This window comes from Paenibacillus sp. JQZ6Y-1, from assembly GCF_040719145.1.
Lineage (GTDB): Bacteria > Bacillota > Bacilli > Paenibacillales > Paenibacillaceae > Saccharibacillus > Saccharibacillus kandeliae.
In genome coordinates, this window is record NZ_JBFDUZ010000002.1 from 288,356 (window position 1) to 403,698 (window position 115,343).

The following is a 115,343-nucleotide window of genomic DNA, read 5'->3' on the forward strand; positions in this document are numbered from 1 at the left end:
CGCGGCATCCACATAGTCGTAGGAATCTTCGCCGGGTTGTGTTTTGGGAATAACCTGAATACTGAGCAATGTTTTGGACATGGAATCTTCCTCCTTATTATTTGGATGTAGTGCTTTGCTCGGTCGTTGCCGAAGCAGACGGTAAGAAGTCATTGGTAAATGCTTTGCTGGCATCCAGCGGCTGGTCGAGCAGCTTCTGTTTGTACATCCAGTCGGCATAGCCGGTCCAGACGGATTCTTTTTGCAGACCCCATTGGGAAGCGTCATCCTGATAGCGTGGCGACAGCCATTTCTGGCTTGCTTTGACTAGCTCTGGATCAAGATCGGGAACCGCCTTGATCAGAATATCGGCAGCCTTGTCAGGATTAGCAATGGCGTACTCATAGCCTTTGGCTGTAGCGGATAGGAACGCTTTGACCAATTCAGGATCGTTTTTGATTTCATTTTCGTTCGTTACGATCACTGGGGTGTAGTAGTCGAGATTGGGCGAGTAGTCCTTCACATACAGCATATCCAGTGGCTCGCCGCGCAGCTCGGCTTCGATCCCTGTCCAGCCGTAGAAGATCCATGCAAAATCAATTCCTTTTTTTACAGCTGTAAAATAATCGGCATCACCGATATTGACACTTTTCACCTTGCTGACATCACCACCGTCAGTGTCCATGATCGATTTCATCACTGCTTCCTCAACCGGAGAACCCCATGCGCCATAGGATTTGCCTTCCATATCCTTAGGCGACTTGATGCCGCGATCCACCGGAGCAGCAAAGCCAGACGTATTATGCTGAATGACAGCTGCGATGGATACGAGCGGCACATCCTGCACACGCGCCTGTGTCACGCTCTCCTGATAGCTAATGCCAAACGGCACCTGACCAGAGGCAACCATTGTATCCGCACCGCCTTGACCAGGCTGGATAATCTTCACATTCAAACCAGCATCCTTGTAATAGCCCATCTCCTGAGCGACATACAGACCGGTATGGTTCGTATTTGGCGTCCAATCCAGTACAACCTGTACATCTTTTAGCGCTGTTCCGTTGTCTGTGCTGCCACTGCTATTCTGACTATCGCTGCTGCGTTGTCCGCAGGCAGTCATGATCAGCAGTAGAGTCAGTAGGATCAACAGACCTGCTTTTTTGCGTAATGTCATCATGTTTCGGTAAGACTCCCCTCTATAAATCCTGCTTAAAATATAAAAAAAGCGCCCCGGACTGGGACGACATAGGTGCATATATGGAGTAGACATACATGGCATGCTTCACTTCCTACGCTGGCATTATCCAGATCAGGTATAAGGGTCTGTATGATGGACATACACTCTCAGCCGGCTCCCCAGCTCCCCTAGATATTTATGCGCTTTTTCTAGCTGTAATTATAGACGAGCCGCGGATAACTGTCCAGCAGGTCAGCCGCGAGCACAGTAACGAATATACTAAGCACGCGCATGGGTAACTGGCGGCATGTATCCTTCCGCTGCTGAACAAGTATTCCTGTGAGATAGAGATGGAGATGACCTTTCCAGAGACGGTGGCATTCGACAAGTCCATTTTCAAAAACAAGGTGTAACAGGTTCACTGCCAGCTACACCGGGTATGTATGAAAGGAAGTATTTTTTTAACCATAAACGGATAACATTTGTATATATCCGTTGTCATAGGACGAATGAACCTGAGCGATCAGGATAAATGTCCGTGATAGGAGCAGTATCTGCAAGAGCCAAATAACTATGTCCCGATACGCGAAAGGAGCTTGATTATGAGTACATCCACCGAAGAACAAGCAATCGTCAAAGCCCTGTCCAACAATCCGTTTTGTGCATTTGGTACGGTAGAGGACAACAAGCCTAAAGTTCGTTATATGGCGCTTTACAATGAAGGACTGAATATCCATCTGGCAACGGACCGCAAAACCCATAAAGTCGAAGAACTAGAGCAAAACCCGAATTGCTACCTGTTGCTCGGTTACGAAAAAGGCGGCAACAATGAAGTAGTTGAAGTGCAAGCTACAGCTACCGTATCCGACAATGCAGAGCTGAAGCAACGGGTCTGGAAGGACAACTTTACGCAATGGTTCTCAGGACCAGATGATCCAGATTATGTAGTGCTGGATATTAAACCACAAACCATCGAATATACCGATCAGGACGGCAACAAACAAACCTGGCAGGGCTAATCCTGCCGGTTGCGCCTGAGTCTACGACATGAGATAGGTACGTCTGTCGTATTTTGTTACACAGGTGAATCCCCGTCGTAATGGGCATTCGTAAAATCCGGTGACGAATTTTGTAAATTTCTATCGTGAAATACAAAATTCCAAACCGGATTTTTTGTCATTTTTTGTTTCCAAAATAAGGATAAAATAGGTACTGTAGGAACTTGAAACATAACACGAAATTAAGGTATAACCAATATAATACTAACAATTTAATATAAACGACTAAGATATATAGAACACCTATAGAGGAAGCAGCATTCGTTCGCAAATCAAACCATACTATAGCGGGAGATAACGAAGGAAACTATGCCCGTAACTAGATAGACTGTGCAGGTTGGAAGGGATATTTTACGGGAGGTGTTTTCCTTGGACCTGGAAAAGATTGAGCAGCAAATTGAGCAGGAGCGCCGCATTCTAAACCAGATGGCAGCCGAGCACGGTATCCGAGATCACCGGGTCATCGACCAGTCCGAGCAGCTGGATCGCATTCTGGATTCTTATTTGCAATGCAAGCAGCGTAAAGGGAAGGAGACGGCTCATGAATGGAATAAAAATTGCTGATTCTACCGCCGCTATCTCTGGTGGCAGGATCTTGAAATCAAACGCCGATTGGCAGCTTTTTGCCGATAGGGCGTTTTTTGTTGTGCGCATCAAGATAGGCACAACCGCAAGGGCTGCAAGGAGGCAACCGTCATGGCATTACGCTGCGGTTTATGACTGAAAACAAGTTTATTGCACACGCATGAAGGGAGCATCATACTGTGAACAATACATACTGGCAAGCTGCGAAAGGATGATCCGTGAGATGACAAAAGGGAGCAACAACATACATGCCTTATCGCCGGATAAGCAGTTTTTGATCCGGCAAGCGATGCAAGAGCTGGACAGACGATATGATCAGCAGGTAGGCATGGTCTGGGGTGAAGGAGAGCATCACGATACACGCGAAAGTGGTCACTATGCGCTTGGTTTACTGCTGCGTGGTGAGGAAGAAGACATTCAGAGGGCGAGCCGTATCATCGACTGTGTGCTGGATACGCAGCTGACCGAGCGAGGTGAGATTTATGAAGGTACGTTCCGGGCAGCACCAGAGCTACAAGCACCGCCATCTGGGCATACCGCTTGGGGAACCTTTTCACCGGGGTATGGATATGCTCAGCAAGATGCGCTTGCTGAAGTGTACCGCCGGTTTGTGCAGTATGCCCAGCTAGAGGGACGTTCGGATATAGAGGCGGGATTTCGACGGGCTATCGATGAGGTATTTCCACGCGTATGGGAGAGCTTTGATCCGAATTGGCGCGAGTTTATTGCATGTACTTTTGCGGTCATTTTGGAGCATTTTGAAGATTGGTTGCCTGTGGAGCAGGTGGCACGAATGGATGAGGCGATGCAGCGTGCAGTAACAACCTCGCTAGAGCGATATATTTCGCAATCCATCCCGACCAATACGAATATCGAGTTAATGCACCTGTTTATCGCCCATTATTACGGTCATCGCTATGAGCGGCTAGACTGGATCAATCATGTAGAGCAGGGTGCTGCGGCACTGCTGAACGATTATATGGAGCTGCATTCCTTTGCGGAGTTTAATTCTAGTACGTATTATGGCGTTGATCTGACCGTGCTGGGTATGTGGAGGAAGTACGGACGGAGTGATTCGTTTCGCATGATCGGATTACAGCTAGAGCACGGGCTGTGGGAGGATATTGGCGAATTTTACAGCCCTACTATGGAAAATATATGCGGACCGTTTGCACGCAGCTATGAGAATGAGATTACTGGTCACAGCTCCATCGGTGTGCTGCTCTATCTGGCGCTTGGGGAATCGCATCATCATCTGACGGGCATCAATTGCGAGACGAGTCATGATCTACTTATCGCGCTAGTGGGGGTGGATGTACCGAAAGCTGTGCTGCATCAGCTGCGACAGACGCAAGAGGAGCGTTTCGCATATCGTCAATTTAAGGAGCTGTGCGAGCGTGATCTGCCGGGGCATAACCGACATGTGTGTACAGCGAAGGCATGGCTATCACCGCGGCTGATGATCGGGGGAATGACGGGTAGCTACAATACGAATGGGCAGATGCACCATGCGACCGCACATTGGTTGGATGAGCAGGGACAGCGATATTCGCTGCGCATGGTACGGCGCGAGGTAGGACAGAGTTGGAATACGCATCTGCGCGGGATGGCATTTCAGGTGGAGACAGAGGCGCGGAATCTGGATATTGTGGCTCACTTGGATGCCAATGTACCGATAGAGCTGGTCTTTGAGATTGAAGGAGCGAACCTGCAGCAAATGCAGATCACAGCAGATCGCTGGCAGTTACCGGGTCTGATCATTCAGGTGGATGCGCAGGCGCCACAGCCGCAGCTGGTGCAGTATGGTCAGCGGGCGGAGATTGTGTATCCCGTCCAGCAGGGGGAACAGAGCTGGAAGCAGATGCAATTTCGCTTGTATTTTATGTAAAATAAAGCGTCTCTTTTCGCTTGATATAGGAAAGGAGACGCATATAAGGCAGGAATATCATGGTGGAAAAGGGGATTTGTGCTACATATACGAATGCTCGATCAGTAAATCAACGTAGATGTGATTATTGATTTGGATAAAATATAGAGCAATATAGCAGGTTTTATGACAACATATGATACATTAACAACGATTTGCGTTTAATTTTTACAAAAACATTAAAAAAAGCTTAAATTATACTTCAATTATGTCAATCAATAGTATACAATGCTATCATGTAACAGGGCATACGGTCTTGCGTCGACTTTCATTTTACCATCGGTCAATACTTAATGGGAAGAGACTTCCTATTCATTCTGGTTCATACATAACTCGGCTCCGGCTGAACCGCGCATTACCGACCGTTGTTGAAAGCGATATATCAAGCCTATACCCGTGCTCAATTTATGTGGGAGGGGTTTTGTATTTTGAAACTGGGGAAAAAGACGATTCGCAATGCGGTTAGCGCATTTGTGGCATTACAGCTGTTTGCCGTTACGGCGATTCCGGTATTCGCAGCGGACGCAACAGGCAACGCGGTAGTGAAGATTCGACTGATGGAAACGACGGACATTCATACGAACGTAGTCAACTATGACTATTATTCCGACAAACCGACGGACGAGTACGGTTATGCGAAGACAGCAACGCTGATCAAGGCTGCACGTGATGAAGCGAAGAACAGCGTTCTGATCGACAACGGCGATCTGCTGCAAGGCACACCGCTGGGCGATTATATGGCGAAGATCAACCCGCTCAAAGACGGTGAAGTGCATCCGGTCTACAAAGCGATGAACCAATTCGGCTACGATGCAGGTAACTACGGTAACCATGAGTTCAACTATGGTCTCGATTTCCTTGCCAAAGCGGTCAAAGGCGCGAACTTCCCTTATGTGAACGCCAATATCTATGTCGATGACGGCACAGGCAAAGGCGAGAAAAACTACTTTACCCCATACCTGATTCTCGACAAAAAAGTAACCGACGAGAGCGGTGCTACCCATGATCTGAAAGTGGGCGTGATCGGCTTCGTACCACCGCAAATTATGCAGTGGGACAGCGCGAACCTGAACGGCAAAGTAGTCGTGAAGGATATCGTAGAAACCGCCAACAAATTTATCCCGCAAATGAAAGCGGAAGGCGCGGACATCATTATTGCTGTCCCTCACTCCGGCTTTGAAGATATTCCACAAACCGAGCTAATGGAAAACTCGGTATTGTACCTGAGCAAAGTACCTGACATCGACGCGATCATGTTTGGTCATGCACACAAAGTATTCCCGAGCAGCGATTTTGCCGGTAAAACAGGCGTTGATCTGGAAAAAGGTACAATCAACGGTGTTCCATCCGTAGAGCCAGGCTTCTGGGGTGACCACCTCGGTATCATTGATCTGGAGCTGACTCAAAACGGCGATGATTGGAATGTAACTAGCTCCAAAGTAGAAGCACGTCCAATCTACGACAAAACAACCAAAACCGCGCTTGTACAGGCAGATCAAAGTGTAGTTGATGCTGTGTACACTGAGCATGAAGAAACACTGGATTATATCCGTGGTCCGGTTGGAACGACAACATCCCGCATTACCAGCTATTTTGCACTGGTGAAGGATGACCCGTCGATCCAGATCGTAACCAATGCACAGAAATGGTACCTGGAGCAAAAGCTACAGGGAACCGACTATGAAGGTCTGCCAATTCTATCTGCAGGAGCACCATTCAAAGCTGGTGGACGTTCCGGTGCAACGTACTACACCGACATTCCTGCCGGTACCATCGCGATCAAAAACGTATCCGATCTGTATGTGTACCCGAATACGGTATATGCGGTGAAAGTGAACGGCGCAGAAGTGAAGAACTGGCTGGAATGGTCCGCAGGGCAATTCAATCAGATTGATCCATCCAAGTCCGGTGAGCAAGCGCTGATCAATATGGACTTCCCAACGTACAACTTTGACGTGATTGACGGCGTAACATATCAAATCGATGTAACTCAGCCTGCTAAGTATGATGGCAAAGGCAATGTCGTGAATGAATCCGCTAACCGGATCGTCAATCTGCAATACAACGGCAAGCCGATTGATCCAAACCAAGAATTCATCGTAGCAACCAATAACTATCGCGCATCCTCGTCCAAGCTGGCGAACCCGGATGGCAAACGCATCGTACTGGCTGCTCCAGATGAGAACCGTCAGGTTATCATCGACTATATCCGTGAAAACAAAACGATCAACCCAACCGCTGACGGTAACTGGTCGTTTGCACCAATCAAAGGCAATGCGGATGTAACGTTTAACACATCTCCAAATGCACAAACTGCTCTGACTACAACCAAATCGGCAGTAGCTGCTACTGGCGAAGCAATCACGTATGAAGGCGACGCAGCAGATGGATTTGCAAAATACAAAATCGACCTGTCGAGTGCAGCAGCAGCGCCGACAACGGGTGGCACAGGTACAAAACCAACACCATCCAAACCGTCCAAGCCTGCTACAACACCAGCGAAGCCATCGACTCCGGCAACAACACCGGCGAAACCGGCTCCACCTGTAACGACACCAGCCAAAGGTGAGCAATCGTATACGATCAAACGCGGCGACAACCTGTACCGCATCAGCTTGAAATACGGTGTGACTTGGCAGGAACTGGCGAAATACAACAAAATCACGGACCCAACAACATTGCAAGTTGGCGACGTGGTGAAGATTCCTGCAAAATAAGTACCAGTAACGCGGCAGTTCCAAACGTTACTGCTGAACCTCCAAGCTGTGGTGTATATTCTATGCACCACAGCTTTTTTATAACCCTAGAATGAATATTTATGCAGGAAAATGAAAGTTTGAATAAAAGAAAACAATCATTTTCAGCCATATGCTCGATTGAATATGAAAAAAAGGTATACTTATTAAATAAGGTGATTGAATCCACTGCAATCCGGGTAAATACAATTATTTATAGGTCTAATTGATTATGAATAAGGACCTAATAACTAATTTAACGACTGAAATAAATAGAAAGATAACGTTTTGATCTGTGAACTGTACGTATACACCGATGCAACGACACGAGGGTGCGGAATCTATCTGTACTGAATTCCGACCGGCTTCCATAGCTTTATTCGATTGTCATTTGCTTGCTTTCTTGCTGAAACGTTTTGCACATTCACGATACAGATCGATTTTGTATCCTTTACTATATTTCTATCCGGAGGGATCACCATGAATTGTAGCGGATGTAGCTATATTCAACCAATTGAAGATCAGGGAGTGATTTCTCTGCGACCGCTGACTCAGGAGCTTGAGCAGCAGGTTCAGCAGCAGTCTTTTGAATGTAGTCCAATTGTGCGTGACGCATGCTCAATTGAGTACGATTCAAGAGAACAAATGCTGGACATTTTGCAGTGGATTTTTCACCTCCCGAATATTGAGGGGAGCGAATTGCAGGTGGGTATTGGGGGAAAAAACAATAATAAGGGCGAGCCGGATTGGTTGCCGGTAGCGGTGATGATTTCCCGCCTGCAGAATTACGACATTGTCGATATTATCCGTCAGCGCAAATTCATGAGTCATATGCAGCCAATCGTTGACCGCAACGAGCAGGTGGTGGCGTATGAATTTCTGCTACGACCGACACCGGATGGACCGACATTTCAGCCTTACCGCTTGTTTGAAATTGCCCATCGGACGGGATTGCACTCCTTTTTGGATCGTGCGGCACGAATTTCGGCGATAGAGACGAGTGCCATTCATCTGCCAAAGGGGATCAAGCGCTTCATTAACTTTTTACCGTCGTCGATCTACAATCCACAGTATTGCTTGAGTCATACGTTTGCAGCGATTGAACGTCTTAGTCTAGACCCGAAGGATTTTGTCTTTGAATTGGTAGAGACGGAGAATGTGCTGCATACGCCGAAGCTACAGGAGATTTGCGAAGTGTATCGCAACAATGGTATCCATGTGGCGCTGGATGATGTGGGCTCCGGTTACGCTCGTCCTGAGCTGATCGACCGCCTGAAACCGGATTACGTCAAAATTGACCGCGGGTTGATTGACGGCTGCGACCAGAGTACGGACAAGCAGCAGGCGATTATCCAGATCATGGAGCGCTCGCGCGATGTAGGCAGCCAAGTGCTGGCTGAAGGCATTGAGCGCCGCGAGGAATTCGACTTTTGCAGCAGTATCGGTATCGATCTGGCGCAAGGGTATCTGTTTGGTAAACCAGCGGAGCAGCCTGGATTGCAGCTGTAGGCCGATTAACTTGTAGATAGGGCACAAATGGAAATAAACTCAAAAAAGATCCTGTACCGTAATCAACGGCACAGGATCTTTTTTTGATGGCGTTTTGTAAAGTAAATTATTTTTTCAGAGCAGCCAGTTCTTCATAAGCGCTCATGATCTTGTTGTAATCTTCGCTGTCTTTGGCAAATCCAGTAACATCGCTAACTACAGCGCCCAAGCCTTCGGCTTGAATACGACCTTGCAGTTCGGCGGATTGTGGGTCATTGGCGTTGTTGTAGTGGAACGCAGCAGCTGCGCCTTGCAGCAGGTGATCGCGTCCCAAACCTAACTCAGCAGCCATATTGGCAGGGCCAATCAGACGGTCCGCAGGACCAAGCTTACGCAGTGGCTCGCGGCCTACACGGATCACTTCATCGCGAATGTATGGGTTTTTGAAACGGGTTTCGATTTTGTCGATATATTTGGCATGCTCGGCAGCATCGAAGCCGTGCTTTTGAACCAATGCAGCTCCGCTTTCTTCCATTGCTGGACGCACGATGGAGCGTACCGATTCGTCCTGAATGCTTTGGTCAATCGTCTCAATTCCTTTCAGGAATCCGAGGTAGGCAGTGATTGCATGACCGGTATTCAGTGTGAACAGCTTACGCTGTACGTAGGCAACCAGATTGTCGGTCAGCTTCATGCCGTCGATTTGCGGAGTGCCACCTTTGAGCTTCGGTTCTTCGACGATCCACTCGTGGAAGGCTTCTACGCCTACATCCAGCAGGTTATCGCCTTGGAACGGAGGCACGATACGGTCGACAGAACAGTTCGCAAAGCCGACATGTTCGCGAGCATATGCTTTGCCTTCTTCGGACAGGTGGCTTTCTACCTGCTCTTGCAGATGGCTGGTCGCCCCAACCATATTCTCACAGGCAATCACATTGAGTGGACCAGCACCAGCTTCACGGCGGGCTTCAATGCCTTGTGCGATCGTTGGAGCGATAAATTTCAATACGTTCGGACCTACCGCGGTTGTTACGATCTCAGCAGAAGCAATTTCGTTCACGATGTCTGGACCATTGGATAAACAACCGGATACGTTCGTAATCGTCTCCACGCTTTTTTCCAAATCCAGAATATGAATCTGGTAGCTCTTTTGTTCGTTCAGGGCGTCGATCATTTTCTCGTTTACATCAGCGAATACGACATGGTATCCAGCGTTCGCCAACAATGCTCCGATAAATCCACGTCCAATATTACCTGCACCAAACTGAATTGCTTTTTTCATCACTTGCACCTCCGATAAGTATAGGGGAATCGACGTTTGCAGTAACATTCAGATAACCATAATCCGGTTTTCATAAATGAACCGCAAAAAACGGCGATTGCCGTTAATATGCGTCTGTGTTCAGACCAAGTTATGGATAAACAGGTTCAATCAGCAGCTTGTGCGCTACTGATTGAACCGTGAAAGCTTGTTTCAAATACAATTCTTGTCGTCAATCACAGGGAACAGTGGGTATTGCGGTAGAGATTAGATCGAGAATGTGCGGTAGATTTCATCGGCATCGGTTACTTGTGCCAGATGGTGTACGACAGATTCGTCTTCGATCGTTTCAGCAATTTTGGTTAGGATTTGCAGATGTTCTCCGCCAGCGCCAGCAATACCAATAACGAGATATGCTTTGCCGCCTTCAAAATCAACGCCATTCGGATATTGCAGAACTACGATACCTGAAGTTTGAATTTGTTTTTTCGCTTCACCGACACCATGCGGAATCGCTACGCCGTTACCAATGTAGGTAGTGGCTACTTTTTCGCGTTCTTGCATAGCAGCTACATAATCCGGTTTCACATAACCAGCACCTGCTAGCAGTTCACCCGCTCTGCGGATAGCGTCTTCTTTTGGCTCACTGGACAGACCGAGTACGATGTTTTCTTTGCGAAGAACACGGGAGCCGCCAGCCGGAGCAGGAACGCCTTCCTTCGTATCTTCTACCACATGCGGTGCATTGTGACTCAGAACCTCACTCACTTCTTCGCGTACACCCGCTGCTTCTTTTGGAATGGAAGAGGAAGCATTGCCAGATGTTGCGTCTTTCAGTTTGGTGATCATTTCGTCGTAGATCGGGTTGTTGATAAAGTTGTCGATCGATACGTGCTGTGCATTTGGCGCTTTACCGCGTGCACGGCTGGTCAGGTTTTGCTGAGTAACCACGATGTCAGCATCGCCAGGGATCGCATCAACTGCGGAGTTGGTCACCTGAATAGGCAGACCCGCTTGTTGTACTTTTTTACGGAACGACGATGCGCCCATGGCACTGGAACCCATACCTGCGTCACAAGCAAAGACGATTTTGCGTACGTTGCCGGATTGCAGATCAGCGGCAGTTGTCAGTGCTGGAGCTGCTGCGCCACCACCAGATTTCATGTTTTTGGAGGTTGCTTGTGCTTTTTCCAAGTCACCTTCGACTACTGGAGAGGTACGCAAGAAGATAGCAGAGAATACGAAGGATACGATAGCAGCGGCAGCAACACCAGCGATAACCGGCAATGCGCCACCTTTTGGAGCAAGTGCCAGAATAGCAATGATACTACCCGGTGAAGCCGCACTTGTCAGACCGCTATGCAGCAGAACGTTTGTGAATACGCCAGCCATACCGCCCAGAATAACGGATACGAACAGGATTGGTTTCATCAGTACATAAGGGAAGTAGATTTCGTGAATACCGCCCAAGAATTGAATGACAATGGCACCCGGTGCGGAAGCTTTAATACTGCCTTTACCGAAGATCCAGTAAGCAACGAGTACACCCAGACCAGGACCTGGATTGGCTTCCAGCAGGTAAAAGATCGATTTACCTGTTTCCAGAGATTGCTGTGCACCCAGTGGTGTAAAGATACCGTGGTTGATCGCGTTGTTCAGGAATAGGATTTTACCCGGCTCTACAAACAGAGATACGAGTGGCAGCAGTTCATGTGCAACTAAGAAGTTAACACCTGCTTCAATCAGATGCGTAAAGCCTTGTACCAGTGGACCGATCCCTACATAACCGAGGATCGCCAAAATCATACCGATAATACCAGCAGAGAAGTTATTCACGAGCATTTCGAAACCGGCTTTGATTTTGCCTTCGATTGCTCTGTCAAATTGCTTGATGACCCAACCGCCGAGAGGACCCATAATCATAGCACCGATAAACATCGGGATGTCGGCGCCGACGATAACACCCATTGCGGCAATAGCACCGAGTACACCACCACGATGGTCATGCACGACTTTACCGCCGGTGTAGGCGATCAGCAGTGGCAGCAAGTATTTGATCATTGGATCGACCATAGTTGCCAATGTAGCATTAGGAACCCAACCTGTTGGAATAAAGAGGGCAGTCAATAAACCCCATGCGATAAATGCACCGATATTCGGCATAACCATGGAGCTTAGGAACCGTCCAAATGACTGAACGCGATCGCGTGCGCTTTTCTTTTCAGAAGCAGCGGAATGTACTGTGCTCATATTTGTTCAACCTCCATCATATATTGTTCAATTTTGCGGGTATATAAATCGCGCATCATGCCGGATATTTCCGACTTCAGGCCGGAGGGCCGGTCGGAGACGAGCCTTGTGACAAAGCCGGGGCGGTCGATCAGCGATTTGCTGACTTCGTTGACCGCTTCCAGATACGACTTGCTGCTGTCCTTCGGAGCAAGCAGTACAATGGCAGCGTATAGATCAACCGATTGGGTCGCTGCCTGAATCGGTTCGGAGAACCGGATAATGCCGAGAAATAACTTATTGACGACGCTGGAGCGGCAGTGCAGCAAGATCAATCCATCCTGCGATAACACGGTCTCACCCATGCGTTCGCGTTCATGCAGCTCTTGCTCCAACGTATCGGCGCGTTCCGCCGAAGCGGTAAACATGCTGGCAATCTGGTGAATCAGATCCGGCACCGATTGGGCGTGAAACTGATCACGAATCACAAGCCCAGCCGTTAGATCGAGAATACCGGTCAGCGTTTCCTTGTGAATGCTTAGCGTGTCGGTTAGACGCTCTGCCGGATCGGCGGGACGTGCCTTTTCATTGGAGCGCGGTTCCGCCGTAATTTCTAGCCGAGACAGCAGTTGGCGAATATCATTGATATCCTCTGGCGAGAGCAGCGGCGATACCCGAATAGTCGGGATACTGCTGTTGACCTCAACGGTGGAAATGATCACGTCCGCACGTGTATCCATACTGGCTGCCTCCGAGGAGGAGACGACATCGATAATTTGCAGCGATGGAAACTCACGCTTGACTCGGATGGAGAGCAGGCTGGATGTACCCATACCGCTTGCACAGGCGATGATCGCTTTGAGCGGCTTGCGCTGGACGGCGGCGTATTCAGACATGGCGCCGATGTGCATCGCCAAATATCCGATTTCCGCTTCCGGTACTTCGCGCTGAGTGAAATCTGCCAACAGTCGCGAACATTTACGAGCGATCTCAAAGGTCGGGCCGTATTGCTCTTTGATCTGCGCCAGCAGCGGATTACGGATATCCAGTCCCAAGCGCAGCCGCTCAATTGCCGGACCAAGGTGATTAATGAATCCGGCAAACAAACGACTGTTGCCTTTTAGCTCAAATCCGGTTTCCGTTTCCGCCATCTTGAGGATGTCGCGTGCCAGCTTGACCAGTTCAAAGCTAACATGCTCGTAATACGAATCGGATTCGACGCTAAGTCTCGTTTCGGCGCCCTTGAGATGCATGGTGATATAACCCATCTCATCTTCAGGAACCGTAATGTCAAACGAATGCTCTAGCCGTTCTGCCAGCGTGCGTGCGATATGAAATTCGCGCAATTGCTTCAGCTCATCCAGAATGCGGGGTGCAATCGTAATGCGTTGCCCGCGCCGGATGCGCTCGATAGCGAGTGCTAGATGCACCGTTAGCCCAATATAGGCGCTATCGGTTAATTTCATGTGCATCTCGCGTTCCAGATCGCTCAAGTACGTTTGCAGCTGGTCCATCATGCCATCATCGACCAGATTGAGCAGGCGATTGCGAATGTGGAATTGCACGCGTCCCGTTTCCTCATCCGGTGAGAGCTGATCCCGAACCAAATGAGTCAACTGGTATTCGTCCACACTTTCGTAGAGCAGATGAACCAGTGCGGAGCGGATGCTATTCTCTGTACCTTCGATGTAAACGCCCAGTCCGGGCTTGCGGACAAGGGTAATGCCGAAGGAGGAGAGCCATTGTGCGATCCGATCCAGATCGTTGCTTAGTGTGCCTTCCGTTACTTTGAACTGAGAGGCGAATGCGTAAAGTTTAATCGGTTCCTTGGAAAGAAGAAGTTCGCTAATAATGAAGTAATGCCGTTCCTCACGCGTGTAATCCTTACGGAGGTTCTGCTCGTCCAATTCCTGACGAGCGGCATCCAGAGCAGATGTGCTGCCTTCTAGAGCTAAACCAGTTCCAGGCTTACGAATGAGCTTCAGGTGATGCTGGCGCAGCCACTCTTCAGCGGCAGGCAGCTCACGTTTGACCGTTTTTTCACTGACGTCCAGATGATCCGACAGATCGCGAATCGTTATATAGTCGCCATGCGCCCCGGTCAGAAACTGAAGCATCATCGTCAGCCTGGCGGTCAGCTTCTCCAAAATTAAAAACCTCCTCTCCCAAAAATCCGATTGTAAACGATATCATGAACATGGTGCTGAGAAATTAGAACTAGTTCCGGTACTTCAAATTTTAAGCCTTATGTATGCTAGCATCAATGGAAAGATGCCTTGATTTGACCTCTGTGCATAAGGGACAAAGGCAAAGAAATCCTTGCTAATAAAGGGAAGTGAGTGGCTTTTGGAAGGAATGCCATGAAGTGGAAAGGAATCTAAAATAAAAAATATCAATATCGTAGTAAGCAAAATAGACTATTATTTGCGACAAATAATGACAGAGGGAAGTTAGTGTATCATGATAGATAGAACAATCAACATACGATTATTTCTAATCATCTTTCTTGTAAATATATATAAAATGATTAAAAAAATACCAAGATGCATACGAGATATATTAAACTCGCAGGAATCTTGTTTAAACATGATTTAGTATAATCATGAAGAAATCTATCTGATATAAGAAAAAGAGGGATTCGTATGATGTTCAAGGTAGCGTCCAATATCCAATCCAATTCCAACAAAAAACAGCCCTTTGATCTGCAATGTATCCAACATTCTAGATGTTGCGGAATCAAAGGGCTGCTGCAATATAGATACCAAACACAACACATAGCTAACGATGTCAGCTCTACTTCCTGTTATACAGGGATATAGCGGCTTTCTGACACTAGAGAAAACGACAGCTTCGTCGCCTTACTGCTCATTCGCATACCAAGGGTTCAAATGCACCAGCACCTCGGTCACCTGTGTATCCGAACTCATAATATTCTTTTTCATCAACCGCGAAATGTCATGGCCCTGCTGAATCGTCAATGCAGCATCTACACCGATGCGTACATCGACCACAATATAATGCCCATGCTCACGCGCGCGAATGCGGTCAATGCGTTTGACCTCCGGCATCGCCGTTAACACAGCGGTATACGCTTCGATTTTCTCAGGATGCACTGCTTTTTCCATCAAAATATCAATCGACTCACGACCCGTAGAGTAAGCAAGCTTGAGAATGAGCAAAGCGACCACAATTCCCGCCAGCGGATCACCATAGGCAAGCAGCCCATAGCCATAATATTCACCGATCAAGCCTAATCCAATCCCTAGAAAAGCGGCACCGGACGCATACACATCTGCCAGATGATCCTGCGCGGTAGCGATCAAGCCCTTGCTGTTGGCTGCGCGTCCAATGCGCATCGTGTACACGTATAGCACCAGTTTCCAGATCAACGAAACAGCAGCGGCTAGCAGTGCAATCACATGTGGCTCGGAAGGCGGTTCAAACAGCAGCATGACCGAATGATAGCCGATGTACAGTGCCGCCAGCAGCAGAATGACCGCGACCATACTGGCACCAAGCACCTCAGCCTTACCGTGACCATAGGGATGATCTTCATCTGGCGGCATTGCTGAGATGCGCATCGAGCCAAGCGCTGTGGCAGAAGCGATCACGTCACCTGCATTGTGAATACCATCGGCAATGAGAACCTGACTGTTAAATAGGATACCGACGATGAGCTTGAGCAGGGTAAGTGCCACATTGCTGATCAGGCTGAGCCAGGCGGCGAGCATAGACTGATTCACGGAAGAATTGGACATGATGGTGGAACCTCCTGCAAGATGGAATAATATATGTAGACAAGAAATAGCCCCAACGCTTGCGACTGCCAACGTGAGAATATAGGGAGAAGTACGAATGATACTGGTGGAGTAATGTACCTTCTGTTTACCTGTAGGTTCGATATACATTCTATACAGGTGGAATGTACGCTCTATGAAGGTTCTCTATACGTTCGTAAAACAAAGTCTCACTATATCACATTTAACCGCAAGCACCAATACTTTAAGCGTAAAAGCATACATATTCTATGTACATGAATTCGATCTGCATGTATGTACTAGACAGGAAGAATAACATTCCCATTCCTTGATCCGTAAAAAAGCAGGATTCCTTCGTAAAAAGGAATCCTGCTTGCACATTAAAGTTGTCATATAGGGTCGTCATCAAACAGTAATCGCTCTGCTATGCGTTGCATGTACACTCTGATTTCCTCATGCTAGAGAGAATAGAGTGAAGAACATAGTCTTTATTCTCTAACCTTTATATACTGTTCGATGACATCCGATCTGTTTTGCATAAAGTGGATCTGTCGCTTACTTGTCTCCTTCAGGATGCGTGTCTTTTTCCAGACAGCGCAGCACTTTGTAGCCATATGCTGGCAGCTTGTATTGTAGCTTTCCGCCATCCAATTGCAATTCTTCGCCTTCCAGCACATCTTCCCAATGATTGGAATCCACATTAATATCGATCTCAATCGGCTCGCTAGAGCTGTTCATCGCGATCACAAATGTATCTTGCTCGTCTGCACGCTCATACACTAGCTCGTTGCTGCCCTTGCGTGAATGGAGGAAGCGGAAATGTCCTTGACGCAGCGCCGCATATTGCTTGCGCAATCCGATGATGCGCTGGTAGTAAGCGAACAGCTCACGATCTTGTTTCTCTTCTTCCCATACCATACAGCGGCGGCAATCTGGATCGCCTTCGCCCTCCATTCCAATCTCATCGCCATAATAAATGCACGGAGTACCGGTAAAGGTCATTTGGAACAGGGAAGCCAGTTTGAGTCGGTCCTTGTTGCCGTCAGCAACGGTCAACGCACGCGGCGTATCGTGGCTATCCAGCAGGTTAAAGGCAACTTCGGTTACCTGACGCTGATAACGCGCCATCTGTGTGCCAATTGCATGGGAGAAGGTGAGCGCATCCGTTGTGTCTTTAATGAAGAAATCCGTCACCGCATTTTTAAATGGATAGTTCATCACAGAGTCGAATTGATCGCCTTGCAGCCACGGACTGGACTCGTGCCAAATTTCGCCGAGAATATAAATGTCCGGGTTGATCGCCTTGACGGTGTGGCGGAATTCGCGCCAGAATTGGTGATCTACCTCGTCGGCTACATCCAGACGCCAACCGTCGATGCCGTATTCCTCCGCCCAGTAACGCGCCACCCCTAGCAGATATTCCTTCACTTCCGGGTTCTCGGTATTCAGCTTCGGCATGAGCGGCTCGAAGTCGAATGTATCGTAGGTTGGAATACCATCCTCCACCGCCAGCGGGAATTTGCGTACATGGAACCAGTCCTTGTATTTGGAATGCTCGCCCTTTTCCTGTACGTCCACGAAGGGAGCGAACGTTTTACCAGAATGATTGAATACCGCGTCAAACATAACGCGAATGCCTTTGCTATGGCAGGTATGGATCAGCTTTTTCAGTGTTTCCTCATCGCCAAAGCTTGGATCAATCTGCATATAATCTTCGGTATCGTATTTATGATTGGTCGTCGCTTTGAAAATCGGACATAGATAAATTGCGTTAATGCCCAGATCGGTCAGATGATCCAGATGATCGATAATCCCTTGCAGATCGCCACCGAAGAAATTGTACCACTCCGGCTTACCACCCCACGGCAGTGTGCCTTCTGGATCATTGGATGGATTGCCATTCGCAAACCGCTCCGGGAAAATCTGATAAAAGACCGCATCTTTTACCCAATCTGGAGTCGTAAACACATCGACTGGATTGATAAACGGAATATCAAACAAGCGATCCATCTGCGGCTCATCGCTGCCGAATTTATCCTCATCCATCCAAACGGTTTCCTCATCATTGGACAGCTTGAAGCCATATTTCAACCGCCGAAACGGAGGCTTCAATTCGCATTCCCAATAGTCAAACAGCGTATCCGTCGCAAAGACCTTCATCTCTACCAGCTCTTTGGACTTCTCCCACATATACTTGTCGCCCGCTAGCGCCCATGCCTGCTTCACATCTTGCTTTTTCGTACGAAGACGCAGATGAATCGTCTCATGATCGTACGGATAACCCCAGTTCATTTTCGGACGATGATAAATAGCTTCAATCAGCATGTAAGTTCCTCCTGTATCATTATGTAGATGCTAACGCTTTTTACCCTTAAAAATTACAGTGGAACCAGTTCGATCCCATAATAAAAAAGCACAGCTGGGAATACCCGCCAGCTGCACTTTTGCCATGTTATATTACGATCTTGAAGCAAATTAAAAAAGCTTTGTAAGCGAAAGCAACGATATAGATTATAAGCGAAATTCTTCTTGAAGAAATGAAATTGTATACTGTCTAATATGCAATTGCATAGATCGGGGAAACACAAAATTTTGGAGCAACGAGCATTTTTCTTTTATCCAAATACAAATGATTCTCGTAGCTTCACCTGAGTCGATTTCCCCATTCCTTCCCGCAACGTATGCTGCATCTCTACGCATCCGTTTATTTGCTTATTTGCTCATCCAGCGTGCTTCACCTGACGCGCGTGGAACCAGTACAGTTTTGTATTCGCCCGGTGTCTCCGACATATGCACCTGATCGGTCACCCCTTGATAATGCCCACATACGGTGTCCGCTGTAAATAAATCTGGGTCCAAATACAGATGTTCCTCTGCTGATCCCGCAGTCTGATGCGCAAATTCCTTGTCAAACAGACCTAGCGACATCAACCATAACGATACGCGACTAAGTGAAATGTGCACGCGGTAGCTACCGCCTTCTTCTGCACGACGCGCCAGTGCAGCCATCGCACCCGCAGCGGCAAGCCACGAGATGATATAGTCATTGACCACCAGAATCGGTGGCAATTGCGGCTGCTCTGGTGTACCTTCAAGCGACATTACACCAGTCAATGTACCTGCCGTCTGGTCAAAGCCGATCCGATCCGCCCACGGACCTTCCTCACCGTTCAACGATACCGAGACGTGAATAATACCCGGACGCACTGCCGCACTTTGTTGTGGGCTCAATCCAAAACGTTCCAGATACGATGGACGACGATTGGCGAAGAAAATATCCGCATCTCGCAGCAAGTCCATCATCTGCGCATGAGCAGGTTCATCGTCCAGCTCCAGCATAGCGGAGCGCATGCCCACATTGGCAGTGTAATACGTTGTATCCACTTCCCAATCGGACGGACGCCAGATATTCAGTACATCCGCACCATGCAAGGCAAGCGCACGACCGACACCTGCACCAGCGATGACATGACCCATGCCAAGTGCACGAATGCCATCCAGTGGTGCTGAACCGCCTTGCGGCAATGGCTCTGGTGCACTATCGCCGATTTTTTCAATTTCCACCAGAGGGAGAGAAGCGACCGATGCAAAAGCAGGCTCATTCAGGAATTCCTCTACTGTGCGCGCCATTGGCATCACTACGCCAGCTTTGGCTCCGGCTTCTTCCAGATCGCGGGCGTTCCATTGGGAAATCGCTTGCGCTACTGCTTCCGGTGTATCCGCACAATCCAGCAGCTTCAAGGTGTTGATTTTCAGCTTTGGATACGGCTCTAGCGGCATCACCCAGCGTTTATCCTTGGTTTGGTAAAAGCGGAATTTAAACGATGAGCTTGGATCAGAAGGGCTGGTTGGCGAATAGCCGTTCAGTTTTTCCCATTTGCGATCGTAAAAAGGAGAGAGACGATGCAGAATTTTACGCAAATCCAGCGAAATGTCCTGACCTTTCCCACCGCGCAGTCGCCAGAGATTAGCAGCAGCAACCGATTTTGCTACCATCCCGATCCCTGCTGAGCTGGCTAGCCGCAGTACGCTCGGAACGATAGGGTCTTTACCTGTAAATTGAATCTGTCCGCCACTGTCTGTGGATGATAATCCCATACCGTTCAGTACATCCTCCAGCGCGGCGTGCATGTCGAACTCCGTATGATCCGCCCGGTTTTGCACGGCATGTTCAATCCGTTGTTTGAGTAGCGTAGTATCTTCTGTTGATTGGGTATGTGTAGACATAATGATATGCACCTCTTTGGATAGAATGATGAATCAATGATGGGGTAAACGTAATATACCCATATGTGGAATGAAGAAGTTATTATATAAATTTATACATATAATTTTAAAGGTTTAGAGAGGTGGAATCAATGAACAATATAGGGTCAGTTGCGGTTTATGCCTCATATTCATAGTATTTGTAGGTTTAGTCGCAATATTTTATAGGGTCATACGCCGCAATAGACAATGGCATAACAGTGGAAATGGACAAGTGGAAGAAAGTAGATACAGAAAGGAATAAGTAGCAGCCGATAAATATACAAACGAAAAAGCAGCAGACCATAGGAGGTCTGCTGCTTTTGGAACGACGCTTACGCGTTGCGTTTCATCACACTTTTATGATGGGAGAATACGTCAAAGCTTTGTTGCCCGTGATACGAGCCCATGCCGCTTTCACCGACACCGCCGAATGGCAGATAGTGCGAAGTCATATGGGACAGTGTCTCATTAATACAGCCACCGCCAAAGGATACGGTATTCAATACTTGCTCTTCCAGCTGCTCATCCTGTGTAAACAAGTACAGTGCCAGCGGTTTGGGACGATTCACGATCTCATCCAGCAGTGGATTCAGATCATCATAAGCGATTACTGGCAAAATTGGTCCGAAAATCTCTTCCTGCATCACTGGCGCATCCCAGCTTACATTATCCAGCAAGGTTGGCTCGATCAGCAGTTGATCGCGTACGGAGCGTCCGCCCACCATCACTTGCTGATCTTGCATCAATCCAGTCAGACGGTCAAAGTTACGTGTATTCACGATATGCGGGAAGTTTGGATTTTGCAGTACATCGTCTGTGAATTTGTCAGCGATTTCCGCAGTAATCAGATCAACCAGTTGTTGTTTTACACTGCTGTGTACAAGCAGGTAGTCCGGTGCGACGCATGTTTGACCAGCGTTCAGGAATTTACCGCGTACAAGGCGCTGTGCAGCCAGCTTCAGATCGGCATCATGATGCACGATGCTTGGACTTTTGCCGCCCAATTCCAGTGTGACTGGAGTCAGGTGTTCAGCAGCAGCGCGCATAACGACGCGACCTACACCTGTGCTGCCAGTGAAGAAGATATAGTCGAATTTTTCTTTTAGCAGAGCGGTGCTTGCTTCGACTTCGCCTTCGACAACAGCGATATATTCAGCTGGGAACAGCTCAGTCAGCAGATCGTAGATCAGACGAGAAACAGCTGGTGTTAGCTCGGAAGGCTTCACAACCGCTGTGTTGCCTGCTGCCATCGCACCGATCAGTGGACCAAAGGCAAGCTGGAACGGATAGTTCCACGGCGCGATGACCAGTGTAACGCCGTACGGCTCTGGATAAATAGTGCTAACTGCATCTGGCAGTGCGGAAGATGTAGGGACTTGACGTGGAGCTGCCCAGCTTTCCAGATTCTCCAGAGCAAAGTCCAATTCGCCCATAACGATGCGGATTTCTGAGCCATACGCTTCTGCTTCCGATTTGTTCAGGTCAGTATGCAGGGCATCCAGAATGCGTTGATGATATTGCTCAATCCCAGATTTTAGCTTCCGCAGAGCGTCCAGACGGTAAGCTGTTGATTTGGTGGTGCCTGTATTGAAAAATGTGCGCTGTTGCGCGACGAGTTGTGGAATAGCTTGCATCGTATTGGTTCTCTCCTTGAGGTCATATAGTGGGAAATGCTAAATAGATGGATACAAGTAAAGCATACGAATCATGAGAAGATTCCTGTGTAAAAAGACAATGTGTCTTATAAACACTGGATTATATCGGTGATCTTAAAGATGATCGTAAATATATAAGATGATCGTAAGAAGAATAGTACCCATTTTTTAATGATTGCACACAATTTTATTAATTCAAAAATAATATGGTGCAACATATCGAATTATAAGTCAGCCTTTGCATAGTGACAATAACCAGTATGTAGAGCGATGGTGCTTATGCCACATTTGTCGTTTAATTGTAGAGATAGTTGTTTTATAGTGAGTAAACGACGAATCATCCGTTTGTATTTGTGTTGGAAGTGACGTTTAGAAGTGATTGGAACATGTGCAAGTACTCATGATCCATCTGTACCATACACCATCTACCTACAAAGGAGGGTCTTTACTATGCCTGATAAAATGCCATCTCCCAACCCACAGCTGACCAATATGGTTCCTGCTACGATTCAGCAGAAGGCAACGAACGAACGCATTGATCCGCGCGTGTTGCGCACACGAGCCTTATTGCGCGATGCCTTGATTCACCTTATGGAACAACAGCCGTATGAGAAAATTACGATTCAGGATATTACCTCCCGCGCCACTGTGAATCGCAAAACGTTTTACCTGCATTATGAATCCAAAGATCATCTGCTGTTTGCGGTTACAGATGAACTGCTAGGTGAACTGTTCGGTGAAGCGAGGGATGCAAGCTCCTTTCACCAGTCGATTGATGAATTGCAGCGTTATATTGCCGGACGCATTTTTAACTATATTATTCAGTACAAGCGCTTTTTCGAGGTGATGTTTGAGCGGCGGGCAATGTTTAACTTTGTCCAGTACATGAAGCAGTATATCGCACGTTTTTACGAGGAGCGATTTGCAGCGTTGGATGATGAACAGCTTCCGGTGCATAAGGATGTGATTGCTAGTTATATCAGCTCCGCCTATGTAGGCGTGATTCACTGGTGGCTGCGAGAGGGCATGCCGTATACACATGAGGAGATGACTGAGCAAATGATCGCGCTCAACTCCAATGGTCCTATTCGTCTGATTCAGCAGCAGGGAGTGGAGGAATAGCTATTACTACTGAAAATAAAAAAAAGATCAGCGCCGCCATTGCAGGCTGATGCTGATCGGTTCAAATGGTATAATCTGCTGTCTCTTTGGCGACTTCCGCCAATTCACCTTCATACGCATTTTGCTTAATCTTGCCAAGTAGGCGGCGTAGTGTGGCTCGTTCCTCTTCGGAGATGCCTTCCATCAGGTCACGCCCGGTTTCTTTCATGATGCTGCATACGTCCTGTTCCAGCCGCGTTCCTTCTGCCGTTAAATAAATTTTGAAGCGGCGTCGATCATCCGTGCAGGTGATTTTGCGGATAAAGCCTTTGTTTTCCAGATTGGAGATCATTCGTGTAATATTCGTTTTGTCCTTACCAAGACGTTCGCCAATCTCGTTCTGGGTCAATCCGTCCTTTTGCCAGAGCAGCATCATGACAAATGTCTGTTCCGGGGCAAGATTGAAAGGAGCAAGCTGCTGCTTGATATAACCGGTAATCGCCAGATGGACATCACGAATGAATACGGTGTAACTCTTTTCTACATCAAAATGCATGTTATTCACCCTTAATGTATGGATCACATGTGCCAAACGGATCGCAAATTTATAAAAAAATAATTTAAAATTGAATAATCAGTCGGTGAGGGGGTATAGTTGGTATAGCAACTTTTACAGCGAATATGATTTTCAAATGCGTGTTAAGGTACCGTGAGCAGCTATTTTCGCCGTCGTGACGGACCACACTGCTGAATCGACGTTAGACTATCATGTTTAGGCAACAGTGTCAACGCTGCTATATTCCAGTCATTTAGCTATTCATCAAGGCAACCGGTTGACCGATAAAAAGGAAATACCGCATTCAGAAATGGAAATGGTAATATTCATTGTGAAACTTTCATTTTTATCTTGACATTGTTCGACACAAGGTCTATTGTAATTTTTGTGAGTTTGACTGTCACAAAAGAGACACAATGAAAGATTGACTTTATAACGATACCTGCATATGAAATATGTTTCTGTATACATATCTCGTGGAGAGGTTCGTTTATTTTTTGACGATATAGTTGCTATATCAACAGTATCAAGCTGGCAGGACGTTAAGGTCTGTACACAACTAGCCCATAGACACAGAAGCATGCAAAATGCTAATAGAACACACGGGATGGGTACATTTTGGAGGAGAAACGATATGGAAGCTATGACATTTGTATTGTTCGGTTCAACCGGGGATCTGGCGAAACGCAAAATTTTCCCTGCTTTGTACAACTTGTATGTAGATCGCAAAATGCCGGAAGCCTTCTCCATCATCGGACTGGGCCGCAAATCATTCAATGACGCGACATTCCAGACGTATGTGGAGCAATCGCTGCAAGAATTTTCCCGCAATACACCGAATCACCGCGAGACGCTGGACGCGTTTTTGCGTTCGATTCGCTATCATATTCTGAATGTGGATGATACCGCCGGGTACAAAGAGCTGCTGAAGATTGTAGAGCAGCGCGAATCCGAGCTGAATATTCCACAAAACCGCATGTTCTACATGTCGGTTGCACCTGAATTCTTCGAGGTGATCGCTGACAACATTAACGCTAGCGGACTGGGTACGACATCCGGTTGGAAACGCCTGATCATTGAGAAACCATTTGGTCATGATCTGGAATCGGCGCGTCAGCTGAATACGCACCTGAGCAAAACATTTGCTGAGGAAGAAATCTTCCGCATTGACCACTATCTGGGTAAACCAATGGTGCAAAATATGGAATCCTTCACCTCTGCAAATCCAGTAATCCAATCGCTGTGGAACAACCGTCACATCGCTAACGTGCAAATTACCGCATCCGAGATTGTTGGTGTGGAAGAGCGCGCAGGGTATTATGATCATACTGGTGCGGTACGCGATATGGTGCAAAACCATATGCTGCAAGTACTGATGATGACAGCTATGACACTGCCTGGTGGACATACTGCTGACGATGTACGTTCCCACAAAAAATACATCGCTAAAGCACTGCGTCCAATCTCCAAAGAAGATGCGCACAAACATATCGTGCGTGCACAATATAATGCAGGGGTTGTATCTGGTCGCGAAGTACAGGGCTATCAAGATGAGCCGGGCATTACGCTTGGTTCCAATACCGATACCTTTGTCGCTGCACGCGTCTGGGTAGATGATTTCTCTTGGCAGGGCGTACCGTTCTACATCCGTACCGGTAAACGCATGAAAGAAAAATCGACCCGTATCGTGATTGAGTTTAAAAACACGATGCAAAATAACGAAATCTGCATTGATTGCGACGGACAGCCGAATATGCTGACCATCAGCATCAATCCAGAAGAGAAAATCACTCTGCAACTGAACCGTCGTAATGTGAAAACGGGTCAACTGGAACCAATGACATCTGAATTCGTGATGGGTACCGATAATGATCCAGAAGCTTACGAACTGCTGATCGGCGATGCACTGCGCGGCGACGGTACCTTCTTCGCCCACTGGGATGAAGTAGAGCTGTCTTGGCAGTGGATTCAACCGATTCTGGAAGCTTTCGCGGACAACAGCCTGCCGCTGCATGACTACGCATCCGGCACGTATGGTCCCGAAGCATCTGATGCACTGCTCGCTGAGCAAGGCTTCCGCTGGTTGGGCGACCGCAATGCAGCACCGGTACGTACCGGCGTAGCAGCGCGCTAAGCGTTCCACTCGTTCTTTTGCAAATGAATGTTTGGTCTACGCTCTGGTTAATGATAAACAGAGCGTATTCCCTATGCCTTCAGAGCCGATCATTTGGCTTTGCAGAATGCCATGGAATGGAATGACTGGATTGACAGGCATGAAATGGCAATAGATGACAGCTTGATGTTGTACAATGACTAGACAAAAAAAAGGGATACGTATCATCCCAATACATGGAGGGCTATACTATGAAAATCGGATTGATCGGACTTGGCAAAATGGGTATGAACCTGGGACAAAACCTGATGGATCACAACCACGAGGTTGTTGCATTTGACCTGAACAAAGAAGCAGTAAAAGAAATCTCCGAGCTGGGCGCACAAGGCGCTAACACAATCGCTGAACTGGTAGAAAAAATGGAAGCACCACGCGTATTGTGGGTTATGGTTCCTCACGGCGTTGTAGATTCCGTACTGGCTGAGATCGCTCCACTGCTGTCCGAGAACGACATCGTTATCGAAGCAGGTAACTCTCACTACAAAGAATCGATTCGTCGTTACAACGAAATGAAAGTAAAAGGCATTCACTACATGGACGCAGGTACATCCGGCGGCATGAGCGGCGCTCGTAATGGCGCATGTTATATGGTTGGTGGCGACAAAGAAGCATGGGATATCGTTGAGCCTGTATTCCGCGATACTTCCGTAGAGAACGGCTACCTGTATGCTGGTGAAGCAGGCAGCGGTCACTACCTGAAAATGGTACACAACGGTATCGAGTACGGTATGATGGCAGCAATCGGTGAAGGCTTCGAAGTACTGGAGAAAAGCCCGTACGACTTCAACTACGAAAAAGTGGCACGCGTATGGAACAACGGTTCCGTTATCCGCTCTTGGCTGATGGAGCTGACCGAAAACGCATTTGCTAAAGACGGTCGTCTGGAAGAAATCCAAGGCATCATGCACTCCTCCGGTGAAGGTAAATGGACTGTGGAAGAAGCAATGGACCTGCAAATGGCAACACCAGTTATCGCATTGTCCCTGCTGATGCGTTACCGTTCCCTGGATAACGATACGTTTACAGGTAAAGTCGTTGCTGCACTGCGTAACGAATTTGGCGGTCACGCGGTAGAGAAATCCACAAAATAAGATAGCTGACTCAACGCGAACCCTTGCGCCTATGGTGCAGGGGTTCTTTTTGTTGTACGGAATTTGGATGGCAATATAGAGCAGGGGAAGAAGTTCTTTTGCTGGATTGCTGAAAATAAATGAAAAAAGTTAAATTTAATTTTCAAATAACGTTGACGTTAACGTTAAATAGTACTATTATATTCATATAAGATATGTAATTATTTAAATATAAATTTGGAGGGGACGGCATGACGCTGTATAAGATTGATGAAGTAGCTACCGAATGCAATCTGACGAAGCGTACGATTCGCTACTACGAGGAAATCGGTCTGCTGACTCCGCAGCGAAGTGAAGGCAATACCCGACTCTATACGCGCGAAGATATTGAACGATTAAAAAAGATCATCAGTGCGCGCGATGTACTTGGCTTCTCGCTACAGGAATTGCAGCGGTATATCGAAGTGGTGGAGATGCTGCGAGGGCAGCGCGAACGGTATCGCAGTATTACTGACCTGCAAGAACGCAGACAGCAGCTCCAGCAGATCGATATGACGTTGGGTCAGCAACTGGAGATGATGGAGAGCAAGATGAATACGATTCAGTCATTCAAGCAGGAAGCCGAGGGATTGCGCCAGCAGGTGCGTGAAGGTCTGGAGAGGCTAAGCAGCGAAACGGCGGATTTGTAAAGCAGCATACGCTGGATGTTTGATTCATACCAAGCTAGTGTAAGTTACGAAAGGCTTGTTCCAACAACGAGTCGTTGGAGCATGATCGTATATAGAAATAGGTTCATTGAAACGGAGATCGGAAGAGAAAAGGGAGGAATACATCATCATGAGTACAAAAACAGCTCAAGTCAAAGAGCTGCCCAAACAAGGCGGACTGTTGTCGCAGCCTAAAGCCGTATGGGCGGTTGCCTTTGCCTGTGTCATTTCATTTATGGGTTTGGGTCTCGTTGACCCTATTTTGCCAGCGATTGCCACTCAGTTGAATGCAACACCGAGTCAGGTATCGCTGCTATTCACCAGCTACAATCTAGTAACTGGTCTGGCGATGCTGATCACTGGTTTCGTTTCTAGTCGGATCGGGGTAAAATGGACGCTGCTTAGCGGTGTCATCCTGATCGTTATTTTCTCCGCATTGGGCGGAATGTCGGATACCATCAGCCAAATCGTCGGCTTCCGCGGTGGCTGGGGATTAGGTAATGCGTTGTTCATCGCGACTGCCTTGTCCGCGATTGTTGGATTGTCCACTTCCGGTACAGCCAAAGCGATTATTTTGTATGAAGCGGCGCTCGGTCTTGGTATTTCCGTTGGCCCTCTGCTTGGCGGCGAATTGGGTTCCATTTCATGGCGTGGACCGTTCTTCGGTGTTAGTGTTCTGATGCTGCTCGGTTTCGTATTCATTTTGGTGATGCTGCCTAAAATTCCAAAACCAAAAACACGCAGTTCCTTGTCTGATCCATTTAAAGCATTGAAATTCCCTGCTTTGAAAACATTGGCGATTGTCGCCTTCTTATATAACTTCGGTTTCTTCACGCTGATGGCATATTCGCCGTATGTGATGGGACTGGATGAGCACGGTCTGGGTTATGTATTCTTCGGTTGGGGGATTCTGCTGGCGTTTACGTCCGTATTCGTAGCACCGAAGCTGCAAGCACGCTTTAATCTCGCTGGTTCGATGGGTGTAATGCTGACCTTGTTCGCACTGGATCTAGTATTTATGGGTCTGGGTGCAGCGACTGGCTCGCCAACACTAGTTATTATCGGTGTTATCATCGCTGGTATTTTCCTTGGTATTAACAATACGCTGATCACGACAGCGGTGATGGAATCTGCTCCGGTAGAGCGCTCGGTCGCTTCAGCGGCATACAGCTTTGTTCGTTTCCTCGGTGGTGCGGTATCGCCGTATCTGGCAGGGAAACTGGCAGAATGGTACAACTCGGCAACTCCGTTCTACTTCGGTGGTCTGATGGTACTGGTCGCCGTTGTGGTGCTGATCGTTCGCCGTCGTCATCTTGCCGATATCGACGTTTCGCACGGACATTAATCATGGCTATTCATTTAGGAGAAGAGGGGTCAGATGACGGCATTAATCGTTAGATGTGCCGCAATCTGATACGGAATGGGTAATAGAAGATATAACTGGTTTGTCATAGGAGAAGGACAGAATGGAGGACAAGCTTATGTCTGAAAATAATCAAAATACCGTGTACCAACGCATCGCTGTTGCGGTGGACGGCTCCGAGCATGCTAGCCGCGCACTGGAACATGCGGTATCTCTGGTACAATCATTGAAGACTCCAGCGACATTGACGCTGCTGCATGTTAACCCGACCATGATGGTGTCTGAACCGCCATTTGGTGTAGATATTGATCAACGACTGGACGAGGAAGGTCATGAATTGACAGAATCGTATCGCAGCTATTTGGACCCAACGGGCGTACAGTACAATATTCGTTACCATAACGGCGATCCAGCAACTGTCATTTGCGATTTGGCTGCTGAGGAAAAAGCTGACCTGATTATTATGGGTACACGCGGCATGAATACGATGTCTGAACTATTTCTCGGTAGTGTAAGTCATAAAGTGATCCAACACGCCAAATGCCCAGTGCTGACAGTGAAGTAAGAAGTTTGGGCAGGATGGATTGGTTAGTTGGAGCATGTGATTGGCTGATGAGTATAGGCTGAGTTATATACAGCTGAGACATATATATAGTAGAAAGCCTATATTGAAGCCAATCATCATACATTTGGAATAACAAAAGCCACCAGCAGGATGATGTCCTGACTGGTGGCTTTTTAGTATGCAGGTATTGGATCGTTGTGCGTGTTGACATATAGCTAAGTTGGAACTGGCGACGATGTCAGTGCTAAAGAAGCGGTTCGTTTGACAACATTTGCTGGCAGACGTATGATCTACCTGAATCTTGCATACAAAAATATCCAAATCGTAGAGGAGGCAACAGGATGAACATGACATGGAGATGGTATGGCGAAGGCAATGACAATATTACACTGGATCATATCCGTCAGATTCCGGGGGTGATGGGAATTGTTTGGTCGCTGCATGATAAGGTAGCGGGCGAGGAGTGGGAGTTAGAGCGCATTCAGGAGGTGGCAAACCAGATTACAGAGAAGGGATTCAGTACCGCTGTCGTCGAGAGTGTGAACGTACACGATGATATTAAGATTGGACGACCGACGCGCGATCGATATATCGACATCTACATAGACACCATTCGTAAATTGGCGACGGTTGGGGTCAAGGTGATCTGTTACAACTTCATGCCGATATTCGATTGGACGCGTACCGAGCTGTACAAGGAATTGCCGGACGGATCGAATGCACTCTTTTATGAAAAGGCGGCGATTACCGACAATCCACGTCAGATGGTGGATCGCATTCTGCAAGGTGCAGGTAAATTTACGATGCCGGGCTGGGAACCAGAACGGCTGGCAAAGCTGGATGAACTATTTGCCGCGTATGCCGATGTAGATGAGGAAAAGCTGTTCGATAATCTGAAATATTTTTTGGAGCGTATTATACCAGTGTGCGAAGAAGTAGATATTAAAATGGCGATTCATCCCGACGATCCGGCGTGGCCGATCTTTGGCTTACCGCGCATCATCCGCAGTCGGGATACGATTCGTCGTTTGCTAGATATGGTGGACAGTCCGTATAATGGGCTGACGTTCTGTACGGGTTCGCTGGGGACCAACCCGGATAATGATCTGCCCGCGATGATTCGCGAGTTTCATGACCGTATTTATTTTGCGCATATCCGTAATGTGAAGGTATTCGATAATGGTGATTTTATTGAAGTATCCCATCGTGGAAAAGACGGCAGTGTCGATATAGCAGAGGTTGTCAAAGCGTATCATGAGAACGGTTACAACGGATATGTACGACCGGATCATGGTCGTCATCTGTGGGGCGAGGAGCAGAACTGTCGTCCGGGGTATGGATTGTATGACCGAGCACTAGGCATTATGTATTTGCTTGGCGTATGGGACAGTCTGGATCATGTAGCTTTGGCTGCGAAGACATAATCGTGACTATTGCAATGAATAACTTCAAATAATAAAGATACAGCCAGCAGGGAAGGTCACTTCTACATGATCTCTGCTGGCTGTCTCTTGTGATTGTGCCTATAAGTTGATAGACAAAACCTATAAATTAATCCTCATCAAACATCCCATTATACTGTAATCTGCACTTGCTCAATTGCGCCACGGATTACATCGCAGGAATGGACAAATTGGCGCTGCTCGTCTTCGTCTAGTCGCAATTCGATCAGCTCCTGAATACCGTCACCGCTAATAATAGCTGGTACGCCTGCACATACATCGTTTTGTCCATATTCTCCATCTAGAATAGCGGACACAGCGATAATCCGATGCTCGTCGTACAGAATGGAGCGAGCGATATGAGCGAGTGCATTGCCGATACCGAATTGAGTATGACCTTTGCGTAGGAAGATTTCCCAGCCTGCATCACGCGTTTTGAGTGCTACATCATCTAGACTGAGTTCGGGAAAGCGCTGGGCATGCTGTTCCATAATATGCAGGAGCGGCTTGCCACCGATGGTTACGTGCGACCATGCGACGAATTGGGATTCACCATGCTCGCCAAGAACGTATCCATGTACGCTACGTGGATCAATGGAGAACACATCCGATAGAATCGTTTTCAGTCGGGACGAGTCAATCGATGTACCCGTGCCAATGACACGTTCGCGTGGTAGACCAGAAAATTGCCATGTCAGATATGTGACCACATCAACTGGATTGGCTGCGATGATGAATACACCGTCAAACCCACTTGCCATGATCGGATCAACAATCTCCTTGGTAATTATAGCGGCTTCGTGCAATACGGTCATACGATCCTGACCGGGCTTCGGATTGGCTCCTGCGGTAATGATCACGATGTCCATATCGCTGCATTGCTCTAGTGTGCCTGCATATACTTTGGTACGGTGTGAGGTAAAGTCCATGCAATGTGACAGGTCAAGCGCCTGAGCCACTGCTTTATCGTGAGTGCGTCCGACCATCATAATCTCGTCGGCAATCGACTGGTTGATCATGGAATAAGCACAGCCTGCTCCCACCATTCCAACGCCGATAATCGCTACTTTTCTATTTTTTCTACCCATCTTGTATAGCCCCCGATCGATGTGAATGAAACGTGCGCAGTCCAACGCCATCGTACTCATCTGGCTACGCCTCTCTCTAATAGGACAATTCCATTATGTCAAAATACTTTCCATCTCTGCCATTATACAATCTTTATCGTCCGCTGTAACCGTAAATATGTTATATAAGTTGACTCTTTTTTGAATGAAAATCGGATTATGGATACCTTTTGTGCATGCGGACGCTTTCATGAGTGCTATCATTACAGATTGGGATTGTAGTAATGTTTACGTTTCTAAGATCATAGACGTTTAGCAAAAGCATAGCCCATTGCTGGCGATTTATTCGGCTTGGTGTTTGAATCCAACGTTAGATGTAGCGATTAGGGTCAAAATTGATGCAAAAACGGGTAATTGTATTGTTGGAAGCACTACGATTTTATCCAAAACAATTCGATTCATGATTCAGGGAGGAATAGAACATGGCAGAACAACAAAATGAATACATCGCACTTGCCAGTCGGCCGGAAGGCACGCCGCAGCTGGACAATTTTACATTTGAAAAGGAAGAGCTGAACCCGCCGCAAGACGGACAGTTGCTCATTAAAACGCTATATGTATCGGTCGATCCGTATATGCGTGGACGGATGAAGGATGCCAAGTCGTATTCCGCTCCTTATGCGGTTGGCGAGGTCATCACAGGCGGCTCGATTGGGAAAGTGCTGCAAAGCAAAGATGATCATTTCCATGAGGGCGATATTGTGGTCGGTGCATGGGGTTGGCAGCGCTATGGCATTATGGATGCGAAGGCTTGCCGTAAGGTAGACCCTGAGCTAGCACCGATCTCAACGGCACTCGGCGTACTCGGTATGACTGGATTGACGGCATACTTCGGCACGCTGCGTATCGGTAATCCACAGCCGGGTGAGACGCTCGTCGTTTCTGGTGCAGGCGGCGCGGTCGGCATGATTGTTGGACAGATTGGGAAAATCAAAGGCGCTCGCGTGATTGGTATCTCGGGTTCGGACGAGAAAAACCGCTATTTAAAAGAAGAATTAGGCTTTGATGAAGTGATCAATTATAAAACCGATCAGCCGCTTGACCAAGCACTGGAAAAGGCTTGTCCTGACGGGATTGATGTGTATTTTGATAATGTAGGTGGAGAGATTACAGACGCGGTCATTCCGCTGTTGAACCGTAATGCGCGTATTCCGCTATGCGGTCAGATTTCGCTGTACAATCAGGAGAAGCCGGAACTCGGTCCACGCATCCTGCCAATGCTGCTGACTCGTACGGTACTGCTGAAGGGCTTCCTTGTCGGCGATTATGCGCATGAACAAGCAGAAGCATTGCAGGAGCTGGGGCAATGGGTACGTGACGGCAAGCTGAAATACAGTGAGAATATTGTAGAGGGATTTGAGAAAATACCAGAAGCCTTTATTGGGCTGTTCAGCGGACAGAATCTGGGTAAACAGCTCGTCAAAGTAGCAGAAGAATAAGAACTAGGTTAAGCATACAATCGATACAAAGCGTCCACGCTCTGTGGGCGCTTCTTTATTCATATCATGTTCATGTGGATCATCTACACTAACACAGACGAAGGATTCAACACCCCATATAACCGTAAAAAAGCTAAAGCCACCCCAGCTTCGGAAACCATTCGCTGCGGCAACGCAGCCTGTCCCCTTGGTACCGGAGTACGGCTTTAGCTTTTTGGTTTGTCATCAGAAGGAAATGCTCACAGCGAAGTGCTAGATTTATGCGCTTCATGCAGCTTGCGATATTTGCGGTACATATCCAGCCGCCAGTGCAGCAGTGTACCGAAGGCGAGAATAAAGAATACACCCGCCGTTTGCGGAATGCTGATATATTGCTCGATAAAACGGTGCAGCAGCAGCCGGATCATCAGCAGACCAAGCAGAATAAAGAGAAAGCTTTTGGAGCGCTGCACGACAATATCGGTGCCGTTATGCTCAAACCGAGTGCCGCGAATCAGCGGATAGGAGAACAGCAGCCATCCAGCGAGAAACGCGCCGAGCGCCCATAGCCATGATACGCGAAAATCAGGCACGACAAACATAAAAAATCCGGTGCTCATGCCGAGCGGCGGAATGAGGATTTTTTTGGCGTTTACGGGTCTGTGATTCGTGCGTGAACGAACGAGAATAGCAGTTAGCGCAATGACAATTAAACCGACAGTGGAGCCTATTTGTAAAAAGGAGGGACTGAGTTGAAGCATAATGAAGGAAAAACCCCTCTCCAAAGTAAATGAAATGAAGTAAACTACCTGTTCAGTATAGCATATCCAGCGTGAAACATGCCTGTTCCCCCATTGTTCAAATTTGTATATTTTTTTAATTCTTTCTTCTTTTTTGTATCCGCTTTAATAATCTGGTGACATTATTCGAATTTAGCAGCAATCTCCGTTTATATCTCTCTCCCTATGAAATCTGTTCTCGCCATTTGAACGAATATATACTGCGTCGTTATATGTACAGCAAGATGAACAAAACGTTCGTTTTTTAACTGTAAAAAGCATTATTTTGCGTGTAGGATTAAGAACGAAGACCTATATTTAAAAAGCACCTTTCTGCCGATAAATGGAGCATTAGCGACATCAGGGGTGACCAGTGACCTGCATTCTGGACGGGATTTGTTGGACCGGTACCAGTTTGTGGTAATGATACTGTGTTACGACTTGAAATAAATACTATTTATTGTTAAAAAATGTTTATAAAAAGGTAAGAGAGACATGCGATGAAGCAAACCAACCCACTCACCGCTCGTGATGATAGCGGCGGTACAAACAGGAGGATGACTATATGGCAGCATTTCAGATTTTGATCGCAGAGGATGAGCCGGCTCTGCGCTTTTTGTTGACAGAAACCTTGGAGGATGAAGGTTATGAGGTAGCGGAGGCGGAAGATGGCGGCATTGCGCGCGATCGTTTGCAGGAGCAGGCGTATGATCTGGTTATTCTCGATTATATGATGCCAGAAGCGACTGGTATTGAGGTATGTGAGTGGCTGCGTTCCAGCGGTGGGATCAATGCGGACAAGCCCGTTATTTTGCTGACTGCCAAAGCGCAGGAAAAAGACCGCATACGTGCTGAGCAGGCGGGCGTGACGCTGTATATGTCCAAGCCGTTTAGCCCATTACAGCTGATGGATGCAGTTGAAGGTTTATTGGAGGGGAATTAATGGAGCGGCGCGGCGGATTGGCCCGGCGTGTTACTCGATGGACGATTGTTATTTTTCTCGTATTTGGACTGGTTATTTTTGCGGTGGAGTGGATGTTCAAGCAGCAGGTGGCACATATTACCGATGAAGTAAATGTACATCTAGATCGTCAAAACCGGCTGCAAACGATCGGGGAAGATTATCGGTCGGCGGTATCGAATTTCCGCGCTTATCTAGCGTATGACGGAGCGAACTTCTTAGCCTTGGCGCAAAGTGATCGTGACCGTTTTCAAGAAGAACTGGCTCAATATCGCAATGATGCACAGGACGATGCGGAGGCGAAAAGCGATCTGGAACAGCTATCTCGTCAGAGTCAGGAGTATTTCAGTTATTTTGCCATCGTGGAAGAATATAAACGCAACAATCAGCAGGCAGAAATTGAACGTGTTGCCCAGACGATTACGACGAATCTGGTACGCGGTGTGAATATGCAGCTGAACCAGATTATACAGGGCGAGCGTACGGAAGTGAACTCGCTGCTCAAGCAAAGTCAGCAGTTGAATTCAGCGGTGCTGTTTATTCCGTTGGTCTTTATTTTGCTAGGATTGATCGCGGCGCTGCTGCTCGTTCGGTATCTGCGTCAGGCGATGATCAAGCCTGTAGTGGAACTAGAATCGGCAGTGAAGCGCATCAGCAAGGGAGAATACATTCATGTACCTGAGCGAGAGCTTGATGATGAGATTGGCAGTCTGATCCAAGGCATTAACTATATGACGAAGCAACTGGAAGATCGTCATCAACAATTGGAAAGCAACCTCAAGCATCTGGCAGAGCAAAACGACAAGATGGAATCACAAAATGAAGAAATTCTGCTACAGCAGCATGAGCAGTCGGTCATTTTGGAGAAGCTGACCGAGCGTGAACGTCAATTGCAGCTGATTAATACGTATCAGGAGAAGTTGACTGGATATACGCGTATGGGTGATTTTCTGGAAAATAGTCTGCGTGCATTAATGCACGCGACTCACCATGATGCGATCATGCTGGTCGTAAAAAATGATGCAGCGGAAGGGCAGAAGTTCCGTATGGTGCACGCCATCGGCTGGCCGCAAGAGCAGGATAACATGACCAGTGAGCAGCTGTATGGACCAGCACGCGAAGTCATTGAGGAGCGCAAGCCTACCGTTCGCAGCCGTGCGGTCAATGGTGCGGAGAGAGGAATGCACAACGGCAATGAGCGAGCAGATGATCATTATTACCCGCTGTTTGATGAGGAAAGTAAAGTCATCGGCTATTTGCTGTTCACGACCTATGGCAGTCTGTCCGTGCATATTATGGATCGTTTGCTGACGGAAGGGATGATCAATCAGTTCGGTCTTGCCTATCAAGCACAGCTGGCGGGTGAAGATCGTCGTAAGCAAAGTGCGCGTCTGGTCGAGCTGAATATCGAGCTGGAAGCCGAGAAGCAGATGATCAAGCAGCAGCGCGATACAATTCAAGAAATTATCGACTCGCTGCATGAGGGCCTAGTTGTATGCGATCACAACGGTATCGTCTCCTTCTGTAACGATCAGGTAAGCCGTGTACTGCCAGATCTGCGCACAGGGGCTTCGATTACTGCGTTGAGCGAGTTTTTGGATCGCCAGCATATGGGCAGCTATAAGCTGAGTGAGCAGATTCGTCATGTGATGAACGAACATATGAAAGAGTGGAAGACCCAATTTACAATGAGAGCCCGCGATGGTTCGGTTCACTATATGGAGATGTACGCTAACGTCATTACCGGCGCTGATCTGAGTGAGTATCATCTGTTTGTCTTCCGCGATCGTACAGAGGAAGAACAAGCGAATCAGATGAAAAATGAATTTGTCAGCATCGTATCGCATGAATTGCGTACCCCGCTGGCAAGTATTCTCGGCTTTGTAGAGATTTTGCTTAATCGCGAAGTCAAACCAGAGAAGTCGAAAAAGTATCTGGATACGATTTATCGCGAAGCCAATCGTCTGTCCAATCTGATCAGCGATTTTCTGGATTTGCAGCGGATGGAATCGGGCAAGCAGAGCTATACGATTATTCCGTTCGATCTGCGTACCGTAGTTGCGGATGTAGCTGGACAATGGGATGGCAAGCAGGATCATGTCGTTCATATTACATTGCCTGAGTATACTACCCTAGTACGCGCCGATATGGATCGTATTACGCAGGTCATGCACAATCTGATCAGCAATGCAGTGAAGTATTCGCCGGGCAAGGAATTGGTCGATGTACGTATTCGTGAGCAGGGCGACAACTGGTTAGCAGAGGTACAGGATTACGGTCTTGGTATTCCAGACGAAGCGAAGGATCAGATGTTTGGCAAGTTTTATCGGGTCGACAATTCCGATCGTCGTCAGATTGGCGGTACAGGATTAGGCTTGGCCATTGTGCGCGAGATTGTACGCGATCTGGGCGGAGAGGTATCGTTTGATTCTACGCTCGGTCAAGGCAGTACATTTACCGTAAAATTGCCAAAAATGCACATTCCGCAACTGGATGAACGCATTGTGGTCATTGAGGATGAGGAAAATCTGGCACGACTGATCGGTGCGACCTTTGAAGAACAGCAGTATGAGATTCTGACCTTGAACAGTGCGGAAGAAGCACTGCTGGGCTTGGAGACATTACAGAAGCCGCCGCTGCTGTGTATCGTGGATATTCAACTGCAAGGGCCGAAGACAGGCTGGGATTTTATTACCGTGCTAAAAGCGAAAGAATTGACCCGCCGTGTACCAGTCATCGTCTCGTCTGCATTTGATCAGCCGGGCGATTTTGCCGAAAAGCCGGATGAGAAATATTTGCAAAAACCATTTACGGTAGAGCGTTTGTTGGAGCTAGGAGTTTCCTTGTTACAGCAAGAGCAGCAGACGTCTGACATGGTTATTACGAGTCGCAGCGAACAAGCGGTACAGGCAGAATTGCAGAAAAATGGTCTTGGTGCCGCTCAGCTGAAAGTCGTAGGCGATGTTATTCGCGTTGAGCTGGTGAAGGAAGGGAACGACACCGCTGCACTGCCACAACGTGAAGATCCAACACAAGGATAATTTTAGGCAGACATCAACCATCTGACGATGGAATGGTTAATAAGTAAGACAAGGATTTTTCCATTTTATTCAAATTAGTGGCTGCGATGCCATCTGGACGATACAACTGCAGCCAGGGAGGGCCGTATGGACAAATATCAGCGCTTATTTATTAAACAAATGAAGGAAAAAATCAGGGAAATGACCCGGCCCGGCCAGTTTAGCACAGAAGCGGAGCTGTATCGCCTGCTGCATTCGGTAAAAGGTACGGCAGGAACGATTGGACTGGACGACTGGTTCCAGGCTGCTTCGGAGCGGATTGACCAGCTGGATTCGGAAGGAGAACGCCAGTGGGAGGCAAAGGAAGCGCGCGAACTGCTGGCGCCACTTGCCTATTTGCTGCTGGCTGCTGGTGATGATCTGGAGGAAGAGGGAACAGATGATGTAGCGGATGAGCAGGAATCAGCGGAAACCGAGCTGCCTGCTTATCTTGGTACATTGCTAGTGGTAGATGACGATCTCAGTCTGCTGCAAATGCTCAAGGATTATCTGGAACGTCTCGGCTATATGGTATTAGCAACACCGGATGCAGGACGTGCGCTGGAGTTATTTTATAGTATGAAGCCGGATTGTGTAGTACTGGATATCGTGTTACAAGGCAGCAACGGTCTGGATCTGTTGCAGGAAATGCAGGCACGTAGCGAGCAGTATTTGATTCCGATTGTCATGATTAGTGCGAGCAATAACCGGGAGACGCGGATTCGTGCTTATGAATCCGGTGCAGATGATTTTATCGGTAAGCCGCTGGATGTCGAGGAATTTGCAGTGCGTGTGAAGCGTCAAATCTCACGTCGTCTCAAGCTGAATACGCTGCTGATGACAGACGAGTTGACGGGTGCGTATAACAATACGTATTTTGCACAGGAACTAGTGCGTCATTTGCAGCGTTTGCCAGAGCGTCCAGAACCGTCGGTGCTGACACTGTTTGATTTGGACAGCTTCCGCTATATCAACGAGCGGTTTGGCTATACAGAAGGCGATCGACTACTCAAGCATTTCTCTGATCTGGTGAAGCCGTCGCTTGGGCCGCTTGATATTTGGGCGCGTGACCGTCATGATCGGTTTTACTTGCTGCAACCGGGCATGAGTGAGAAGGAAGCGGCTTCGTTTGCCAATCAATTGCTGGCGAAGTTAGAACAGGAAGAACATCATGCAGGATCGGAAAGCTATCATATCTCGTTCTCGGCTGGTGTTCTGGAATTAAAGCCGGGCATGACAGCACCATTTTGTTATGATCGAATTCTGCGTATTGTGGCAGAGGCGAAGCGCCGTCATGATGGAGTGATTGTTGTCCCAGAGCGCCGTGCATTGGAGCATAGCCCATCACTGCGTCTGAGCGATACGGTACGTCAGACGCAAACAGCAGTACCAGATGATCGACCTGTGTATACAGCACCTACCAATTCCTCCAATGAAGCCGAATCTGTGAAGCCGGATCGTCTCGCTGCATCCGCCCCTTCTTCTCCGCAGGATACGGCAGTAACGCCTTCCTCCCAGAGCGATACAGGTGAGCATCATCCTTCACCGATCATTGAAACGGAGCAAAAAATGGATTCACTGCTGTCTAATTTGTCTTCTCGTCTACAAAAGCATGCCAATCATGAGCCGCTATTCTCAGCGGATTCAGAAGATACACGTTTGTCAGACACATCCTCGTCGTCACGTCATGCTGCTGGAGATCAGCGTAGTGCTGCTTCAGCGGAAGATCAGCCAGAGGTGGTACAGCCAGTGATTTTGCCAGACAATGATCTGATTCATGAGCCGGATCTGGACGAAGCAGCAGGCAGTCCAGCAGGAGAAGCTCCTGCGCCGTTCCATGAAACTGGACAAGAACGCCGTTCAGCAGTTGCTGCTGGATCGGTTGTATTACCGAATGAAACGTCTGTGCAGTCAGCACCGACATTCCGTGCAGATACGATCCGTGAAGCGGCAACGACCGATACTGGCACACGCCGACTGGAATGGGTGGACCGCGATGAGAAGCTGCTGCAACAGAATGCACGTGCTGAGGTGCAGCACGCACCAGTACCGCCAGTAGATATTCGCTCATGGCGACTGGCGATTATTGACGACGATGATCTGATTCGTAATATGCTGACCAAGCGTCTGGCAGGGATTCAGGTCGATCACCGTCTAGATGTACGAGCGTTTAGTGATGGCGAGGACTTTTTCAGTGATGGCTGGCATAACGAGGATACACAATATTTGCTGATTCTCGACCGTATGATGCCACGTATGAATGGTATGGAAGTACTGCGTCGTCTCCGCTCCTCTGAGAATCGTAGTCGCTATACGGTGCTGATGCTGACTGGGGTTGGCGATGACCGTGAAGTGGCGGAAGCGATTAGCGCTGGTACGGATGATTATTTGACCAAGCCTTTTAGTATTGTGGAGCTGGAAGCCCGTATTCGGCGGTTGCTAGGGAGGATGAGAGCATGAATCATCTGAGCACGGAACAGGTGCTGATTATTATCGTCATCCTCTGTGTGATCATGCTGGTGGCATTGCTGGGGCTGTACGGTTATTTGGCACTACGCAAGGCAACATATAACAAACGCAGATTAACGATATATGAGATGGTACGCGATCTGGAATTGCCGGATTCGGCGCTAGAGCATTATCTGGCTACCGGAGAAACCTCGCGCCGTTTGTCTACCAAAGAACCGTATCGGATGGAGGCGGTGCAGGAAGCTTTGCAGCATCGTCTTGCCGTAACGCGTGCACCGGAAGAGCGTATGCGAATTTATGAGTTTGCAGAGCGTTATTTTTCTGGGCATTATAAGCAGGCGCTGCGCAGCTCACAATGGAGTACTCGTATGAATACACTGCTCTGGATTGAGCAGTTTCGGATGAATACACTGGAAAATGAGTTGATCAGCTGGATGAAAAATCCGAAATGCTCGGAAGAGGAGCATTTTCAGATTTTGCGTGTATTGTCCAAGCTGAGCAGTGAGCAGCTAGTTGACTTTCTACGCGATGGCGATCATGAGCTGTCGGACAGTCAGCTGTTGCAAATTCTGTTGCCATTGAATGAGGAGATGCGCAACCGGATGCTGCGCGAATTTGATCGCTTTCCTTATCGGGTGCAGTGCAGTCTGATCGATGCGCTGCGTATTAACAATATCCGCTCCGCTGAGGTACTGAGCCTGCTGGAACGCCAGCTGGCTGCGGGTGATAGCGAATTGCGTATTCGCGCGTTGAAGGCAATCTCCAACTTTGGCTATCTGTCACCGGAAGCCACACGTCAGTTGCTAAATGTATTGGAGCGCGAGCACGACTATCCAGAAACACAAACTACATCTTGGCCGGAACGCCTGATGCGTGCCAAAGTGATGGGCAATATCCATGAGGATGTATTCGTATCTTATCTGATGGAAATGCTCGGCGATTCGGCGTATCGGGTACGCCAGCAGGCAGCTGAATCGCTGTCTGGTTACAAAAACGGACTGGAGCTGCTGAAAAAAGTAGCTGCCGGCGAACATGCGGACCGCTATGCACGCGAAATGGCGGAGGAGACGCTGGAAAGGAAACAATATGAGCGGAATCTGGCTTGAAACCATTGGCACCATTTTCGAGATTCTCGGCATCATTATTATGGTTTACGTGGTCGTGGTCAGTCTGGTGTATGTGGTGCTGTTCTTTATCGCAGCCGCCAAGCTGAGTCGGGAAAAGGACGTCAACGAAGCCCAGTACGAGCAGGTGCTACAGGAAGAGCTAGCACCGCCGTTGTCGATTATCGTGCCTGCCTATAACGAAGAACTGAATATTGTTTGGAGTGTTCGCTCCCTGCTCGGGATCAACTACAAGCAATTTGAAGTCGTGGTCGTTAATGACGGCTCCAAGGATCGGACCGCACAGGAACTGATCGATGAATTCGACATGGTTGAGATCAAGAGTCGGGTACGCTGGTCTGGATTGGGTAAGGAAACGAAGCCGATTCGCGGCATTTACCGCTCGCTTCAGCACAACAATCTAGTGCTGGTCGATAAGGAAAATGGCGGTAAGGCAGATGCGCTGAATGTAGGCATCAACGTATGTCAGTATCCGTATTTTGCCTCGCTGGATGGCGATACGGTGCTGGACCAAGATGCTTTTATTAAGGTCATGAAGCCGATTATGGATGCCGGTCCGAATGAGGAAATTGTTGCGACGGGCGGCAGTGTTGGTATCGCTAATGGTAGTTATGTGGATAGCGGATATTTGAGCCGTGACAGTGTGCGATTATCGAACAAGCCACTGGTCGTGATGCAGGTAATCGAGTACCTGCGTGCCTTTTTGATGGGGCGGATTGGCTTGAGTCGTTATAACCTGCTGCTGATCGTCTCCGGCGCCTTTGGTATTTTCAAAAAAAGCTGGGTGATCGAGGTTGGCGGTTACGATGTCAACACGATTGGTGAGGATATGGAGCTGGTGGTAAGGCTGCATCGCCGGATTCAGGAGAAAAAGAGCAAGGCACAGATCGTCTATGTGCCCGATCCAGTCTGCTGGACGGAAGCGCCAGAGCAAGCCAAAATCCTGCGTCGTCAACGTACACGCTGGCATCGCGGCTTGTTCGAAAGTCTATGGAAAAACCGCAAAATGCTGATGAATCCACGTTACGGCAAAATCGGCATGATCTCTATGCCATACTTCCTGTTCGTTGAACTACTCGGACCGGCGGTGGAACTGGCGGGGATTATTACGGTTATTACTGGGATTTTCCTAGATACAATTGATATTCGGATTACGATTATTCTCGCCTTCCTGATGCTGCTGTATGGCTCACTGTTGTCCATGGGTGCTGTGCTGTTCGAGGAATGGTGCTTTAAGCGTTACAATCGGGTATCCGATCTGACGCGGTTGTTCTTTTATGCGCTGTCGGAGACGCTCTGGTATCGTCCGATGATGACGTTCTGGCGCTTCGAAGGTCTGGTGCGCATTGCTGCCCGCAAAAAACACGCTTGGGGTGATATGGCACGCGGAGGTGTCATGAACACCAAGAAAACGGATAGCGGGGCAGGCGGAGGGAAGCCATGAAAAAAATCAAAGCATGGACATTCTGGCTGATCCCAATCCTTCTGGTCGCTCTGGCAATAACACCGTGGATCTGGTGGGAGGTGCAGCCAGATCAAAAGCTTCAGGTGGCGATTCTGGATAAAACCGTTCCTAACGATTCGTATCGTGAACATAAAGGGCTGATTTGGCTGCTCAATCAGCAGAAATATGTCAAAGCCAATGGGCAAACCTACGATTACACCAAGGATTACTACGGCTTTTTCCCACAGGCAGACGGCAAGTATACAACGACCGAGCTGCCTGAGGATATGAAAGGCACGGACATGATCTATCTGGCGGACACGTATGGTGTGGAACGCGCGGAATATAAAGGTACAGGCACAGGAGACGATAACAGCTCTGCCGGTACAGGCGATCTGTCGCAAGGGATTCTGTATGGCGGGTTGACTGCTACCGATGTACAGCGTATCAAGGCGGGCGTGGAAGGCGGCGGTGTGAAGACATTAATCGCTGAATTCAACAGTCTCGCTACACCGACGAAGGAAAGTGTACGTCAGCAGATTTATCCGCTGATTGGAGCGGAATGGACTGGCTGGACGGGGCGTTATTTTAGTGATTTGACACGCGGTGGCGAAGTGCCGGAGTTTCTAAGCGGCAACGGTACTGATCCGAATCAATGGCCCTACACCGGACCGGGTATCGTATTTGTTCACGAAGACGGACGCGTGGTTGTCCTGCAAGAAGGGAAGCAGATCGGTAGCGAAGGTGTACAGACGATTCTGACGACGCAGGGCAAGGCGCTCCTTGGGCTAGATGATACAGTACGCTACAACTACTGGTTTGATGTGATGAAGCCAGAGCAGGGTACGGATATACTTGCTACGTATGATCTGGGACTGACCAAGGATGGTCGACAGAAGATGCAGGAAGCTGGCATTGAAGGCTCCTTCCCAGCGATTATTCGCCAGCAGCATGACAGCTATGTATCCTATTATTTTGCAGGCGATTATGCCGATCATGATCAGTACCCATTCTGGCGCCGATACGAAGGCTGGGAAAATGTGAAACGCTGGTTTACATTTGATAAGCCGAACAGTGAAGATGCCTTTTACTGGCATATTTATGTGCCGCTGATGAAGTCGATTTTGGCGGAAACTGCTGCAAGCAAATAAAGGCAACCGCATAGTCGCAACTCTGTCAGAACTCGCGTTCTGGCAGGGATGGCGGCTTTTTTGCGCTCTTATTTGGATTTACTATAGACATGTTCTGTGATAATATCGCACTAATACATATAACAACCGAACATATATGAACAACCGGCAGCGCTACCGATGCGTTTTGCTGGTCATTCCTTTTTGCTATCATCTGTAGCTTTTGCTAGAACGTGTTGTCCGTCACGTCAAAACGTACAGAGGAGGATGATCTATGGACCACGTCGATCAATGTATTTTGCTTCATCTTCAACAGCAGGCTCGAATTTCTATGACGGATTTGGGCAAGGAAGTCGGTCTGTCGCAACCGGCGGTGACGGAACGGGTACGTCGAATGGAAGAGAGTGGTATTATCCAACAGTATCGTGCCATCGTCTCCCCAGAGAAAATCGGGCATCAATCCACTGCCTACTATTTGTTTCATACGAGCGATGGACTGAACTTTGTCGAGTTCTGCCAGCAGACGGTAGAGATTGCCGAATGTCACCGCACAAGCGGCGAATACAATTATTTGCTCAAAGTCATCACTTCATCAATCCGCGAGCTAGAAGATTTTGAAAATCGGATCAGTATGCACGGTGATTATACGACGTTGATCGTGCTATCCTCGCCGATTGATTACAAGCCATTATCACCCGCACTGTTAGAGGAAAAGCGTCCGGTTTAGCAGTCTATGGCTATCATAGTCCACAACACGAAAGAGACCTGTCCTTGCTAGGCATACTATGCCTTTGCAGTGACAGGTCTTTTGTGATCACTCCTCCCTGATCAGAAGAAGCAAGCAGCGATACAGGTAACTTTACATAAAATAAGGCAAAGCGAACGCGCCATACGCAAACGCCGCCAAAATGACAAACGCCGGATGAATCTTGCGAATTTGCATCGCCCAAAAAGCGATAGCGGCAATAATGAGCGATTGCCACAGTCCAATGGATGTGTACGATTCTTGCGCCAGTTGCCATGTCAAAATGAGCATCAGTACTGCGATGACCGGTTGCACGAGCAGCGTTAGCCCTTTTACTACCGGCGAGGTGCGATACTTTTGCAGTAGCTTTAGCAGCACGATCATCGCTACTGCCGACGGAATAACTGTAGCGCCGAGCGCGATAAGCAGGCCCGGAATACCAGCAACATTAAAGCCGACAAAAGCAGCAATCTTGGTAGCAATCGGTCCGGGTAACGTATTACCAAGCGCCAGCACATTGGAAAATTGCGTATCATTCAGCCAATGGTAATGGGTAACGATCTCATTGTACATCAGCGGAATTGAAGCAGGGCCGCCGCCGTAGCCGAGTACATTGGCAAGGAAGAATCCCCATAACAATTGTAGCCAATCTAGCCAATCCAAGCTTGTGGTCATCATACGGCACCTCCATTGCCGGAACGGCGATTTCGCAACCAGTTCACCAGCTTAAAGTGAAAGGCACCGTAAAGCAGGAAGGCAGCGATTACTATAGCGGCATGCACATGAAGCACCTGTAGCAGAATGAAGACAAGAAGGAATAAAACAATGCCAAGCGTCTTGCCAAGCCCCTTGACCGCCTTTTCGCCAAATTCGTATGCCATGACACCCAGCATCACGGCAATAACCGGTACAACGGCGGCGATCATGCCTTGAATCATTTTCGACTCACTCAGAAAAGCGACCGCTGATAGCAGAAGAATCATCGCTACGCAGGAAGGAACGATATGCGCCAGAATCGCAACGATGGCACCCAATGTACCTTTGCTGCGATAGCCGAGATACGCCGCCATCTTGGTAGCAATTGGTCCGGGCAGCGCATTGCCGAGCGCCAAAATCTCACCGAATTCATCATCGCTGATCCAGCGGTAACGCGTGACGGCTTCATATCGAAATAGCGGCATAACCGACGGACCACCGCCGTAGCCGAGAATACCAGTCCGCACCATCGCCCAGCATAATTCGCCATACGTTGCCTCGCGGAAGGGTGGTGGGGAGTCGCTGCTGTTCGGAGCGGCAGCAGGATTGGATGCATTGGATATGTTCATTGGTTCAGAGCCTCATTCCCATCCGGCTTTTATAACGCGTAATTAGCACTTGGCAGTCTACGCTCATAATTCCCGGCATTGTGTATAGTTTGTCCTTCAAAAAGGTTTCCATCTCATGATTGTCACGGAATAGCCCGTGCATATGCAGCTTACTCGGTCCAGTCATATGGTACAGGCTGGTTACGACCGGCTCCTCGGCAAGCATATCTGCCGTTTCATGCAGATGCTTCGGCTCCACCTCGACATTGAAAAAGGCAGATACGGCAATGCCGATCTTCGCTGGATTGATCACAGCGGCAAAACGTTCAATAATACCGTTCTCGATCAGTGTGTGCACACGCGCCTGTACAGCCACTCGAGACAGACCAATATCCTTGGCAAGATCGGTATAGGATATGCGTCCGTTCTGGTTTAAAATAGCAATAATCCGGCGATCAATGTCATCAATATCGACCGGCAGCATATCGTCAGACGGCTGGGAAGGATTCATCGTTCATCACTCCTTGTATTTTGATAGATTATGTCATCCATATGTCATTTTCACTTTCTTTTTGACTGCAAAATAATACTTTTAATTACAATATGAATAAATATATAATGATAAATAATCGATTTCAATATAAAAATGTATTTTGCTTGCCAGGGAGGAATCATCATGACGCAGAAATGGAACGCATTTGTGAATGAACAATTTACGCTGGCTCATCATCCGGCGGAGGGTCCGCTAGCCGGTTTAACATTTGGGGTGAAGGATGTATTTGCGCTGGAGGGTTATACATCCAGTGCTGGCAATCCAGATTGGCTGCGCACGCATGGACCAGCAGAACAGACAGCACCAGCGATTCGGAAGCTGTTAGAAGCGGGGGCGGAGCTACGTGGAACAACACATACCGATGAGCTGATGTACAGTCTGAATGGACAAAATGTACATTATGGTACACCAGTCAATCCACAGGCGCCTGATCGCATTCCCGGCGGCTCATCCAGCGGTTCAGCGGTAGCGGTTTCCGCGGGATTGCGCGATTTTGCAATCGGTACGGATACCGGTGGGTCGGTGCGTATTCCGTCGTCCTACTGCGGCATTTATGGCATTCGTCCAACGCATGGGCTGGTTGATATTGACGGTGTGATTCCACTGGCACAAGGATTTGATACGGTAGGCTGGATGGCGAATAGTGCGGAGATGCTATTCAAGGTCGGGCAAGTGCTGCTACAGGATGTAGAGGCAGCCGCAAAACCGCAAAGCGATAGCTCGTTTGCTACGATATATTGGCCACAGGAAGCTTGGTCAGGAGCGGAAGCAGAGACGAGTGAGCTGCTGCGTCAAGTAGCGGAGCGTCTGCTGGAAGGTGCTGTTTCCCATCAAGGCGAAGTACAGCAGGAGCAGATCCAGATTGCGCTAGAAGGGCTAGCAGCATGGATGACGGCATTCCGTACGGTGCAGGGCATCGAGATTTGGGAGCAGCATCAGCAGTGGATTCAAGAGGTACAGCCGGTATTTGCCGACGATATTGCTGGTCGCTTTCAGTGGGCATCCACTTTGCAGCGGGAACAGAGTGGCGAAGCATTTGCTCTAATGGAGACAGTTCGCAATCGCCTGCATCAATTGTTGGGAACTCATGGGCTGCTGATTTTGCCTACGGCAACAGGTCCAGCACCAGCGCTACATATTGACGGGGAAGCGAATGAACAGCGTCGTTCACGCACGATGCAGCTGTCCTGTATCGCTGGGCTGTCAGGTCTGCCGCAGGTTAGTATTCCGGCTGGATTGATCGAAGGCGCACCGGTCGGTTTGTCCGTGATTGCAGGTCCAGGGCAGGATTTGCGATTGCTGGACTGGGTTCGTCAAGCTTCACAAGCGTTAACGCCACGTTAAAAGATTAGACAATAGGACAATTACAGTTGACACTCCATTTGTACGCTTATATAATCACAGTGGAAACGATATTTGATTACTAAAAATAAGCTTTTTACACGTTTCGTATTATTTTATATTTTCGATCAAGGAGTGTTGTACATGTCTAATGTAATGAAGCCGGAAACCATTCAAGTGATGGAAGATCGTCATTCTGTAAAAGTATACGAAAAAGGGTATGTTATCCCGCAAGACGATATGGATACCATCCTGTCCGCTGCAAATGCAGCACCTTCCGCATGGAACCTGCAACACTGGAAATTCCTTGTGATTGACGATGAAGCGAAAAAGCAAGAACTGCTGCCAATCGCCTATAACCAATCGCAAGTAGCAGAAAGCTCCTTTACTGTAGCGGTACTGGGCGATCTGGAAGCGAACAAAAATGCAGCGATCGTCTATGATGCACTGGTAGAAGCTGGCGGCATGACACAGGAAATCCGTGATACGCTGGTAGGTCAGATCAATGGCGCTTACCAAAACCCAGATGTCGCGCGCAACAGCGCATTGTCCAATGCTTCTCTGGCAGCGATGAACCTGATGCTGGCAGCACGCGCACTTGGTTATGATACGTGTCCAATGGGCGGATTTAACGCAGCGACATTTGTGGAGCACTTCAACGTGCCTGAGCGTTATGTTCCGGTTATGCTGATCACTGTAGGTAAAGCAGCCAAGCCTGCTTATGCTTCCGGTCGTTTCCCATTGAGCGAAGCGGTTATCAAAAATTCGTTCTAAGTTGAAATGAATAGGAATAAATAGCTTTTTCCCTGCTTGAATCATAGCTGCTTGTAGAGGTGGCGCATAACAAGTGAGGTACAGACCGGTGTCATCCGACACCGGTTTTTTGCTGCATTTAACGGTAATATTTTGCTAAAATGAGGATAGATGGGTCTATTGGCAGATTGGTGCAGTGTGAGGCTGCGCGGATGGAGTTTGCGTATGCTACTCTGGGAGAAATGACCAATATTCTTTGGTTTTTCTATGAAATAATCGTGTTGGTTTGCCGTATTATATAGTATAGTTGCTGAGTTATGTATGCAAAGACGTGTTCACATGACACAGTAAGCCGTTCATGGATGCGGAAGAACCATTCATAAATTGCCGTTTGGGCATAAATGAGAGGCATAATATGATACTTGTTTTAATCAATAATTTAACGATGGTTACCGCGTTTTTGTTTTTTACGAATTTGCTGTTAAATCGGTTTAAAGAGCAGTTTCCACGTTATCATGCAGCTTATCCGTATCTCGCAGGATTGCTTCATGGAGGGCTGGGCATTGGATTGATGCTGCTTAGTAGTGGAGCACCCGGCGGTTTTCATTTGGATATGCGGGCGCTGGCGATTGTAAGTGCGGTGTATATGGCGGGGCGGTTTGCAGGTGGGATTGCCTTAGTCTGCATTTTGCTTGGTCGCTTCCTTTTATTAGATATTACGAATATGGCGGGCTTATTGGCAGGCATGACGATGATTATAACGACGTATGTGCTGGCAGCCTTACTCCTAACCTATTCGCATCGCAAATCGTTTCACCGCTGGCTGGGCATTATTACAGGCGGTATGCTGATGCCATGCGTCGTGGTTTATTTTGCAATGCCGAATCCTTATCTGCCGAGTACGCTGCTTGTGATGCTCAGTTATTTGGCTGGGGGCGTGTTTACGTATTTGCTGCTAACCTATTTGAGCCGTACGAATCGCTCGCTTCATCTGCTCAAGGAAAAGGCAAGTCGGGATCATTTGACAGGGCTGTACAATTCGCGCGCGTTTGACTCGATCTTTGAGCAAAAGCTGCAACGTACGCAGCAGAATCGGGAGCCATTTTCGCTGTTGATGATCGATATTGATTACTTTAAATCGATTAATGATACGTATGGGCATGCGGCGGGGGATACGGTGCTGTCTTCCTTTGGTGAGCTGCTGCTGGACTTTGTGCGTTCGTCTGATCAATGTGCACGCAAGGGTGGCGAGGAATTTGTGGTGCTGCTGAATCATTGCCGATTTGAGCAGGCGCAGCAGACGGCAGAGCATTTGAGAAGGCTGGTGGAGCAGCATAGCTTTCCATTGTTAAACGGCAAGCAACTGCATATCACGATCTCAATCGGCATTGCGACCTTTCCGGCAATTGAAGCGGAGCAACTGCTTGAGCAAGCCGATCAGGCGCTGTACCGTGCCAAGCATGAAGGGCGCAATCGGGTATGTTCTATATAAACGGATCAGGAAATAAGGACAGGCTATACGACACATATATGCCGCTTATTGTGCCTGATCCGTTTTGTTTTGTGACGATATATACATAGGTAACGAGGGTGTTATTTTGACAATTCCGACTGGAAAGGATGATAATATGAGAGGAACTATCATTTCGTTCAGGGAGGTGAACCGAGGTCTGTTGATACAGACTTTGGATAAGATATGAAGATCAATGAACAAATCGAAGTGCTTGATTTGCATGTGGAAATGGGCGGTCATGCTGCCGTTCTGCATCCGTTTGTCATTTATGAAGATGGACGTGCTTATATATTCGACACTGGTTTTCCGGGCAATTATGATAAGCTGACTTCGTTGCTGAAGCCGGATTATCCGGTGGCGGGCGTGATCCTAACGCATCAGGATATCGACCATGTTGGTACGTTGCCGCAATTCATCAACGATGGTGGGGGCAAGCTAGAAGTGTACGCGCATGAGGATGATCGTAAGGTGATTGATGGTACGGCTCCATTTATCAAAGCAACGCCAGAACGACTTCAGATGATCGCATCCTCGCTCGCACCGGAAGAAGGACAGCTATTCCGTGCAACCTTCTCCGCAGACACACCGCCCAATGTGAATCATGTGCTGCATGATGGCGATGTGCTGCCGCTGGCTGGCGGCTTGCAGGTTGTGCATACACCGGGACATACGCCCGGTCATATCAGTCTGTATCATCCAGTCAGCAAAACACTCTTTACTGGCGATGCGATGGCAGTGAATGAGGGACAACTGGAGGGACCAGTACCAGCCTTCACGCCGGATTATCCGCTTGCTGTACAATCGTTGAAAGCCTTCTTGGATTTGGATATCGATACGATTGTTTGTTATCACGGCGGCGCCTTCCGCGGCGATATTCACGGGCGTATTCGTGAACTGGTAGCATCTTCGTGATTTCGTCTATGCGCTGGGCTGGTTGGGGTAGCACACTGCTGTGTGCCCTAATCGGCGGCGCTTTCTTTCATTTGTTGCACCTGCCGGTACCGTGGTTGCTTGGTCCGATGATCGGCGTGTTTGCTGGTTCGCGGCTATTGAAGCGTTGGCAGCCGTCTTGGCCTGCCGCCGCCAAAAACGCCGGTATTATGATTGTCGGGTATTCGATCGGCTTGTCGCTGACCGTATCCACGCTGGCAAGTATCGGTCAGCAGTTGCCCTCGATGATCACGCTGACGCTGCTGTTGATGGTATTTGCGATCTCGATGGCGTATGTGCTGTCCCGCTGGACAGGCATTCCTTTTCAAACGATGCTGATCGGCAGCATTCCCGGCGGGTTGAGTCAGATTGTTGTGCTGGCAGAGGAGCAGAAGGGGATCGATATTACGGTTGTGACCTTTTTGCAGGTGTCGCGTCTGATGATGATTGTGATCTTCGTCCCGCTATTGGTATTCAGTCCGTTATTCGGTGCAGATATGGACACAGTATCGAGTACGGTTGTACGCTCATCGGGCAGCTGGAGCGCGCTATTTCCGGCGATTCTGCCTTTTCTCATTCTGTGTCCGCTCGCAGCATGGTTTGGCAAGAAAATCCGTTTCCCGACCGCGTATCTGCTCATGCCGATGATCATCACCTGCTTGCTACAAATTGTCGGCTTGCACGGACCTGCATTGCCTCTTGGAATACTAGATGTGGCGCAGCTATTGATCGGCAGCTCGGTAGGACTGATGCTGCACCCAGAGCAATTGCAGCACAAGCTGCGTATGACGCTACTAGCGATAGGCAGCGGTATTGTGTTGATTTTATTCGCATGCATCATGACGCTGATTCTGATGAAATGGCATGGTGTATCCGCCGCGACCGGGCTGCTTAGTATGGCGCCGGGTGGAATGGATCAGATGGGGATCATTGCGCATGAAGTTCATGCGGATGTAGCGACAGTCAGTTGCTATCAATTGTTCCGCACGCTGCTTATTTTCATTGCTATTCCACCATTTGTCCGCTTGCTGCTTGGTCGGATCAATGCGAAGCAGCAAGCGGAGTCCATGCGTTGAGTGTATGTATCTTCAATGACTATGCCTGACATGACCACAAATCCGAGTGCTGCTGATTCAGTAGCGGATGGATTCGGTATTAAATAGAGAGTGTGCCTGTTCACTGAACAGGCTTTTTCTATAGCTATCGTGCATACAATCGTGTCGCACAGAAGTGGGATGTCAGGATATTGCATCGCATGCTGCGATTGTATACGCGCCCATCATCGTTGCAGAGAGGAGAATCGTCATGTCAGTCGTAGATCATCAGGTATGGCTTTATATCGGTACATATGCCGGTACGGAGGAAGCGGGGATTCATGTTGCAGTGATGAATCAGGATACCGGCGAACTGAAGCTAGTTTCCAATGTCAAAGGGGTAGAAAATCCATCGTATCTAGCACTGTCGAACGATGCGACGCATCTGTATGCTGCCAGCGAAAAGGACGAGGGCGAAGTGCTTGCGTATGCCATCGACGGCGATCATGCACTGCATTTGCTGGATCGCAAGCCGACTGGCGGCGGAGCGCCATGTTATGTGCAATTAACGCCGGACGGTCGGTATGTGCTAACTGCCAATTATACCGGTGCCAATGCCAGTTCGTTTCCTGTAAAAGAAGATGGCAGTCTGGGTGACCGCAGTGGCAATGTGCAGCATGAAGGTAAAGGCACGCATCCTGAGCGTCAAGATGCCGCGCATACCCATTCCATCGTATCCTCGCTGGATGGCAGTATGGCGTATGTGTCTGATCTGGGAACGGATCAAGTAGTTGCCTACAATCTGGGCGAGGATGGCAGTTTGACGGAAGCGGGCAGCACATCGCTGCCACCAGCTGCTGGACCGCGTCATCTGGTCTTCCACCCGAACGGTCAGCTGGCATACGGAGTCAATGAGCTGGATAGCACAGTGACCGCCTACTTCCGTAATGTAGAAACGGGTGTACTGGAGATTTTGAATACCGTCTCCACCCTGCCGAAGGACTTTGAGGATGAAAATACGGGCGGCGATATTCGCCTGTCGCTATGCGGTCGCTACGTCTACGCGTCCAACCGTGGTCATGACAGCATCGTCCAATATGTGATTGATCAGGAAGCAGGCACGCTGTCGACGGTGGAGTGGGTACATGTGAAGGGCAGAACTCCACGTAACTTTGCCGTTGTACCGGGCGGATATGTACTCGTATGTAATCAGGATTCCGGCAATATCGTCCAATTTGCTGCCGATCCAGAAACAGGGCGTTTGACACCGACTGGTCATGAACTGACCTTGGATCGTCCAGTTTGTCTGATGGCGGATATGAACGAAGTGGAAGACTGATATACTGGATATACACGATTTTTGGTGAAAGGAGCTGACTCGTGAGGAGTTCAGCTCCTTTTTCATTGTGATAGTAAGGAGGGGATGCTGGTTGCGCGTAATCCAGAATATTCGGTTGGACTATATCCTTTTTGTCTCATAAATAAAGAAGAACCCTTAACCGATTGTATGGTTAAGGGTTCTTTGATCATAATTTTCCTGTAGCGATGTTGCGGTACGGCTACGATTGGATGTGATGCGGATTCATGGACACCGCATCAATCACTTATTGTACTCACCAGCATACGGACGCTCCTTGCGCTTCGGCTCGCGTGTGAATCGGTATCCTACCGCGAATACTAGCACCTGCACGATCAGCACATACGGTGCTACCATCAAGCCGAACAGATGCAGCAATCCGAGCGCCGCGATGATCAGCGCATTGATGACAAAGGATGTTCGGCGTCCACTTTCTCGAAATTGTGCGCTTAATACACCGTACAGCAGCAGCAATGCCCCTGTCAGCGAAATCAACCGTAGCACCACGAAGAAAGGTGCCGGTGGCCCTGTCAGTTGCGCGATATGTAATGCTTGCCAGCTATGCACCAGCAGCGCGCCTTCCAGCAGCAGGACGAGCAGCGGCAGCAGTGGGCGCAGCGTCAACCAGAACAGCAGCCCCCAATGCGGCTGCTCGCCGCGTGCTAGCAATTGCTTACGTTCACGGGTTAGGCGGCTAATATTCATCTCGAGTGTACGGTACAGCAGTAGCAACGCCTGACGATTCTGCATCTCTAGATAGCGGTCGATACGTTCAACCAGCTCATGATCGGCATACGGTGCAGACTTGCATGCGAGCACAACCTCAGCGGTGAGTGCTGCTTCACTACGCTCAGATGATGACACCGGGGAAGCATTGCCAGTCGCGCTAACGACCGGATATAGATGTCCGGCTGCCCGGGTAAAATGATTCAAACTAACCTCGATCCGGCGCATTCGTTCGCGGTCGGTTCGCTTGCGCTGTGCAGCGGAAAATCCGTACACCGCTGCCAGCAAAGCTAGCATGGCGACACTCGGCCAGATCCAGACGATCGGGTCGTACTGCCACATGCTCGATTGCCATGCTTCCACCTTGTTCACTCCTTTTACAACCATTGGTCGCTTTCCAGCTTGCTGATACCACTATTACACAACGATGCCGCCGATTCAACACCTTGTTGTTTCGGCGGAGTGTGAGGTCATTGGATATAGTCTTGATCTGTACTGCCATTTGCTAGTACTGGTACTTGAAGCAGACCTGTTCAAGTCCGCATCAGATCGTGTTAACAGTCTGTACGATAGCCCTTTTTGATACGTTAGTAACGGCGATTCGATGAATCGTAGGGCGGTTGATGTACCGACGAACTACGCATGCTCACTGCCAACGCCTCGATCAGCAGCACAATCGCTGTAATGGTGTGCATGATCCAGCCAACAATCGGAATCCAAGCAATTGCCGACGTTACAATACCAATCGCATTACCAAAGGGCGAGCGGCGCGCGCGAATGGCCAATACCAGTGTAATCAGATGCAGGATAAAAGCGACGAACAGCGGCCCATACCCATAGCTAATGACGAATGTTCCACCAATCAGCGGAATCGCCATCAGCGCCTCCAATGCAAACGTAATCCATTTCATTACCGGTAGCCCATTGTTGTACATCTATTCTGCACATCCTTTCTGAATGGAGTGAATCTGAATAACCAAATCAGGCTTACATTATAGTATTAAACGAAAAAAAGCATTTTGCGTTTCTTTCCGGTGATTGTTTAGATAATCAGTTGTCAGTTTTGGGTGAAATACTGGTATACTGGGATATGGACTGAAATCATGGATGATGGACACACGTACTTTGATCTATACGTTGAATGTATAGGATAGATAGCATACCCGAAGCCGGGACGATGATAATCTGCATGACCATCAGGCAGGAAAAAGGAGGAATCCGTATGGCGTACAATAGCCGTTTTGCCGTAGCGATACACACACTGTCACTGCTCGACTCCACCGAAGGCCGGATTACTTCGGAAATGATTGCAGGCAGCGTCAACACGAATCCAGTCGTTATTCGCCGTATGATTAGCTTGCTGACCAAAGCAGGGATTTTGCGGACACAGCCCGGTGTTGCTGGAGCGCAGCTGACTCGTCCGGCGAGCGAGATTACGCTGCTGCACATTTACCGTGCCGTACAGAGCGAGAATCGGGATGAATTATTTGCAATTCACGATACGCCAAATCTGAATTGTGAGATTGGCCGCAATATTCAGCAGGAGCTAGAGCAGGTATTCGCCAGAGCGCAGCGTGCAATGGAGCACGAGCTGGAGCAGATCACATTGCGTCAGGTGACGACCGATCTGCACCAGATGGAGGAAGTCCGTCAAGCAATTGGTCAGCAGAACTGAATCAGTTCCGGCTGAACCGGGTATGTAAGGACAGAACCTCAAGTCAGGTACTGTCATGACGGAAAGGATGGATATAGGATGAAAATTATTATTATTGGCGCGAGTGGAATGATCGGGCAGCGCCTTGTACAGGAAGGGCTGCGTCGTCGCTATGAAGTAACCGCAGCTGGACGCGACCTGTCCAAATTTGATCAACAGCAAGAGCAGCTGAAACTAGTACGTGTGAATGTACTGGACCCAGCAAGTGTGGAAGCAGCAGTGTCCGGGCATGATGTCGTCATCAGCGCATTCGGACCACAATTCGGCAATGAGGAAGAACTGCCGGAAGCCGCACGTTGCATCAGTGCCGGTGTGAAACAGGCTGGTATTCAGCGCCTTGTTATCGTGGGCGGTGCAGGTAGTCTGGAAGTGGAGCCTGGTGTTCGTCTAATGGATACCGCCGATTTCCCTGAGGAAATCAAGCCACTAGCTCAGGCGCACGCAGAAGCGTATGAGGTGTATCGTCAGAGCGGTCTGGAATGGACGTATGTTAGTCCGGCAAGCTGGATCGAACCGGGCAAGCGTACAGGGAATTTCCGTATCGGTACGTCTCGCCTGATCACCGATGATGACGGGGCAAGCCGCATCTCTGCCGAGGATTATGCTGCTGCATTGTTCGACGAGGTGGAAGACCCACAGTTTGTACAGGATCGGTTTACAGTAGCGTATTAATCCAATGTGTGCCTATGGATCTCATAGGAACATATCCAGATTATATTTAGACAATACGAAATCAATGATTCAGCCCTCAGACACTGCCATATCGGCGGTGTCTTTTCTTTTACCTGTTTGCCCAGAAAGAAAAGCAGACAAATTCGGTTAATAGAACAGTAGGGTTTAGAAAGGACACGCTTGCATCATTCCATTCAATGATAGACGCGAAAGGGGCTTTTTTTATGTATATCGTTACCGCAGAGCAAATGCGCAATCTGGATCAAACAACAATACAGCAGCTAGGCGTTCCAGCCATGTCGCTGATGGAAAGTGCAGGCAAAGCGATTGCCGAAGAAGTGATTTCGTGGATCGGTGGTAAGCAGGAGGAGCAGGCCGATGTACCATCTGGGCCTTCATTGAAGCGACGTAGCGGCATTCGCAGCGATGAGCATGTGATTCCCAATCGTCAGCATCAGCATTGGCTCATTCTAGTTGGCAAAGGCAATAACGGCGGCGATGGATTGGTGGCGGCACGTTATTTGCAGGATGCGGGCATCAAAGTTACGCTGCTCTATGCAACAGAGCCAGATGAATTACGTGGCGATGCTGCCTTGCAGCGGGATGCCGCCCATCGCTCAGGTATCCCGTATACCGTTTGGAATGACAACTGGAATTTGTCATCCCATGAGCAGGAGCAAGATGAGGATCATGTCCACTCTTCCGATGAGCAAGGCAAACATGATTCAAATGCTCATTCGTCTGAGCAGTCTGCATCTGAATCCGCTTATGCGCTATGGCAGCCATATACGGGTATCCTCGATTGTCTGCTCGGTACAGGCAGCAAAGGCGAGCCACGTCATCCGTATGCTTCGATTATTCGCTCTGCCAATCAAAGCGGTAAAGACATCATCGCTGCTGATATTCCAAGCGGCTTGAATGCAGATACCGGGGAAGTGGCAGAGTCTTGTATTCAGGCGAAGGTTACGGTTTGTCTGGCTTTTCTAAAACAGGGCTTAACTCAGTATCCGGGTGCAGGTCATGCTGGCGATGTGGTTGTGCGCACGATTGGTATCCCGCGTAGTGTGGCGCAGAGTGCTGATATTCAGACTCATCTCATTACGGAGGATACGCTGCGCCAGGCATTGCAGGTGGATACGGAGCGCACTCGTGCTGTTGATGGTCACAAAGGAACCTACGGTCATGTGATGATTGTAGGCGGCAGTCTCAATATGAGTGGTGCAGGCTTGATGGCATCGCGTTCCGCATTGCGGATCGGTAGCGGATTGGTCACATGGCTCCTGCCAGAGCAGCTGATGAAGCATATGGTGGGTCATGTGCCGGAGCTGATGATGGCACCGGTAGCCAAAGACCCGGACGGACAATGGGCAGCCGATACAGTATCCGCTATTTTGGAGCAGGCAGACAAAGCCGACGTGCTGGCGATCGGTCCCGGCTTAGGACGATTTGAAGGAGATGGAGAATGGCTGCATCAGCTGTGGGAACAAAGTGACCAGCCGCTTGTGATTGATGCCGACGGTCTGAATATTCTGGCAGAAGCCGATGGATTGGCAAAATGGTCCAAACGCACAGCCCACACCATCCTCACTCCGCATCCCGGCGAAATGTCCCGTCTAGCAGGCATATCCACAAAGGATGTACAGCGTGATCGTATCGGTCTGGCACGTCAATTTGCACAGAAGCACGGGGTCACCTTGGTACTTAAAGGCGCTCGTACCGTTGTCGCTTCGCCAGATGGCCGTGTGTTCGTGAATACGACAGGACATCCGGGTATGGCAACGGGTGGCTCTGGTGACGTATTAACTGGCGTAATCTCCGGTTTGCTTGGACAGGGATTGGATGGTATTCAGGCAGCAGCATTCGGTGTGCATCTGCACGGACATGCCGGTGACATCGCCGCCCTATCGCGTCCCGGTAATCCGGCATCTCTACTGGCAGGCGATATTATTGAGCATCTGTAATATAAAACGCTCAAGCGAAGCACGTAGGTTCTTTTCTACAACGATCCATACTGAATACTAAATACTAGCGAAATTCTAAAATAAGCAAAGAACCAAGAACCAAGAACCAAGAACCAAGAACCAAGAACCAAACAAGCAAACAAGCGGCTACCCTTCACATGCAGAGGGCAGTCGCTTGTTTGTATGTTTCGATTTTGCTATATGAATCATCTTTTGGAGAAGAGGGGTCAACCATAAGGGTGTGATCCAGCATGTCATTCATCTGGCAGATCAGTCAGTTGAAGCGAAAGGCATATTAAATCTTGAAAGTATTCACTGAATCCTGCAAACGTTCAGCCAATTGAGCCAGTGTTTGCGAAGAGGTCGCAGTCTGTTCACACGCGGAAGCAACTTCTTCACTAGCGGCAGCGATTTCGTTGACCGAATGAACCACATCGGACGATTGGGCGCTTTGTTCTTCACTGGCAGCGGCAATTCCGTTGATTTTCAGTGACGAGTCATTGATGCGACCCATAATCTCGTTAAATGCTTCGCTTGTACTCACCGAATGTTCGGTGTTGAGCTCAGCAGTGTTCAGGCTTTGCTGCATATTTTTCTGCATCGAACGAATGATGCCGGTAATTTCCTTGGTGGCGCTTCCGCTGCGCTCTGCCAGCTTGCGCACTTCGTCGGCAACGACAGCAAAGCCCTGTCCCTGTTCACCAGCGCGTGCCGCTTCAATCGCAGCGTTCAGCGCTAGCAAATTGGTCTGATTGGCAATATCGTCGATCACCTCAATAATGTCGCCGATCTGGTTAGAGTCCAGCTCCAGCTTGCGCATTTGAGCGCTCATCAGCTGCATGCCATCGGCAGATTGATTTACCAGATCACTACCTTTGCGAGCTTTTTCCACTGTACGATCAGCAATTTCGGCAGCTTCTTCAGCGCTGTGTGCTACATCATCAATCGCTGTCGACATATCACGGAACAATTGGGCAATGGAGTGGGCAGATTGGGACTGGTTGGCGCTGTTGCTGGCAATTTCTTGCGTACTCGCGGAGATTTGCTCGGAAGTGGCAGCGACATTTTGAGCCGAATCAATAATGCTGGCTACTAGCATGTTCAGACGATTGGACATATCATTGGCAGCGGCAGCCAGTTGTCCGATCTCATCGCGTCCAGTCAACGAGGAGCGCTGACGCAGATCACCGGCAGCTACATCTTTGAGCAGATTGGCAATCTGTTTGAGTGGACGGCTGATCATACGAGCGATGATCGTTCCTAGTAGCAAGGAGAACGCAAAGCCAACGATCACCCAGACTGTCGTCCATAGGCGAGAGTTATTAAATATCGTATTGGCAGACTGGTTGGCATTGCTTGCCTGCTGCACATTCAGTTCATTCAGTTTGGCGATGCTGGCGTACATATCGGTGCCAGCTGGCAACACACTTTCTTTGACAAAGGTTTGGAAGGCGCTAGCCGATGACGTTTGTGCCAGTTGAATCGCTTGATTGTAGACTTCCTGATACTTTGTCCACAGCTGTTCAAAGTTTTTCAGTTCTGTTTGTTCCTGGGTAGAGAGTGGGGTGCTGCGATAACCAGCGATGCCTGTGTTTACGTCTTCAATCAGACCGGGTACGGTGTCCAATGCGGTTTGTTTATCTTGTGTAGTAGAGCTGAGAGCAATATCGCGCGAAGCGACACGCATTTTTTGCAGAGACAGTTCGGCGTCAGACAGATGCTGCATGGAAACTAGATTATTGCTGTACAGATTATCGACGCTGCCCTTCATCCGGTTTAAATTGATCATGCTATACAGACCGACAGCAGCAACGATAAGGGATACTAGAATAAAAGCAACGATCAACTTGGTGAACGTCTTAAAATTACCGGCAATTCGCATAATATTCACTCCATTTAGTGTAGTGTGATGCTTGGCTAGAGCTATGTAATTCACAAAATCAAATTACAACTGCCAGATGCGTGTGCGTAACGTTCGGGCTATGAATAAGGAGAGAAATGGACGGTTCAAATAGCAACCGTTGAGAGAGAAGGATAGAATTGGAAATAAACATTTACATATAACTATTTCGTCACTTTATTCAAAAAAATAATATTAAATCCATAATTTTCAAAAAAAGTTTATATGTATCTCATACCCGAACGTATGCTCATTAAGCGAGCATACGGAGTAAAAAAGGGATAAAATTGCTGGTATTTTCCCATTGATGACCGTTGTTCCGTAGGAATGAATAGAGCGAATACAGCAGTAAACAGCAAATAAAAAAGGCAGCCTCCGTAGAGACTGCCTTGGGGTAACAATGAGGAATGGCATAGCTCGCAATACAAGATTGCTGTGTACTGTTAGCTCATTCCATTTACAGGTCTTCTTTGATTTCTTGTTTGACTTCTTTTACTGCGTTCTCATCTTCTGGAATCTCGCGTTTGCTGGACAAGAACCAACCGGCAGCAGCAATGGCGACGAGAACAACGTAGAAGCTGAGCTTCCAAATTTTATTTTCAGGGAAGTGCTCTGGAATGACTGCCAGTGCTGGGTGAGCCAATGTAATGACGGACAGCTTCACACCGACCCAGCCGACGATAACAAATGCGGCAACTTCCAGACCCGGACGCTCCTGCAACAGACGAACGAAGAACGAGGCGGCGAAACGCATGATGATCAGACCGATCAGACCACCCAAGAAGATAACGATAAACTGACCGCCATCCAGACCGCCGATTGGCGGCAATCCACTTGCAGGCAACGCGACAGCCAATGCAACCGCCGCCAGAATGGAGTCAACCGCAAACGCGATATCAGCAACTTCGACCTTGAAGACGGTCATCCAGAAGCCGGATTGCTTTTTCGGGTTAGCAGCTGGACCTTTGTCATCGGCAGCTTCATCTGTCTTCGACTTGGCGAACACATGGCGGACGATGTGGTTAATGGAGATGTACAACAGATACAGGGCACCAATCGCTTGCACCTGCCACACGTCAACGAGGAACGAGATAACGAACAGGGAAGCGAAGCGGAATACGAATGCCCCGAATAAACCGTAGAACAATGCCTTTTTGCGCTGCTCCTCCGGCAAATGCTTAACCATAATCGCCAGTACCAACGCGTTATCGGCAGCAAGCAAACCTTCCAGCGCGATCAATACGAGCAGTACCCAGCCATACTCTAACAATAATGCTGCATCCATAAGACTCCTCCTAGAAATAAATTGTTGTTAACGGCCATTAGCAGCCTCTATATAAAAAGAGACCTTTACCACAAAGGTAAAGGTCTCCCAAGAAATAGCGAGTCTTCACCAATTTTGTGGTAAAGGTCTCGCTAACAATGACATTCAGATTTCGAATGATTGCCAAGCAAAGCCGGGGTTATTCACCCGTAATGACGACGTTGCCTGTACAGCTACTCCCCTTTAACAGGAATAGGTTTATGAAATTAAGGTAGTGTTTGAAGTGGGAATGAGTATATATAACACCGGATGGTTCGGATTGAAGCAGCCCGGCTGTTACATTAAGCACATCATATGCAATTTACTAGTATAAGTCAATATTTTGTACAATAAAATTTTGCAAAAGTAGAAAATATTGCTTGTGCTTATCGTGCTTGGATTGGCTTATTTTATCTACTTTGACTACTTGCACGATTTCATTCTACAAACTTAGCGGAGATTGCCAGAGAATAACCTGTCGCTGATAGATGCTCTGCTGCACATCAATGACTCGCTGATTGCTGCTGCCACGATACGGCAGAGACACATCGCGTAGCGACTTCTCGAATCTTCCATCAATCAATACGTCGCATAAGGATAGAAGTTTCAAATATTTTTGAGGTTGTTGAAAAAAGATTTGCTCCCATGTAAATCCGCTATATATCCAGATCGACAGCTGGGGCAATTGCGCACGCACCTTCTCCACAAATAGCGCTACGTCGTCAGCAGAGAAGAACGGATCGCCGCCCGCAATCGTCAACCCGTCTAGTAGCGGATTACGTGCCATGCCGTCGATGATGTCCTGCTGTAACGAAGCGGTAAATGGTTCCCCAGCGGTAAACGACCATGTATGCGGACTGAAGCAGCCCGGACAAGCATGACGACAGCCGCTAATAAAGACAACCGCCCGCACACCTCGCCCTTCATTGATCGACTCTGGAATATAACCGCAAATGTTCATGCTCATCAGCGATGCTTGAGCCGGTCGCGCACCTCTGCCTGCTTGGCAGGGTTGAAGCGCGTCTGATAATCGCCAGTCAGATAGCCGGTGACGCGGCGCAGACGGGCGATATGGACGTGCTGCTCTGATTCCCCGCATGATGGGCAATGGGAGCCGATGATGCCTTCATATCCGCAGGCAGTGCAACGATCCACTGGATGATTGATGCTAAAATAGCTGATTTGCTGCGATAGAGCGTAGTGTATGATCCGCTGTAGCGCTTCATGATTTTGTCGTGCATTGCCGTCCAGCTCGATATAGGAGATCGCGCCCGCGTTGCATAGCTCATGGAATGGCGCTTCCAATCGAATTTTATCGGCGGCAGGGATGCTGTGATAGACCGGAATATGAAAGGAGTTCGTGTAGTATTCACGATCGGTAACACCAGCAATACTGCCGTAATGCTGACGGTCCACGGCGACGAATTTGCCGGATAGCCCCTCGGCGGGCGTTGCCATCAGCGAGAAATTCAGATTGTACTGTTCGCTCCACTGATCGCATATGTTACGCATATGGCGTATCATGTTCAGCGCTTTTTGATAGATCGCATCATCTGCACCATGATGGCTACCATACAGAGCATACATACATTCCGCTAACCCGATAAAACCAATCGACAGCGTACCATGCTTGAGCAGCTCCCCAACGGCATCGTCCGGTGCCAATTCATTGCCACCTTCCCATACCCCTTCCCGCATCATAAAGTCCGAAGCCTTGGCAGGCTGCGCCGCCTGAATGTGAAACCGATGCAGTAGGGCTTCCACCGCCAGCTGCATACATTCGTCCAACGCTCGGTAAAAGCCCTGTTCATCCGGCTCCTGACGACGAACTGACGTCATGGAATCATCCGAAGACGCTACGAAGAAAGACATGTTCGATCTTGGTATCACCGATCTTGGCATCACAGTACCGTAATCCAGCCCCAGCTTCACCAGATTGATCGTGTTAAAGGACAGATTGCCCTTACCGGACAGATGATTCCGTCCAAATCGGTCGGCAACGACGCGTGTACGGCAGCCCATCGTGGCAAACTCCGTATCGGGATCACCTTCTACCAGATATTCGCGATTTAGCGGCGCATCCAGATTCGCGAAGTTTGGATATAGCCGACGCGATGTACAGTCGATTGCTTTTAGGAATAGGTCGTAATTGGGATCGCCGGGCTGTTGATTAATGCCCCGCTTGCACTTGAAGATTTGAATCGGGAAAATAGGTGTCTCGCCATTGCCCAAGCCGCGAACGGTCGCCGCTAGCAGGCTCTCCATTACCAATCGACCTTCCGGCGAGGTACATGTCCCATAATTAATACTTGTAAACGGAATCTGTCCGCCGCCTCGACTCGACATCGTATTCAGATTATGAATGAGACTCTCCGCTGCTTGGAATGTCTCATTGCGCGTCTCTTCCATTGCATATCGGTAAGCCAGCGGATAATGTAGCTCCAGCTCGCTGTCATTCATATGCGCCTGTGCGATCAACTGCTCCCTCTGTGTAATAGATTGCTCCTCAGAGAGCTGCGTTGCTGTCCATTCGCCCAGATAATGCAGCCCTTTGCGCAGATGCTTGCGGAACGAACGGGTGACATACGGTGCCAGATCATAATCCAGCTTGTTGGCAGCAACACCGCCGTATTGAGAGTTTTGCTGGCATTGGAAAATAATCGCCACCTGCGCCATTGCTGTCATAATCGAATTGGGTGTACGCAGACTGCCGTTACCGCTGCTAAAGCCATCTCGTAGTAGCCGTTCAAACGGAATAAAGATACAGTTGGTCGTACCGAGCGCATAATGATCCAGATCATGAATATAGATACGATTCTGCTGGACCGCTTCGGCGATATGCGGCGGAAGAATACGTGCCTTTGTATAATATTTTGAATATTCACTGCCAAATCGGCTCATTTTACCGGAAAAGCTGTCGCCGTTCAGATTGGCATTCTCACGTGCTGATTCGTGCTCACCATACATAATATGTGCGCCCATCTCCATGATGGGATGCTGTTCATATGATGTCGTTACAGGGATGCTCGGTGCCACTTGTATATCTGATGCTGCTGGTGGCGGAGTGGAAGTGTCGTCATGGCTCAACAAGTGAGCAGGGTTCATCAGGGAGCGATGAATAGTCATCAGTTCAGCTCATCCTTTCCATTACTCAAATGGTCCATACTAAACATAAACAATCGGTAATTGTATTCTATATGTAGGCGTTCAGTCTGTGATATGACACAATATATTGACAAAGGTATAAAATCGCATGTGCCTTGATGCTATGCGAAAAGAAAGGAAAGATCAGTACATTGTCTGATGGTAGGGTTGGATTTTGGGTAAAACAGGAATAGAATACAATCAAATGCGGTATAGAGGAGGAGTTTACGATGGCAATTGCAGAAGTGACCGTGATTCCGGTCGGTACAGGCAGCACCAGTCTGAGTTCGTATGTGGCACAAATGCAGCGTGTATTGGATAAACAGCAGGGGATCAGCATTCAATTGACACCGATGAGTACGATTATCGAGGGTGAGATTGGCGATGTGTTCCGAGCGATTCAAGCGTTGCATGAAAGCCCGTTTGAGGAGGGAGCGGGACGTGTATCCACAGCGGTCAAAATTGATGATCGGCGCGATCATCCGACGTCAGCACAGTACAAATTGGATTCTGTACGTAGTAAATTAGCGGATTCCAACCCCTCTTGAGCAAAAAAAGCCTAAAATCGCAAAATTAATGGCTTTTTTAGGTCAAGTTCATAAAGTTTTAAGAAAAGGTGGCTATAGTTAACGCATACCCCTTTTGAATATATAAACAGATTGAACGCCATGGACTGCGACCGTGGCGTTCTTTTTTTGCCCAATATTATAAATCAGGATACCTAAAATGATAAAATTAATGTTTCTTTAAGGTTATTGTCAGGTTTTTTTAAGATATATGCGGTATAGTGTCTGTAATAACCCCTTTTGAATTACTATATCTTTAGACCTCATCAGCTGCGAATGATGAGGTCTCTTTTTTTGCTCTTTTTTGGTGGTGGGGAGGGGATAGAGTTTTGTGCGGACATCACTTCGGAAAGGAATAAGGAAACAGGACTCCGGTGGAGGCACGAGAATCTACGGAATAGGAGTGAATGTAGATTCTCGCACCTCCAAAGTAGTAAGATATTTTGCTTCGCAAAAATCACTTTTCATTGAACAACGTGTTTGAAAATCGCAAACACTAGAAGTCGCCCTTTTTCCTTATTTCGTTTCCTTCGTTATGTGCGGGTGCAGACTTTATCGTTTTTACATCTTATGCAAAAGAGGGCTTTTAGAGGTTGAGCATTAAGGATATGGGTCTATAAATTGGACGATCCCCGGTGGGACAACGTGTGGTTGTCCTGCCGGGGATCTGGTGTTGCGTCTTATGTTTGATTTGTGCTTGAAATGCCATAAGCCGTTCATGCAGCCTACGAGCCATATGTGAATTGCTTCATGCTCAACAATGTGTGTAATTGGTGTAGCCGGATTTTGCGTGGCATGTTGGGATGCCTGAGGTGCAAAATGTACTGCTTTAGTTACAGAGTCAGGCTGCGTAGACCTGCTCTCCGGTGTCATATGGCTGCTTAACTGCAGCTATCGTTAACCCGTAACCCCGTGTGCGGTGAATGTGAAATGGATGGACGGGGACGGTTTTGGTTCGCTTGCTTTGTGTATACAGGATGGACGTACATGGAATAGCCTCGCTCTGTATACGATGAATCCAAAACAACAAAAGCCCTACCTCTCTTTTGTCCTTGCGGCTCCGATGACCGCGCCAGTGTGAATCAGATACTCAAATTTCAATGGTTTGTAAGAAAAGAAAGGAAATTTGAAATGATTCCGGCAGCACCCGGAAAATTGCGAAGGATAAAACCGAGGGTTAAAAACAACACTTCATAGTATACACCTATACTGCATAAAAGTCAAAAATTAGCATGAGGATATGAAAATACGAACAGTAATAGAGATACAAAAAGAAGGACACAAACAGATGTACAAAGAGAGAGACAAAAAAAGGACTTCCGGTGAAGGAAGTCCTTTTTTTGTATCCAGCGTTCGTTTGCGAAGAGGCAAGCAGGGAGTCTGCGATGTATTCCCTAGTTGACCTGTATGCCGCTTCCGTCTCCATCCGCGGAGCGGAAGGGTGCAAACGATAAAGTGGATTAATATACTTTAGACAGTGTGATCATGCCGCCGCTGTAGGACATGTTCCAGTCGAAGTTCTCAGCGAACCAACGTACTGGCACCATTGTGTGACCGTTGCGGGAAATGATCGGTTGGTTCAAGCCTTTGCGCATGTTGTCTACTTTGTAGACTTTGGCATTTGTACCTTTGGTCCAGAACTCGTAGCGAGCCAGACCAGTATCCAGCCATGTTGTATCTGTCATTGCATCGTAAGATACTTTCATGTTGGCGTTAGCTGCCAGGTAGCGCAATGGCACGTATGTAGTGCCCATGTATTCTACTGGCATAATAGCCATGCTTTTTGTCATACCGTTCACCATGTACATTTTGCTGCCCAGTGTAAACTGGATCGCTCTTGTTTGCAGCTCCGGATTATAGTCGGCAGTTGTACCTTCCGCAGCGAAAGCGCCAGCGGCTGGCAACATCAGGGAAAGACCCAGTACAGGTGCAAGCAGTTTTCTCATTTTCATGGTTGATTACCCCTTTGCAAGTTATGTGTATTTGATTTCTCAGACTGAAGCGATAAGCGAAAGATACAGACAACGGCTGTACTATAACGCTTACATCAGCTGAGAATGATACAGCTGAATTTTCGATTTCTGCCCGTTATGATGCCGCGCGCTGCAACATCGGGATGATCGAATTTGTCGATACGCTGCTGTCTAAGTATTGTATAAACCTATTCCAAAGTAGTTAATCAGATAGTACCAAAAAAGTTACAATTTTGTTTCGTGTATGAATATATGGTTGTGGGTCCATCGAAGGGAAAGCAAGCGAGCAATGCAATATTGTGCTGCATTACATAGCTAAAATAGCGTCCTGCATAGACTTACCCCTAAAGTGTAATAGTGATTCCATTTGGACTACGGAAATGAATCTAGAATATACAGTTACAAGCGCATCATATAGCGGCAGGCGTATCAGGATATAAAAAACGACCAGCAGCCCCAGATGGAGAGCTGCTGGTCGTTGCATATAAAAGCGTGATCTGCAATGCAAGCGAGGGGTGTATGTCTTCTTTACACGTCTACACCTGCTTATTGCCGTGACACTTCCTGAAGCTTATTACAAAGAGATTAGTACGTTTTGCTCAGGGAAATGACACCGTTGGCATAGCCCAGTTTCCAGTCAAACGTATCAGCGACCCAGCGTACTGGAACGAGGGTACGTCCGTCTCTGGAAATGACCATTGCTTTCGCCTTCATTTGCATATTGTTCACTTTGTAAATATTGGAGTTCACCCAGAATTCGATTACTTCTTTACCAGTATTCAGGGTTGTCGTTTTGGTTTTGTTGTTGTAGGACATGGTAGCGCCAATGTTGGCAGCCAGATAGCGGATCGGAATATACGTATTGCCTTGGTATACGACCGGCTTGGTAGTCATCGTAGCGGACTTACCATTTACCATGTACATTTTGCTATTCAGGGTAAACTGAATCACTTTGGTTTGCAGCTCAGGGCTGGCATCAGCAGTTGTATTGCCGGAACCAGTGCCTGTGTTACCCATACCCGGCATATTGCTGTGATCTACTGGTGGAGTGTTTGTGCTTGGTGTCGTGGAGCCACCACTGGATGTACCGCCGAATTTGGTCGGGAATTGGTTCACGATTGCTTCGCTCAGAGTATCAGCAAACATAAACATATGAGCATAGGCTTTACGTTCTTGATCGTATGCACCCGTGTAGTTTTTGGCTACATAATCGTCAAATGCCATCAGCAGCATATTGATATGCTCTTCCAGACCAGCTTCCAAGGCTGCTTGTGGCAGATTCGGATTGGCATCAGCAAAGAATTTGGCTTGCGTTACTTTGTACTCTGCCAGCTCGTCTTTTGCTTTTTGCTTGGCTGTGCTGTCATTGGCAGCTGTTGCTTTCACATAATCAACAAAGTAGCCGATATGTGAGCCCCAGATCGTTTTAAATGATTGACCCGCAGCGTCACCGTATACAGAAGCAACGGCAGCAGACAGTTCATCGGTATTTTTGTTCAGTAGTGCGGCAGCTTGATCAAAGTCAGGCGCACCGTCGATCCCTTTTTGCATCGCCCACACTGCCAGCGTCGCGTGTTCGCCCAGCAGAATGCCCAGACCGGAACGCAGATCAGAGGCTTGTGTAGTCGACATGTCGCTCGTGAATTTATCCGGGAATTGCTTTTCGATTGCACCGCTCAGAGTATCACCAAACATAAACATATGCTTGTACGCTTGATCGGCTGTAGTATAGACCGAAGTGTAATCTTTGGCTACATAGTCGTCAAACGCTTTCAACAGCATATTGATATGCTCTTCCAGACCAGCTTCAAGCGCAGCCTGTGGCAGATTCGGGTTAGCATCGGCAAAGAATTTGGCTTGTTGTACTTTGTACGCAGCCAGATTGTCTTTCGCTTTTTGCTTGCCTGCACTGTCATTGGCAGCTGTCGCTTTGACATAATCGACGAAGAAGCCGATATGCGAAGCCCAGATCGGTTTGAACGCTTGACCGGCAGCATCGCCATAAACGGAAGCGATAGCAGCTGTCAGATCATCCGTATTCGCATTCAGTGCAGCAGCAGCCTGATCAAAATCTGCTTTGCCGTCGATGCCTTTTTGCATAGCGATGATTGCCAGCAGGGCATGCTCACCGAGAATTTGTCCGAGCGCTGCACGGAGGTCGGAGCCAGCACCTTTGGTTGTTGCGGCTGCACCCGCAGCGGCAGGTACGAGTAATACAACAGCCATCAGCAGAATACAGGCTTTAGAGAGAACCGATTTGAACATCTTCCCACACTCCTTTGGGGTAATGGATAGGCGGTCCTAGTGAACATGCCTATCGAAATGGACATGAAAAACCGACGACGGGTTGCCCTGAACCAGCATAAAGGTTCACCGGATAAGGGGAGAAAAGGGTTGCAGCAGACGAATATGTATGTCATGGTGTGATGCAAATGGTCCGCAATGTGTTATTAAACGGTTAGCAGCCGTTTCATGCAAAAGACAGGATATAAGATTAAGGAAGTAAATTTTATAAATATGAAAATATTGGATTTTTCGACATGGAGGGATTTTTTATTCGACATCGTTTTACATAGGCGGGCGCTATGCTCGGTTGTTAGAATCATTGGAAAAACGAAGGGATTTGGCAAATGTCGAATCTTGATTTTACGCGTAAAATACAACAATATGGAAATCAGCGCCCACCTTCTATATAACAGGATGAAAAAATAATGTTGCACAAAAGTCATCCATCGCAAAATATTGTGCGAACGTTATAATAGAGGGGAATGGGAAAGGAGCCCTTGGATGAGTGAAATGTTGGACGACAAAGAATTGATGCGTCGGATTGCCCGCAAGGACACCGAAGCTTTGGAAGAAGTATATGATCGCTATGAACGCGCAGTATATGCTTTCGCTTACCGCATCGTGCACGATACGATGGCGGCGGAAGAGGTAGTACAGGAATTGTTTTTGAGAGTATGGAATCATGCGGAACGCTATGATCGGGGCCAGGGGAAGCTTTCGACATGGATGTTTACAATCGCACGCAATATAGCAGTAGACATGCTGCGGCGCAAATCATCACGCGCAGCGGCCGATGCCGTCGGTGATGAGGTTCTACAGGTGATTCCCGATACAGGGACGGATGTAGAACAAGAGGTCACGATGAATTGGGAGCGACAGCGCATCCGCGAGGCCATGATGGAATTACGCGAAGAACAGCAGCAGGTGATAGAGTCGATCTATTTTCAAGGATTGACGCAACATGAAGTATCCGAGAAATTCAGCATTCCGCTTGGAACCGTCAAAAGCAGGGTCAGACTTGCGATACGGCAGCTTCATGGGAAGCTTGCTGAAGCGGTAAAGGGGGGAAACGCATATGAGTAACGAGCACAACAATAACGAGTGGATGGATATGGTCGAAATGTATGTACTCGGCGGTCTGGATCGGGAAGAACAGGAGCAATTTGAGGCATATATGAGAGAACATGAACAATGCCGCCTTGCCGTGCAAGAATTGCGGGAAGTTGTCGGCTTTCTGCCGCTGGTCACCGAGCCTGTCACACCACCAAAAGGAATGAAAAGCCGTGTACTGGATCGGGTATTTGCTGAGGGCAAACCGGGCAGTGGACAGGCAGATTCTGCATTTGGACTGCCGTTCGAACCGGAAGTACCAGTCGCGAGCACATCATCAACCGAAGAAACGATAGCATCACAACCATCAATGCCGAATGTCATTCCGCTGCCTCAGCGTCAAAGTGAGCCAGCAGCACAAGGAGCAAATTCAAATACACGTACCAGTCGCGGCGCCATCTGGCGTATCACGACAGCCGTAGCCGTAGTCGCTGCCATTCTGATCGGCGTCTATGCAGGCAGTCTGCGTGGACAGCTGAATACGATGCAGCAACAGCTTGCCATGACCAGCAATCAAATTGGCAGCCTGCAGCAGCAGATCGTAGCTGCCTCCATGCCAAGTCAGGGGTTGCGCGTGAATGAAGCGGTCAAGCTAAGCCCAGCAGCCAAGGATATTGTGGCTCAAGGATTAGCGACGATTGTGATTGATGATAAAGGCACGCATCTGCTGGTACAGGCTGACAACCTGCCTAAACTGGAAGGCACTCAGGCGTTCCAAGTATGGCTGATTAAAGGGAATATCAAACAGAGCGCCGGTACCTTCCTAACAAGAGGCGGGAACGGAGCGATGTATTACACGTTCAAACCGGAAGACTATGATACGATTGCGATTACGCTGGAGCCAGATGGAACAGGCGACCAGCCGCGCGGACCGGTCATTCTGGCCGCGAATATCGCCGGTCAGGGTTAATACCGGTCTGAGCTTATAGATAACGATAAAAAGCAGTGCTTCCAGAAGAGGAGGCACTGCTTTTTGATTGGTGTCCTATCGAAATTACGATGCAGACGGATTGCCTTCGCCGGTAAACAGGCGACGAATATCTTCACGCTTGGCTTTGGGGCCGAGCAGATAGATTTTGTCGCCAGGCAGTAGCATCGTATCGCCACGTGGCGTAATAATATCTTCGTTGCGTAAGACAGCGGTAATGAGCACGCTGGCCGGAAGATCAATCTCCTGCAATTCGCGGTTGATCAGCTTGCTCTGAGAGGTCAGCGTCATATGACTGATCTCGGAGTGCGTGCGCCCAGTTGCAACCAGCTCCATAATGGATGGCTGCTGATCAATCGTTTTGTCCACCAGACCAAGTTTTTGCGCGAGTGGCGAGATGGTCGTGCCTTGAATTAACGCTGAGGTTAGCACAACGAAGAAGACTACGTTGAAAAAGAGCTGTCCATGCTCTACACCTGCCAGTAGAGGATAGGTGGCAAGCACAATCGGTACAGCACCGCGTAAGCCTGCCCATGAGAGCAGCGTCTTTTCACGGAAATTAAATTGGCTAAACATGAGACTGACGAACACGCCGAGTGGGCGCGCAATAATAATCAGTAGCAATGATAGTGCCAGACCTTGCCAGATGATGGATGGCAACTGCTCAGGGAAGACGAGCAGACCGAGCAGGACGAACATCAAGATCTGCATAATCCAGCCGAAGCCCTGATTGAATTGCAGAATCGTCCGCCGATAGGTCAGATCGGAATTGCCCATCACCAGCGCCATTACATATACGCCGAGAAAGCCGCTTGCATGAGTAAGCGAGCTGACGCCGTACGTGAACAGGGCGCTAGAGATGGCCAGCACCGGATACAAACTGGACGTCTCGAAATTGATTTTGTTAATCAGGAATACGGATAATTTACCGCAGATTAACCCCAGTGCAAGCCCAAAGCCCATTTCCCATACAAATGAGAAAATCTCGCTCCAAATGCTAGTTGCTGGATTGTTCAGCAATTCGATAAACATAATGGTCAAAAAAACCGCCATCGGATCGTTACTGCCGGATTCCGCTTCTAGTGTGGAGGTGAGCCGGGTACGTACATTTTTGCCACTTAATACAGAGAAGACGGCGGCGGCATCGGTTGAGCCAACAATCGAACCGAACAGCAGCCCTTCCATCAGACTCACGCCCAGAATAATATGAGCGCAATATCCGATCACAAACGCAGTCAGCAGTACACCCACTGTTGCCAAGGATAGAGCAGGACGAATAATCGGGCGAATCTGGCGGAAGTCCGTCTGCATCCCGCCCTCGAATAGGATAATCACCAGCGCCAGTACACCGAACCATTGGGTAATAAACGCATTGTCATAATAAATGAATTTGCCAAGAACCATACCAGCAATAATAAAGAAGACCAGTGCTGGCATACCGAACCGCGAGGAGAATTTGGCGGATAACACGCCAAGTAGTAGCAGGGTTCCCAGCAGTAAAATTAGATTGCTTGTCATTTCCGTTGCTTCCATGCGAACCCCTCCATTCGATTGAAATGTTGAAAAAGCATCAACTTTTGCGCTGAAATGCCGACATATAAATAGTGAGACTACAAAATGGAAATGGAACTTCGGAATTCCAGTATAATCTTTTTTTACTAGAATGATTCAGCCTGAACGGTACGGGAAAAGAGGAACCCCTGTGAACGAATATCAACAATTTTTACGGAAAATGGTGCTGAATTACATTCTGGGTTCCGTGCTCGCCGTTGCTGTTGTCGGCGGTATGCTCGTGCTTACAACGATAAATGGTTCGCTGTTACAAAATTTGAGAATGCTCGTTATTATGCTAACTTCATTTGTATTTATGGTGACGGTGGAAGGGCTAACCTTCAGACATCACATACGCCCAATCCGTCAAGCATTTCAAGCGTCACAGCCAACGGTCGAACAATTGGAGCAAGCGTACATGCAGTTGCATCGATTCCCCAAGTTAGCAGTATCCCGTATTATGATTCCTCATTTTATGGGATTGACGATTCCAGCGGTCATTATGGTAAGTATCGGCATTTATACCGGCTGGGTCACATTGCCATGGTATTACATTGGAATCGGTACCGCGGGTGCATTGATGGTTGCTAGTATGCACGCCTTTATCGAATTTTTTCTGACATCAACGACGATACGACCTTTATTGCTGGCGATTAAGGCGCGATTACGAACATTATATGATCGCGATACACTCGGTTTGGAAAAGGTTTATCTGACGGTCCGCCAAAAGTATCAACTCAGTATTTTTCTGATGGGTGTATTTCCTGTGACTTTGTTTAGCCTTGCTGCGCAAATTCGCTTGCAGGAAATGACCGGCATTAATGCAACGTCGTATTGGCAGTGGGCAGGTATGGTTATCTTCGTCAGTATCGTATTCAGTCTGTGCGGTGCGTTGCTATTAGCACGCGATGTAGAGCATCCGATCAACAATTTGTACAATGCGATGTCCCGCGTAGAGGCGGGAGATTTTAATGTGTATGCACAGGATTATTACTCGGATGATTTCTCCCGCTTGATTCTCGGCTTTAACAACATGGTCAAAGGATTGAGCACACGCGATCAGCGGAATCAGCAGCTACTAGACAGTTATTTTGCTACGCTGGCGGCGGCGCTGGATGCACGCGATCCATATACTGCCGGTCACTCGGAGCGTGTTGCCGAATATGCGGTCAGCATCGCGGTGAGCGCTGGACTGTGCGAATACGATATTGATCAGCTACGCAAAACGGCATTACTACACGACATTGGCAAAATCGGTGTAAAGGATTCTGTCCTGCTCAAGGATGGACGATTGACCGATGAAGAATTTGACCAGATCAAAAAGCATCCTGAAATGGGCGAAAGTATTCTACAACGTGTGGAGCCAGCAGATGCGATGCGCCCTTACTTGCCTGGCGTGCGTTCCCATCATGAGCGCTTTGACGGCAAAGGCTATCCAGATGGATTGAAGGGTGCCAGCATACCGCTGTTCGGCCGCATTATCGCGGTAGCGGATGCGTTTGACGCGATGACGTCTGACCGTCCATACCGCAAAGGAATGCCTAAGGAAAAAGCGATTGCCATTTTGGAAGAAGGTCGCGGTACCCAATGGGACCCGCAGCTTGCCACACTGTTCATCGACGAATACCGCCGCAATCAAAAGCAAGAAGAAGTGACACTGCCTGTACAGCATAAGGAATCGGTGTAACCAACAGCATGTAGTAGCTACACGCCAAACATGAGACAACAAAAAGGCCTGATGATTCACAATCACAGGCCCGCAGCCTGCACAATGGGGAAAGAGTAAGCCCTCGTTGTGCAGGCTGTTTTGCATGTATTGGACCTGTAGGGATCTCCCAGGTGAAGCGTTTGAATACGATCCTCCGTATCCATCGTATGGATTACGGGATCATTTTGGTCTTTTTAGCTTTTTGCGCCATTTTCTCGGTAAGTGGTCCAAGTGGCTTTTTGAATAGCAACGCGAATAGGATAAATAACAGTACAAAGCCGATCAGATACATAATATCCTTGTACACAGTCGTCATTAGCATACCGCCCACCGTTTCGCGCAGCAGCTCCACCGCATACGTAAAAGGAAACCACGGATGAATTGCTTGGAAAAAGGTTCCCGTCATGCTGACAGGGAATGTACCGCCGGAGCTGGAAAATTGCAGCACCAGTAGAATGATCGCTAGCCCTTTTCCGATATTGCCAAATACGGACACTAGCGTGTATACCAGCGTTACGAATACCATACTAATCAGCATGCTCATTGTGACAAACCAGATAGGCGACGCGACATAGGCGCCAAGGATGAAAATATCACCCATCGCAATAATAAACGCCTGTACTAGCCCAATCGTCATAAAGGTAGCCAGTCGTCCAAAATACACTTGATACGGACGGAAGCGTCGCTCTGGATCATCCACCTCTGCTTTGAACATGGAGATGAGCAGCATACCGCCTACCCAGATCGACAGTGTCGTATAAAACGGCGACATGGATGAGCCGTAGTTTGGAATCGGATATGTGCGTACTTGCTTCAGCTCTACGGGGCTGGATAGGAAATCGCTCTCCTGCTGAATATCACCCTTGAGCCATTTAATAATCTGGGACAGCTCGCTATCGCTATTTTTGAGCACGCGCACCTTGTCAGCGGCGTTGCGGACTGATTTTTCCAAACCAGGCAGATCGTTCCGAACAAAGTCACCCACCTTATGCACTGCATCCTCGGCTTCCGGTAGCTTGTTCTGGATCAGATCGCTAATCTTGGTCAGCTCCTGCTCCGCCTTCGGCAAATCGTCACGAACAAAATCCGCTGCCTCGTGAATCTTATTCTCAATCTTCGGCAGATCATTATTTACAAACGCTGCTGCCGTATTCACTAGCTCGGTAAACTGATCCATCCGGCTCTGAATCAATTCATTGGCATCATGCAGCTTCTGGCGAATCGTTGGCAAATCGTTTTTGATCCGCGCCAGCTCCTGTTGTCCGAATTGCACGCCACTTTGGGCATCGCTCAGTACAGCAGCAATATCTGGCAGCGTATTGTTGGCGGTATTCAGTACATCAGAAGCATCCTTGGCAACGGTCTTGAGCTTGTCCAGACCTTCATTAATGTCAGGCACAATCTTGGAATCGTACACGGACAGCAGATCGCCCAGCGCATCACTCACATTGGTAGATAGCTCGCGCAGGTTGTTCAAAATATCCTTGGCAGGCTGCTGACCATTCTGAATCGCCTGACTGATGCTCTGCACCAAGCCAATCTGACGTTCCATCAGATCATGAATATTGTTCAATCGATTGATATTGTCAGTCAGCGGTTGATTCGGCAGTACATTGTTCAAACGGGTAAGCAGATCGGTAATCCGCTCTACAATTGCCGCCCCACGTGTTAGCCGCGTTTCCAAAAAGGACAGGGAATCAATCGCCGTCTGCGGATCAATATCGGCATTGTCGATAGCGTCAACCAATTGCGTCGTCGCATCGGCAGTCTGTTGCAGCAGCACTAGATTCTGACGAATGACAGGTGCGATGGCATCGAATGCACCATCGTTGTCATCCAGAAACGTATTGACCTTATCGGCAAAATCAGAGCCGATGCTCGTAATCTCCTGCACCTTCGGCAATGTTTGCTGAGCGGTAGAGATAATGCTTGCCAGCTTGTCGGCGTCTGTAATCGCCTGATCCAGCGCATCCTCCACCTTGTAGAAGTTCTGATCCAGCTCGTTAACTTTATTCGCAGCTTTGCGAATGTCAGGCAGGCGTTTTTGCAATTCTAGAATAGCATTGCCTGCTTCCTTGATCTTCGGTAGATTGTCCTCTACCTTGAGAATCATCTGCCCAGCTTGTTCGATCTCTGGGATACGCTTTTGTAGCTCGACGATCTTTTGTGCTTGGGCGTCGATCTGCGGCAGTTTCTTTTCCAACTCTAGTGCTTGATCGGCAAACTGGTTAATTTCCGGTAGACGCGCTTCCAGCGTTAGAATTTTGTTCTCAATATTGCGAATGGTTGGCAGTTCTTCCTCCAGCTTGATACCGGCTTCCTGCATCTTGGTCAGCACGGCTTCGCTGGCGGTCTCGATAAATTCCTCGCTAATCTCCTGCGTTAATGTGGTCGCGCCTTTATCAGTGATTTTGGGTGCGATGGCGCTGATCTTTTCATTGACGGTGTAGACGATCTGCGGCTTGACCGGATCATCGGTCAGAATGCTGCCAATCTTCTCGGAAAAGTCGGACGGAATCAGGATAGTGGCATAATAATTGCCGTTATCTAGCCCTTTTTGTGCTTGTTTCTCGTCCACAAACGTCCAACCGAGCTTGTTGTTCTTTTTCAGATTGGCAACGACTTGATCACCAACATTGACCTGCTTGTTTTGAATCTTGGTGCCTTTATCCTGATTGGTCACTGCGATGATGATGCCGGACGTATTGCTGTACGGGTCCCACATTGCCTTGATATTAAACCAAGCATAGACAGACGGCAGCAGCATGATCGCAATGACCAGCAAAATGCCGGTCGACACACTGAACAGGTTTTTCCAGTCGGTTTTGTAAATAGTCCAGATATTTTTCATGTTATGGCATTACCACCCGGTCTTATATTTATGGAGTCAGCCGTATGCAAAGTACGGCATGTAGAGTAAGCACTTCAATAGCAGTAGTTATTACCCTCAAAAGGCGTGCTTGCTTCCTGAATGAATGCTGGAGTTGTGTTTTGCCGATATATTTAATTTTGTGCTGGCTTGCGAAAGGCGAATATCGCGATGGATAGTACAATCAGCATAATGATAATTACGATCCAAATACTAAGCAGCGCGTAGCGTTGTTCCACAATTGTAGCAATCACTGCACCGCCGCCATAGATTAGAATCGCTGCACTACGCAGCAAGGTTTCGGCAAGCGGCCAGCCGTCACGCGCCGCTGATCCGTCACGTCGCGCCAGTTGACGCAAACGGGCAGTTACATCCTCCACGACACTTGCCATATTGTTCGTCAATACGGTGGTGGAGATACCCGCCACTCCAAGTCGACGCGCCATCGTTGTCTGCGTGCCCATCGTAAAGCTGAGCAGCGCGATCAGACCATATTCTACTGCTGGAATGAGCAGCGACTGCGCCATCACCGAGAAGAGTAGGAAAAAGACGAGCTGGATAATTACCAGCACAGTCAATCGCGGCGACCATAATCCGGTAGGCTTGCTGCTGCCTAACATGAGTCTGGCGACAGCATTACCGATAATAAATCCAGCAAAGGCTACCCCAGAGCGCAAAAAGGATACCGTATGCAGATTGCCAATCGCCATTCCCATTACGATAATATTGCCAGTCATATTAGCGGTGAATACTCTGCCCAGATTCAGATAGCCGATCACATCGACGATGCCTGATACTAAGCAGAGCAGTAAAATAATCAAATTGCGGTACACCTTTAGGTTCACTTGCCATTCTCCTTACGTACAACCGTATCGTCCCATCTGCGGAACGGTAGTGCTTTTTTAATATCGTTCTATGTTTATGTTACCATAACGCGTCCAATATGATGGCATAAGACATGAATGAGGAGTGGCTTGTAATATTTACCAAAAGGTAACTATTTTATAAAAACACTTGCATCTTCGTTGGAAGTACGATAGTATTACATTGCATCTGACAACGACATAGAAGGCACATAACATAAAGGACGGCTGTAGAATCCTCTCGGGGGAGCTACAGCCGTCTACTTTTATATTTAGTATTTGACTGATCGTTACAAAATAGGTATACTGATCTCAATTCTGAAATCAAGCTGACCTTCCAGATGGAAGTACGTTGGATCAGATCAAAGGAGGGAGCATCTTGCCTGCACCAGGTAGACCACGGGAATTTAAAGATCAGCGTGTAGTGGAAGCTGCAGTCGAAGCATTTATGCAAAAAGGATATGCTGCCTGCTCGGCACAGGACCTATGCGAGAAGACTGGATTGGGCAGGGGCAGTCTGTATAACGCCTTTGGCAACAAGCATGATCTGTATATTGAAGCGCTGGAGTATTACGATTTGCAAGGGGTAAACGATCAGCAGGAAATTTTGCAGCGTCCGATTTCAGCTAAGGAGCGTTTGCAGGCGTTGCTGGATTTTCCAATGGCGTTTGACTTTGGCGAGGAGCATAAGCCTGGCTGTCTCGTTATCAATTCAGCGATGGAGCGCGGCGGGATGGACGACGATGTGGATCGGATTTTTCGGCGACATGTTGATTTATTGGAGGATATGATTGTTGCTGTGCTGAAGGAAGCGGTAGAAAGCGGCGAATTGCAGCTGCCGGATTCGCAGTCAACGGATACTCAAGTAGCAGAACTGGCGGCGATGCTGTTGAGCAGCTTTTACGGAATGCGTGTATTGAACAAAGGCACGCAAAATCGCGAGCTTGCCCATCGGATCGCAAGTGGAACATTAACGGCGATCTTTGGCGGATAAATGCGAATTGACGGCAAGGATCGTCTCACTGGCTCAAGCCTCAAAACTGGCATTGGATATGCCGGTTTGTTTTTTGGACAATTCTGTAACGATTATTACAAAATAGGAGGAAAAAAAGATGCCTATCACAGTGTACATACTTGGATTGATTATGTTTGCGATGACAACCTCGGAATTTATGGTGGCGGGAATGATGAGCGAATTGTCACAGCAATTTGGCGTATCGATTGCGATGATCGGTTATCTCATCTCTGCGTATGCGGGAGCGATGGCAGTAGGCGGACCATTGCTGGCGATTTTCCTTAGTAAAATACCGAAAAAAACCGCGTTAATGCTGCTGGTGATCATCTTCCTCGCCGGGCAGACACTGGGCGCATTATCATGGAATTATGAAAGTATGATGGTGGCGCGGATATTAACGGGGATCTCGTCGTCGGCAGCGTTTGGTATTGCGATCTCGATTTGCTCTGATCTGGTGCATGAACAGCTGCGTGGACGGGCGGCTTCGGTCGTGCTCAGCGGTGCGATGCTATCCAATATCGCTGGATTACCGCTAGCTACCGCAGCGACGCAGGCTTGGGATTGGCGTACTAGTTTCTGGATTGTGGACGTATTCGTATTGCTATCAGGTCTGGTATCATTGCTGCTCATTCCAGCACTGGCTTCGACTGGGGGCAAGGCGGTATCAGAATGGACATCCTTCCGCAAGAAAGGGCTGTGGGCAGCGTATATGACCAGTATGTTCATTATTGGGGCGACCTTTGCGGCATTTAGTTATTTTTCACCGATTCTCACCGGATTGTCGGGATTTCAGGCGAGTACCGTGCCGTGGCTGCTCGTGCTGTACGGCGCAGCTACCGTATTCGGCAATATCGTCGTAGGGCGATTGGCAGATCGGTATATGATGAAAGTGCTGGTGGGCGGCTTGGTGCTGCTGTTGATCGGATTGCTGGGCTTCGCCTTGTTCGCACAGGTGAAAATCATCGTGCTGGCTGCCATGCTGATGATCGGTTTAACTGGCATTACGCTGAATCCAGCGATGTCGACCAGAGTCATGCGGGCAGGAGGAAGTGGAATGCTGGTCAATACAGTGCACACCTCGTTCATTACGCTCGGTGTGCTGCTCGGCTCATCCATCGGCGGGCGTACCATGGATCACGGCTATGGCTTGACCGCACCGCTCTGGACAGGTGTAGTACTCGCAGTACTGGGGCTGGTATCGTTAGTTCCGGTATTGCTGCCGGTCGCGCGTCGTCAGGCGTTACAGGTATCGAAAAAGCTATAAGGAAGCGTAACCCATTTCGCTCTGCAATGATCTTCCCGTGATCATAAGAAAGCGCAGGAATGACCCTAGCATACAAAAGCCCTCTCCATTTGGAATACGATGGAGAGGGCTTTTTCCATATCAAAGTATGAAGATATTTCTAAGAGAATATTCCCATGATGCGCACTACTAGTCATTGCCTGTTACAGTGGCAGCAGCTCCACTTGCCCCCGCGCACCAACCTCGCTAACCATGTGTTCCCACGCATCTGGCTTCTGTGCCAGCACTGCGTAATAACGACGCAGGAATTTCTCAATCAATGCGCCCGGTAAGGAGTGGGCGGAAGGATCGTAGGATAGGAAGCAGAGGTCCAGCTCGGATACCGCTTCACCATCATTGTTCCATGATGGATGCACATACGTAAAGTCCAGTCGACGGTAGCCGAGATGCGCCAGCACTTCGCGGCGGACAAATGGGTCCATCGGCTTGATGCCGCCAAATTCATGGCGCTGTGCACGGTACGGATCGTAGATTTCAGCGAACATACCGAATAGCTCTTTGCCGTTATCCGCAGCTAGCTTTTTCAGATCGGCTTGGCGATGCTGTGCCAGAAAAGGTCCAACACCGAGTCCCGGTTCACTGATAATCGTAAAGTCGGTCATCGCCACATTGTCATCCTCGTAATACCGATATTCGGTTGCCCCAACGACGTTCCCTTCATGCACAGCCACAAATACACGAATCCCCGGGTCTTCCAACGGCTCGCGCCACAATGCAAACTCCAATACTTCCTCCGCTGGGAAAATGCGTCCCATCATTGCGTGCATATCCGCGAACAACGGATCATCAATATGCGTAATACGTGTATATTCCATCCTATTTATCCTCCTTATATGACTAGCATGTGCAACCTTCAAACGCAGGGCAATGAAATATAATGTTTGCTTCAGCCACATATCTTACAGTCTATTATTTGCCGTCTTTCAGCACGATAAGAAATAAAAAGTGATTGTATGTCAGCAAAACACGTTGAGGTTCAGCCCTTCACCAGCGGTAGCGGATTGTTCCATTCCATTAATACCGCATAATTCAGTGATTCTTCGTCATCCAGATAATCAGGAATAACCGTCAAGGGTGTCCGTCCGCATCTCATTAAAAAGGAAATCACCGGATCGTACAGCTCACCGGTCGTTACACGCTCCACATATTGCTGCGGCGTGTAGTGCGCAGCCCATTTGTGATAACCCGGCATCCGTCCGGCACCAAGCAGCCGTTGCAAGCCGAGTGCGGTCGTCACTTCGTACATGGACTGCATCAGCAGTTTGCCCAGACCCCATTGCCGATAATCGGGGTGCACGCAAAGATCAGCAACATATAGCGTATCGCCCTCTGAATCATGGTTGCGGATATACCCATGATCGGTGATCTGCTCCCATGTATGCTGCGGATGCTCAGCATCAAATGTAATCAGCAGTCCCGTCATAGAGCCAACGATAACACCATTCATTTCTACACATAATGCTCCTTGTGGAAAACGACTGACATGCTCATTCAACTGCTCCTCATTCCACCACAATTCCGGTGGATACGGCGGGGGAAAGGCAGCCGCCTGCACCGCAATCATCTGTTTATGATCCTGCGCTGTATAGGAGCGAATAATCGCTGGATACGGGCGTTTATCATGAAATACATAGCAGGATTTGTAGTACTGCTGTACACGAGAAGAAACCTGATTCATACGGATCAGCTCCAGTCGGTATACAGATCGGTACGACGGTCGCGCCATGTGGTGACCGAGCCTTTTTCACGGACTTTGTACAGCAAATCCAAATCCAAATCGGCAACGATGATCATATCGTCGTTGATCTCGCCTTCTGCCAAAATACCGCGCGGCGGGAACGGCACATCATTCGGTGTAATGACGGCTGCCTGACCAAAGTTACCGCGCATAAAGTCAACGGTTGGCAAGGAGCCGATGGTGCCAGTCGTCACAACATATACCTGATTCTCTATCGCACGGGCATGGCTGGTATAACGAACCCGGTGGAAGCCGTGGCGATCATCCGTACAGGATGGACAGAAGATCACATCCGCGCCGCGCGCTTTTGCTATGCGGACGATCTCGGGAAATTCAATATCATAGCAGGTGAGCAGAGCAATCGTACCTTTATCCGTTTCAAACACGCTCAGACCGTCGCCAGCAGACATGTTCCACTCGGTCACTTCGGTTGGCGTGATATGGATTTTCGCTTGGGATGCAACATTGCCATCTGGATAAAAGAGGTGGGCGGTATTATATAGCTTGCCCTCCTGTTCAATTACGTGTGTGCCGCCGATAATATGAGTACCGGTTTCTTGAGCAAGACGTTGGAACAGCTCTAGATAAGCCTCAGTGAATTCCGGCAGACGCTCAATACCAAGCGCTTTGCCCTGTTCATCGCCAATCGAAAGCAGCTGTGTCGTGAAAAATTCAGGGAACAAAATGAAATCGACATCAAATTCTTGAGCGGTGCGCACATAATGCGTCACTTGCTCCGCGAATTCGTCGAAAGAAGAGATCGTATGAAGATGATACTGCACGGCAGATACACGAAATGTCATGGATAAAAACAGCCTCCTTTTGGATGTCACGATGTGTACCCATCATACCAGAAGCCTCCTAGGTACAAAAGGGATGAATCTGGCTTTGTTTGTGGTATGATGAAGACGGCATTACCAATTATTTTACATTTTTATAAAATGATGCACATCACTATTAGGCGTTATGAATCCTATCCGATTTTCAGGAGTGAGCATATGGAACTTGTGAAGAACTTCCTTGTGAATACAGGGATGCTAGTAACGCTCGCTTATCTGGCAAATCTGTTGTACAAATACGGTTTGTCTCGCGTCTCGTTACGCTTGAAATATATCTTTTCGATTATTTTGCTTATTTTTGCAGGCTGGATTAGCTCAGCGTTTGGGTTTCGGATGCCGGACAATCTGATCTTTGATATGCGTTTTCTTCCATTGATCGTGGCATCAATGGTGTATTCGCGCCCAAGTATTATTATGCTAATCGGATTTGGGATTGGGCTGACTCGGTTTACATATAGCGTGGATGAAGCCGCCTTTATCGGCTGGCTGAATCTTACGATTCTTGGTGTCGTGAGTGCAGTATTGAATGTGTGGATGCGTAGTAGTGTTGCGAGTTTAGCATTCAAAGGATTGATCACGATTTTGACGGTGAATCTGGTGAATACATTCAATATCGCTACCTTTGGCATCTTGCCGACCCGAATGTATTTGACTGAAATTGCGCCTGTCTTGCTGCCCGTGTCGATTGTGTTGAGCTGTGTCATTATGATGTTGCTGCGCGAATTTCATCTGGAGCAGCAGCGGATTATGCAGGTTGAGCATGCCAATCGACTGCTATCCCAGCAAACGAGTGAATTACAGCAGGCGCATCATGTGTTGGAGGAACGCGCCAGTCAGTTAATGCTAGCTTCACAGTACAAGTCGGAATTCCTCGCCAATATGTCGCATGAGTTGCGTACGCCGCTGAATAGTATTATCAATTTGGCGCAGCTGATGGCGGAGCAGGACGAGGAACGTACACCGGGAGAAACGAAGCTGTACAGCAGTATGATCTACCGCTCCGGTATGGATCTGCTAGAGCTCGTAAACGATGTGCTTGATCTGTCCAAGGTCGAGGCAGGCAAGCTGGAAATTGTATATGAAGAAGTGAATGTCAGCGAGATTCCTGAACTGCTGCAAATACATTTTGAAATGACAGCGGCGCGCAAGGGATTGCTGTTTCATGTGGAACTAGAACAGCCACTTCCTGCCGTGATCATCTCGGATTCGCAGCGGGTCCAGCAGATTTTGCGGAATTTGCTTGCGAATGCTTTTAAATTTACACATGAGGGCGGCGTGACCCTGCATATTTGCAAGCGTACCGAAGCGGATGCCGATGAAGAAATGGATTGGCTAGTATTCGAGGTGAGTGATACAGGGATTGGTATTGCTGCCACCCAGCATGAGATGATTTTTGAAGCCTTTCAGCAGGCGGACGGCTCCATTACTCGACATTATGGCGGTACAGGGCTAGGTTTGTCGATCAGCCGCGATCTGGCGAATCTGTTGGGCGGTCATCTGCGTCTGCATAGTGTGGAAGGACAGGGCAGTACATTTTCCTTATATTTGCCGATCAACGAGCCGAAGCGATAGGTGGAAATATGTGTGATGAACAGATGACTATCCACCGATGTTGTATGGCGAACGACTTTGTAGACATCATGCCTCGCTTACCACGGAATGGTGCTTCGTTTACCCTCATATAGCGATGTATAGATCATATAGGATGGATCTCATAGTCAACGAAAGGCAGCCTGAAGGTAGGCTGCCTTTTTGCATGAAATTTGTAAAAAAAACAATATTTTTGTGAAAGTGAATAGTTCCCGTAACCATGCGAATGTAAGCGTTCACGATGATGGGGGAATCGGATATAGCGCCGTACATCAGCGTTTGGTCCGAAAATCAGCGGGTAAAAACATAGAATCAAGGATCATACGTTGTGGATGTCTGATCGCATAGCAAGGAAAATAACAGTTTCGAGTCAGTTTAATTTCTGCCGCAAGGGAGGCAGCTTATGAAACGAAGACGCGCACTTGGAGTAAACCGATTGAATATGCAAAAGCGCAGATACTCGATGTACCGTAGCCATTTGCATATCGCTACCATCGAAGGGATTCCATCCACCATTTTCTCGACCTTGCTGGGTGGACCGTTTTTGACCGGATTTTTGCTCTATTTGGGAGCAAGCTCTGGGCAAATTGGATTCGTTATCGCCCTGACAACGCTGGTGAATGTGGCGCAGATTATTATCGCCTTTTTGCTACAACGACTGAATACACGCAAATGGGTGCTGGTGCTGTTCACGATCTTACAGCGGGTGCTGTGGGGAGCGACGGGGCTAGTGCCATTTCTGTTTGACAAGTCAGTCTGGGTCAACTGGTTTATCGTGCTGTATGTAGCTGCATTTCTGTGTAATGCAGTGATCGGGGTTGTCTGGGCATCGCTGATTGGCGATATTGTGCCTGGACGACTGAGAGGACGTTATTTTGGTATACGGAATACGATCTTGAATGCACTGGGTAGTCTGACGCTGTTTGTCGGCGGCATTTTGCTGGATCAGGTGCCGGGCGGCATGGGCTTTCTGTGGCTGTACATCATCGTGTGGACCTGTGCGGTGATCAATATTGGGATTATCCTTTTTTACCCGGATGCCCCGTTTGAGCGCTCGACGGAAACGAAGTTCGTACCGATGCTGCGCCAGCCGCTCTATGATGGACCGTTTATTAAAGCATCGCTATTTCTAGCGGCATGGCTGCTGATGCAGACGCTAGTTGTTCCACTGTATTCATATGTGATGCTGGAAGTGCTCAAGGTGAGCTATTCGGTGACAACGATAATGACGGTCGTCCAAACGATGTTCATGATGCTGGGCTTCTACTTTTGGGGGAATCTGAATGCCCGTTTTAGCAACAAAACGCTGCTGTATTGGACATTGCCATTTATTGCGGTAGCATGCATGGCATGGGGATTGCTTGCATTTTTGCCCGTCATTGTAGGATTGCTGATCATTCATATGCTGTTAGGAATTGGCATTGGCGGCTTCAACCAGCTGTCCTTTAACTTTATTATTGGAGACACACCGAAAAATGCACGCCCGATGTTCATTGCCGTCTATTCCGGCATTACTGGATTTGCTTCGTTTATCGGACCGCTGTTGGGTGGGCAGATCTTTGAATGGCTCAAGCCATTTCCATTCTGGGTACAAGCATTTGGATTCCAGATGCTGGTCGGGCTGCTATTGCTGCTGTTGGCAGTGACTGCCGGACGACGTGTGCTCAAGGCACCAGCTGCCGTTCCGATTCAGCAGTACCGTGAGATTGAAGTGTAAGCAGCAAGTGAGAATAGTAGACGAGAAGCATGAGACAGTATGACGTACGAGACAGTATATCGGACGTACAGGATAGACAAACAATGCAAACCATAAACAAGCCAAACGCACAGGCACGCACAGTGGATGGTTGCCAATGTGTAGGACGCCCTTTATTATAAAAACAGACCATGAACCATGGCACAGCGGTTTGCCGTCATTGGTAACGATGACGCAGACCGCTCATTTTATATACGAAAAGAGGTCATTTATTCATGAGCAAACAACCGATTGCAACGGATCGTGCACCGGGCGCATTGGGCCCATATTCGCAAGCGATTGACGCAGGATTATTTATTTTCGCCTCCGGTCAACTGGGTCTGGACCCGGCAAGTGGCGAATTGGCAGAGGGTGTGCAGGAGCAGGCACGCGTAGCGCTGCAAAATGTAACCGCTGTGCTGGAAGCTGCGGGCAGCAGCTTGGATCAAGTCGTAAAAACGACAGTTTTCCTGCATGATATGAATGATTTTGCAGCGATGAATGAGATTTACGGACAATTTTTCCAAGAGCCATATCCGGCGCGCAGTGCGGTACAGGTGGCTCGTCTGCCGAAGGATGCACTGGTAGAAATTGAAGTCATCGCGCTCAAAAAATAATGGACGCCATTCTGCCTTATGGTGTCGAGGTTCGCTTTACGCCGCTGTATGAGTGTCTGAACAGTCTGCATGCGTACATCTGCCGTCCCTCGTACAAAAAGCTGGATATGGACCCTGATTGGGTCAAACAGGTGGAGGACCGTATTCCAGAAACGCTGCGCGAGCGGCTAGGGCAGATGAGCATTGATACCGAATGGCGGCTGGTTGTGCTGCTAGTCTGCTGCTGCCCCGCCGATACGCCGCAAGGCTTTGTGCGTTGGTTGGAGGCTATGACTGTGCAGCAGCTTGAACAATTGCTGGTGGAGCAGGGGCAGCAGCCCTCTGCCAGTGTCGCTCGATTGCGCAGTCGTCTACTAACGGTATTTGATCAGTGGAGTACGTTTTATTTTGATACGCTTGATCCGCGCATCTTGCAGCGACTGGATGACGAAGCGGTGCAGCGTCGGCAGCAATTGCAGCAGCACGGCGCAACGGCAAGCTTTGTCGATCAGACAACAGCAGGCATTGTGCTGGAACCGCAGCAGGAGTTGAAGCAGCTGGTGCTAGTGCCGCATTATCATTTTCAGCCGCTGAATGTACTGTATGCGTATCGGGACTTTACGATCTGTCATTACGCGTCGCGCGTGCATTTTGGCGATGATGGCGATTTACCACCGTATGAATATCGGATGCTACGCAGTCTGAGCGAGCAGAGTCGATTGAAGATTTTGCGTTATCTGCACAAAGGACCACGTAGCTTTATCGAAATTGTGCGTCATCTTGGATTATCTAAGGGCATTACGCATGATCATGTAACCAAGCTGCGCAGCGCCGGATTGCTGCATGCACATATCAAAGGCGAAACACTGGTATCGTACAGTCTGCGTCAGCAGGCGCTCGATGAACTACGAGCAGGGCTGCTGCAATTTATCGAGCATTGAGCAGGTCAAATGACTCTGCTTGTACCATCATCAGTATGACCCTAACAGGCATAAAGACTGCTTCCCTCGGAGGCAGTCTTTTTTACATGCACACTCATACATAAATTTACTTTTTTCTTAAATGGTTTCAAGTTCTCTATTTACAGAACCGGATGAGGTTTTTATAATAGGGCTTACCGGCTTTTCTGAGTTAATCGGTCGGAATAATTAAATTTAGGGGTATGATGTATGAAAAAGAGTATGACTTTGCTGTCCGGTGTGCTGTTATCTTCGCTGCTGTTCACGGCGTGCTCGAATGAAGGAGCATCCGGTTCGACAGCTTCCAGCGGCAGTGAGTCTTCCGCAACCGGTCAGAGTGCAAGCGCAGCGCTGACGGAATTGTATAAAGCACCCGATCTGTCCAAGCTGCCAGCCGCAGCCCAGAAGCGTACGGATACGATCATTATGGCGCTCACCGATCCAAGTGGTGCGTTTACGCCATATTTTCACCAAAGCGGGTATGACGGCAATGTATCGTCACTGCTATTCGCTTCCCTTGTAACAACGGATGATAAAGGACTACCTGCTCCGAATCTGGCGACTAGCTGGGATATTTCGGACGATCAGCGTACATACACGTTTCATTTGCAAAAAGACCTAACCTTCAGCGATGGCTCGCCGCTGACCGCCGACGATGTGGCTTTTACATGGACGATTCTGCATGACAAGGCGTACGACGGCGATTCGCTGATTCCGGCGCTCGGTATCGAAGGCAGTCAGGAGTATCACGACGGTAAGGCGGGCAGCATTTCCGGTATCAAAGTCACCGATCCGCAAACGATCTCGGTGACGATTGCCAAGCCGAACGCAACCGCTCTGCTGACACTGGGCAGCGATGTACTCTCCAAAGCCTACTATGGCAAGGATTACAGCTTCGGGCATCTGGATTACATCAAAGACCTGCACCTGAAGCCGCTCGGCAACGGTCCTTACGTATTGGAGAAGTTCCTGCCCGGACAGGAAGTGCGCTTTACGGCGAACGAGCATTATTTTAAAGGCGCTCCAAAAACGAAAAACTTTATCTACAAAACATCCGAAGGCGATACATGGCAATACGTGGAGACTGGTGAGATCGACTTTGCCGCTTTCAGTGCCACGCAGGAAAATATCGACAAGCTGAAAAGTCTCGGCTTCGTCAATATTCTGCCGTACACCGGCAGCACCTACAGCTATCTGCAACCGAATCTGGAGCATGATGCGCTGAAGGATAAAAAGGTACGTCAGGCAATCACCTACGGTCTGGATCGTCAAAGTATCTATGTCGATGCCAACCAAGGAGCAGGCGAGCTTGCCAATATCCCAGCGGCACCGATCTCATGGGCATACACGCAGGACGGCATCAACCCGTATGCGTATAACCCAGACAAAGCGAATCAATTGCTGGACGAAGCAGGCTGGACAGCTGGCTCTGACGGTATCCGTACGAAGAACGGACAGAAGCTCACCATTCACTATCTCGGTACAAAAAGCCCACAAACCGATGTGTTTATCGCTGTTGCGACCGAGAACTTTAAAGCGATTGGCATAGACTTCCAACCAGAGGTATTCGCCGACTTTAACTCGCTCGTGTCCAAGGTAGAAGGTGGCGATTACGATCTGGCATCCTTCTCCACAGCGATGCTGACCGATCCGTCTGACGGGCTGACACAGTTCCTCGATGGCGAGGTTAAGGGCTACAACAATCCAGAGTTTGTGAAGCTGTACAATGAAGCGCTGGCAACATCGGATATTGAGCAGCGCAAACAAATCTATGCCAAAATCTTCAAGCTGCTGAACGATGATCTGCCGGTTATTTTCACCAATTATAAAAAGACAGTCTATGCGTACAATGGGCGTATTCAGGACTTGAATGTCAGTCCATTCAACGGTATCGCTTCCAGCGTACCGGACTGGAATCTGCAAAAATGATGATGTTCTCAGCACAAGTAGATAGAAACTGTCTGCGTCATTCATCAGGGCAGGAGGGTTGCATATGGGCGCATATCTGATTCGCCGTTTATCGTATACGGTGTTCATCTTACTGGCAGCGTCGCTGCTGATCTTCGCACTGTATGCGATGACACCGGGCGACTTTATTAGCGGCAATATTAAGCTGAGCCCAGAACGCAAGGCTGAGCTGCGCGAGCTGTATGGGTTGAACAAGCCGCTGCTAGAACGATATGCGGCATGGATGAATCAGGCGTTTCACGGGAATTTTGGCTATTCATTGGATAAGCAAATGCCCGTGCTGACGCTGTTCAATCAGTATATTTGGAATTCGTTTTTGTTAGCGGCGGTATCAACCTTTTTGACGTGGGTGATTGCGGTGATCGTTGGGGTCGTTGCCGCATACCGTCAGTATTCGTGGTTTGATACGATTGTGATGGTCGGGATTTTTGCGGCGATGTCGATTCCGTCGTTTTTTATCGGTTTGTTTCTGATCAAGATTCTGGCGGTAGACTGGAAATGGCTGCCGCCCGGTGGAATGGTCACGACGGGTAGCAATGCGACTGGTATGGCGTACTTTGTGGAAGTGCTGAATCATATGACACTGCCCGTGATCGTGATGACGCTGCTAGGTGTAGGGTCGCTGACCCGATATTTCCGCAGCAATATGATTGATGTGATCAAGCAGGATTATATCCGAACTGCGCGTGCTAAGGGGCTAAGCGAGCGACGGGTGCTGTTCAAGCACGCGCTGCGCAATGCGCTATTGCCTGCGATTACGCTGGTTGGCTTTGAGCTACCCGCGCTGTTCGGGGGTTCACTGATTATTGAACGGATTTTCAATTGGCCCGGAATTGGGCAGCTGTATATGCAGTCCTTTACGGTGCGCGATTATCCGCTATTGATGGGCTTTACGATGTTTATTGCCGTACTGACGGTGATCGGTACGTTGCTGTCGGATATTTTGTATCATGTGGCAGATCCACGGGTGAAGCTGTAGATGAGCAGGCTCCGGCAGGCAAGCACAAGGCACAGGAAGGATGGGGAATCTATGCCCTCGGTGCAGGTAGAATTGACGGGAGCAGCAGCGCGTAAACCGGCTGCTCGCTCGTCATTATGGCGACAATCCATTCGCAAGCTGGTCAAAAACCGACTGGCAGTAGCGGGCTTTGTCGTGGTGGTATTGATGTTTTTGGTTTGTTTTATCGGTCCCTTATTTTCTCCGTATACAGATGGCAAAGTGAATATGCGGATGATGAATCATGCGCCAAGTGCGCAGCACTGGCTCGGTACAGATAAGCTGGGGCGGGATGTGCTGACTCGTGTGATGCAGGCGGGACGGATCTCGCTCACGGTCGGCATTGCCTCGATGTTTCTATCCGTCTTTATCGGGACGCTGCTCGGTGCGATTGCGGGATATTATCGTGGGATTGTCGATCAGATTATTATGCGGATTGCTGATCTGCTGCTGACAATTCCTAGTTTGCCGCTGTTGTTTATTTTTGGTGCGTTGTTGTCAGAGTGGAAGGTGCCGACGGATTATCGGATGTATATCGTTATGCTTATTTTGAGCTTTGTCGGGTGGCCGTCGCTGGCACGTATGATTCGCGGGCAGCTGTTATCGCTGCGGGAGCGTGAATTCATGCAGGCGACGACGGTACTGGGATTGCGCGATCGGCGCAAGCTGGTGCATCATCTGCTGCCCAATCTAGTGCCGCTGCTGATCGTGATTGCGACGCTGAATATCGGCGGCGCGATTCTGAGTGAATCGGTGCTAAGCTTCTTCGGGCTAGGCGTAATGCCGCCGACACCAACATGGGGCAATATGATCGATACGGCGAACAATATGATTGATTTTCAGGAGCGTCCGTGGCTGTGGGTGCCGCCCGGATTTTCTATTTTTATTACGGTGATTGCGATTAATATTTTTGGGGATGGGCTGCGGGATGTACTTGATCCGAAGCAGAGAAAGTAGGTGGACAGCATGAGTGACAGTGTATTGCGGATTCGCAATCTGCAAACTCAATTTCGCACAGATGAAGGCATCGTGCGGGCGGTGGACGATGTTAGCCTGCGGGTGAAGCCGGGCGAGATTGTCTGTATCGTTGGTGAATCGGGCTGCGGCAAAAGTATTACTGCCTTGTCGGTGATGGGTCTGGTTGAGGAACCGGCAGGACAGGTTGCCGGTGGTTCTATCGAATTTGAAGGACAGGATTTGTTGCAATGCAGCAAGCATCATCTGCGCGCCATTCGTGGCAATGAGATCTCGATGATCTTTCAAGAGCCGATGTCCTCGCTCAATCCGGTCTTGACGATTGGTGAGCAGCTGACCGAGCCGCTGATGGTGCATGGCGGGCTGAAACGCAAAGCAGCCAATCAACGTGCGCTGGAGCTGATCAGCGAGGTGGGCATTTCACGTCCAGAGCAGATTGTACGCTCGTACCCGCATGAACTGAGCGGTGGCATGCTACAGCGGATTATGATCGCAATTGCGATCTCCTGCCAGCCGAAGCTGCTGATCGCTGATGAGCCAACCACAGCGCTCGATGTTACGATTCAGGCACAGATTCTGGATACGATGCGCCGACTGCGCGACGAAACGGGCATGTCGATTCTGCTGATCACTCATGATCTGGGTGTTGTAGCGGAGATGGCGGATTACGTAGTGGTGATGTATTCCGGCAAAGTGGTGGAGGAAGGCGATGTGGTGGAATTGTTCGAGCAGCCGCGCCATCCGTATACGCAAGGTTTGCTGCGCTCTAAGCCAGTCATTCATCAGCGCAAGGAATCGCTTTATTCGATTCCCGGCTATGTACCCAATCCGCTGGAGTTGAAGGAATCCTGCTATTTCCATGAACGGTGTGAGCATTGCATGGACATCTGCCGCAATCAGCAACCGCCGCTGCGAAAGCTGGACAACGGACAGAAGACTGCTTGCTGGCTGTACGAAAAGGAGGTCGCTGCACATGTCTGATCAGGTATATGCTACGCCCTCTATGTCATCAGCCGCATCCTCTGTACAACAGCCACTGCTGGACATTCGCAATCTGAAAAAGTATTTTCCGGTCAAATCCGGTCTGCTTGGTCGTACTGTCGGTCATGTCAAAGCCGTCGATGACATCAGCCTGACGATCCGTCCGGGCGAAACCTTCGGTCTAGTCGGTGAATCCGGCAGCGGCAAATCGACGGTTGGACGTACTGCCATTCGTTTAACTGACAAAACGGCAGGCGATGTACACTTCGACGGGATTGATCTGTATAACGTATCGCCGCAGGAGCTGCGTCGGTTGCGCCCGCGTATGCAGTTGATTTTCCAAGACCCGTATAGCTCACTCAATCCGCGTGTACGCATTGGTGATGCGATTGGGGAGGCGCTGCTGGATCACGGACTCGCGCCAGAGCATGAGATTCGTGAGCGGGTACAGGATGTACTGGCATCCTGCGGATTATCGTCGTATCATATCGACCGATTTCCACACGAATTCTCCGGTGGTCAGCGTCAGCGGATCGGGATTGCACGCGCGTTGATTCTCAACCCTGATCTGATCATCGCGGATGAGCCAGTATCTGCGCTGGATGTGTCCATTCAGGCGCAGATTATCAATCTATTCAGTCATTTGCAGGAAACGCGTGGACTGACCTATCTGTTCATCTCGCATGATCTGAGTGTAGTAGAGCATCTGTGCACAACGATTGGCGTGATGTATCTCGGTTCGATGGTAGAAAAAGCGCCGCGTGACGAGCTGTTCAAGCATCCACTGCATCCGTATACCAAGGCGCTGCTGTCCGCCGTGCCAATTCCGATTCCGCGTTTGAAGCGGGAACGGATTGTACTGAAAGGCGATATTCCAAGCCCGGTGAATCCGCCGTCTGGCTGCAAGTTCCATACACGCTGTCCGTTTGCGATGCAGCGCTGTATAGAGGAGATTCCAGAGTTCCGCGAGGTAGCGCCAGATCATCAGGTGGCGTGTCATTTGGTATAAAGTTGCATTGGAATTGGAAGCTACATCACAGTGTATTACTTAGCGATGTACTACTTATCATAAACAGTAGCAGAATCAGAATAGTAGATAATGTAGCCAGAATCATGATGATAAGAACTAGAATAATAGATACCATAACCAGAATAGTAGATACCATAACTAGAATAATCAGTAACAAGTATATATCCAACACAAAAAACGAACGTTTCCTCCTAAGAGAGACGTTCGTTTTTTGTGTGCGCTGCTGCATACTGGCGCTTTACAGTTTACCTATCAATCCCTCGCCGTATTCCTCGCAAAGAAAATCCACAGCGAGTACGCTGCTAACAATACAGCGATAATCATACCTGTCCACCAGACAGTCTGAATGTCTGGATGCTTGAGCGCAATTGCGATGTACGCCCATGTAAATACCAGCGGATAGATGCTATCCCGAAACCGATAGCTGATCACAATCGCCAGCAGTGCACCAACGATTAATCCAATGACTGACCAGACAGTCGGTGAAATTCCGAAACCTGTCCATTGATGACTCGACAGCGTGATCCCAATGTTCAGAATGGTCGCTACCGATACCCAGCCCATATAGATGCTGTACGGCAATTTGACCAGCCAGATTTGCCCTACTGTGGGACGCACGATCCGGCGAATCTTCACATACGGTACGATCAGTGTTACCAGCAACAGCAGAATGACCAGTACAGCAATCTCCAATTGCAGCGTATGCCACAGCATCAGCCAGCCCATATTGCAGAGCGAGTTCAGAATCAGCCACGGTCCAATCATTTGCACCGATTCTCGGCTGTCTTCCCGATTCCGAAACTGGTAGATCAGAAAGCCGATCAGCAGCAGATAGATGACCATCCAGATGGAAAAGGCATACCCTGACGGCGTAATGTGCAGCGGATATTGATCGGAGATTTCGCCGGTATCCCTGCCGAATAGGCGCAGTGCCGAAGCCATGTAATTGACGACGAGCACACCAGCGATACCTAGCACATTCAGCCAGCGATACATATTCAGTTTGTCCAACATCATTGCCTCCTTCAAAGGAAAATATAGTGCGCGTAGAGGACAGTACGCTAATTATATACCCGCTGCTTGCCATCTTGCCTACGAAAAGCCACAGAAATTCTGTATAAATTTCTAGCAGTGTGCACGTGCCCATTTCCCCGTGCGACCACAATCTGCCACAACGTAGAGCCAGCGTCGATGATAGCGGTATCAAAAAATGAATAGATCGTGTCATCAAGCTTACAATCTTTGGGTATATAACAATATATTGCGAGTGAAGCGTTACATTCTCATACGCGCGGCACCCGTGGTTGAGCGATTTTGCCCTGCAAAACGCCTCGCCCATAACAATACGGACAGCCGTATTGTAGAGCAGGTGCCTGTGCCTGCGAATGACAGCAGTACATAAGCACCCGCGTCAAATGACAATTGAAAAGGGGTTGGAATGATGAATGATACCAGGGTAGCAGCAGGAACGCGCGGAGCTGCGCGAACGTCCAGCCGCAAACGGCTGACACAATGGCTTCATCAGATTGTTTTTGTAGGCCCGGCTATGTTTTTCTTTATTCTAATTGTAATTATTCCTTTCTTTCTCGGTCTGTATTATTCCTTTACTGACTGGAATGGTATCTCCAAAAATATCAACTGGATCGGTATTGAAAATTACACACACATTCTGACCAAAGACCCTGACTTCCGCAACGCGTTCTGGTTTACGGTTCGGTTTACAGTGGTAGGGATCGTGCTGACCAACCTGCTTGGCTTCACGCTAGCGTATATTTTGACCAAGCCGCTGCGAACACGCAATATTATGCGGACTATCTTCTTTATGCCGAATATGATCGGCGGTCTGCTGCTCGGCTTCATCTGGCAGTTTATCTTTATCCGCGGCTTTGCAGCTGTTGGTGAAGCGACGGGCTTGAGCCTGTTTACACTGCCGTGGCTCGGTGATCGGGCAACCTCCTTTTGGGGCATCGTGATCGTATTCGTTTGGCAAACGGCGGGTTATCTGATGGTGATCTATATCTCCTCGCTGAACAATATTCCGAAGGACGTATTGGAATCAGCAGAGATTGACGGCGCGAACCGCTGGCAGATTATCCGTCATATCGTCGTACCGCTCGTAATGCCTGCCGTAACGATTTGTTTGTTCCTTGCGATCTCATGGGCGTTCAAAATGTTTGACTTGAACCTTGCGCTCACTGGCGGTGGTCCATTCAAGGCAACCGAATCGGTGGCACTGGATATTTACAACGAAGCCTTTACCAATAACCGTCTCGGATTGGGTACAGCCAAGGCTGTCATCTTCTTCGTGATTGTTGCCATCATTACCAGTATTCAGGTACGTGCTACCAAGAGCAGGGAGGTTGAGATGTAATGGACGTACAGAGCAGATACAGCGCCCGTACATTGATTCTGGAAATTGTCGTGATCCTCGTTGGATTATTGTTCCTTGTGCCGTTTTATTTTCTGGCGGTGAACTCGGTCAAATCGTTCGGTGATATTCTGTCCAATTCGGCAGCATGGCCGCAGCAATTTGTATGGAGCAACTATAAAGAGGCGTGGACAGCGATTGATTTTCCGTCCGCGTTTAAAAATTCACTGATCGTTACGGTACTGAGCAATATTTTCCTCGTATTGATCAGCTCGATGGCAGCGTACCAGATGGTACGTCGTCCAACCAAATTCAATCAGATTCTGTATTTTGTATTTGTCGCAGCGATGGTGATTCCATTTCAATCAATCATGCTGCCGCTGGTGGAAATGGCAAGCGCCTACCGCCTCAATAACAGTATGCTTGGGTTGATTGTCAGCTATCTGGGCTTCGGCGCACCGCTGTCGGTCTTCCTGTTTCATGGTTTTGTTAAAAATGTACCGCTGGAGATTGAGCAGGCTGCACGGGTCGATGGCTCCAATCGCTATGGTGTGTTTTTCCGAATTGTGTGTCCGCTGATGATGCCGATGTTCGTAACGGTCATCATTCTGAATACGCTGTGGATCTGGAACGATTATCTGCTGCCTTCTCTGATGCTGTCTAGTCCAGAGCTGCGCACGATTCCAATCGCGACGTACAGCTTCTTCGGACAGTACACCAAGCAGTGGGATCTGGCGCTGCCAGCGCTAGTGCTCGGCATTACGCCGATTATTATCTTCTTCCTATTCCTGCAACGGTATATCATTCAAGGGATTACCGCAGGTTCAGTCAAAGGCTAAACCAGTGATGACAAGAATCAAGCGTATATCGAAGCTTCTCTACGTGCGATTCGTTTACATTTGTATAGCAAGAAGTGAAGGATACAACGATATAGAGGGCAGCATTGTATCATCCATATCATATGGAGGTTGTCCTAAAGAACGGCACTTCAAAGACAGGAGGATCTGTGCATGAAAAAGCTGTGGCTTACCTCCCTGATCCTGCTAACCAGTCTGTCCCTGATCATGGCGGGATGCGGCAATTCGGGGCAGAGCAGTACCTCGGCGAGCGGGAAAAAGGTTATCCATATTTACCAAGGGAAAGTAGAGATCGCCGATGCACTGGCGAAGCTGAAGGTGGAATATGAGAAGGAGCATCCCGATGTGGAGCTGCAAATTCAATCTGTTGGTGGCGGTACGGATTATGCGGCTTCCTTGAAGGCGAAGTTTGCGGCGGGTGATATTCCAGACATTTTCACCAATGGTGGGGATGAAGAATTGAATCTGTGGCAGGAGTATCTGGAAGACCTATCCGATCAGCCTTGGGTGAAAAATATCGTCGATGGTGCCGCTGACCAGATCAGCAAGGATGGCAAAATCTACGGTCAGCCGAATGGTCTGGAAGGATACGGCTTTATTTACAACAAGGATATTTTCAAAAAGGTAGGCATTACCGAAGTGCCGACGACGATTGACGAGCTGCGTGCAGCCTGTGAGAAGCTGCAAGCGGCAGGCTATACGCCTTTTTCGAACGGATTTCAGGAATGGTGGGTATTGGGCAATCACAATGTAACGATTCCGTTTGCCCATCAGCCTGACCCGACGCAATTCGTAGAGGATCTGGATAATGGTACGGCTCAGATTCCGGGCAATGAGAAGTTTAACGAATGGCTGAATCTGCTTGATCTGATGGTGAAGTATGGCAATGCGAATCCATTGACCACGGACTACAATACGCAGGTAACGCTGTTTGCGAACGGCAAAGCCGCTATGATGCAGCAGGGGAACTGGACGCAGGTGCAGATTGATGGAATCAAGCCGAATATGAATATCGGTCTGATGCCAATGCCGATCAATAACAATAAGGAAGAAAATGACCGCCTGTTTGTCCGCGTACCGAACAACTGGGTCATCTACAACCAATCGCCAGTGAAGCAGGAAGCGAAGGATTTCCTCAATTGGCTCGTTACCTCGGATACAGGCAAACATTTCATTACCGATGAATTCAAATTTGTACCAGCCTTCAAAAATATTCCGACCACCGACAAGCAATTGGGACCAATCGGTGCCGATATTGTTCGCTACAATGATGCTGGCAAAATCCTACCATGGATTTTCCCGAAATTCCCGATGGGGCTGAGTAAGGACTATGCGAGCACGATGCAGCAATATTTAGTCGGCGAGCTGAGTAAGGAAGCGATGCTTCAGCAGATGCAGGAGCAGTGGGTGAATCTGCAATTGCGTTGATATAACAATATAGCAGCTTGGCAAACGAAAAAGAGTATCTGAATGGAGATACTCTTTTTTGTTTGTCATCGTCTTTTTGATAGGAGGCGCGAAGGCACTGTGTAAAGCGAAATGCGCGTCGATTCCCTATCTTCATACACCCGATACAGGCGCTTAATATATGTTGCAAGACGTGTAAACAAGGATTGCGCAAACGTTAGCACAAATGATATGATGCAACATAAAGGGCAAGATTCTCTCCTGCGGCAGATTGAACAGGAGTTGGGTAGCTTAATATACAAGTATAGATTCGGTGGACGCCAGACTCCATAGAACGGACAGCTTCGCGGTGCGGCAACGAATAATACAGCGATGGATAATCAGTTGTTTCTCATTTCACATTATCAGCCATGGAGGGAAAACCAGATGATGGAAGATACAAGCGAAGCGATACACCCCGATAAAGCAGACGCCCCAGTCATACAGGAGGTATGGAACACCTTCGGACAGCTGCGCGATTGGCGCGAATATGATGGTGCCTATCTGTGTCACGGTCAAAAGGCTGGAGCAGTATTGGTGTTTTTCTCGCCTACGGAGTTTCGTTTCAAGGTGTTTGGCGAAGGCGTAATCGATCTGACGACGACGATTGCTGTGCTGCCATCGAAGGAAATTATCAAGCCAGATGTAGAAGAAACCGAGGAATACCTGAGCTTCAGCACGGGTGAATTGATTGTTTCCCTTGATAAGCAAACGTTTGCACTAGCGGTGTTTAACAAGGAAGGCGTCGAAGTTGCTCGTCAGGAAAGTGTAAGCTGGAGTCCACGCGGGGCAACGAGTGCATTGTTTAATATGGAAGAGGACTCTCACTTTTATGGATTGGGCGAGAAGTCCAGCTTTCTCGACAAGCGTGGAGAGCGATATACGATGTGGAATACGGATGTGTATGCTCCGCATATGCCAGAGATTGAAGCATTGTACGAATCGATTCCGCTGCTTATTCATACGCATAGCGGCTTGAACTATGGTATCTTCCTCGACAATCCGGGGCGATCGGAGTTCGATATGCGCTCGCATGGTGTTGCCTATACAGTCGGCTGTATGACAGGTGCGTACGATATTTACTTTATCTATGGGCCAGAAATGAAGGACGTTATCAATCGCTATACGGCACTGACCGGACGGATTACGTTGCCGCCGAAATGGGCGCTTGGTTACCACCAATCCCGATACAGCTACATGAATCAGGCGGAAGTGATGGATCTGGCGCACAAGTTCCGCGATAAGCAGATTCCGTGCGATGTGATCTATTTGGATATTCACTATATGGACGAGTATCGAGTGTTTACGTTTGATCCGATTCGTTTTCCAAATCCCAAAGAAATGCTGGCAGAGCTGCGTGAAATGGGGATTCGCATCGTGCCGATCGTTGATCCGGGTGTGAAGAAGGACCCTAAATACCGCATTTACCGCGAAGGGGTGCAGGAGGAGCATTTCTGCCGTCGTCTGGAAGGCGATATTTATTTTGGCGATGTATGGCCGGGTACAAGTGCATTTCCTGATTTTACAGAGACGCGTACCGCCCAGTGGTGGGGCGATCTGCATGAATTTTATGCCTCGATGGGGATCGACGGGATCTGGAATGATATGAATGAGCCAGCTGTGTTTAATGATTTGAAAACGATGGACCCAGATGTGATGCACCTGAACGATGGTGATCCGGTTACGCATGAGGAGATTCACAATCTGTACGGCATGTTAATGTCGCGTGCAACGTATGAAGGCATGAAGCGGCATATGAACGGTCGTCGTCCATTTGTTCTGACCCGTGCAGGTTATTCCGGTATTCAGCGCTACGCGGCGATCTGGACAGGGGATAACCGCAGCTTCTGGGAGCATATGGCGATGGCGATTCCGATGGTGCTGAATATGGGGCTGTCTGGGCTGCCATTTGCGGGACCGGATATTGGCGGCTTTGCTCACCATACATCGGCGCAATTGCTTGTACGCTGGACACAGATGGGTGTCTTTTTCCCATACTGCCGTAACCACTCGGCGCTTGGCACGACTCGTCAGGAGCCGTGGTCATTCGGAGAGCAAGTAGAGGAGATTCTGCGCGAGTATATCAGTTTGCGTTATCGCTGGATGCCACATCTGTACAATCTATTCTATGAAGCATCTCAAACAGGCATGCCGATTATGCGTCCACTGCTGCTGGAATATCCGCATGATCCGAAGGTGACCAATCTGTGCGACCAGTTCCTGCTCGGACCGGATGTGATCATTGCACCGGTATATCGCCCAGATACCGATTATCGTGCTGTGTATTTGCCAGAAGGCGTATGGCATGATTATTGGACAGGCGAGAAGCATGAAGGTGGGCGTACAATTTTGGCAGATGCGCCGCTGGATGTGCTGCCAATGTATGTACGCGCAGGTGCAATTGTAGCGGAAGGCGCGCTGTACCAGTACAGTGGCGATCATGATTCCGACGATGTGGTAACCTTCCATCTGTATGGTGCAGATACGAATCCAGCCTTTGATGCGAAATATACCTTGTATGAGGATGACGGTGAGACGTTTGCTTATGAGAGTGGTAAAACGTCCAAGCTGTATGTTCGTGCACAAGGGCAACAGGATGCGCTACGTCTGAGCATCCAGTATATTGAGGATACTCATAGACCGAAGCGTCAGCATTTGCGCTTTACGCTGCGCCAGCCGAATTTTACACCATCTGCTATAGAGCAGCTGGATCGGATCTCGCTGGATGATCTGGCAGAAGGTAAAATTGGTTGGAGCATGGACGATAGCAGTGGTGATATTCTGATTCAGATCGAAGATCGCAAGCTGGATGAATTGGTGCTGAAAGTGTAATGAAGCTAACATTCAACGCTGTTTTGTAACATACATGAGCAAGAAATGCTATAGGCTTGGATCATGACGATGCTCTGCTCCAAGCCTATAGTATAGCAGGAAAAACCGCTTTTTCGGACGTATGCCGAGGAGCGGTTTTTTCCCATTTCAAGCCGCGTAAGCGATTTAGCGTGCTTCTTGACTGCAAAAGGACGCGAAACGCGGATTCTGGTGCTTATTTGCACAGATGATATAATCTTTTATAGATAAAATCACGATAAACATGGAGAACCCCACGGAAACTACATAATCCTTTGTGCTCATGATCCACGGTAATACATGAACCATGATGGACCTTTTTACGATATGGCAGATCGTGCTGTATCTACTTATATAATCAATGCACTCATGGAGATGATAGATATGCAATCCTACTGGATCGGAATCGATATTGGCGGCACAGGAATCAAAGGAGCACTTGTCAGCGACAGCGGGCAAATGATCGAACGTATGGAATTGCCCACCCAAGCAGAACAAGGCGCAGAGCATGTGCTTGGTCGTGTGCTGTATATTGCCAATGAATTAAAAAGTATCGTTTATGATCGGGTCAAACAAAATATTATTACAGTTAAAGCGATTGGGATTGGTTCGGCAGGACGAATCGACCGCGAGAGCGGCATCGTGATTGATGCGACGGATAATCTGCCCGGTTGGAAAGGTCTGCGTCTAGCAGAAAAGGTATCGGAAATGACGGGGTTGCCTGTATTTACTGTGAATGATGCTCATGCAGCAGCGGCAGGCGAGGACTGGATCGGCTCGGCAGCGGATATTCAGTCGTGGATTATGCTGACCATTGGAACTGGAGTTGGCGGTGCACTGGTGCATTACGGGGAGATCATTTCCGGTCAATACGGCGGCGCGGGTGAATTGGGTCATATGATTCTGCATCCGGGCGGCGTACAGTGCAATTGCGGCAAAAAGGGCTGTGTAGAGCAGTATGTATCTGGCAAAGCGCTTAATCGGCTGGCATATCAGCATCAGCCGGGCTGGACATCACGCGAGCTGTTACAATACGCACGCAGTGGGGATTGCAGCGCTCGGTATATTCTCGACAACTGGCTCAACGATCTTGCCAGCACGATTATCAATTTGGATCAAATCTTCGATCCGCAGGCGATTGTGATCGGTGGCGGCATCATTGTTACACGTGAAACATGGTGGAAATTGCTCAACCAGCGTATCGACGAGCTGGGCGGCAGACCGGTACGCCTTGAACCTGCATTGCTGGGCAATCATGCGGGTATGATCGGAGCAGCGCGCATTGCGATGCAGCGGTATGCTCTGCAAATGCGCATGCAAGGGTAGACATGCCCTATTTCTTTTCTAACCATAAGGATCATTGGAAAATCCCCTACTGACTCAACCGATATGACCAACATCTGCTCTAGATGAATGTCCTGCGATTGAACGGTAGGGGATTTTGGTGTTATAGAGCCAAACCGGCGGTAGTTGGTTATGATCCAAGCAAAGTATGGGCATCATCCAGAATCTGCCTTGCCTTCCGAATACGTTGTGCATCCAGCGGTAGCGCAATCTTACCCTCGCATCGAACGGCACTGCCTAGATGCACTTCATGCACACCCGTACGTTGGACAAAATCACCAAGCGTTTCTAGTGTTAATCCTGCCCCGGCAAGCAGCGTGATACGATGCTGCTCCGCCACCTGTTGCAGCGAAGACCATTCATCTACCGCATCCAGAACCGACGCACGTCCACCGGATGTGAGAATGCGCGTAATCTGCGGATATTGGCTTAGTGCTACAATCGCTTGACGAATATCAGCTGCTTCGTCGATCGCACGATGAAAGGTCACTTTCATCTCCGGCGCTGCTGCCAGTAGACGGGATAATACCTGCGTATCTACGTGCTGCGCATCATCCAGCACGCCTAGTACTAGCGCAGCCGCACCAGCATCAGCGATATATTGCGCATCGCGCAGCATGCTGTTGATCTCGCCAGCTTCATAGCGAAAATGGCGGCTATGGGGACGCAGCATCACATGTACCGGGATGGACACAGTAGAAACGATCTCTTGAATCATGCCCAGACTGGGCGTTAATCCGCCTTCCGATTGGGCAGCGATCAATTCAATGCGATCCGCCCCAGAAGCTTCGGCGATCATGGCATCCTCCGGGCTGGTGGCGATGACTTCAAGCAGAGGACGAGTGTATATCATCCAATTCATCCTTTCCATTCATAGTATGTATAGGATACAAAATCCGATCATGCGGATAAAGGATCTGGCGTTATTATAACCGATTTATCTATTTCACATCTTTTGCAGGATTATTTTTTACACGTAAGAACGCGATTTGCACCGTTTTATAAATAAAGCAGGGATGGTATTTTTGCAGAAGCAATCTTATAATAGATAAGATACCTGTTCTAGGCGTATTGTTCGTTCTGTTGGGCAGGAAAAGGAACAGAGGACCGACAGCAGTCTGTTGATCATATACAGACGATGAAAGGGATACCCTGTATGAAAACAAATACCAATTACAACGATCACAAAGATTTGACCAAGATGGACGGGAGACGATGATGGATCAACCGTTATATGGAATATGGATTGGAGACGTATTTTTCTGTTTTTCCGGTGAAATGTCGGAGCCAAAAGTAGACGCGTGGATGAAGGTAATGCGCCGTGTGCAGCTACCAGCGGGTAGTCGACCGTTTGCGCAATCCGGTCTGCGTCTGGCAGAGCTGAAGTCTGGCCCGGTCAGCGCATCCAAAGAACCGGTGCCTCGTCGTGCTGGACGTAATAAACGATTGCCCGGACGGATGGTGGAGGGGCTTGCCCTGTCTGCTGAGCAGGCATACGATCTGCTGCTGTCTTGGGATGAAAAGATCATTACCTCGCAGGGCATCCAGCCCGGAAGCGAGATGAAATACTGGCAAACGGTAGCTCGGTTCGCCGAGAAGCTGCTGCGTGAAGGCAAAATCGTACCGGATAGCAAAGTGGTTGCTGGTACAGGACGACGCAGCTCTCAAGTATCGCTGCATGGCGTATGGAAGCCACTGCTCGTTGGCGAAGATCGGGAGATGTTTGCCAAGCTAGCAGAGGCGATTCCGATGATCGGCTTGTCGGCGTTGTCGCTCTTTTCTTCTTCTGAGCCGCCGGTCGCTTCGCGGGCTCGCGCCGAGGTGCTTCATTCGTTCCTCGTCGCGATGATGGATGCCGAGGTACGCCGGATGCTGCGGGATGCTGGATATGGCAAATTCCGCATGTACCAAGCGAATTACCGACGCGGTTCATCGCCACAGGCACATCTATGGTGGAATACGCTGTTTGATGCGTCTGCTGAACTCGCCGTACAAGGAACCGCTGAGGATATGGCGGAACTGGAAAAGGAGATTCGCAGTCATAACGGAGCGGAAGTGCCGTTGCCAGAAGCGGGCAGCTCGTCCGATACTCACGGTGAATTGTCACTTGTTGTGCGGTTGGAACCACCAGCAGCTAGCGAACCCGGCAGTTATAACGATGCGCTGCCACCAGCGTTGCAGGAATGGCGCATGTCATTCTGGGCGGGTGATGAATCTGACCCAGCGGTATTGCTGCCAGCTGCGCTGCTATGGCGACATGAGGAATGCCGCCTCGTTGTACGTGGGCGTACTTATGATCAGGTGCAGCAATCGATGCTAACTCAACTAGGGCGTGCATCCGAATGCTCGGATATTGTGCGCTTCTGGATCGATCATCCGCATCCTGTAGGGGGGATGCTGGAAGCGGCGGATGTGTATACGTTTCTCAAGGAGGATGTGCCGCGTCTGCGCAAAGCAGGCATCACGGTACAGATTCCGTCACGCTGGACCCGGGAAGGCAAGCGTCGTACCGGTCTGAAGCTAAAAGTAAAAACGGCACAGCCTCACGAAAAGCGCAGCCCGAATGAACATTCGCGGCTGGGCATGGAGCAGATGGTTTCATTCGAGCCGCAAGCCGTGCTGGATGGCAAAACGCTATCCGCTGCCGAGCTGGCAGAGATCGTCAAAAACGGAGTACCGCTGATTCCGCTTGATGGCGGCTGGGTGGAGGTCGATCTGAACGAGATCAAGCAGGTGCTGCGCTTTATCCGTCGTCATGAGGAAGGCGAGATTTCGTTCAACGAATTGATGCACATCTATGCTGAGGAACAGGATGCACTGTGGAATGGGCTGCATATTTTCGAGATTGAAAGCAATCCGCTACTCAACAATCTGATGGATGGAAGCGCATGGCGCAATCTGCCGAAGCGCGAAGTACCGGAAGGCTTGCATGGTACGCTGCGTCCGTATCAGGAACGCGGATTCCAGTGGCTTGCCACGATGCGCGATCTTGGATTCGGTGCATGTCTCGCGGATGATATGGGTCTTGGTAAAACGGTGCAGGTCATCACCTGCATGCTGGATCAGCCTGCCTATGCGCCGCGTCTGATCATCTGCCCGACCTCACTGCTGGGCAACTGGCAGCGGGAGCTAGAGCGCTTTTCGCCGGAGATGAAGATCTATATTCATCACGGTAGTCGCCGTCCGCGTGGACAGGAATTTATCGATGAAGCACGTTCGCACAATATTGTACTGACTACCTATCATCTGGCTGGACGCGATGGAGAAGATTTGCGTCAGGTGGAATGGTCGTCCATTGTGCTGGATGAGGCTCAATATATTAAGAATTACCGTACCAAGCAGGCGCAAAGCGTAATGAAGCTGAATGCGCCGCACCGGATTGCGATGACTGGTACACCGGTAGAGAATCGGCTGAGTGAATTATGGTCGATTTTCCAATTTCTCAATCCGGGGTATCTCGGCACAGCGTCCTCTTTCCGTCAGACGTACAATGCGGCTACTGGTCCAGAAGCAGAAGGCAAGCTAACGACACTGCGTAAGCTGGTCGCTCCTTTCATGCTGCGTCGTCTCAAAAGCGACCCAGACATCCGCCGCGATCTGCCGGATAAGATCGAGCTGAAATCGTATTGCTATATGACCGTAGAGCAGGCAGGCATGTATCAAAATGTCGTGTCTGATATGCTGGGTCGCATGAGCAATAGCGAAGGCATTACCCGTAAAGGTATCGTGTTATCGTCACTGACCAAGCTGAAGCAGATTTGCGATCATCCGTATCTGATCGGCGGTAGCGGCAAGACCGATACCGGCAAACAGGAGCGTTCCGGTAAAATGGCGCGCCTGATCGAATTGCTGGATATGATCCGAGACAGCGGCGAAGCAGCGCTCGTCTTTACCCAATATGTAGAGATGGGCGAGCTGCTGACATCGCGACTCGGTCGTCATTACGGACAGGAGCCATTTTTCCTGCACGGCGGTGTGAGTAAAGCAAGCCGTGACGAGATGATCCGGTTGTTCCAGCAGGGCGAAGGACCGCCGATCTTCGTGCTGTCGCTTAAGGCGGGCGGCGTTGGTCTGAACCTGACCCGTGCGAACCATGTGGTCCACTATGATCGCTGGTGGAATCCGGCAGTTGAGAATCAGGCGACCGACCGTGTCTTCCGCATCGGACAGCAGCGCAATGTACAAGTACACAAGCTGATCTGTCAAGGAACGCTGGAAGAGCGGATCGACGAATTGATTGAAAGTAAGAAAACATTGGCAGAGCAGGTTGTTGGTGCTGGCGAGCAGTGGCTGACGGAAATGTCGGACGAGGAGCTGAAGCAGCTCGTTTCCCTGCAAGCGGCAGAATGGGGGACTGAGGAATGAGCAGCAAGCAATGGATACTGGAGCAATACGGCGTCGAGCCGGGACAGATTCAGGCTGTGGTGCGCCAAACTTCTACTTCGGAGCCTGTATCGGTTACAATTAATGTACAGCCGCCGGAATCGGCAGCCCTTCAGCGTATGATGGAGCAGCTCAGCATGTCTGCGTTTCAGCTTCATCTGCTGCTATCTAGTGATCCCGAAGCTGTTGGCGAGGAGCATTCATCTTCCGGCAAAACGCGGAGTATCCTCAGTCTGCAATCCTTGATCGGACAAGAAGAAGACCACACGATCCAGCAGAAACTGCTATCCTTTACCCCTTACATCGGGGAAGCAGGTCCGGCGTGGACCGAAGTGGTTTCCGCTGATCAGCTGGAGCAGGATGCTGTGCTGTTCGTACTGGATGAAATACAATCGGTGTTGGAGCAGCAGCCACTGCTTGCTTGGACATTGGCGGGACGAACAGGTGAGCAGGTACTAGATCAGGTGTGGACATGCTGGCGTAATGATATGCCGACGGCTCCACTACCTTCTGCCGATGGGCAGGAGGACGAGCAGGAAGAGACGGCATTGTCCGACGAGCCAAGTTTGGGCAGTCTGCTTGCTGAAGCCGCTGCTGCGGGTAATCTGCATCAGGTGGGCGAAGGATTGGCGGACGTGCAGGCGTATCTGGATCAGGCAGATAGCGTTTGGCGACCGGCTGCGAAGTCGCCACCCGTGTTTGGCACGGATGGTGAAGACAAGCAGCAACTGCCAGATGTAGGGTCGATGTTGCCGGAAGTGAAGCCAGCGATGGACGGTTACGAAGAGATTCGCCGCCGCGTCGCTGAACGGATCAAGCAACGTCAAATCGCTGCCGAGCGCAGCAAGAAGTAGGTTGTCGTTTGTAGTCATGCCATATTCAATGTTTAAAACGAACAGTCATCAATTGTAATGTATGGAAGGAGCCGGAGCAGTCAACAGCCGGCTCTATTTATTTCCGGGGCTGTTCCATCACAAAGGAGACTTCACATGAAAAAGCAATCATCATGGAAATGGGCGCTACCTGCGGGTGTACTCATGTCCGGTCTGTTATTCGCCGGTTGTGCGGGAACGCAACCGACAGCATCCAGCGGACAAGCATCCGGTACAACCGGTAGCCCACAGACAGAGAATGGGAATGCAGCGACAGGGAGTGAGGCTGGCAATGCTACCGACAGTGCTAATGGCAGCACGACCGATTCAACTAGCAATGCAGATAACGGAGCAGCTAGCACAACAAATGGTGGTTCCAACACAGGTACCACACAAACAGGTGCTTCCAGTAATGACTCCTCATCGGCTAACGGACAAAGCAGCAATACCAACACCGATGCTTCTAGCGATAATGGTACATCCTCGACGGATACTGCCAATACAAGCAGCGATTCTGCATCCCTGCTGCAACAGCGCGAGGATAGCTCCCTGCAATCGACGATTGAGAAAAAGGACGGCAAAATGGTCGTTACCAATCCTGAATCGCTGACCGTGATCGTGAACAAGAACCGGTCCCTGCCGGATGGCTATGTGCCACCTGATCTGGTAGTGCCGGATGTAGCCTTTTCCTATGATGGCGTACTGGAAAAAAGCCATATGCGCAAAAAAGCAGCGGAAGCGTTGGAGCAATTGTTCGCCGCAGCCAAAAAAGAAGGGCTTGATCTGCGTGCCGTATCCGGCTATCGCTCCTACAAGCGTCAAGTTTCCATCTACAATAACAATGTAGCCACCAAAGGCAAAGAATACACCGACCGTGTTAGCGCCAAGCCCGGTACTAGCGAGCACCAGACAGGTCTTGCCATTGACGTCTCTGGTCCCGGCATCGGCTATGGACTGGAACAAAGCTTTGGCTCCACTGCCGAAGGCAAATGGCTGAAAAAGAACGCACCGGATTACGGCTTCGTTATTCGCTACACCGAAAATGGCGAATCCAAAACCGGCTATACATGGGAGCCTTGGCACATCCGCTATATTGGCAAAGATCTAGCTGAAGATGTCACTGCCAAAGGGCTGACGCTGGAAGAATATTTTGATCAGGATAATATGAAAAACTGATCTGCTCGCTATATTTAGAATAGCAATACATCATTACATTCACGATTGAAATACAAAGAACGTCTTCCGCTTTGGGCTGGAAGGCGTTCTTTGTATATTGCTACATATTGGCGAAAAGTCTCGGTAGTCTTCATTACAAACGTTGAAATCAAGACCATCTATAAACAAACAGACAGCGCGCGTTCCACTCTACCCGCACTGCCAGCTGCATTCCATCTACTACCATTCTACTTAAACGCCTCTAGCAAAAACCGCGATGGTGGAACCGTCTTGCCGTGGTGCATGACTGGGGATGAAATATACAGCTCATGCTTCGCCCGCGTCACCGCGACGTAGGCGATTCGCCGTTCTTCTTCCAACGCTGCCTGCATCAGCTTGCCTTCTGGATCAGGTCCGGTTACGCCCTGACCTGCCTTTACATCCTCTGGCGCCTCTTCCAACAGCGCTGCTTTATGCGGCAGAATGCCCTCGGAAGCGCCGAGCAAATACACGCAAGGGAATTCCAGACCTTTGGCACGATGGACGGTCATGAGATGAATGCCTTGCGGCGATACTTGCTTCATTAGCTCCATCATTTTCTCGCGCTTCACCGACAGATCATCGGCAAAGGTGACCATTTCTTCTACCGTTGTAAATTTGCCTGCTGCACTTTCCAGCTCGTCCAGCGTCTCGCGAATATTGTCCTTATGCCGAGTCGCGGGACCGCTGAAGTCGGCACTGGCGAATTTATCATAAAAGACCCGGCGAATCTCACGAATCGCATACACGGGCTTCAATTCACGCAGCTTTTTCAAAAAGACGATCCGATCCTTCACCTGCTGCCGCTGAAACGATTGCAGCTTTTCCCAATGATACAGATGAATGAGTGGATACTTTTTCGCTTGGCGCTGCTCCTGACTCATAATATGATCCATACCAGCATCGCGAGAGATGTACAGCGGACCGATGACACCCGGTAGCGCATCCATCCGTCGTGGATTGACCGCAAGTCGCAGATGATCCATAACCGGACGAATGAGCGAATGATCGTAGAATACAGGCGCTTCGCCATATTGGATAAATGGAATATCCTCCATTAGCAGTCGCTCAGCGATAGCACGTGTACCGCTGACTGTACGATGCAAAATCGCAATATCGCCCAGCTCATAGCCATCTTGCTGTTGCTGGCGTAGCTTTTGCACAATCCAATCCGCTTCCTCGTCAGCATGGGAGGGGCGTAGATAGTGTGGGCTTTGCCCTTCGGAAGCTCCTGCTTGCAGTGTCTTCGCATGACGCGCCTGATTGCGGGCGATCAGCTTGACCCCAAGCCCGAGAATCTGCGGATGACTGCGATAATTGATGTCCAGTGCAATGATACGTGTACCCGGATATTGCTTAGGAAAGTCGAGAATATATTCCTGACGCGCCCCATTAAACGAGTAGATCGTCTGATCATCGTCACCAACCACCATCAGATTGCGATGCTGATCGGCGAGCTTCTGCACCATGCCATATTGCAGACGATTCGTATCCTGAAATTCGTCCACCATAATATATTGAAAACGCTGCTGTAGCACTTGCAGCAGATCTGGGTCTTGTAACAGTTGCTCGGTGCGCAGCAAAATATCGTCAAAATCGAGCTTGCGGTAATTCTGCTTCCAATCCTCATATCGGCATAGCAGCGCACAGCGGTCGCGCTCCTCCGGTGTATCCTTTGGCAGATCGTCCGCCGTACCGCCTTCTAGCTTGATCGCTGAGAGCATCGCCAGCAGCGTTTCCGGTGGTGTGGTACTGGTGGAATTGATCTCGCGGCGCAGACGCTGAATAATACCATGCTGAGCGCGCGTATCGCCGAAAATATCCTCGGTCAGATTGCCGTAGCGACGCAGCAGCAACAATCCAAACGCATGAAAGGTGCGCGCTTCAATCGCCCGCGCTACTTTGGCAGAAATACCGGGTAGCGCAGCAATCCGCGATTTCATTTCGGCAGCTGCCTTCGTTGTAAAGGTAACGAGCAAAATATGCTGCGGATTCACCTTGCGTACTGATAACAGATAGCCAGTGCGTGCGGTCAGCACGGTTGTTTTGCCACAGCCTGCACCTGCTAGTGTGAGCAGGGGACCATCGCCATGACGCACCGCTTCGATCTGCGGCGCATTCAGCAGAATGCCCTGCTGCTCCAATGCGCGGAAGAAAAAGGCATCTTCCGCATCGTTCGGCACCAGCGTAACACTCGTATCCGCCGGAGCGGGCTGCGCGGCGGGCAGTGGAGTCTGTGGTGCCACCCCCTGAGGTCGGAGGGAATCTTTGATGGTTGTCTCTTTCAAGAGGGATCTTCCTTTCCATATCGCCTGCATTTCCGAGCACTTTTTTCAAAGGAGCCGGAATTTTGTTATGATAGGGTTACAAGCTGTTTATATTGCGGGTATATTCGTTATAAGGGGCTACTTTTGTACATATCCTTCTATTATAATGGATGTAACATTTTTGAGTAATCCCCCAATACAACGCTTGCGGCGATTTGTAATGGAACAGTGATGATCGATACCCGTATATAACAGGGAGCGAACGATCATCCGTTGGAATTAGAGGAGGAGAACAGTCATGAATTTATTACAGCGGCTTAAAAGCGGTGCCGGCAAAGCGACCGAGCGCGCACAGAATGCGGTGGAGGTCAACCGGATGAATGGCCACATCGTCGATATCGAGCGCGAGATCGGTGTGCATTATATGCGGATGGGCGAAGTATTTTACGAAGGCTACCGCGCTGGCGATATGTCCATTGCCGAGGAAGAAATGACTGAATTGTGCAAAGCTTGTGACCTTTTAAATGAAGAGATCGAGGAAATCCGCACTCGGATTGCCATTTTGAAAAATGAACGATTGTGCGAATGCGGCAATGTGGTTGCACTGGAGGCAAACTTCTGTCCGAATTGCGGTCGCAAAATGGAAAAGCTGGCGATTCCGCGCGATGAGCATCCTGTCCATGATGACGAAGATGGCGATACCGATGAGGAGCAAGACATCTATGCAGTCGCAGCAGGCTCACGCCAACCTGAGCCAGAACCGGATCTATCCGATCTGCCTGAAGATGAAGCGGAGCGCCGTCGCGCGGATCGTCAGCGTGAGGAGCATGAGCGCCAAGAAGAGCTGGATCGTCTCGTACGTGCATGGAAACAAGATCTCGGTATCCCGCATGAAGAAGAGCCAGAGGAACAGCCGCCCGCAGCACGTCCGGCAGCAGCAACCTCGACTGCTCGCCCGGTAGCTTCGACTCCCGTAGCGGAGCCTATTACCGAAAATGCCGAAGAAGAAGGCGATGTACTGATCGTGACCGATCCAGTGGAGACACCACCGTCGACCGATCCAGATACATTCAGTTGCCAAGTATGCGGCAAAACACTGCCGAAAGGTTCCAAATGGTGTCCAAGCTGCGGCACCGAACAAATCGTCGGCTAAATGTAGCCCTCTTACAACTTAGAATCACATAATGGAATTACCGCAACAGGCTGATCACAGACGCATACACGGATGGATCAGCCTGTTGTCGCATACATAGTCGTGCAGGCAAGCGCGGGTACGAACCGAGAAACGGAACGGCAGTTTGCAGGAAAGGCGGTACGTGGTATGGAACAACTGCTCAATCATTTGCGTAATCTGGGATTTACTGAGTTGGAAGCCAAGGTGATGGTCTGTTTGGCACGTCAGTCGATGCAGTCTGGTTATGAAGTAGCAAAGCGTCTGGGTGTATCGCGTTCCAATGTATATGCAACGTTGCAGCGGCTTGTATCGCGTGGGGTGGTGCAGCATACACCGGGCGAACCTGCACGCTACAGTATGTTGCCGGTGCAGGAATTAACGCGTATGATTGCCGGACAGGTCGACGAATCATTGTCTTATCTAGAGCAGGAAATGCCGAGCGGCAGTACGGAACAGCCGTCCTTTTATATGGTGGACGGCGAACGTAAGGTGATGGAATTATTGTCCCGTGAGCTGGATAAAGCACAGGAGGAGATTATCGCGGACATTTGGCGCCAAGAAGCCGCCTGGTTCCGGCAAAAGCTGGAGCAGGCGGAGGCGCGTGGTGTTCGGGTATTGTGGTCATTTGAAGGAGTGGATGACGATCATCCGGGTATCAAACTGCTCAAGGATGGTGGTACGGGTCGCAAATTCTGGCTAGTGATTGACCGTCGCTGGTGCATAGTAGGCATGAGGGGCGATGGTATTCCTGCGCAGGCGCTTGTGACCGAGCATCCGCTGATGGCAGAGCTGCTGCTTCAGCATTTTTCGCAGGAGATTATTTTGTACGAAATGGAAAATGATCTAGGCAATGAGCTGATCCGCCGTTATGGCAAAGGCTATGCAGGTATTCTGGATCGGTATTTGCCAGGTATTATTTCGACGGAGTAAGCTGCTGTAGCAGGGAGAAGGTTTTGATGCAATATTCGGGCTGATGCGGGACAAAATCGGCTCTAGTGACTGATACGCTAAATACATCGTCCGCCTGTATGACAGTTGCTGTATGCGCGCCAAGCGCTTGAATCTGTTCCTGCTCTCCACGGAACAATGCCAGCATATCGTCTAGACGCGCTTCATAAATACCAGACACTTCATCTTCTTGTAGCACATACTCATACAATTCGCGGTCGCTGAATGCGCCGAATACACTGCTCACTTCCCGATCGATAAAGGCACCGCGTACTGTCTCACCTTGCGACGCGTCGCGCACGACAAACAGTGGAGTCAATTGGGCAAACGTTAATGGCAAGCCCAGCTCCTCCTGAATCTCGCGCGCGGCTTGCTCTACCGTTTCGCCTGCCGATAGATGCCCAGCGGCAGTAATATCGTATAGATTGGGAAAGGTATCTTTATCGAGATGCCGCTTTTGAAAAATCAACATCCGACCTTCTGGCGTATCGCGAACAAGCCAACAGTGAAACGTATGATGCC

General features: G+C 48.9%; 88 protein-coding genes and 1 riboswitch (2 of these 89 running past the window's edge). Of the genes, 55 read left to right on the plus strand and 33 right to left on the minus strand.

What is annotated here, in order from left to right; all coding sequences use genetic code 11:
• Both ABXR35_RS15030 and ABXR35_RS15035 read right to left on the minus strand, forming a co-directional pair.
• Nucleotides 1-81, minus strand: partial view of a thiamine-binding protein gene (locus ABXR35_RS15030; RefSeq protein WP_367062118.1) — the 5' portion only. It extends 213 nt beyond the left edge of the window; 81 of the gene's 294 nt are visible here — the first part of the coding sequence; its start codon is at nt 79-81; its stop codon lies off the left edge, out of view.
• Nucleotides 82-97: 16 nt separating this feature from the next.
• The gene (locus tag ABXR35_RS15035; protein ID WP_367062809.1) at nt 98-1,153 is read right to left on the minus strand and encodes an ABC transporter substrate-binding protein; all 1,056 of its coding nucleotides are present in this window, start codon (nt 1,151-1,153) and stop codon (nt 98-100) included.
• A 94-nt stretch (nt 1,154-1,247) separates the two neighbouring features.
• Nucleotides 1,248-1,356: riboswitch (TPP riboswitch) on the minus strand.
• Nucleotides 1,357-1,758: 402 nt separating this feature from the next.
• Between ABXR35_RS15035 and ABXR35_RS15040 the strand changes: the two genes are divergently transcribed.
• The 6 genes from ABXR35_RS15040 to ABXR35_RS15065 all read left to right on the plus strand — a co-directional run bounded on the left by ABXR35_RS15040 (nt 1,759) and on the right by ABXR35_RS15065 (nt 8,970).
• Nucleotides 1,759-2,175, plus strand: coding sequence for a pyridoxamine 5'-phosphate oxidase family protein (locus ABXR35_RS15040; protein ID WP_367062120.1), 417 nt, complete (start codon nt 1,759-1,761; stop codon nt 2,173-2,175).
• 408 nt (nt 2,176-2,583) lie between these two features.
• Nucleotides 2,584-2,778 carry a Spo0E family sporulation regulatory protein-aspartic acid phosphatase gene (locus ABXR35_RS15045; protein ID WP_367062122.1) on the plus strand — a complete coding sequence of 65 codons (195 nt, stop codon included), beginning with the start codon at nt 2,584-2,586 and terminating at the stop codon, nt 2,776-2,778.
• On the plus strand, nt 2,756-2,938 hold the full coding sequence (locus ABXR35_RS15050; RefSeq protein WP_367062124.1) for a hypothetical protein: 183 nt from the start codon (nt 2,756-2,758) through the stop codon (nt 2,936-2,938). Before ABXR35_RS15045 ends, ABXR35_RS15050 begins: the two co-directional genes overlap by 23 nt.
• Nucleotides 2,939-3,022: 84 nt before the next feature.
• Nucleotides 3,023-4,687 carry a DUF8769 domain-containing protein gene (locus tag ABXR35_RS15055; protein WP_367062126.1) on the plus strand — a complete coding sequence of 555 codons (1,665 nt, stop codon included), beginning with the start codon at nt 3,023-3,025 and terminating at the stop codon, nt 4,685-4,687.
• Between the two features lie 467 nt (nt 4,688-5,154).
• Nucleotides 5,155-7,443: a bifunctional 2',3'-cyclic-nucleotide 2'-phosphodiesterase/3'-nucleotidase gene (locus ABXR35_RS15060; RefSeq protein ID WP_436669371.1), complete on the plus strand. Its 2,289-nt coding sequence runs from the start codon at nt 5,155-5,157 to the stop codon at nt 7,441-7,443.
• A gap of 498 nt (nt 7,444-7,941) precedes the next feature.
• The gene (locus ABXR35_RS15065) at nt 7,942-8,970 is read left to right on the plus strand and encodes an EAL domain-containing protein (protein ID WP_367062127.1); all 1,029 of its coding nucleotides are present in this window, start codon (nt 7,942-7,944) and stop codon (nt 8,968-8,970) included.
• Nucleotides 8,971-9,076: 106 nt separating this feature from the next.
• Here the strand turns inward: ABXR35_RS15065 and ABXR35_RS15070 are convergent, their stop codons facing one another.
• The 7 genes from ABXR35_RS15070 to ABXR35_RS15100 form a co-directional block, all read right to left on the minus strand.
• Nucleotides 9,077-10,231, minus strand: coding sequence for a mannitol-1-phosphate 5-dehydrogenase (locus tag ABXR35_RS15070; RefSeq protein WP_367062129.1), 1,155 nt, complete (start codon nt 10,229-10,231; stop codon nt 9,077-9,079).
• Nucleotides 10,232-10,477: 246 nt separating this feature from the next.
• Nucleotides 10,478-12,460 (minus strand): PTS mannitol transporter subunit IICBA, encoded by a 1,983-nt coding sequence (locus ABXR35_RS15075; protein WP_367062131.1) that lies wholly within the window; start codon nt 12,458-12,460, stop codon nt 10,478-10,480.
• Nucleotides 12,457-14,586, minus strand: a complete 2,130-nt coding sequence (locus tag ABXR35_RS15080) for a BglG family transcription antiterminator (RefSeq protein WP_367062135.1) — start codon at nt 14,584-14,586, stop codon at nt 12,457-12,459. The genes ABXR35_RS15075 and ABXR35_RS15080 overlap by 4 nt, the downstream gene beginning before the upstream one ends.
• A 711-nt stretch (nt 14,587-15,297) precedes the next feature.
• Complete coding sequence (locus ABXR35_RS15085; RefSeq protein WP_367062138.1) at nt 15,298-16,197, minus strand: cation diffusion facilitator family transporter; 900 nt, start codon at nt 16,195-16,197, stop codon at nt 15,298-15,300.
• A gap of 555 nt (nt 16,198-16,752) precedes the next feature.
• Nucleotides 16,753-18,522 carry an alpha-glycosidase gene (locus ABXR35_RS15090; protein ID WP_367062140.1) on the minus strand — a complete coding sequence of 590 codons (1,770 nt, stop codon included), beginning with the start codon at nt 18,520-18,522 and terminating at the stop codon, nt 16,753-16,755.
• A 387-nt stretch (nt 18,523-18,909) separates the two neighbouring features.
• Complete coding sequence (locus ABXR35_RS15095) at nt 18,910-20,424, minus strand: CoA transferase (RefSeq protein ID WP_367062143.1); 1,515 nt, start codon at nt 20,422-20,424, stop codon at nt 18,910-18,912.
• 353 nt (nt 20,425-20,777) lie between these two features.
• The gene (locus ABXR35_RS15100) at nt 20,778-22,079 is read right to left on the minus strand and encodes an aldehyde dehydrogenase (RefSeq protein WP_367062145.1); all 1,302 of its coding nucleotides are present in this window, start codon (nt 22,077-22,079) and stop codon (nt 20,778-20,780) included.
• Nucleotides 22,080-22,550: 471 nt separating this feature from the next.
• Between ABXR35_RS15100 and ABXR35_RS15105 the strand changes: the two genes are divergently transcribed.
• On the plus strand, nt 22,551-23,222 hold the full coding sequence (locus ABXR35_RS15105) for a TetR/AcrR family transcriptional regulator (protein ID WP_367062148.1): 672 nt from the start codon (nt 22,551-22,553) through the stop codon (nt 23,220-23,222).
• Nucleotides 23,223-23,283: 61 nt separating this feature from the next.
• Here the strand turns inward: ABXR35_RS15105 and ABXR35_RS15110 are convergent, their stop codons facing one another.
• Complete coding sequence (locus tag ABXR35_RS15110; protein ID WP_367062151.1) at nt 23,284-23,757, minus strand: MarR family winged helix-turn-helix transcriptional regulator; 474 nt, start codon at nt 23,755-23,757, stop codon at nt 23,284-23,286.
• Between the two features lie 634 nt (nt 23,758-24,391).
• Between ABXR35_RS15110 and zwf the strand changes: the two genes are divergently transcribed.
• From zwf to uxuA, 6 genes are all read left to right on the plus strand, one after another.
• Nucleotides 24,392-25,891: a glucose-6-phosphate dehydrogenase gene (gene zwf / locus ABXR35_RS15115; RefSeq protein WP_367062153.1), complete on the plus strand. Its 1,500-nt coding sequence runs from the start codon at nt 24,392-24,394 to the stop codon at nt 25,889-25,891.
• Nucleotides 25,892-26,121: 230 nt separating this feature from the next.
• Nucleotides 26,122-27,021: a phosphogluconate dehydrogenase (NAD(+)-dependent, decarboxylating) gene (gene gnd, locus ABXR35_RS15120; RefSeq protein WP_367062155.1), complete on the plus strand. Its 900-nt coding sequence runs from the start codon at nt 26,122-26,124 to the stop codon at nt 27,019-27,021.
• A gap of 230 nt (nt 27,022-27,251) precedes the next feature.
• Nucleotides 27,252-27,689: a MerR family transcriptional regulator gene (locus ABXR35_RS15125; RefSeq protein ID WP_367062158.1), complete on the plus strand. Its 438-nt coding sequence runs from the start codon at nt 27,252-27,254 to the stop codon at nt 27,687-27,689.
• A 148-nt stretch (nt 27,690-27,837) separates the two neighbouring features.
• Entirely contained in the window at nt 27,838-29,052 is a 1,215-nt protein-coding gene (locus ABXR35_RS15130; RefSeq protein ID WP_367062161.1) for an MFS transporter, read from the plus strand.
• A gap of 136 nt (nt 29,053-29,188) precedes the next feature.
• Nucleotides 29,189-29,635 carry a universal stress protein gene (locus ABXR35_RS15135; RefSeq protein WP_367062163.1) on the plus strand — a complete coding sequence of 149 codons (447 nt, stop codon included), beginning with the start codon at nt 29,189-29,191 and terminating at the stop codon, nt 29,633-29,635.
• A gap of 341 nt (nt 29,636-29,976) precedes the next feature.
• Entirely contained in the window at nt 29,977-31,059 is a 1,083-nt protein-coding gene (gene uxuA, locus ABXR35_RS15140; protein WP_367062166.1) for a mannonate dehydratase, read from the plus strand.
• A gap of 149 nt (nt 31,060-31,208) precedes the next feature.
• Here the strand turns inward: uxuA and ABXR35_RS15145 are convergent, their stop codons facing one another.
• Entirely contained in the window at nt 31,209-32,165 is a 957-nt protein-coding gene (locus ABXR35_RS15145; protein WP_367062168.1) for an L-lactate dehydrogenase, read from the minus strand.
• A gap of 461 nt (nt 32,166-32,626) precedes the next feature.
• Between ABXR35_RS15145 and curA the strand changes: the two genes are divergently transcribed.
• A complete protein-coding gene (curA, locus tag ABXR35_RS15150) occupies nt 32,627-33,643 on the plus strand; it encodes an NADPH-dependent curcumin/dihydrocurcumin reductase (protein ID WP_367062171.1) in 1,017 nt (338 codons plus the stop codon).
• 239 nt (nt 33,644-33,882) lie between these two features.
• On the opposite strand, the gene ABXR35_RS15155 is transcribed toward curA, so the two are convergent.
• Nucleotides 33,883-34,383 carry a CcdC family protein gene (locus tag ABXR35_RS15155; RefSeq protein WP_367062174.1) on the minus strand — a complete coding sequence of 167 codons (501 nt, stop codon included), beginning with the start codon at nt 34,381-34,383 and terminating at the stop codon, nt 33,883-33,885.
• A 583-nt stretch (nt 34,384-34,966) separates the two neighbouring features.
• Here ABXR35_RS15155 and ABXR35_RS15160 point away from each other — a divergent pair.
• From ABXR35_RS15160 to ABXR35_RS15190, 7 genes are all read left to right on the plus strand, one after another.
• Nucleotides 34,967-35,344: a response regulator transcription factor gene (locus tag ABXR35_RS15160; protein ID WP_367062177.1), complete on the plus strand. Its 378-nt coding sequence runs from the start codon at nt 34,967-34,969 to the stop codon at nt 35,342-35,344.
• Complete coding sequence (locus ABXR35_RS15165; protein WP_367062179.1) at nt 35,344-38,403, plus strand: ATP-binding protein; 3,060 nt, start codon at nt 35,344-35,346, stop codon at nt 38,401-38,403. The genes ABXR35_RS15160 and ABXR35_RS15165 overlap by 1 nt, the downstream gene beginning before the upstream one ends.
• A 126-nt stretch (nt 38,404-38,529) precedes the next feature.
• Complete coding sequence (locus ABXR35_RS15170) at nt 38,530-40,881, plus strand: response regulator (protein WP_367062182.1); 2,352 nt, start codon at nt 38,530-38,532, stop codon at nt 40,879-40,881.
• The gene (locus ABXR35_RS15175; protein ID WP_367062185.1) at nt 40,878-41,996 is read left to right on the plus strand and encodes a HEAT repeat domain-containing protein; all 1,119 of its coding nucleotides are present in this window, start codon (nt 40,878-40,880) and stop codon (nt 41,994-41,996) included. Before ABXR35_RS15170 ends, ABXR35_RS15175 begins: the two co-directional genes overlap by 4 nt.
• Nucleotides 41,977-43,458, plus strand: coding sequence for a glycosyltransferase family 2 protein (locus ABXR35_RS15180; protein WP_367062188.1), 1,482 nt, complete (start codon nt 41,977-41,979; stop codon nt 43,456-43,458). Before ABXR35_RS15175 ends, ABXR35_RS15180 begins: the two co-directional genes overlap by 20 nt.
• Nucleotides 43,455-44,609, plus strand: a complete 1,155-nt coding sequence (locus ABXR35_RS15185) for a hypothetical protein (protein ID WP_367062191.1) — start codon at nt 43,455-43,457, stop codon at nt 44,607-44,609. Before ABXR35_RS15180 ends, ABXR35_RS15185 begins: the two co-directional genes overlap by 4 nt.
• 253 nt (nt 44,610-44,862) lie before the next feature.
• Nucleotides 44,863-45,315 (plus strand): Lrp/AsnC family transcriptional regulator, encoded by a 453-nt coding sequence (locus tag ABXR35_RS15190; RefSeq protein ID WP_367062194.1) that lies wholly within the window; start codon nt 44,863-44,865, stop codon nt 45,313-45,315.
• Between the two features lie 132 nt (nt 45,316-45,447).
• Here ABXR35_RS15190 and chrA read toward each other — a convergent pair whose 3' ends face one another.
• From chrA to chrS, 3 genes are read right to left on the minus strand one after another with little or no spacing between them, the layout of a single operon-like run.
• Nucleotides 45,448-46,008, minus strand: a complete 561-nt coding sequence (chrA, locus tag ABXR35_RS15195; protein ID WP_367062813.1) for a chromate efflux transporter ChrA — start codon at nt 46,006-46,008, stop codon at nt 45,448-45,450.
• Nucleotides 46,008-46,658 (minus strand): chromate efflux transporter ChrB, encoded by a 651-nt coding sequence (gene chrB, locus ABXR35_RS15200; RefSeq protein WP_367062197.1) that lies wholly within the window; start codon nt 46,656-46,658, stop codon nt 46,008-46,010. The genes chrA and chrB overlap by 1 nt, the downstream gene beginning before the upstream one ends.
• Before the next feature lie 4 nt (nt 46,659-46,662).
• Complete coding sequence (chrS, locus tag ABXR35_RS15205) at nt 46,663-47,148, minus strand: chromate efflux transcriptional regulator ChrS (protein WP_367062200.1); 486 nt, start codon at nt 47,146-47,148, stop codon at nt 46,663-46,665.
• A 165-nt stretch (nt 47,149-47,313) separates the two neighbouring features.
• On the opposite strand from chrS, the gene ABXR35_RS15210 reads away from it, so the two are divergent.
• From ABXR35_RS15210 to ABXR35_RS15235, 6 genes are all read left to right on the plus strand, one after another.
• Entirely contained in the window at nt 47,314-48,534 is a 1,221-nt protein-coding gene (locus tag ABXR35_RS15210; protein ID WP_367062203.1) for an amidase, read from the plus strand.
• 141 nt (nt 48,535-48,675) lie between these two features.
• Nucleotides 48,676-49,305, plus strand: a complete 630-nt coding sequence (locus ABXR35_RS15215) for a nitroreductase family protein (protein WP_367062206.1) — start codon at nt 48,676-48,678, stop codon at nt 49,303-49,305.
• A gap of 394 nt (nt 49,306-49,699) precedes the next feature.
• Entirely contained in the window at nt 49,700-50,776 is a 1,077-nt protein-coding gene (locus ABXR35_RS15220; protein ID WP_367062209.1) for a GGDEF domain-containing protein, read from the plus strand.
• A gap of 204 nt (nt 50,777-50,980) precedes the next feature.
• Entirely contained in the window at nt 50,981-51,709 is a 729-nt protein-coding gene (locus ABXR35_RS15225) for an MBL fold metallo-hydrolase (RefSeq protein WP_367062212.1), read from the plus strand.
• Nucleotides 51,706-52,803: an AbrB family transcriptional regulator gene (locus tag ABXR35_RS15230; RefSeq protein ID WP_367062215.1), complete on the plus strand. Its 1,098-nt coding sequence runs from the start codon at nt 51,706-51,708 to the stop codon at nt 52,801-52,803. Before ABXR35_RS15225 ends, ABXR35_RS15230 begins: the two co-directional genes overlap by 4 nt.
• 229 nt (nt 52,804-53,032) lie before the next feature.
• On the plus strand, nt 53,033-54,100 hold the full coding sequence (locus ABXR35_RS15235) for a lactonase family protein (protein WP_367062218.1): 1,068 nt from the start codon (nt 53,033-53,035) through the stop codon (nt 54,098-54,100).
• A 261-nt stretch (nt 54,101-54,361) separates the two neighbouring features.
• On the opposite strand, the gene ABXR35_RS15240 is transcribed toward ABXR35_RS15235, so the two are convergent.
• Entirely contained in the window at nt 54,362-55,207 is an 846-nt protein-coding gene (locus ABXR35_RS15240; RefSeq protein WP_367062221.1) for a hypothetical protein, read from the minus strand.
• A 224-nt stretch (nt 55,208-55,431) separates the two neighbouring features.
• Nucleotides 55,432-55,779 carry a hypothetical protein gene (locus ABXR35_RS15245; RefSeq protein WP_367062224.1) on the minus strand — a complete coding sequence of 116 codons (348 nt, stop codon included), beginning with the start codon at nt 55,777-55,779 and terminating at the stop codon, nt 55,432-55,434.
• Nucleotides 55,780-56,066: 287 nt separating this feature from the next.
• Between ABXR35_RS15245 and ABXR35_RS15250 the strand changes: the two genes are divergently transcribed.
• The 3 genes from ABXR35_RS15250 (at nt 56,067) to ABXR35_RS15260 (ending at nt 59,191) form a co-directional block, all read left to right on the plus strand.
• On the plus strand, nt 56,067-56,519 hold the full coding sequence (locus ABXR35_RS15250; RefSeq protein ID WP_367062227.1) for an Rrf2 family transcriptional regulator: 453 nt from the start codon (nt 56,067-56,069) through the stop codon (nt 56,517-56,519).
• A 78-nt stretch (nt 56,520-56,597) separates the two neighbouring features.
• Nucleotides 56,598-57,230, plus strand: coding sequence for an NAD(P)-dependent oxidoreductase (locus tag ABXR35_RS15255; protein WP_367062230.1), 633 nt, complete (start codon nt 56,598-56,600; stop codon nt 57,228-57,230).
• 224 nt (nt 57,231-57,454) lie between these two features.
• On the plus strand, nt 57,455-59,191 hold the full coding sequence (locus tag ABXR35_RS15260) for an NAD(P)H-hydrate dehydratase (RefSeq protein ID WP_367062233.1): 1,737 nt from the start codon (nt 57,455-57,457) through the stop codon (nt 59,189-59,191).
• 295 nt (nt 59,192-59,486) lie between these two features.
• Here the strand turns inward: ABXR35_RS15260 and ABXR35_RS15265 are convergent, their stop codons facing one another.
• The 4 genes from ABXR35_RS15265 to ABXR35_RS15280 form a co-directional block, all read right to left on the minus strand.
• The gene (locus tag ABXR35_RS15265) at nt 59,487-61,073 is read right to left on the minus strand and encodes a methyl-accepting chemotaxis protein (protein ID WP_367062236.1); all 1,587 of its coding nucleotides are present in this window, start codon (nt 61,071-61,073) and stop codon (nt 59,487-59,489) included.
• A gap of 475 nt (nt 61,074-61,548) precedes the next feature.
• A complete protein-coding gene (locus ABXR35_RS15270; RefSeq protein ID WP_367062239.1) occupies nt 61,549-62,376 on the minus strand; it encodes a TerC family protein in 828 nt (275 codons plus the stop codon).
• Between the two features lie 460 nt (nt 62,377-62,836).
• Nucleotides 62,837-63,355: an anaerobic ribonucleoside-triphosphate reductase activating protein gene (gene nrdG, locus ABXR35_RS15275; RefSeq protein ID WP_367062815.1), complete on the minus strand. Its 519-nt coding sequence runs from the start codon at nt 63,353-63,355 to the stop codon at nt 62,837-62,839.
• A gap of 5 nt (nt 63,356-63,360) precedes the next feature.
• Nucleotides 63,361-65,382 carry an anaerobic ribonucleoside triphosphate reductase gene (locus ABXR35_RS15280; protein ID WP_367062817.1) on the minus strand — a complete coding sequence of 674 codons (2,022 nt, stop codon included), beginning with the start codon at nt 65,380-65,382 and terminating at the stop codon, nt 63,361-63,363.
• 386 nt (nt 65,383-65,768) lie between these two features.
• Between ABXR35_RS15280 and ABXR35_RS15285 the strand changes: the two genes are divergently transcribed.
• Complete coding sequence (locus tag ABXR35_RS15285; protein ID WP_367062242.1) at nt 65,769-66,086, plus strand: MTH1187 family thiamine-binding protein; 318 nt, start codon at nt 65,769-65,771, stop codon at nt 66,084-66,086.
• 1,478 nt (nt 66,087-67,564) lie between these two features.
• On the opposite strand, the gene ABXR35_RS15290 is transcribed toward ABXR35_RS15285, so the two are convergent.
• Both ABXR35_RS15290 and ABXR35_RS15295 read right to left on the minus strand, forming a co-directional pair.
• Nucleotides 67,565-68,056: a stalk domain-containing protein gene (locus ABXR35_RS15290; protein ID WP_367062245.1), complete on the minus strand. Its 492-nt coding sequence runs from the start codon at nt 68,054-68,056 to the stop codon at nt 67,565-67,567.
• Between the two features lie 606 nt (nt 68,057-68,662).
• Complete coding sequence (locus tag ABXR35_RS15295; RefSeq protein WP_367062248.1) at nt 68,663-70,342, minus strand: stalk domain-containing protein; 1,680 nt, start codon at nt 70,340-70,342, stop codon at nt 68,663-68,665.
• 522 nt (nt 70,343-70,864) lie between these two features.
• Here ABXR35_RS15295 and ABXR35_RS15300 point away from each other — a divergent pair.
• The gene (locus tag ABXR35_RS15300) at nt 70,865-71,446 is read left to right on the plus strand and encodes an RNA polymerase sigma factor (protein ID WP_367062251.1); all 582 of its coding nucleotides are present in this window, start codon (nt 70,865-70,867) and stop codon (nt 71,444-71,446) included.
• Nucleotides 71,439-72,383, plus strand: a complete 945-nt coding sequence (locus tag ABXR35_RS15305) for an anti-sigma factor (protein WP_367062254.1) — start codon at nt 71,439-71,441, stop codon at nt 72,381-72,383. The genes ABXR35_RS15300 and ABXR35_RS15305 overlap by 8 nt, the downstream gene beginning before the upstream one ends.
• An 84-nt stretch (nt 72,384-72,467) precedes the next feature.
• Here ABXR35_RS15305 and ABXR35_RS15310 read toward each other — a convergent pair whose 3' ends face one another.
• Entirely contained in the window at nt 72,468-73,934 is a 1,467-nt protein-coding gene (locus tag ABXR35_RS15310; RefSeq protein ID WP_367062257.1) for a potassium/proton antiporter, read from the minus strand.
• Nucleotides 73,935-74,103: 169 nt separating this feature from the next.
• Between ABXR35_RS15310 and ABXR35_RS15315 the strand changes: the two genes are divergently transcribed.
• Entirely contained in the window at nt 74,104-75,639 is a 1,536-nt protein-coding gene (locus ABXR35_RS15315) for an HD domain-containing phosphohydrolase (protein ID WP_367062260.1), read from the plus strand.
• Nucleotides 75,640-75,832: 193 nt separating this feature from the next.
• Here the strand turns inward: ABXR35_RS15315 and ABXR35_RS15320 are convergent, their stop codons facing one another.
• Entirely contained in the window at nt 75,833-78,511 is a 2,679-nt protein-coding gene (locus ABXR35_RS15320; RefSeq protein WP_367062262.1) for a YhgE/Pip domain-containing protein, read from the minus strand.
• Between the two features lie 152 nt (nt 78,512-78,663).
• Nucleotides 78,664-79,374 (minus strand): YoaK family protein, encoded by a 711-nt coding sequence (locus ABXR35_RS15325; protein WP_367062265.1) that lies wholly within the window; start codon nt 79,372-79,374, stop codon nt 78,664-78,666.
• Nucleotides 79,375-79,771: 397 nt separating this feature from the next.
• Here ABXR35_RS15325 and ABXR35_RS15330 point away from each other — a divergent pair, with 397 nt between their 5' ends.
• Together ABXR35_RS15330 and ABXR35_RS15335 are read left to right on the plus strand one after the other, a co-directional pair.
• Nucleotides 79,772-80,386, plus strand: coding sequence for a TetR/AcrR family transcriptional regulator (locus tag ABXR35_RS15330; RefSeq protein ID WP_367062268.1), 615 nt, complete (start codon nt 79,772-79,774; stop codon nt 80,384-80,386).
• 118 nt (nt 80,387-80,504) lie between these two features.
• On the plus strand, nt 80,505-81,671 hold the full coding sequence (locus ABXR35_RS15335; RefSeq protein WP_367062271.1) for an MFS transporter: 1,167 nt from the start codon (nt 80,505-80,507) through the stop codon (nt 81,669-81,671).
• A 182-nt stretch (nt 81,672-81,853) separates the two neighbouring features.
• Here the strand turns inward: ABXR35_RS15335 and ABXR35_RS15340 are convergent, their stop codons facing one another.
• The 3 genes from ABXR35_RS15340 to ABXR35_RS15350 form a co-directional block, all read right to left on the minus strand.
• On the minus strand, nt 81,854-82,525 hold the full coding sequence (locus ABXR35_RS15340; protein ID WP_367062274.1) for a GNAT family N-acetyltransferase: 672 nt from the start codon (nt 82,523-82,525) through the stop codon (nt 81,854-81,856).
• A 161-nt stretch (nt 82,526-82,686) separates the two neighbouring features.
• Nucleotides 82,687-83,388, minus strand: a complete 702-nt coding sequence (locus ABXR35_RS15345) for a GNAT family N-acetyltransferase (protein WP_367062277.1) — start codon at nt 83,386-83,388, stop codon at nt 82,687-82,689.
• Between the two features lie 5 nt (nt 83,389-83,393).
• Nucleotides 83,394-84,251, minus strand: a complete 858-nt coding sequence (locus ABXR35_RS15350; protein WP_367062280.1) for a carbon-nitrogen hydrolase family protein — start codon at nt 84,249-84,251, stop codon at nt 83,394-83,396.
• A gap of 195 nt (nt 84,252-84,446) precedes the next feature.
• On the opposite strand from ABXR35_RS15350, the gene ABXR35_RS15355 reads away from it, so the two are divergent.
• The 9 genes from ABXR35_RS15355 (at nt 84,447) to ABXR35_RS15395 (ending at nt 95,097) form a co-directional block, all read left to right on the plus strand.
• Complete coding sequence (locus ABXR35_RS15355) at nt 84,447-85,859, plus strand: sensor histidine kinase (protein ID WP_367062283.1); 1,413 nt, start codon at nt 84,447-84,449, stop codon at nt 85,857-85,859.
• A gap of 421 nt (nt 85,860-86,280) precedes the next feature.
• Nucleotides 86,281-87,594 carry an MFS transporter gene (locus tag ABXR35_RS15360; protein WP_367062286.1) on the plus strand — a complete coding sequence of 438 codons (1,314 nt, stop codon included), beginning with the start codon at nt 86,281-86,283 and terminating at the stop codon, nt 87,592-87,594.
• A 254-nt stretch (nt 87,595-87,848) separates the two neighbouring features.
• Nucleotides 87,849-88,229 carry a RidA family protein gene (locus tag ABXR35_RS15365; protein WP_367062289.1) on the plus strand — a complete coding sequence of 127 codons (381 nt, stop codon included), beginning with the start codon at nt 87,849-87,851 and terminating at the stop codon, nt 88,227-88,229.
• Nucleotides 88,229-89,149 (plus strand): ArsR/SmtB family transcription factor, encoded by a 921-nt coding sequence (locus tag ABXR35_RS15370; protein ID WP_367062292.1) that lies wholly within the window; start codon nt 88,229-88,231, stop codon nt 89,147-89,149. Before ABXR35_RS15365 ends, ABXR35_RS15370 begins: the two co-directional genes overlap by 1 nt.
• 228 nt (nt 89,150-89,377) lie before the next feature.
• On the plus strand, nt 89,378-91,096 hold the full coding sequence (locus tag ABXR35_RS15375; protein WP_367062295.1) for an ABC transporter substrate-binding protein: 1,719 nt from the start codon (nt 89,378-89,380) through the stop codon (nt 91,094-91,096).
• Between the two features lie 64 nt (nt 91,097-91,160).
• A complete protein-coding gene (locus ABXR35_RS15380; RefSeq protein ID WP_367062298.1) occupies nt 91,161-92,114 on the plus strand; it encodes an ABC transporter permease in 954 nt (317 codons plus the stop codon).
• A 51-nt stretch (nt 92,115-92,165) separates the two neighbouring features.
• A complete protein-coding gene (gene opp4C / locus ABXR35_RS15385) occupies nt 92,166-93,089 on the plus strand; it encodes an oligopeptide ABC transporter permease (RefSeq protein ID WP_367062300.1) in 924 nt (307 codons plus the stop codon).
• Between the two features lie 9 nt (nt 93,090-93,098).
• Entirely contained in the window at nt 93,099-94,088 is a 990-nt protein-coding gene (locus ABXR35_RS15390) for an ABC transporter ATP-binding protein (RefSeq protein WP_367062303.1), read from the plus strand.
• 22 nt (nt 94,089-94,110) lie between these two features.
• Nucleotides 94,111-95,097, plus strand: a complete 987-nt coding sequence (locus ABXR35_RS15395) for an ABC transporter ATP-binding protein (protein WP_436669377.1) — start codon at nt 94,111-94,113, stop codon at nt 95,095-95,097.
• Nucleotides 95,098-95,370: 273 nt separating this feature from the next.
• Here ABXR35_RS15395 and ABXR35_RS15400 read toward each other — a convergent pair whose 3' ends face one another.
• On the minus strand, nt 95,371-96,135 hold the full coding sequence (locus ABXR35_RS15400; protein ID WP_367062309.1) for a TspO-related membrane protein: 765 nt from the start codon (nt 96,133-96,135) through the stop codon (nt 95,371-95,373).
• A 529-nt stretch (nt 96,136-96,664) separates the two neighbouring features.
• On the opposite strand from ABXR35_RS15400, the gene ABXR35_RS15405 reads away from it, so the two are divergent.
• The 5 genes from ABXR35_RS15405 (at nt 96,665) to ABXR35_RS15425 (ending at nt 103,965) form a co-directional block, all read left to right on the plus strand.
• A complete protein-coding gene (locus tag ABXR35_RS15405; RefSeq protein WP_436669378.1) occupies nt 96,665-97,489 on the plus strand; it encodes a carbohydrate ABC transporter permease in 825 nt (274 codons plus the stop codon).
• Nucleotides 97,489-98,325, plus strand: coding sequence for a carbohydrate ABC transporter permease (locus tag ABXR35_RS15410; protein ID WP_367062315.1), 837 nt, complete (start codon nt 97,489-97,491; stop codon nt 98,323-98,325). Before ABXR35_RS15405 ends, ABXR35_RS15410 begins: the two co-directional genes overlap by 1 nt.
• A 171-nt stretch (nt 98,326-98,496) precedes the next feature.
• Nucleotides 98,497-99,771, plus strand: a complete 1,275-nt coding sequence (locus ABXR35_RS15415) for an ABC transporter substrate-binding protein (RefSeq protein ID WP_367062318.1) — start codon at nt 98,497-98,499, stop codon at nt 99,769-99,771.
• Between the two features lie 405 nt (nt 99,772-100,176).
• Nucleotides 100,177-102,621, plus strand: a complete 2,445-nt coding sequence (locus tag ABXR35_RS15420; protein ID WP_367062321.1) for a glycoside hydrolase family 31 protein — start codon at nt 100,177-100,179, stop codon at nt 102,619-102,621.
• Nucleotides 102,622-103,023: 402 nt separating this feature from the next.
• Nucleotides 103,024-103,965 (plus strand): ROK family protein, encoded by a 942-nt coding sequence (locus tag ABXR35_RS15425; protein WP_367062324.1) that lies wholly within the window; start codon nt 103,024-103,026, stop codon nt 103,963-103,965.
• A 148-nt stretch (nt 103,966-104,113) separates the two neighbouring features.
• Here ABXR35_RS15425 and ABXR35_RS15430 read toward each other — a convergent pair whose 3' ends face one another.
• Nucleotides 104,114-104,836: a copper homeostasis protein CutC gene (locus ABXR35_RS15430; protein WP_367062327.1), complete on the minus strand. Its 723-nt coding sequence runs from the start codon at nt 104,834-104,836 to the stop codon at nt 104,114-104,116.
• Between the two features lie 365 nt (nt 104,837-105,201).
• Between ABXR35_RS15430 and ABXR35_RS15435 the strand changes: the two genes are divergently transcribed.
• The 3 genes from ABXR35_RS15435 (at nt 105,202) to ABXR35_RS15445 (ending at nt 110,414) form a co-directional block, all read left to right on the plus strand.
• On the plus strand, nt 105,202-108,348 hold the full coding sequence (locus tag ABXR35_RS15435) for a DEAD/DEAH box helicase (RefSeq protein ID WP_367062819.1): 3,147 nt from the start codon (nt 105,202-105,204) through the stop codon (nt 108,346-108,348).
• Nucleotides 108,345-109,220, plus strand: coding sequence for a hypothetical protein (locus ABXR35_RS15440; protein WP_367062330.1), 876 nt, complete (start codon nt 108,345-108,347; stop codon nt 109,218-109,220). Before ABXR35_RS15435 ends, ABXR35_RS15440 begins: the two co-directional genes overlap by 4 nt.
• A gap of 135 nt (nt 109,221-109,355) precedes the next feature.
• Nucleotides 109,356-110,414, plus strand: a complete 1,059-nt coding sequence (locus tag ABXR35_RS15445) for a M15 family metallopeptidase (RefSeq protein WP_367062333.1) — start codon at nt 109,356-109,358, stop codon at nt 110,412-110,414.
• A 227-nt stretch (nt 110,415-110,641) separates the two neighbouring features.
• On the opposite strand, the gene ABXR35_RS15450 is transcribed toward ABXR35_RS15445, so the two are convergent.
• The gene (locus tag ABXR35_RS15450; protein WP_367062336.1) at nt 110,642-112,720 is read right to left on the minus strand and encodes an ATP-dependent helicase; all 2,079 of its coding nucleotides are present in this window, start codon (nt 112,718-112,720) and stop codon (nt 110,642-110,644) included.
• A 277-nt stretch (nt 112,721-112,997) separates the two neighbouring features.
• On the opposite strand from ABXR35_RS15450, the gene ABXR35_RS15455 reads away from it, so the two are divergent.
• Together ABXR35_RS15455 and ABXR35_RS15460 are read left to right on the plus strand one after the other, a co-directional pair.
• Nucleotides 112,998-113,852 carry a zinc ribbon domain-containing protein gene (locus ABXR35_RS15455; RefSeq protein ID WP_367062339.1) on the plus strand — a complete coding sequence of 285 codons (855 nt, stop codon included), beginning with the start codon at nt 112,998-113,000 and terminating at the stop codon, nt 113,850-113,852.
• A gap of 168 nt (nt 113,853-114,020) precedes the next feature.
• Entirely contained in the window at nt 114,021-114,803 is a 783-nt protein-coding gene (locus ABXR35_RS15460; RefSeq protein WP_436669379.1) for a TrmB family transcriptional regulator, read from the plus strand.
• On the opposite strand, the gene ABXR35_RS15465 is transcribed toward ABXR35_RS15460, so the two are convergent.
• Nucleotides 114,787-115,343: the 3' portion of an NUDIX hydrolase gene (locus ABXR35_RS15465; RefSeq protein WP_367062344.1), read on the minus strand. 91 nt of this gene lie beyond the right edge of the window; the window shows 557 of its 648 coding nt (coding positions 92-648); its start codon lies beyond the right edge, outside the window — the gene reads right to left on this strand; it ends in the stop codon at nt 114,787-114,789. The two genes, ABXR35_RS15460 and ABXR35_RS15465, sit on opposite strands and share 17 nt — an antisense overlap.

Excerpts from the sequence above, each read along its gene's own strand:
- ABXR35_RS15035 (WP_367062809.1), bottom strand. The coding sequence starts at position 1,153 with ATGACATTACGCAAAAAAGCAGGTCTGTTGATCCTACTGACTCTACTG.
- ABXR35_RS15040 (WP_367062120.1), top strand. The coding sequence starts at position 1,759 with ATGAGTACATCCACCGAAGAACAAGCAATCGTCAAAGCCCTGTCCAAC.
- ABXR35_RS15050 (WP_367062124.1), top strand. The coding sequence starts at position 2,756 with ATGAATGGAATAAAAATTGCTGATTCTACCGCCGCTATCTCTGGTGGC.
- ABXR35_RS15055 (WP_367062126.1), top strand. The coding sequence starts at position 3,023 with ATGACAAAAGGGAGCAACAACATACATGCCTTATCGCCGGATAAGCAG.
- ABXR35_RS15065 (WP_367062127.1), top strand. The coding sequence starts at position 7,942 with ATGAATTGTAGCGGATGTAGCTATATTCAACCAATTGAAGATCAGGGA.
- ABXR35_RS15070 (WP_367062129.1), bottom strand. The coding sequence starts at position 10,231 with ATGAAAAAAGCAATTCAGTTTGGTGCAGGTAATATTGGACGTGGATTT.
- ABXR35_RS15075 (WP_367062131.1), bottom strand. The coding sequence starts at position 12,460 with ATGAGCACAGTACATTCCGCTGCTTCTGAAAAGAAAAGCGCACGCGAT.
- ABXR35_RS15085 (WP_367062138.1), bottom strand. The coding sequence starts at position 16,197 with ATGTCCAATTCTTCCGTGAATCAGTCTATGCTCGCCGCCTGGCTCAGC.
- ABXR35_RS15090 (WP_367062140.1), bottom strand. The coding sequence starts at position 18,522 with ATGCTGATTGAAGCTATTTATCATCGTCCGAAAATGAACTGGGGTTAT.
- ABXR35_RS15095 (WP_367062143.1), bottom strand. The coding sequence starts at position 20,424 with ATGTCTACACATACCCAATCAACAGAAGATACTACGCTACTCAAACAA.
- ABXR35_RS15100 (WP_367062145.1), bottom strand. The coding sequence starts at position 22,079 with ATGCAAGCTATTCCACAACTCGTCGCGCAACAGCGCACATTTTTCAAT.
- ABXR35_RS15105 (WP_367062148.1), top strand. The coding sequence starts at position 22,551 with ATGCCTGATAAAATGCCATCTCCCAACCCACAGCTGACCAATATGGTT.
- ABXR35_RS15110 (WP_367062151.1), bottom strand. The coding sequence starts at position 23,757 with ATGCATTTTGATGTAGAAAAGAGTTACACCGTATTCATTCGTGATGTC.
- zwf (WP_367062153.1), top strand. The coding sequence starts at position 24,392 with ATGGAAGCTATGACATTTGTATTGTTCGGTTCAACCGGGGATCTGGCG.
- gnd (WP_367062155.1), top strand. The coding sequence starts at position 26,122 with ATGAAAATCGGATTGATCGGACTTGGCAAAATGGGTATGAACCTGGGA.
- ABXR35_RS15125 (WP_367062158.1), top strand. The coding sequence starts at position 27,252 with ATGACGCTGTATAAGATTGATGAAGTAGCTACCGAATGCAATCTGACG.
- ABXR35_RS15130 (WP_367062161.1), top strand. The coding sequence starts at position 27,838 with ATGAGTACAAAAACAGCTCAAGTCAAAGAGCTGCCCAAACAAGGCGGA.
- ABXR35_RS15135 (WP_367062163.1), top strand. The coding sequence starts at position 29,189 with ATGTCTGAAAATAATCAAAATACCGTGTACCAACGCATCGCTGTTGCG.
- uxuA (WP_367062166.1), top strand. The coding sequence starts at position 29,977 with ATGAACATGACATGGAGATGGTATGGCGAAGGCAATGACAATATTACA.
- ABXR35_RS15145 (WP_367062168.1), bottom strand. The coding sequence starts at position 32,165 with ATGGGTAGAAAAAATAGAAAAGTAGCGATTATCGGCGTTGGAATGGTG.
- curA (WP_367062171.1), top strand. The coding sequence starts at position 32,627 with ATGGCAGAACAACAAAATGAATACATCGCACTTGCCAGTCGGCCGGAA.
- ABXR35_RS15155 (WP_367062174.1), bottom strand. The coding sequence starts at position 34,383 with ATGCTTCAACTCAGTCCCTCCTTTTTACAAATAGGCTCCACTGTCGGT.
- ABXR35_RS15160 (WP_367062177.1), top strand. The coding sequence starts at position 34,967 with ATGGCAGCATTTCAGATTTTGATCGCAGAGGATGAGCCGGCTCTGCGC.
- ABXR35_RS15165 (WP_367062179.1), top strand. The coding sequence starts at position 35,344 with ATGGAGCGGCGCGGCGGATTGGCCCGGCGTGTTACTCGATGGACGATT.
- ABXR35_RS15170 (WP_367062182.1), top strand. The coding sequence starts at position 38,530 with ATGGACAAATATCAGCGCTTATTTATTAAACAAATGAAGGAAAAAATC.
- ABXR35_RS15175 (WP_367062185.1), top strand. The coding sequence starts at position 40,878 with ATGAATCATCTGAGCACGGAACAGGTGCTGATTATTATCGTCATCCTC.
- ABXR35_RS15180 (WP_367062188.1), top strand. The coding sequence starts at position 41,977 with ATGAGCGGAATCTGGCTTGAAACCATTGGCACCATTTTCGAGATTCTC.
- ABXR35_RS15185 (WP_367062191.1), top strand. The coding sequence starts at position 43,455 with ATGAAAAAAATCAAAGCATGGACATTCTGGCTGATCCCAATCCTTCTG.
- ABXR35_RS15190 (WP_367062194.1), top strand. The coding sequence starts at position 44,863 with ATGGACCACGTCGATCAATGTATTTTGCTTCATCTTCAACAGCAGGCT.
- chrA (WP_367062813.1), bottom strand. The coding sequence starts at position 46,008 with ATGACCACAAGCTTGGATTGGCTAGATTGGCTACAATTGTTATGGGGA.
- chrB (WP_367062197.1), bottom strand. The coding sequence starts at position 46,658 with ATGAACATATCCAATGCATCCAATCCTGCTGCCGCTCCGAACAGCAGC.
- chrS (WP_367062200.1), bottom strand. The coding sequence starts at position 47,148 with ATGAATCCTTCCCAGCCGTCTGACGATATGCTGCCGGTCGATATTGAT.
- ABXR35_RS15210 (WP_367062203.1), top strand. The coding sequence starts at position 47,314 with ATGACGCAGAAATGGAACGCATTTGTGAATGAACAATTTACGCTGGCT.
- ABXR35_RS15215 (WP_367062206.1), top strand. The coding sequence starts at position 48,676 with ATGTCTAATGTAATGAAGCCGGAAACCATTCAAGTGATGGAAGATCGT.
- ABXR35_RS15220 (WP_367062209.1), top strand. The coding sequence starts at position 49,700 with ATGATACTTGTTTTAATCAATAATTTAACGATGGTTACCGCGTTTTTG.
- ABXR35_RS15225 (WP_367062212.1), top strand. The coding sequence starts at position 50,981 with ATGAAGATCAATGAACAAATCGAAGTGCTTGATTTGCATGTGGAAATG.
- ABXR35_RS15235 (WP_367062218.1), top strand. The coding sequence starts at position 53,033 with ATGTCAGTCGTAGATCATCAGGTATGGCTTTATATCGGTACATATGCC.
- ABXR35_RS15245 (WP_367062224.1), bottom strand. The coding sequence starts at position 55,779 with ATGTACAACAATGGGCTACCGGTAATGAAATGGATTACGTTTGCATTG.
- ABXR35_RS15250 (WP_367062227.1), top strand. The coding sequence starts at position 56,067 with ATGGCGTACAATAGCCGTTTTGCCGTAGCGATACACACACTGTCACTG.
- ABXR35_RS15255 (WP_367062230.1), top strand. The coding sequence starts at position 56,598 with ATGAAAATTATTATTATTGGCGCGAGTGGAATGATCGGGCAGCGCCTT.
- ABXR35_RS15260 (WP_367062233.1), top strand. The coding sequence starts at position 57,455 with ATGTATATCGTTACCGCAGAGCAAATGCGCAATCTGGATCAAACAACA.
- ABXR35_RS15265 (WP_367062236.1), bottom strand. The coding sequence starts at position 61,073 with ATGCGAATTGCCGGTAATTTTAAGACGTTCACCAAGTTGATCGTTGCT.
- ABXR35_RS15270 (WP_367062239.1), bottom strand. The coding sequence starts at position 62,376 with ATGGATGCAGCATTATTGTTAGAGTATGGCTGGGTACTGCTCGTATTG.
- nrdG (WP_367062815.1), bottom strand. The coding sequence starts at position 63,355 with ATGAACATTTGCGGTTATATTCCAGAGTCGATCAATGAAGGGCGAGGT.
- ABXR35_RS15280 (WP_367062817.1), bottom strand. The coding sequence starts at position 65,382 with ATGGAGATGGGCGCACATATTATGTATGGTGAGCACGAATCAGCACGT.
- ABXR35_RS15285 (WP_367062242.1), top strand. The coding sequence starts at position 65,769 with ATGGCAATTGCAGAAGTGACCGTGATTCCGGTCGGTACAGGCAGCACC.
- ABXR35_RS15290 (WP_367062245.1), bottom strand. The coding sequence starts at position 68,056 with ATGAAAATGAGAAAACTGCTTGCACCTGTACTGGGTCTTTCCCTGATG.
- ABXR35_RS15295 (WP_367062248.1), bottom strand. The coding sequence starts at position 70,342 with ATGTTCAAATCGGTTCTCTCTAAAGCCTGTATTCTGCTGATGGCTGTT.
- ABXR35_RS15300 (WP_367062251.1), top strand. The coding sequence starts at position 70,865 with ATGAGTGAAATGTTGGACGACAAAGAATTGATGCGTCGGATTGCCCGC.
- ABXR35_RS15305 (WP_367062254.1), top strand. The coding sequence starts at position 71,439 with ATGAGTAACGAGCACAACAATAACGAGTGGATGGATATGGTCGAAATG.
- ABXR35_RS15310 (WP_367062257.1), bottom strand. The coding sequence starts at position 73,934 with ATGGAAGCAACGGAAATGACAAGCAATCTAATTTTACTGCTGGGAACC.
- ABXR35_RS15320 (WP_367062262.1), bottom strand. The coding sequence starts at position 78,511 with ATGAAAAATATCTGGACTATTTACAAAACCGACTGGAAAAACCTGTTC.
- ABXR35_RS15335 (WP_367062271.1), top strand. The coding sequence starts at position 80,505 with ATGCCTATCACAGTGTACATACTTGGATTGATTATGTTTGCGATGACA.
- ABXR35_RS15340 (WP_367062274.1), bottom strand. The coding sequence starts at position 82,525 with ATGGAATATACACGTATTACGCATATTGATGATCCGTTGTTCGCGGAT.
- ABXR35_RS15345 (WP_367062277.1), bottom strand. The coding sequence starts at position 83,388 with ATGAATCAGGTTTCTTCTCGTGTACAGCAGTACTACAAATCCTGCTAT.
- ABXR35_RS15350 (WP_367062280.1), bottom strand. The coding sequence starts at position 84,251 with ATGACATTTCGTGTATCTGCCGTGCAGTATCATCTTCATACGATCTCT.
- ABXR35_RS15355 (WP_367062283.1), top strand. The coding sequence starts at position 84,447 with ATGGAACTTGTGAAGAACTTCCTTGTGAATACAGGGATGCTAGTAACG.
- ABXR35_RS15360 (WP_367062286.1), top strand. The coding sequence starts at position 86,281 with ATGAAACGAAGACGCGCACTTGGAGTAAACCGATTGAATATGCAAAAG.
- ABXR35_RS15365 (WP_367062289.1), top strand. The coding sequence starts at position 87,849 with ATGAGCAAACAACCGATTGCAACGGATCGTGCACCGGGCGCATTGGGC.
- ABXR35_RS15370 (WP_367062292.1), top strand. The coding sequence starts at position 88,229 with ATGGACGCCATTCTGCCTTATGGTGTCGAGGTTCGCTTTACGCCGCTG.
- ABXR35_RS15375 (WP_367062295.1), top strand. The coding sequence starts at position 89,378 with ATGAAAAAGAGTATGACTTTGCTGTCCGGTGTGCTGTTATCTTCGCTG.
- ABXR35_RS15380 (WP_367062298.1), top strand. The coding sequence starts at position 91,161 with ATGGGCGCATATCTGATTCGCCGTTTATCGTATACGGTGTTCATCTTA.
- opp4C (WP_367062300.1), top strand. The coding sequence starts at position 92,166 with ATGCCCTCGGTGCAGGTAGAATTGACGGGAGCAGCAGCGCGTAAACCG.
- ABXR35_RS15390 (WP_367062303.1), top strand. The coding sequence starts at position 93,099 with ATGAGTGACAGTGTATTGCGGATTCGCAATCTGCAAACTCAATTTCGC.
- ABXR35_RS15395 (WP_436669377.1), top strand. The coding sequence starts at position 94,111 with ATGTCATCAGCCGCATCCTCTGTACAACAGCCACTGCTGGACATTCGC.
- ABXR35_RS15400 (WP_367062309.1), bottom strand. The coding sequence starts at position 96,135 with ATGATGTTGGACAAACTGAATATGTATCGCTGGCTGAATGTGCTAGGT.
- ABXR35_RS15405 (WP_436669378.1), top strand. The coding sequence starts at position 96,665 with ATGTTTTTCTTTATTCTAATTGTAATTATTCCTTTCTTTCTCGGTCTG.
- ABXR35_RS15410 (WP_367062315.1), top strand. The coding sequence starts at position 97,489 with ATGGACGTACAGAGCAGATACAGCGCCCGTACATTGATTCTGGAAATT.
- ABXR35_RS15415 (WP_367062318.1), top strand. The coding sequence starts at position 98,497 with ATGAAAAAGCTGTGGCTTACCTCCCTGATCCTGCTAACCAGTCTGTCC.
- ABXR35_RS15420 (WP_367062321.1), top strand. The coding sequence starts at position 100,177 with ATGATGGAAGATACAAGCGAAGCGATACACCCCGATAAAGCAGACGCC.
- ABXR35_RS15425 (WP_367062324.1), top strand. The coding sequence starts at position 103,024 with ATGCAATCCTACTGGATCGGAATCGATATTGGCGGCACAGGAATCAAA.
- ABXR35_RS15430 (WP_367062327.1), bottom strand. The coding sequence starts at position 104,836 with ATGATATACACTCGTCCTCTGCTTGAAGTCATCGCCACCAGCCCGGAG.
- ABXR35_RS15435 (WP_367062819.1), top strand. The coding sequence starts at position 105,202 with ATGGATCAACCGTTATATGGAATATGGATTGGAGACGTATTTTTCTGT.
- ABXR35_RS15440 (WP_367062330.1), top strand. The coding sequence starts at position 108,345 with ATGAGCAGCAAGCAATGGATACTGGAGCAATACGGCGTCGAGCCGGGA.
- ABXR35_RS15445 (WP_367062333.1), top strand. The coding sequence starts at position 109,356 with ATGAAAAAGCAATCATCATGGAAATGGGCGCTACCTGCGGGTGTACTC.
- ABXR35_RS15455 (WP_367062339.1), top strand. The coding sequence starts at position 112,998 with ATGAATTTATTACAGCGGCTTAAAAGCGGTGCCGGCAAAGCGACCGAG.
- ABXR35_RS15460 (WP_436669379.1), top strand. The coding sequence starts at position 114,021 with ATGGAACAACTGCTCAATCATTTGCGTAATCTGGGATTTACTGAGTTG.